The 87,368-nt window shown below is 42.2% G+C and carries 77 protein-coding genes and 1 pseudogene; 51 read left to right on the forward strand and 27 right to left on the reverse strand.

Annotated features, from left to right (window positions below):
• A pseudogene (locus H6G83_RS23535) lies at positions 1-194 on the reverse strand (hypothetical protein); the annotation flags it as partial.
• 272 nt (positions 195-466) lie between these two features.
• On the opposite strand from H6G83_RS23535, the gene H6G83_RS23540 reads away from it, so the two are divergent.
• The 3 genes from H6G83_RS23540 (at position 467) to H6G83_RS23550 (ending at position 3,163) form a co-directional block, all read left to right on the forward strand.
• On the forward strand, positions 467-1,153 hold the full coding sequence (locus H6G83_RS23540) for an MBL fold metallo-hydrolase (RefSeq protein WP_190476400.1): 687 nt from the start codon (positions 467-469) through the stop codon (positions 1,151-1,153).
• Between the two features lie 234 nt (positions 1,154-1,387).
• A complete protein-coding gene (locus tag H6G83_RS23545) occupies positions 1,388-1,705 on the forward strand; it encodes a hypothetical protein (protein WP_190476401.1) in 318 nt (105 codons plus the stop codon).
• Between the two features lie 252 nt (positions 1,706-1,957).
• On the forward strand, positions 1,958-3,163 hold the full coding sequence (locus tag H6G83_RS23550) for a chromate transporter (RefSeq protein WP_190476402.1): 1,206 nt from the start codon (positions 1,958-1,960) through the stop codon (positions 3,161-3,163).
• Between the two features lie 31 nt (positions 3,164-3,194).
• On the opposite strand, the gene H6G83_RS23555 is transcribed toward H6G83_RS23550, so the two are convergent.
• Positions 3,195-3,344 (reverse strand): hypothetical protein, encoded by a 150-nt coding sequence (locus tag H6G83_RS23555; protein WP_190476403.1) that lies wholly within the window; start codon positions 3,342-3,344, stop codon positions 3,195-3,197.
• Positions 3,345-3,847: 503 nt separating this feature from the next.
• Between H6G83_RS23555 and H6G83_RS23560 the strand changes: the two genes are divergently transcribed.
• From H6G83_RS23560 to H6G83_RS23580, 5 genes are all read left to right on the forward strand, one after another.
• Positions 3,848-5,995, forward strand: a complete 2,148-nt coding sequence (locus H6G83_RS23560) for a patatin-like phospholipase family protein (RefSeq protein ID WP_190476404.1) — start codon at positions 3,848-3,850, stop codon at positions 5,993-5,995.
• A gap of 134 nt (positions 5,996-6,129) precedes the next feature.
• Positions 6,130-6,945 carry an SDR family oxidoreductase gene (locus H6G83_RS23565; protein ID WP_190476405.1) on the forward strand — a complete coding sequence of 272 codons (816 nt, stop codon included), beginning with the start codon at positions 6,130-6,132 and terminating at the stop codon, positions 6,943-6,945.
• 18 nt (positions 6,946-6,963) lie between these two features.
• Positions 6,964-7,215, forward strand: a complete 252-nt coding sequence (locus H6G83_RS23570) for a hypothetical protein (RefSeq protein WP_190476406.1) — start codon at positions 6,964-6,966, stop codon at positions 7,213-7,215.
• A 7-nt stretch (positions 7,216-7,222) separates the two neighbouring features.
• Positions 7,223-8,035, forward strand: coding sequence for a class I SAM-dependent methyltransferase (locus H6G83_RS23575; protein ID WP_190476407.1), 813 nt, complete (start codon positions 7,223-7,225; stop codon positions 8,033-8,035).
• A gap of 141 nt (positions 8,036-8,176) precedes the next feature.
• The gene (locus H6G83_RS23580; RefSeq protein ID WP_190476408.1) at positions 8,177-9,589 is read left to right on the forward strand and encodes a DUF2079 domain-containing protein; all 1,413 of its coding nucleotides are present in this window, start codon (positions 8,177-8,179) and stop codon (positions 9,587-9,589) included.
• On the opposite strand, the gene H6G83_RS23585 is transcribed toward H6G83_RS23580, so the two are convergent.
• Together H6G83_RS23585 and H6G83_RS23590 are read right to left on the reverse strand one after the other, a co-directional pair.
• Complete coding sequence (locus H6G83_RS23585) at positions 9,572-11,119, reverse strand: ArnT family glycosyltransferase (protein ID WP_190476409.1); 1,548 nt, start codon at positions 11,117-11,119, stop codon at positions 9,572-9,574. The genes H6G83_RS23580 and H6G83_RS23585 overlap by 18 nt on opposite strands.
• Before the next feature lie 138 nt (positions 11,120-11,257).
• Positions 11,258-13,687, reverse strand: a complete 2,430-nt coding sequence (locus tag H6G83_RS23590) for a hypothetical protein (RefSeq protein ID WP_190476411.1) — start codon at positions 13,685-13,687, stop codon at positions 11,258-11,260.
• Between the two features lie 1,215 nt (positions 13,688-14,902).
• On the opposite strand from H6G83_RS23590, the gene H6G83_RS23595 reads away from it, so the two are divergent.
• Positions 14,903-15,820, forward strand: coding sequence for a polysaccharide deacetylase family protein (locus H6G83_RS23595; protein WP_190476413.1), 918 nt, complete (start codon positions 14,903-14,905; stop codon positions 15,818-15,820).
• A 506-nt stretch (positions 15,821-16,326) separates the two neighbouring features.
• Here the strand turns inward: H6G83_RS23595 and gltB are convergent.
• Positions 16,327-20,991 carry a glutamate synthase large subunit gene (gene gltB / locus H6G83_RS23600; protein WP_190476415.1) on the reverse strand — a complete coding sequence of 1,555 codons (4,665 nt, stop codon included), beginning with the start codon at positions 20,989-20,991 and terminating at the stop codon, positions 16,327-16,329.
• Positions 20,992-21,730: 739 nt separating this feature from the next.
• On the opposite strand from gltB, the gene H6G83_RS23605 reads away from it, so the two are divergent.
• The 4 genes from H6G83_RS23605 (at position 21,731) to rpsL (ending at position 25,568) form a co-directional block, all read left to right on the forward strand.
• The gene (locus H6G83_RS23605; RefSeq protein ID WP_190476417.1) at positions 21,731-23,701 is read left to right on the forward strand and encodes a phosphodiester glycosidase family protein; all 1,971 of its coding nucleotides are present in this window, start codon (positions 21,731-21,733) and stop codon (positions 23,699-23,701) included.
• Between the two features lie 370 nt (positions 23,702-24,071).
• A complete protein-coding gene (locus H6G83_RS23610; RefSeq protein WP_190476419.1) occupies positions 24,072-24,494 on the forward strand; it encodes a phosphomannose isomerase type II C-terminal cupin domain in 423 nt (140 codons plus the stop codon).
• Between the two features lie 255 nt (positions 24,495-24,749).
• Positions 24,750-25,088, forward strand: a complete 339-nt coding sequence (locus tag H6G83_RS23615) for a HesB/IscA family protein (RefSeq protein ID WP_190476421.1) — start codon at positions 24,750-24,752, stop codon at positions 25,086-25,088.
• Between the two features lie 96 nt (positions 25,089-25,184).
• Positions 25,185-25,568, forward strand: a complete 384-nt coding sequence (gene rpsL, locus H6G83_RS23620; protein WP_006196398.1) for a 30S ribosomal protein S12 — start codon at positions 25,185-25,187, stop codon at positions 25,566-25,568.
• A 9-nt stretch (positions 25,569-25,577) separates the two neighbouring features.
• On the opposite strand, the gene H6G83_RS36045 is transcribed toward rpsL, so the two are convergent.
• Positions 25,578-25,703 carry a hypothetical protein gene (locus H6G83_RS36045; RefSeq protein WP_277876412.1) on the reverse strand — a complete coding sequence of 42 codons (126 nt, stop codon included), beginning with the start codon at positions 25,701-25,703 and terminating at the stop codon, positions 25,578-25,580.
• A gap of 349 nt (positions 25,704-26,052) precedes the next feature.
• Here H6G83_RS36045 and rpsG point away from each other — a divergent pair, with 349 nt between their 5' ends.
• The 5 genes from rpsG (at position 26,053) to H6G83_RS23645 (ending at position 31,420) form a co-directional block, all read left to right on the forward strand.
• Complete coding sequence (gene rpsG / locus H6G83_RS23625; RefSeq protein ID WP_190476423.1) at positions 26,053-26,523, forward strand: 30S ribosomal protein S7; 471 nt, start codon at positions 26,053-26,055, stop codon at positions 26,521-26,523.
• A 140-nt stretch (positions 26,524-26,663) separates the two neighbouring features.
• On the forward strand, positions 26,664-28,742 hold the full coding sequence (gene fusA, locus H6G83_RS23630) for an elongation factor G (protein ID WP_190476425.1): 2,079 nt from the start codon (positions 26,664-26,666) through the stop codon (positions 28,740-28,742).
• Between the two features lie 22 nt (positions 28,743-28,764).
• Positions 28,765-29,994, forward strand: coding sequence for an elongation factor Tu (gene tuf, locus H6G83_RS23635; protein WP_190476428.1), 1,230 nt, complete (start codon positions 28,765-28,767; stop codon positions 29,992-29,994).
• Between the two features lie 220 nt (positions 29,995-30,214).
• The gene (rpsJ, locus tag H6G83_RS23640; RefSeq protein WP_010998474.1) at positions 30,215-30,532 is read left to right on the forward strand and encodes a 30S ribosomal protein S10; all 318 of its coding nucleotides are present in this window, start codon (positions 30,215-30,217) and stop codon (positions 30,530-30,532) included.
• A 240-nt stretch (positions 30,533-30,772) separates the two neighbouring features.
• Complete coding sequence (locus H6G83_RS23645; protein ID WP_190476430.1) at positions 30,773-31,420, forward strand: LON peptidase substrate-binding domain-containing protein; 648 nt, start codon at positions 30,773-30,775, stop codon at positions 31,418-31,420.
• Between the two features lie 64 nt (positions 31,421-31,484).
• Here the strand turns inward: H6G83_RS23645 and pheA are convergent, their stop codons facing one another.
• Both pheA and H6G83_RS23655 read right to left on the reverse strand, forming a co-directional pair.
• Positions 31,485-32,360: a prephenate dehydratase gene (pheA, locus tag H6G83_RS23650; RefSeq protein WP_190476432.1), complete on the reverse strand. Its 876-nt coding sequence runs from the start codon at positions 32,358-32,360 to the stop codon at positions 31,485-31,487.
• Between the two features lie 112 nt (positions 32,361-32,472).
• Entirely contained in the window at positions 32,473-34,149 is a 1,677-nt protein-coding gene (locus H6G83_RS23655; protein WP_199328567.1) for a glycosyltransferase family 39 protein, read from the reverse strand.
• A gap of 314 nt (positions 34,150-34,463) precedes the next feature.
• Between H6G83_RS23655 and H6G83_RS23660 the strand changes: the two genes are divergently transcribed.
• On the forward strand, positions 34,464-35,051 hold the full coding sequence (locus H6G83_RS23660; protein WP_190476433.1) for a DUF1997 domain-containing protein: 588 nt from the start codon (positions 34,464-34,466) through the stop codon (positions 35,049-35,051).
• Between the two features lie 75 nt (positions 35,052-35,126).
• Here the strand turns inward: H6G83_RS23660 and H6G83_RS23665 are convergent, their stop codons facing one another.
• The 4 genes from H6G83_RS23665 to H6G83_RS23680 all read right to left on the reverse strand — a co-directional run bounded on the left by H6G83_RS23665 (position 35,127) and on the right by H6G83_RS23680 (position 41,830).
• On the reverse strand, positions 35,127-35,801 hold the full coding sequence (locus tag H6G83_RS23665) for a ribonuclease HII (RefSeq protein ID WP_190476435.1): 675 nt from the start codon (positions 35,799-35,801) through the stop codon (positions 35,127-35,129).
• Positions 35,802-36,057: 256 nt separating this feature from the next.
• Positions 36,058-38,124, reverse strand: coding sequence for an Rne/Rng family ribonuclease (locus tag H6G83_RS23670; protein ID WP_190476437.1), 2,067 nt, complete (start codon positions 38,122-38,124; stop codon positions 36,058-36,060).
• Positions 38,125-38,680: 556 nt separating this feature from the next.
• The gene (locus H6G83_RS23675; protein ID WP_190476439.1) at positions 38,681-41,338 is read right to left on the reverse strand and encodes a TIGR03960 family B12-binding radical SAM protein; all 2,658 of its coding nucleotides are present in this window, start codon (positions 41,336-41,338) and stop codon (positions 38,681-38,683) included.
• 165 nt (positions 41,339-41,503) lie between these two features.
• Entirely contained in the window at positions 41,504-41,830 is a 327-nt protein-coding gene (locus H6G83_RS23680; protein ID WP_190476441.1) for an STAS domain-containing protein, read from the reverse strand.
• A gap of 470 nt (positions 41,831-42,300) precedes the next feature.
• Between H6G83_RS23680 and H6G83_RS23685 the strand changes: the two genes are divergently transcribed.
• Positions 42,301-42,507: a hypothetical protein gene (locus H6G83_RS23685; RefSeq protein WP_190476442.1), complete on the forward strand. Its 207-nt coding sequence runs from the start codon at positions 42,301-42,303 to the stop codon at positions 42,505-42,507.
• A gap of 215 nt (positions 42,508-42,722) precedes the next feature.
• Positions 42,723-43,895, forward strand: a complete 1,173-nt coding sequence (locus H6G83_RS23690; RefSeq protein WP_190476444.1) for a pyridoxal phosphate-dependent aminotransferase — start codon at positions 42,723-42,725, stop codon at positions 43,893-43,895.
• 234 nt (positions 43,896-44,129) lie between these two features.
• Here the strand turns inward: H6G83_RS23690 and H6G83_RS23695 are convergent, their stop codons facing one another.
• Together H6G83_RS23695 and H6G83_RS23700 are read right to left on the reverse strand one after the other, a co-directional pair.
• Positions 44,130-44,471: a hypothetical protein gene (locus tag H6G83_RS23695; protein ID WP_190476447.1), complete on the reverse strand. Its 342-nt coding sequence runs from the start codon at positions 44,469-44,471 to the stop codon at positions 44,130-44,132.
• Positions 44,472-44,521: 50 nt separating this feature from the next.
• On the reverse strand, positions 44,522-45,769 hold the full coding sequence (locus H6G83_RS23700; protein WP_190476450.1) for an RNA-guided endonuclease InsQ/TnpB family protein: 1,248 nt from the start codon (positions 45,767-45,769) through the stop codon (positions 44,522-44,524).
• Between the two features lie 429 nt (positions 45,770-46,198).
• Between H6G83_RS23700 and clpS the strand changes: the two genes are divergently transcribed.
• Together clpS and H6G83_RS23710 are read left to right on the forward strand one after the other, a co-directional pair.
• The gene (clpS, locus tag H6G83_RS23705) at positions 46,199-46,480 is read left to right on the forward strand and encodes an ATP-dependent Clp protease adapter ClpS (protein WP_190476452.1); all 282 of its coding nucleotides are present in this window, start codon (positions 46,199-46,201) and stop codon (positions 46,478-46,480) included.
• A gap of 85 nt (positions 46,481-46,565) precedes the next feature.
• Positions 46,566-47,402 (forward strand): CPBP family intramembrane glutamic endopeptidase, encoded by an 837-nt coding sequence (locus tag H6G83_RS23710; RefSeq protein WP_190476454.1) that lies wholly within the window; start codon positions 46,566-46,568, stop codon positions 47,400-47,402.
• 43 nt (positions 47,403-47,445) lie between these two features.
• Here the strand turns inward: H6G83_RS23710 and mdh are convergent, their stop codons facing one another.
• From mdh to H6G83_RS23735, 5 genes are all read right to left on the reverse strand, one after another.
• Complete coding sequence (mdh, locus tag H6G83_RS23715) at positions 47,446-48,414, reverse strand: malate dehydrogenase (protein WP_190476456.1); 969 nt, start codon at positions 48,412-48,414, stop codon at positions 47,446-47,448.
• A 294-nt stretch (positions 48,415-48,708) separates the two neighbouring features.
• Entirely contained in the window at positions 48,709-48,921 is a 213-nt protein-coding gene (gene ndhO, locus H6G83_RS23720) for an NAD(P)H-quinone oxidoreductase subunit O (protein ID WP_190476457.1), read from the reverse strand.
• 234 nt (positions 48,922-49,155) lie between these two features.
• Positions 49,156-49,989: a DNA-formamidopyrimidine glycosylase gene (locus H6G83_RS23725; protein ID WP_190476458.1), complete on the reverse strand. Its 834-nt coding sequence runs from the start codon at positions 49,987-49,989 to the stop codon at positions 49,156-49,158.
• Between the two features lie 240 nt (positions 49,990-50,229).
• Positions 50,230-50,445 carry a photosystem I reaction center subunit IV gene (locus tag H6G83_RS23730; RefSeq protein ID WP_190476460.1) on the reverse strand — a complete coding sequence of 72 codons (216 nt, stop codon included), beginning with the start codon at positions 50,443-50,445 and terminating at the stop codon, positions 50,230-50,232.
• Positions 50,446-50,813: 368 nt separating this feature from the next.
• The gene (locus H6G83_RS23735; protein ID WP_190476462.1) at positions 50,814-51,398 is read right to left on the reverse strand and encodes a PAP/fibrillin family protein; all 585 of its coding nucleotides are present in this window, start codon (positions 51,396-51,398) and stop codon (positions 50,814-50,816) included.
• A 242-nt stretch (positions 51,399-51,640) separates the two neighbouring features.
• Between H6G83_RS23735 and H6G83_RS23740 the strand changes: the two genes are divergently transcribed.
• From H6G83_RS23740 to H6G83_RS23750, 3 genes are all read left to right on the forward strand, one after another.
• A complete protein-coding gene (locus H6G83_RS23740) occupies positions 51,641-51,877 on the forward strand; it encodes a DUF3134 domain-containing protein (protein WP_190476464.1) in 237 nt (78 codons plus the stop codon).
• A 77-nt stretch (positions 51,878-51,954) separates the two neighbouring features.
• Complete coding sequence (gene mraY, locus H6G83_RS23745; protein WP_190476466.1) at positions 51,955-53,064, forward strand: phospho-N-acetylmuramoyl-pentapeptide-transferase; 1,110 nt, start codon at positions 51,955-51,957, stop codon at positions 53,062-53,064.
• Positions 53,065-53,531: 467 nt separating this feature from the next.
• Positions 53,532-53,969, forward strand: a complete 438-nt coding sequence (locus tag H6G83_RS23750) for a COG3650 family protein (protein ID WP_190476468.1) — start codon at positions 53,532-53,534, stop codon at positions 53,967-53,969.
• Between the two features lie 352 nt (positions 53,970-54,321).
• Here H6G83_RS23750 and H6G83_RS23755 read toward each other — a convergent pair whose 3' ends face one another.
• A complete protein-coding gene (locus tag H6G83_RS23755) occupies positions 54,322-54,564 on the reverse strand; it encodes a DUF6761 family protein (RefSeq protein ID WP_190476470.1) in 243 nt (80 codons plus the stop codon).
• A 537-nt stretch (positions 54,565-55,101) separates the two neighbouring features.
• Between H6G83_RS23755 and H6G83_RS23760 the strand changes: the two genes are divergently transcribed.
• Entirely contained in the window at positions 55,102-55,872 is a 771-nt protein-coding gene (locus H6G83_RS23760) for a response regulator transcription factor (RefSeq protein ID WP_190476472.1), read from the forward strand.
• A gap of 138 nt (positions 55,873-56,010) precedes the next feature.
• On the opposite strand, the gene H6G83_RS23765 is transcribed toward H6G83_RS23760, so the two are convergent.
• From H6G83_RS23765 to H6G83_RS23775, 3 genes are all read right to left on the reverse strand, one after another.
• Positions 56,011-56,766, reverse strand: a complete 756-nt coding sequence (locus tag H6G83_RS23765) for an ABC transporter ATP-binding protein (protein WP_190476474.1) — start codon at positions 56,764-56,766, stop codon at positions 56,011-56,013.
• Positions 56,767-56,896: 130 nt separating this feature from the next.
• The gene (locus tag H6G83_RS23770) at positions 56,897-57,457 is read right to left on the reverse strand and encodes a hypothetical protein (protein ID WP_190476476.1); all 561 of its coding nucleotides are present in this window, start codon (positions 57,455-57,457) and stop codon (positions 56,897-56,899) included.
• 29 nt (positions 57,458-57,486) lie between these two features.
• A complete protein-coding gene (locus tag H6G83_RS23775; RefSeq protein ID WP_190476478.1) occupies positions 57,487-57,660 on the reverse strand; it encodes a hypothetical protein in 174 nt (57 codons plus the stop codon).
• Between the two features lie 213 nt (positions 57,661-57,873).
• On the opposite strand from H6G83_RS23775, the gene H6G83_RS23780 reads away from it, so the two are divergent.
• Positions 57,874-58,200 (forward strand): DUF433 domain-containing protein, encoded by a 327-nt coding sequence (locus H6G83_RS23780; RefSeq protein ID WP_190476480.1) that lies wholly within the window; start codon positions 57,874-57,876, stop codon positions 58,198-58,200.
• A gap of 5 nt (positions 58,201-58,205) precedes the next feature.
• Here the strand turns inward: H6G83_RS23780 and H6G83_RS23785 are convergent, their stop codons facing one another.
• The gene (locus H6G83_RS23785) at positions 58,206-58,676 is read right to left on the reverse strand and encodes a DUF4079 domain-containing protein (protein WP_190476482.1); all 471 of its coding nucleotides are present in this window, start codon (positions 58,674-58,676) and stop codon (positions 58,206-58,208) included.
• Positions 58,677-58,857: 181 nt separating this feature from the next.
• Between H6G83_RS23785 and H6G83_RS23790 the strand changes: the two genes are divergently transcribed.
• Genes H6G83_RS23790 through H6G83_RS23800 form a run of 3 tightly spaced genes read left to right on the forward strand, consistent with a single transcriptional unit; the run spans position 58,858 to position 61,247 of the window.
• Positions 58,858-59,841, forward strand: coding sequence for a Gfo/Idh/MocA family protein (locus tag H6G83_RS23790; protein ID WP_190476484.1), 984 nt, complete (start codon positions 58,858-58,860; stop codon positions 59,839-59,841).
• A gap of 5 nt (positions 59,842-59,846) precedes the next feature.
• Complete coding sequence (map, locus tag H6G83_RS23795) at positions 59,847-60,617, forward strand: type I methionyl aminopeptidase (RefSeq protein WP_190476487.1); 771 nt, start codon at positions 59,847-59,849, stop codon at positions 60,615-60,617.
• Between the two features lie 6 nt (positions 60,618-60,623).
• Positions 60,624-61,247 carry a restriction endonuclease subunit R gene (locus tag H6G83_RS23800; RefSeq protein WP_190476488.1) on the forward strand — a complete coding sequence of 208 codons (624 nt, stop codon included), beginning with the start codon at positions 60,624-60,626 and terminating at the stop codon, positions 61,245-61,247.
• Between the two features lie 261 nt (positions 61,248-61,508).
• Here H6G83_RS23800 and H6G83_RS23805 read toward each other — a convergent pair whose 3' ends face one another.
• A complete protein-coding gene (locus tag H6G83_RS23805; protein ID WP_190476490.1) occupies positions 61,509-62,861 on the reverse strand; it encodes a pentapeptide repeat-containing protein in 1,353 nt (450 codons plus the stop codon).
• Positions 62,862-63,008: 147 nt separating this feature from the next.
• Between H6G83_RS23805 and H6G83_RS23810 the strand changes: the two genes are divergently transcribed.
• The 6 genes from H6G83_RS23810 to H6G83_RS23835 all read left to right on the forward strand — a co-directional run bounded on the left by H6G83_RS23810 (position 63,009) and on the right by H6G83_RS23835 (position 68,863).
• Positions 63,009-63,584: a DUF4365 domain-containing protein gene (locus tag H6G83_RS23810; RefSeq protein ID WP_242044771.1), complete on the forward strand. Its 576-nt coding sequence runs from the start codon at positions 63,009-63,011 to the stop codon at positions 63,582-63,584.
• Positions 63,581-64,117, forward strand: coding sequence for a hypothetical protein (locus H6G83_RS23815; RefSeq protein WP_190476492.1), 537 nt, complete (start codon positions 63,581-63,583; stop codon positions 64,115-64,117). Before H6G83_RS23810 ends, H6G83_RS23815 begins: the two co-directional genes overlap by 4 nt.
• A gap of 62 nt (positions 64,118-64,179) precedes the next feature.
• The gene (locus tag H6G83_RS23820; protein WP_190476494.1) at positions 64,180-65,061 is read left to right on the forward strand and encodes an SDR family oxidoreductase; all 882 of its coding nucleotides are present in this window, start codon (positions 64,180-64,182) and stop codon (positions 65,059-65,061) included.
• A gap of 349 nt (positions 65,062-65,410) precedes the next feature.
• Complete coding sequence (locus H6G83_RS23825) at positions 65,411-65,761, forward strand: hypothetical protein (protein WP_190476496.1); 351 nt, start codon at positions 65,411-65,413, stop codon at positions 65,759-65,761.
• 368 nt (positions 65,762-66,129) lie between these two features.
• On the forward strand, positions 66,130-67,479 hold the full coding sequence (locus H6G83_RS23830; RefSeq protein WP_190476497.1) for a histidine phosphatase family protein: 1,350 nt from the start codon (positions 66,130-66,132) through the stop codon (positions 67,477-67,479).
• Positions 67,480-67,528: 49 nt separating this feature from the next.
• On the forward strand, positions 67,529-68,863 hold the full coding sequence (locus tag H6G83_RS23835) for a dihydroorotase (protein ID WP_190476499.1): 1,335 nt from the start codon (positions 67,529-67,531) through the stop codon (positions 68,861-68,863).
• 81 nt (positions 68,864-68,944) lie between these two features.
• On the opposite strand, the gene H6G83_RS23840 is transcribed toward H6G83_RS23835, so the two are convergent.
• Positions 68,945-69,856: a CoB--CoM heterodisulfide reductase iron-sulfur subunit B family protein gene (locus tag H6G83_RS23840; RefSeq protein ID WP_190476501.1), complete on the reverse strand. Its 912-nt coding sequence runs from the start codon at positions 69,854-69,856 to the stop codon at positions 68,945-68,947.
• Positions 69,857-70,298: 442 nt separating this feature from the next.
• Here H6G83_RS23840 and H6G83_RS23845 point away from each other — a divergent pair, with 442 nt between their 5' ends.
• The 6 genes from H6G83_RS23845 (at position 70,299) to H6G83_RS23870 (ending at position 76,002) form a co-directional block, all read left to right on the forward strand.
• Positions 70,299-70,550 (forward strand): acyl carrier protein, encoded by a 252-nt coding sequence (locus tag H6G83_RS23845; RefSeq protein WP_190476503.1) that lies wholly within the window; start codon positions 70,299-70,301, stop codon positions 70,548-70,550.
• Between the two features lie 250 nt (positions 70,551-70,800).
• Positions 70,801-72,051 (forward strand): beta-ketoacyl-ACP synthase II, encoded by a 1,251-nt coding sequence (gene fabF, locus H6G83_RS23850; RefSeq protein WP_190476505.1) that lies wholly within the window; start codon positions 70,801-70,803, stop codon positions 72,049-72,051.
• A 312-nt stretch (positions 72,052-72,363) separates the two neighbouring features.
• Complete coding sequence (tkt, locus tag H6G83_RS23855) at positions 72,364-74,376, forward strand: transketolase (RefSeq protein WP_190476506.1); 2,013 nt, start codon at positions 72,364-72,366, stop codon at positions 74,374-74,376.
• A 371-nt stretch (positions 74,377-74,747) separates the two neighbouring features.
• Positions 74,748-75,041, forward strand: a complete 294-nt coding sequence (locus H6G83_RS23860) for a hypothetical protein (RefSeq protein WP_190476507.1) — start codon at positions 74,748-74,750, stop codon at positions 75,039-75,041.
• A 3-nt stretch (positions 75,042-75,044) separates the two neighbouring features.
• Complete coding sequence (locus H6G83_RS23865) at positions 75,045-75,455, forward strand: type II toxin-antitoxin system VapC family toxin (protein ID WP_190476509.1); 411 nt, start codon at positions 75,045-75,047, stop codon at positions 75,453-75,455.
• A 253-nt stretch (positions 75,456-75,708) separates the two neighbouring features.
• Positions 75,709-76,002: a DUF2288 domain-containing protein gene (locus H6G83_RS23870; protein WP_190476511.1), complete on the forward strand. Its 294-nt coding sequence runs from the start codon at positions 75,709-75,711 to the stop codon at positions 76,000-76,002.
• Positions 76,003-76,394: 392 nt separating this feature from the next.
• On the opposite strand, the gene H6G83_RS23875 is transcribed toward H6G83_RS23870, so the two are convergent.
• Positions 76,395-76,898: a YdcF family protein gene (locus H6G83_RS23875; RefSeq protein WP_190476530.1), complete on the reverse strand. Its 504-nt coding sequence runs from the start codon at positions 76,896-76,898 to the stop codon at positions 76,395-76,397.
• Positions 76,899-77,845: 947 nt separating this feature from the next.
• Between H6G83_RS23875 and H6G83_RS23880 the strand changes: the two genes are divergently transcribed.
• The 8 genes from H6G83_RS23880 to H6G83_RS23915 all read left to right on the forward strand — a co-directional run bounded on the left by H6G83_RS23880 (position 77,846) and on the right by H6G83_RS23915 (position 86,961).
• Entirely contained in the window at positions 77,846-79,321 is a 1,476-nt protein-coding gene (locus H6G83_RS23880) for a BamA/TamA family outer membrane protein (protein ID WP_190476513.1), read from the forward strand.
• Between the two features lie 92 nt (positions 79,322-79,413).
• Complete coding sequence (locus tag H6G83_RS23885; protein WP_190476515.1) at positions 79,414-80,187, forward strand: ABC transporter permease; 774 nt, start codon at positions 79,414-79,416, stop codon at positions 80,185-80,187.
• 567 nt (positions 80,188-80,754) lie between these two features.
• Complete coding sequence (locus H6G83_RS23890; RefSeq protein ID WP_190476517.1) at positions 80,755-81,654, forward strand: ABC transporter ATP-binding protein; 900 nt, start codon at positions 80,755-80,757, stop codon at positions 81,652-81,654.
• Between the two features lie 486 nt (positions 81,655-82,140).
• Positions 82,141-83,124, forward strand: a complete 984-nt coding sequence (locus H6G83_RS23895) for an alpha-ketoacid dehydrogenase subunit beta (protein WP_190476519.1) — start codon at positions 82,141-82,143, stop codon at positions 83,122-83,124.
• Between the two features lie 190 nt (positions 83,125-83,314).
• Complete coding sequence (locus H6G83_RS23900; RefSeq protein WP_190476521.1) at positions 83,315-83,884, forward strand: Uma2 family endonuclease; 570 nt, start codon at positions 83,315-83,317, stop codon at positions 83,882-83,884.
• A gap of 111 nt (positions 83,885-83,995) precedes the next feature.
• Positions 83,996-85,417, forward strand: coding sequence for a protein translocase subunit SecD (secD, locus tag H6G83_RS23905; RefSeq protein WP_190476532.1), 1,422 nt, complete (start codon positions 83,996-83,998; stop codon positions 85,415-85,417).
• Positions 85,417-86,400 (forward strand): protein translocase subunit SecF, encoded by a 984-nt coding sequence (gene secF, locus H6G83_RS23910; protein ID WP_190476523.1) that lies wholly within the window; start codon positions 85,417-85,419, stop codon positions 86,398-86,400. The genes secD and secF overlap by 1 nt, the downstream gene beginning before the upstream one ends.
• Before the next feature lie 171 nt (positions 86,401-86,571).
• Positions 86,572-86,961, forward strand: coding sequence for a hypothetical protein (locus H6G83_RS23915; protein WP_190476525.1), 390 nt, complete (start codon positions 86,572-86,574; stop codon positions 86,959-86,961).
• Positions 86,962-87,368 lie beyond the last annotated feature (407 nt).

An 87,368-nucleotide genomic window follows, 5' to 3' on the forward strand; every position in this document is an offset into this window, starting at 1 on the left:
TTCAAAGCTTTCACAAAGGAAAACTCATGTCTGAGAACCTTGCTAAGACGATATAAGTCTTTCTGCCCTACACCTCGGTTATCCATCCAAAAACGAATAGCTTTGTTGCGAACAAATTGACAGGTTCTCATCGCCTCATCAATGGCTGCATATTGAGTTGTTTTCCCTTTAGCTTTAAACTCTAAAACAATCATTTTACGTGGAAAACTTCTACACAAATATTCTACCATAATCAAAGCCGTCCAAGAAGGACGGGGCTTTAGACCCAGTTTCTTGGTAAAAACAGCCTTTCAATGCTGTCCCCTGTCCCCTGTCCCCTGTCCCCTGCTATTGCTGTTTCAGAAATTCGGGTACAAGTACAGATTTGGTTCAACAGTTACTGAAATCTGTTAGTTCTAAAACCTATGCTGCTGTGGAGAGAGACTAATTCTTTTTGTGTCCATCACTCGCGTTGCAGCAACCAGTTATGCTATTTCGCCAACTGTTTGACAAAGAATCGAGTACCTATAGTTACTTAATAGCTGACTCAAAATCCCAGTCAGCTATTTTAGTAGATCCGGTATTGGAACAGGTAGACCGTGATTTACAAGTATTGCAAGAATTGGGATTAACCCTCAAATATTGCCTGGAAACTCACATTCATGCCGACCACATCACGGGGACAGATAGATTGAGGTCGCTGACGGGATGCTTAGGTATTTTACCAGAGAACGCCGCCGCTACTTGTGCTGATTTATATATTGGGGATGGTAATATATTAGAATTGGGAAATGTGCAGCTTCAGGCGATCGCCACTCCCGGTCACACTGATAGCCATATGGCTTATTTAGTCAACGGTACTCACTTGTTAACGGGAGATGCCCTATTTATTCGTGGCTGTGGTCGTACCGACTTCCAAAACGGCAACCCCGGCTCATTATACGATGCCGTCACGCAAAAACTCTTCACCCTGCCAGAAGCAACCCTAGTCTACCCTGGTCACGACTACCAAGGGTGGACAGTCTCCACCATTGGCGAAGAAAAACGCTGGAACCCCCGCTTTGCTGGACGCAGTCGCAGCCAATTTATTGAGTTCATGAATAACCTCGATTTACCCAAACCTAAGAAGATGCTAGAAGCTGTACCAGCAAATCAGCAATGTGGCAAAGTTTGATTAGCTTAGGACTTACGCAAGTGTCATAATCAAACTAACTGTAGGGTGCGTCAGACCCAATAATTTCGTACAAATGAAGGGATTTTCCACATCTGACGCACCCTACCATATGTGCCAGTTGCGTAAGTCCTGTAGCTTTGGATGATCAAATTTGCAGCAACAAGGGAGGCAAAATAATTGATAATTCTTAATAGTGAATTGTCAATTAAATCCTCCCTGAATCAACGGCTACTAATGCTGACTCATATTCAAAAGCTATATAAATTTATTGCATTAATACTACTACTAATCCTCTCAAGCATCGTGGCATTACCTGCCATAGCTGATGTGTGCCGTAATTATCACGGTCAGCGTATTTGTATTGTGAGTATTAATCGCAGTGCTAAAAATTATTGGGAATATAGAGCGAGTGTGACCGTTGACGGAGTAAAAAGACCCCTGGAAGTTTATAACTGTCGCCAAAAGTTGAGAGTGCAACAAGATGGAACTATAGTACCATTTGCACCTAAAGACCCTGGTGAGTTAATATGTAGTTTTTTCAGAAACACATAATTTCAGTTATCAGTTATCAGTTATCAGTTACAGTAGTTTCGCTATTCGTGAAATACTGTAGAGATTGACATGTAACGTCTATACATGATTTTGGGTTTTACGTTACGGCAAGGGCTTTCTCTTACCTGTCCCCTGCCATATCGTGGTTTTGGTAGGCATTGCTTTTTTTTCAGAAATCAAACTGGATATAGTTTTTCGTGATCGGAATTCGATATATTAATCCTGTCAACATAATTAATTAGGAAAACTACAGTGACGCAGGAAGCTGATGACATTCAGCAAGCGCAAGAAACGGTTTCCTATAATGCGCTGACTCGCAGCCAACAGCAGCAACGATTAATAGAATTGGCATCAGTGTTTTTACGACTGGGGGCGATCGCCTTTGGTGGCCCAGCAGCCCACATTGCTATGATGGATAATGAGGTGGTGAATCGCCGTCAGTGGATGAGCCGCGAGAAACTCCTCGATTTGCTGGGTATTACAAATCTGATTCCTGGCCCCAACTCAACGGAATTAGCCATTCATATTGGTTACGAGCGAGGCGGATGGCGTGGTTTATTGGTGGCAGGTAGTTGCTTTATTTTACCTGCTATGCTAATAGTTTGGACATTAGCCGCCATTTATGCCCGTTATCAAACTGTGCCGCAGGTGGGATGGTTGCTTTATGGAATTAAGCCGGTAATTATTGCCATTGTGCTTCAGGCTGTGTGGAATTTGGGGAAAAAAGCCGCCAAAGATACGCCAACAATCATTGCGGGTATAGTAGCGATCGCAGCTTACTTTGTGGGATTAAATGAAATCTTACTGCTAATTTTGCTAGGTATCGCCGTCATGGTGTTGAAGAATTGGCGCACAGGGCGTACAAGCGGCGCATTTATCCTACCTTTTTCTGGTGTTCTCGCTCAAGTCGGGACAACAGCCGCAGTCACATCAGTCAGTTGGGTAAGCGTCTTTCTCTTCTTTCTGAAAATTGGCTGTGTTCTCTATGGTAGCGGTTATGTGTTGCTGGCATTCCTGCAACGAGATTTAGTCGAACGTAACCAATGGCTAACATCACAGCAGCTTTTAGATGCCATCGCCATTGGTCAGTTTACACCGGGGCCAGTGTTCACCACCGCCACATTTATCGGCTATTTGCTGGCTGGAAATGCAGGTGCGATCGCTGGTACAATTGGCATCTTCTTACCCGCTTTTGTGTTAGTTTGGTTAGTTAATCCTTGGGTAACTAAATTACGTCAATCACCCTGGGCAAGCAGCTTCCTTGATGGTGTGAATGCAGCCTCACTCGGATTAATGGCAGGAGTCACTTATACATTAGGACGAGCCGCAATAGTAGATTGGTTAACAATTATTTTAGCTGTTGTGAGTGCGATCGCTGTATTTCGCTTCAAAATCAACTCCGCCTGGTTAGTCCTAGCCGGAGGCTTGATAGGACTTACCACACACCTATTTAGATGAGTCCTGAAAAATTTTGAATTTTGAATTGATATCACCTCCTCTGTGTGGCAAAAACGCACCACATCACAAACACCGTCAAACCTAAATAGGCTGATACAGTTAACCATTCTTGCCAGCTACCAGATAAATAATCCATCGTAAAAATGTGATATTTTACTACAAAATCTCTGCTTTTCTCCATCCTACGCCCTCAAACCATCAGTATATTCCTCATTGAAACCGCAAAAAATTTCTGTTATCTTTCCGGAATCAACTCAAACGCCGTGGTATTACCTATCAGTACAGCCAATTATACAGAACTTCTATATCTAAACCCTTGGGGAATATATCCCCACAGCTTACACAAAAGCCCGGACATAACCACCGGGCTTTTGTTTTTGATATTAAGTTGTCTTTACCATTATGACTTACCCATGAAAACGAAAAATTAAGGGTTTGAACAAGGGTATAGGGGTATAGGTTTCGAGAACCCTTATATTAAGATATTTTGCTTGATTAATTTTATTTGTTATTCTTTTTTCAAAGAGAAAAACATCATAATTTATAGGTTTTTTATTAATTTATCTACAAGATTAAAATCACATTACTTAATGATTAAATACACATAAATTTATGATAATTATGAGATTATTCTGATATTTATATATTTATACCAAAATTAATTCTTATTTAAAGAAATTTGCCATGAACCGAAATCAAACAGTTATTCTCGGTGTTATTATATGGTTTGGACTGGCTTTTTTAGGTATTTTTTTGCAAAATTACTATGATTTTTGGCAATATATTTTCTTCTTAAGAATACCTATAATTGTTGGATTACTGTTGATGATTTTGCCATTTATCGCAGTTAACACTTCTCTTTCAGCAATGCTGAAAAACCTGTTTGTACTGCGTAATAAAACTCAACTAATTTTAGTTATTACTGGTGCAGTTTTAGCAGGACTGGCAACTATACGTATTGCAGACGTTATTTTTTATAATTCACATCTTCGTTTTGGTGTAACTGAAAAGCAAGCAATTCCAGAATTTTGGCAAATTTTATTTGCTATTATATTGAGCCTGCCTATATCTATAGAAGCAATTAAACAATCTAAGCAGGAAATAGAAGAGACATCTCTTAGTCCAGAAATATGGGGAATTATTGTTGGTATAGTCTTAAGTGGATTATTGCTAATTATAAGTTCCTTGAGTAAAAAGATTTTTGAAAATAATCAATCATTAGAGCAAATACTATTAACCTTGATTAATTTTTTACCAGAAAGAATACAACAAGGTTATGTAGATGGAAATCATCATTTGTCTTATGGTATCTCTCAATTAGTAGTATTTTCTATTAGTGTACTAATTATTTACATATTAGGTTATGTTCTTTTCAAACCACGCCCTGTCAGTAGGAGATTTGAAGTTCCTGCGCTTTTTTATCTTACTCTAATTTTGTCAGTTGCTGTCTTGTGGTTAGGACAAACTTCCTTTTTCAACGACATATCGCGTATTCCCACCTTGCTATTGTTTTTAGTAATTTCATCTGTTTCTTATTTGATTTTTGGTGTAGACCATTTTTATAAAATATATAAACTCAGTGATGAATATCCAGAACCAAGGAAGAAAGAATGGATTGATGCTATATTTCAGCGTCTAGAAAATCAACGAAGTGAAGCAAAAACTTTGGTAGTTGTTTGTGCAAGTGGTGGCGGTATTCAAGCATCAGGATGGACAACTAAAGTATTAACTGGTTTACAGGAAGCACTGGGAACTAAATTTACAAAAGCAATCGGTTGGATTAGTGCAGTTTCTGGTGGTTCTGTGGGGACAATGTTTTATTTAGATAGATTTGGAGAGCAAGGTTTTCCTGAACCAGAGCAATTAGACAAAATATTTAAAAGTGCTACTGAAGATAGTTTAGATGCTACAGGTTGGGGATTAGCTTATCCAGACTTACTTCGTCTTATCGGTTTACCTTTTTTGGTACAAAAAGAGCAAGATAATGGTAATGCAACAGACCAAGATCGTGGTACTGCTATCGAGATAGATTGGCAAGGTGAAATGAAAACGCCTGATGCGAGTTTTGGTAGCTGGAGGAAGAAAATTCATCAAGGAATTCTTCCTATTCCTATTTTTAATGCAACTCTAGTTGAAGACGGACGGCGTTTTTTAGTTAGTCCGATGACTTTTTGTAATGACAACGATAAACACTTTGCAGACTTTAACACACTTTATCCAGGGTTCGATATTGATGTGACAACATCTGCTAGATTATCTGCTACTTTTCCTTATGTATCTCCTGTATGTCGTCCTAATCAACCAACTCAATGGAACTATCATGTTGGTGATGGCGGTTACTTCGATAATTTCGGTGTGGTTACTAGCGTAGAATTACTTGATCAATTACTAGAGCAAGATGAATTACAGCAAATCAGACAAGTCATTTTTTTACAAATAAATGCTTTTCCTGATGATGAAGATGAGAATAGACAAGATGGTGGCCCTGGATGGGTGATGGAGGTAATTGGGTCATTGCTTGCCTTATTAAATGTACGTAGTTCTGCCCAAAATGGAAATAATAAATTAAACGTAGCACTATTAAAGGATAAATACGAATGTGGCTATGCCCATATTGATAATGAAAAAAAACTAGAGTTCTTGAAGGGGAAATATTGCCAAAAAGGAGTAAAAATTCATTACATTCCCATTAAATTCCCTAAAGGAAAAATCCAACCGCCACTTTCTTGGCAGCTAACACAAGAACAAAAAAAAGCAATTATATCTGCTTGGAATGAATGGAAAACAGATAATCGTGAATATTTACAAGAGATGGAAAGGGCGTTGCAGTAGGCTACGCTGTCACAAGATTAGATGTAATTGATTAACCTTACCCACTCCCCAGTCCCCAACTATATCTCCCTGTAGTAGCAAACAGCTTACTCACATTTTTGAGTAGATTAAAAACAGGCTATCTTTAGAAAATTATGACTTCTGGAATAATTGAAGATTTGGTGTTGGTTGTTGGGGCTACGGGTGGAGTAGGACAACTTGTAGTGGGTAAGCTGTTGGAGAAGGGTGTGAAAGTCCGCACTCTGACGCGGAATGCAGAAAAAGCCAAAAAAATGTTCGATGACAAAGTAGAAGTTTTTGTGGGCGATATCCGCGAACCGAACACACTCCCAGCCGCAGTTGATAATGTTACTCAAATCATTTGCTGTACCGGAACGACAGCTTTTCCCTCTGCAAGATGGGAGTTTGACCCACAACCTAATTTTTGGGAATGGGGACAGATTTTTCTAGATTCTAACTATCGAGAAGCAAAAGCCAAAAATACTCCGGCGAAAGTTGATGCTGAGGGTGTAGCTAACTTAGTCGCCGCCGCACCTCGCAATTTGAGAAGGTTTGTTTTTGTCTCCTCGGTGGGTATTCTTCGCAAAGATCAGCCGCCTTTTAGCATTTTGAATGCCTTTGGTGTGCTGGATGCCAAACAAAAGGGAGAGCAAGCAATTATTAATTCGGGATTGCCTTATACTATTATCCGCCCTGGACGTTTGATTGATGGCCCCTATACTTCATACGACCTCAATACGCTCCTGAAAGCAACCACAGACGGTAAGCTTGATGTGGTTATCGGTAAGGGTGACACTTTAGCGGGTGATGCTAGTAGAATTGATGTTGCCGCAGCTTGTGTGGAGTCTATTTTTTATTCAGCTAGTGAAGGGCAAATTTTTGAACTGGTGAATAAGGGGACAAGACCAGCGACAATTGATTGGGAAAAACTTTTTTCGCAGTTGGGTTAGCTGGTATGACGAACACTTATGGAGATTATCAACAGCCAGAACAGTGATGTTGCTATCTTAGCTAATATTGTAGTTCGCCGCCCTCGTTATGTCGAGGCGATCGCCGGAGTTTGTCGAGAAGCTAGAGTTTTACCGCTACTGCGCGATCGCCTCACTTTTCCAGTTAGTAGGGTGCGTCAGTACGATAGACCCCAGCTATACCAAGAAAATATTCATCCTGACGCACCCTACATTTTGGATATTTTTTTATCTGAAAGTCCCTTAGAATAATCTACGTATGCAAGATGCGGAACATCCAGCACAAGCTGCTGATAGAGATGTTGAGCAGAAAAGGACTTGGTACTCTCCGGTTGCAGAAATCTACTATAACGCCAGACCAGCCTACCCCCAAGAACATATTAGTCGAGCGATCGCACTTACTCAACTCTCCCCAGATGCGTCGATTTTGGAAGTTGGTTGTGGCCCTGGAAATGCTACGATAGCTTTTGCTGAGTTTGGCTTTGCAATGACTTGTCTTGAGCCAAATCCAGATTTTTGCCGTTTAGCACAACGAAACTGTGCGCCATATCCCAACGTGAAGATTTGCCATAATACCTTTGAAGAGTGGGACAAGCAAGGGCATCAGTTCGACGCTGTTCTTTTTGCGAACGCTTTTCATTGGATACCACCAGAAATTCGCTATGCCAAAGCAGCAGAGGCATTAAGAGATGATGGTTATCTGATTTTACTGTGGAACTTGACACCCGAACCAAGATATGCAGTTTATCAAGCCCTAGAGGAAGTTTATCAAGCTTATGCGCCTTCGCTTGTGCGGTATGAAGGTGCAGAAACGCAAGCAGAGATTTTAACAGGATTTGCCCAAGATATTCTCGACTCTGGTTGTTTTCGGGATTTGGTGACTGAGCAAATCGCCTGTGAAGTCACATATACTATTGATGACTTCCTCAATCTTTTAAGCACTCTCCGCAGGCTAGAACCACAAACGAAGAATTTGCTATTTGCAGAATTGCGCCAAAAGTTGCATAAGTTTGGAGATACTGTTCAACTCTCGTTTCTATCTGCTGTTCACGTTGCCCAAAAGATTATTTGACACTCTATCTATGAGAAGATTAAAGTTGTGTTTTGATAACTATATATATGCTAAATTAGCAAGCCTTAATTTAGTAAATAAGTGATTAATTGTGTGTTAATAATATGCGTAACGCTAGCTAATAATACTTTCTAATACAATATGATGAAAAAAAAGTTGAATCAGCTTGGTTCTGTAGGTTGGATAATTGGAGCGAGTGCGGTCATACTATTCATTGCAAGCAGCTTAAGACACGCCTTATTCCAGTCAACTGCTTTGGATCTAGCTGCTTTTGACCAATGGGTGTATCTTGTGAGCCAAGGATTACCCCCGATTTCATCTTTTTTTAGTTTTCATGTCCTGGGAGACCATGCTGCTTTTATTCTGTATGGCATTGCTTTGTTATACAAAATTTATCCAGACGTACACTGGCTATTTGCACTACAAGCAATCTCATTAGCAATGGGAGCTTTACCTATATATGCTATGAGTTTGCAAATCGGCTTATATGTACCTTATGCAAGAGTATTTGCTCTTTCTTATCTGCTTTATCCTGCTTTATTTAATATTAACTTTTTTACTGATTTTCGCCCAGAAGCGATCGCAGTACCCGCCTTGTTGTGGGCAATGTGGGCAGGAATGAGCGGTCGAATTTGGCAGTTAATTGTGGCTGTTATCTTAGCTTTAATTTGTAAGGATAGTCTCAGTTTAACTGTAATTGCTTTAGGTGTATGGCTGTGGTTAATTCCGCGTCGCTTTCTGTATGGTATCGGATGTATTGTTGTCGGAATAGTTTGGTATTTGGTAACAGTTAGTTATTTAGTGCCATTGCTTAGAGAGGGTCAAGCAGGTGGAGTGGTATTTTACAAGTCTCTTGGTGGCTCTCCTTCACAAATTATTTGGACAATACTGACCAATCCCGGTTTAATTTTAGCGAAGTTTTTTGTACCTGATACTCTGTTTTATTATTTGCTACTCATCCTACCAGTTATCATTGGCTTACACTGGCGAGAGACACTGACAATACTGCCTGCATTACCAATGTTATTACTTAATGTTATTTCCGATTATGGAGCGCAGCGAGACCTCATTCATCATTATTCATTACCCATCTTTCCGTTTATTATTGTATGGCTTGTGCGTTCAGTAAGGCTGTATCAGCAACAGAAAAAAAGACGTTGGCTACAGCCTCGTATTTTGGTAGCTTGGGCTGTAATTATATTTGTTACACTAGCTAAGTACGAATTTTTTGTAACACGATACCTATCAAGCATACCAAACCTTTCATCTCTCTACACTGCTGTACATTTAGTTAAAACCCAAGGCAGCGTTTTAACAACATCAAAAATAGCGCCCCACTTGAGCCAACGTCAGATTATTCAAATCACTAGCCCAAACTTGGAAATTTTACCAACGATTAATAATACATTTGATTATGTATTGCTAGACTTATTAAATCAAAACCAAAACAATAAACTAGAATTTAGTTCAGATTTAGTACCTCAACTGCAAAATAACCTAGCATATAAGTTAGAGTATGAGCATGATAACGTGTATTTATTTAAGAAGCGGTGAAATTAAAGAGAAACTATTAGCATTTCCCAGCAGTTTCCTATGAGATAAATCAATTTCATTGACAGTTGAATTGTCTAATAATAAATAAAATTTGTTTGACGATTTTTCTTGCAAAACTGACGTAGTAGTCGGAATCACTTGACAATTACAATAAAAGTCTAAACTAGGACGACTATAAGCGAAAGAAGTATAAATTTTGGTTCCTGGTGTAATGTGTTGGCGAATTAATGTTGCAACTGGTTTAACTGGAAATGCTTCGTTTAATTCCCAAATCCATAATTGGGAACTCATGAGTAGAAATAAAACTGCATACATCCCCGCAAATAACAAGGGAATAAAGCGGCGATCGCTCCGACTCACAAACCATGCTACTATAGCCATAGTCACAGTTAAAATCAGACTCATGACTACTAATATAGGTTGAGGTTCGGTAGTGGAAAAGTAAACGCCACCTCCTAAACCTGCGATCGCGATAAGACTAAATAAAATTACCCAAGCTTTTGATTTAACCTGGCGATGTTCCCAAACATCAGCTAATTTAACACCAATTGCCAAAGCTAAAAACGGATATATAGGCATTACATACCAAGGTAGTTTTGTTTTCATGATGGAAATGCTTACTAAGTAAACAGTTGTACCCACAAGAATTAAACAACCCCAGGAAGTATGACGTTTTCTCCAAGCTAAATAAAGCCCTCCAGGTAAAAACAATAGCCAGGGGAAACCATATTTAAGTATTTCTAGTAAATAGTACCAAGGCGGGCCGCTATGACCTTCTACAGACTCGAAAAGACGGTTAAAACTTTGCGATTGTAAGTTAGTTTGTAAGAAGTTATTACCATAATATTGCAATTGGGCGATATGCCAAGCGATCGCAGGTGCATTTCCTAAAAACAACCCCAGCCATAAATAAGGACTTTTTAATAAGAAAAACTGTCTATCTGCGAGGAGAAATAACCCAGCAATTCCCCCCAATAGCAAAACCATCATCCCTTTTGTTAGGGCAATTAACCCTAAACCTAAACCCACACCCAAAGCGTATTTTTGATTATGACTTGCTTTCAACAAACAATACAATGCTAATAAGAAAAAAGTGATAACTGTCCCATCTAACATCGCCAGTCTTCCGTGGCGTACCACAGGCAACATAGTTAGATAAACTAAGGCAGTAAACAAAGCTGGTATGCGGTTAAAAAGTAATCGTCCTAACAAGTACAACAAAGGTACTCCCAACGCAGTTATTACTGCGCCAGGAAGACGTGTTGTCCACTCATTTACACCAGCAATAGAGTAAGTCCAAGCAATTAACAAGTGCATTAAAGGCGGCTTATTATGATAGGCTTCCCCCGCTAGGGTGGGATAAAGCCAACGCAGAGAACCTACCGGGGCTTGCCAAATATCACGAGCAACTTGTGCTATTGTACCCTCATCCCAATCACGTAAAGGAGAGTTACCTAAAAATATGAGCCACAAAGCTAAAGCAGCAACCGATAAGCCTAGTAATAATTTTTTTTCTGTGACTGGGTGCATATCGAAATTTAGTTAATATTTTAAAAGTATCTGTAGGGTGGGCATTGCCCACCATATCATAGCTTTGGTGGGCAATGCCCACCCTACGTATATTTCAAAAATCAAGTATCAGTCCTATATCGAAATTTAGTTGATATTTTAAAAGTGAATTAATGGCAGAAATTTCATGATATCTGTCACAGTTTTTAAGGTTTTTAACTCTGGTATATCTGGTTGGATTTTTTCGGCGATCGCTAATTTTGGTTCAGCTTGTCTTGGTTGAAAATCGTATAAATAAACGAAGGCTAAATAAATCCATACATAAGGATTTTGGCTATCATATTTAGTTAATTCTGTGAGATTTTTAATTAACTCATCAACTTGACGTTGCAAAAGTTGCGACAGCACCAAAGTATAGCGCCAATTCAAATTATTTGGCTCTTGTTGTAAGCGGTAATTAGCAGCTAACTCAATCTGTTTTAAATAATCTTGAGTCGGGTCATATTGATTAAAATTAGCTACTTGTGTAAATATATTATCTAATTTGCCATTTCGTAATTCTACGCCTAACTGCGACATTCGCGAAACTAAATCTAACGCGGGTGCTTTTTCTACTGTTCCTTGATTAGTTACATCTACGGTGATATTGGCAACATTTAAAGCTGTTACCTTACCATTATTTCTATTTAGATATAGTGCTGAGAGTTGATATTTTCCTAATGGTAAATCCTGGGGAATAAATATACTCAGATTTTCTGTTACCTCAAAGGTTTCTTGGGGATGACATTTCAGACCACAGTATAAGTTACCTAGTGCGATCGCATGGTCATGATAAAATGATGATTGCTGATTTTGCCATTTTAATAGTAATAGTCCATTTTGCAATTCATCCCAGGAACCAGTCACTTGATAAGTAATTGGATTATCTTTATCAACTACCAACTGGTTAGAAGTTATAACTTTTTTTAAGGTAACTGGAGCAGCATTATTATCCAACTTCTCCACAACTACAGCCGGATTTATTCTATGATACAACCTTAACTTATCTCCTGAAGGTAATTGCCATTCTCCCTGCAATTTTAAATCTGTTGAAGACTCAATTAAAGACTTAAATTTTCTTTTAGTCTCTCCCCTTTCTCCGGCTTCATCAGGCTCATTATCTCTAGTAACATACCAGGAAAAATTATCTAAATCTTGCTCTACCTCAGATAACTTCGTAGTTAATTTTCGACTATATACTCGGAAGTCAGCCAATGTGCCAAAATAATCTAAAGTGAATTGATTAACTTGCGGCGTAGACACAGGAACTACTCCTAAAGTTGCCCTTAAATATGGGTCAGTTTGGGTAATTCTCTCTATCAGTTGCGTCAGTGGATATCTTTTACCTTCATCATTAGGAAAACGCTTAATTGTTCCCCATCCTTGGGTTATGGGTAAGGGAAATATACTATTGATTAAAACTATAACACTTAATCCTATAGTCGTTATCCTAACTTGATCAAATAATTTATTATCAATTAAATTAAAGCAGTACGACAGAACCAAACTAAATATGGGAAAAAAAGGTAATATGAATCTAATATCCTTGTTCGTGCCAAGGGAACAAATTATATAGCTACTTACTAAAAATATAACTAACCAATTTAAACCAGAATCATTCCACCTATCTTTAATAGCCAACTTTTTCTTAAATAAATAAATTAATAAAATTCCTATAGTTACAAATAGTATAGGAAAGCCCACACTTTCTGATATCATCTGGGGATAAGCTAACCATCCCGCAATAGTTGTTGCAGGGGGATCACCCTCTCTTTTACCTACTTGATTAGCATTTAATGCAGAAGTAATAATCGTTAACCAATTTAAACTGTACCAAAAACCACAAACTAACCAAGCTAAAGTTAAAGATAAGCCTGACTGAATTAGTTTAAAATATTTACGCCTGATAACAAAACCAATTAATGTTAAAATACTTGGGACTAATATAAAAATAAAGCCTGTAGGTTTAGCTAACATTACTAATCCTATACCTACACCCAAAGCCAAGGTGAGTATCCATGAAAAGAAGCCACTATATCTATCTTTCCAAATTGTTAAAATTGTGAAAGTTAATGTGACAATTGCCGCTAAACCATAATCTAATAAATAATCTGTTCGCGTTACTCCCAATATGGGAAATAACAAGCAAAACAAACTAGCTGTGAGGCTAATTTTCCGGTTATTGAATAGATAGATGCCTAGATGGTAGACAGAAAATATAATTATTGCCGTGTATAGTGAGTTAACCAAGCTGGCTTGGTGGTAACTTTTGGCAAATAATAAAAAAGGTACAGTACAAATATAAACGAAAGGAGCGCGATAGCTGGGAGTTAACTGCCAAAGCGATAACCACCAATCACCAGAAAAGAGATTAAAATCTTGAAAAATGCGGTAGTGTTGTAATGCTGTGGTTAAGTGTGCGCTTTGGTCATAGGCGGGAATTGATTCGTCTAAAAAAAACCAAATTCCGTCAATAACTAATGTTGCCAGAAAAAATACCAGCAGTATGATATGGTCTCTTTGAATTTTACGGTCATCAAAATAATTCATATTTAAAACAAAATATTAGCATAACTAACTGTTTTGATAGTTGGCTTCTGATCTGCCATGAAAATCAGGAAAAAGTATCATAAAATACAGAATATTGTCATGATGAGCCTATGTTAGGTTAGGCGATCGCTCTTTTCAAACACCTCAGCATATACTGAGATGATATAGTCATTAATTTCTTGTTAAAATATGCTACTTTCCAACTTTTGAGTGCCTATACTGATTATGGCATTCTTGAGCAGGCAGACAATTGTAACTACAAATACTAATTTTATGTAATTTTTTACCAAATAATTATGTTTTTTCTGTAAAAATAGCTGCTATCCCCGCTCCTTGAGAACCACATTTTGAGTACTAGCATTTATAATATGAACTAATTTCAGTAAATATACTGTAACTAACTATATTGAGTTTTTATATTAATAAGGTAGTGACCTTCATTAAATTGAGGGTTAAAGTAGTACCTATCAAGCTGCATCAACAACTTGAGTTATTTTTAATACTTAAGAATTTAATTATTGAGTTACAGATAAGATTCTGTACTCAATAATCAATTTCCCCTAGTTATTCAAAAGGTAATAGATTAACTAGTCCAAGCTTCTTTTTAATGAGAAACTATACTCAAGTAACTGTCGTCTACCTGCTTAAGGAGAAAGGAGAATATTTTTATTGAACAGCCAGAAATTAATTTTTTCTTAAAAATGGTACTTAGCAGTAGAATATTTGATATTAGCAAACTAACTTCTGTATCGCTAATATTTTCAATAGATAAAATAGGATAAACCCAATATATAACTACCTAATTTTTGATAAAAACTTATGCTACACCATTATTGATAGATAATAAAATACTAATATTATGAAGAAAGTTTTAACCTTTAGTAATATTATTAGTTAGAAAATATAATAACTTTGCTTTACTGATTAAACAGACATCAATGATAAAAATGTAAGCTCTGCACTGTGGAGAAAGATTATTTGAGATTAAATTATCGTAATCGCTAAATAGTCCACTACTCTCCAACCGTAAATTTCATAACTTTGAGTTATAACCCTATCGAACAAGTCTGAGGATAGGTCTAAATCATGTTAATCGCTTGAAAAATTCTGAGGATTAACAGAATTTAGCTGAATATCTTAAATTTTCATGAAAAATGTCAACAAAATTACCATCATCACTGTGACTGATGATTTTACCCTTGAAGGAGCTATGAAGTGGAAAACAATAAGTCGTTTCTGTGGCCACAAGGAATATTATTTGCATTGTTAGCTATTAGTGCTAGTTTGAGTGTTGGTGTGATGATGTTGCTCAGACCAAATTCTTCCGATGCTCAGAATAGAAAAAGTATAAATAATATAACTACAATTAGTACAGCAGCTAAAGCCGGAACTAGCCAGCGAATTGAGAAATTAAAATCGATGATGGTGACTAGTTTGCAAGAACAAGCAAGAAGCAAAGGCTTGTCTGATAATGTTCCGCCACGTTTTCAAGGAGCGACTATCAAATCAGCAAAAGTTAACCCATCTCAAAGAGTCATTGCATTAACTTTTGATGATGGCCCTTGGCCTGAAAGCACTGCACAAGTATTAGATATTCTTAAACAAAATAATATTAAAGCGACATTTTTTGTAGTCGGGCAGAATGTCAAAAATTACCCAGATTTATTAAGGAGAGTGGTTGCTGAAGGACATACAGTGGGCAACCATACTTGGCATCATTGGTATCATTTTATGAATCCTCAAGTAGCAGCTTATGAAGTTGCTAATACAACAGATATTATCTACAAGGTGACTGGTGTGAAAACCGATTTATTTCGTCCACCTGGAGGGATGATGAATAATGGGTTAGTTGCCTATGCTAGAAGTAATAAATATGCCGTGATTATGTGGTCATCTGACTCGGCAGACTATTCGCGTCCCGGTGTCCCAAGATTAATTAATAATGTATTAAGACCAGCAAAACCAGGTGGAATTGTACTTATGCACGATGGCGGGGGAAACCGTTCTCAAACTGTAAAAGCTTTACCAGAAATTATTAGCAGATTTCGCAAGCAAGGCTACAGTTTTGTCACCATTCCTGAGCTTTTGGAAATACAAGATAAAAATGAGAGATTAGCTGCTAATAAAAAGTAGGGTGGGTAGTGCATTGCCAAAATTAGGAGACTATGCCATAGATTTTGGATAAAATTAACCGCCGATAAAGAGGATGAACGCCGATAAAAATGATTTTAGATTTTCGCTAATTTCCTAAATTTTTTGTAGGATGGGCATCTTGCCCTTCCTAGATTATGAGTCAATACAGTTCCGTTAAGACTAAATTGACATTCTGATTTATCGGCGTTTCTTCCTTCGGTTCCCAACGGGTACGGCGTTTATCGGCGGTTAATTATTCCTGAGAAATCCCTTAACGTGAGTTCGACCAGCGTTGTTTTGACCTCACCCCCAACCCCTCTCCTACAAGGAGAGGGGAGTAAGAGGGTGATTTTTTTGTTTCTCCTCCCTCTCCTCGTAGGAGAGGGAGGTTGGGAGGGTGAGGTTCATCGAACTCACGTTAAAAAAAGACGCGAGATATCGCGTCTTTTTTTACTATTAGCGTTGTATTAGTCATCAGCCATTATCAAATGACCAATGACTAATGACTAAACCGAACTCAAATGCTTCTCTACTACCGCTTGAGGGTTAGCCTCTGGACTTTCCGCCTCGGAAGGTGGTACTAACTGCCAGAATTTGGGCAAGTATTCCTGCCAATTTTGCAAGATGAGTTTAGCTTTGGCTGAACCTGTACGTTCTGCGTGGGCTTTAATTAGGTCTTGCAGTTGTTTCTCTCCGGCGGCGGTTAGCACTCGTTGAATTTTGACAGTTTCGCGGTTGACTAATTCCGGGAATGAACCGTCTTCATCCAAGAAGTAGGCTAGTCCACCAGTCATCCCCGCCGCTACGTTGCGTCCAACTCTACCCAGAACGATAATTACGCCGCCTGTCATGTACTCGCAGCAATGATCCCCTGCGCCTTCAATTACCGCTACACCTTTGGAGTTGCGGACAGCAAAGCGTTCTCCGCCTAAACCATTGGCATACAACACGCCACCAGTAGCACCGTAAAGGCAGGTGTTACCGACGATGACGTTTTGCGCGGGGTCGTAGGTAGCATCAGCAGGTGGTTTGATGATAATTTCGCCACCGTGCATTCCTTTACCTACGTAGTCGTTGGCTTCTCCTACCAGGGTGAGGATAATTCCGGGGAGGTTGAATGCGCCAAAGCTTTGACCGACGCTTCCTGTGAAGTTGAGGTTAATTTGTCCCTCAAAACCACTGTCGCCATATTGAGATGCGATCGCTCCCGCTAGTCTTGCGCCCAATGTTCTGTCAGTATTGACTATAGGTAGGGTCTTGGTGACTGTTGACTGGTTGCGAATAGCGGCTTGAATTTCCGCATCCGCCAGCAATTGGTCATCTACAACCGGGCCGTTGCTGTGAACTTCTTCATGCAGCAACCAACTACGATTTTCTCTCGTATCTGGTAGCTGAACTAAGCAGTTAAGGTTGAGAGATTGGGTTTTGGTCAGATGTGCGTCCTTTCTGGTGGTGAGGATGTCAGCGCGACCAATTACTTCCGATAAAGAACGATAGCCGAGTTTTGCTAACAAACCGCGTACTTCTTCCGCAATGAAGTAGAAGAAATTCACAACGTGTTCGGGGATACCCGTAAACCGCTTACGTAGTTCTTCTTTTTGGGAAGCTACACCCACAGGACAGTTATTGGTGTGGCAGATACGCGCCATAATACAGCCTTCCGCAATCATGGCGATGGAACCGAAGCCAAATTCCTCTGCACCCATCAACGCCCCAATTAACACGTCCCAGCCACTCTTCAGACCGCCATCTACCCGTAAAACCACGCGATCGCGTAAACTATTTTCCATCAACACCCGATGCACTTCACTTAAACCTAGTTCCCAAGGTGAACCAGCGTGTTTAATTGATGATAGGGGTGATGCACCTGTACCGCCGTCATGTCCAGAAATTTGGATAATATCCGCGTTGGCTTTAGCCACACCAGCCGCAATTGTCCCAATACCAACTTCCGCCACCAACTTCACCGATACTTGGGCTTTGGGGTTGATTTGGTGCAGGTCAAAAATCAACTGTGCGAGGTCTTCAATTGAATAGATATCGTGGTGGGGTGGGGGGGAAATCAAGGTCACACCGGGCTTAGACCGCCGCAACATGGCGATGTATTGGCTAACTTTCGGCCCTGGTAGTTGTCCGCCTTCCCCTGGTTTTGCACCTTGGGCGATTTTGATTTCGATTTGTTTGGCGCTGGCTAAATACCCTGGTGTTACACCAAAGCGTCCTGATGCTACTTGCTTGATGGCGCTAGCAGCTGTGTCACCATTGCGTAAACCCCGCAAATGAGGCAGAGTTGCTGAATGTCCAGATGCGTCCACATCATCCAATACTTGGTAACGCACTGGGTCTTCCCCACCTTCCCCAGAGTTAGATTTACCGCCTATCCGGTTCATGGCGATCGCCAAAACTTCATGGGCTTCCCGTGACAACGCCCCCAAGGACATTCCCCCAGTACAGAAGCGCTTGACAATATCGCTAACTGATTCTACTTCTTCTACAGGGATGGGTGAGCGATCGCTTTGGAAGTCTAGCAAGTCCCGCAGCGCCGTAACTGGTCTACCTTGCAAATACTGCTTGTAGACTTCGTAATGGTCGTACTTCTTCCCATCTACCGCTTCATGCAGCGCCTTGGCTAGTTTGGGGTTGTTCATGTGGTACTCGCCTGTCGGACGGTAGTTGACAAACCCCAAGTTTTCTAACTTGTTGGTAGATAGTTCTGGGAAAGCCTTGCTGTGAATTGAAAGTACCTCTTGGGCTAACTCCCGCACACTTAAACCACCGATGCGGGAAGCTGTACCTTGGAATCCCAATTCCAATAAATCACCACCGATACCGATGGCTTCAAATATCTGCGCTGCTTGGTAACTGGAAAGTAGAGAAATCCCCATTTTGGAGAGGATTTTCAACAACCCAGATTCTACAGCCTTGCGATAGTTAGCGATCGCCCCTTCTAAAGAAATGCTGGCTATTTTACCTCGTTCCATGAACTGTTGCGTTGCGGGGTCAGACCACCAAGCCCGCACAGTATCCAAAGTCATGTAAGGACATACAGCATCTGCACCATAGCCAATTAAACAACCAAAATGGTGTGTACTCCAGCATTGGGCAGTATCGACAATTAAGGATGTCTTCGTTCTCAGTCCTTCACGAATTAGGTGGTGATGGACTGCACCCACAGCCAACAAGGGCGGAATATAACTATATTCTGTACCGATACCTTCGCCAGCTTCATCACTGAGGATGAGAATTTTCGCCCCAGCGCGGACTGACTCAGCCGCTTGCTGTTCTAAAGCTTGCACTGCCGATTTTAGACCATCTGGGCCGTTGGCGATGGCAAACAGCGTTGACAACTCCGCCGTAGCAAACCCCGACAGCTTAATTGTTGCCAACTCTGCTTCTGTCAAGACTGGTGATTCTAACTTCAGCCTCTTAGCATATTCTGGCTTCGGTTCCAATAAGTTACCTTTCTCACCCAACTCCACCTTCAAAGACATCACCAGTTTTTCCCGTAACGGGTCAATGGCTGGGTTGGTGACTTGGGCGAAACGCTGCTTGAAATAGTCATACAGCAAGTGGGGCTTATTTGACAGCACCGCTAAAGGAATATCATCACCCATACAGAAAGTAGGTTCTGATCCGGTGCTAGCCATTGGTTGGATAATCATTTCCACATCTTCTGTGGTGTAGCCAAAAGCCAATTGCTGACGCAGTAAGTTTTCTCTATCAATTTCCTTACTAGCTACATAATGACCGTTACCATTTCCATTCCCATTCACAGAACTAGTAGTTGGCTTCAGTTCTTGACGGTACTTTTGCAGCCATTCCCCATAAGGATATTGCTTGGCGATGCGCTGTTTAATTTGCCAATTCTTAAGAATTTCATGATTGACTAAATCCACAGCAATCATTTGTCCGGGGCCGAGTCTACCCTTCTCCACAATACTTGCTTCGGGGAAATCCACTACCCCAGCTTCCGAAGCCACCACAATATAGTCATCTTTCGTAATGACATAACGTGCTGGTCTTAAGCCGTTACGGTCTAATGTTGCGCCTACTGTTTTCCCATCACCAAATACTAACAGTGCCGGGCCGTCCCAAGCTTCCTGCAAACCACTGTAATATTCGTAAAAATCCACAATCTCTGGATAATTCTGCAAAGATGGTTGATTTTTATAAGCCTCTGGAACCATAATCATCAAAGCTTCCAAGGGGCTGCGTCCAGAATGTACCAACAATTCCAGAACGTTATCTAAAGTCGCCGAGTCACTATTACCTTGCAGCACTAATGGCTTGAGTTCATCAAAGCGACCATCCCAGACTGGATGACTCAAGTTAGCTTCTCTCGCCATCATCCAGTTAATATTGCCCAGCAGGGTGTTAATTTCCCCGTTATGACCCAATAGCCGCATGGGTTGGGCTAAAGGCCACTTGGGCATAGTGTTGGTACTAAAGCGGCGGTGATAAACTGCAAACGCACTCTTATAGGCGGGATTTTGTAAGTCTTGATAAAACTCTCCCAAAACCGCAGAACGCACCATCCCCTTATAAACAATTGTGCGACTGGACAAAGAACAAATGTAAAATTCTTCGGAAATGTTCTTTACCGCCTTGAATAGACGTTTACGAGTAATAAACAACTGCCTTTCTAGGGCATCACCACTGCTATGGCCTCCTAGAATAACTTGCTCAATTCTGGGTTGATTTTCTTTAGCTTGTACCCCTAATAATTCAGGCTGTACAGGAACTTCTCGCCAGCCTAGTACAGTGAAGTTTTCTTCAGTAACAATTTGCTCAAAAACGTATTTAGCTTTTTGCGCTACCTGTAAATCCTGTGGGAGAAATACCATCCCCACAGCTATATTATTACTAGACAAAAAGTCTATCTGTCCTTGGGTATAATCTTGTTGTAATAACTCCCAAGGAATCGCCGTTAATATACCAGCACCATCACCGGAATCTTGGTCGGCGCTACAACCACCCCGATGTTCTAGACAAGTCAAAGCACCTAAAGCTTTAGCGACAATTTCATGGCTGGCTTGATTTTGACGATGAGCTATAAAACCTACACCACAGGCATCCCGTTCTTCTACTAACCACTTTGGCCCTTGGTAGGTGTCCCCTGAATTTAAATTAGCTGTGAATTTTTGGTCTTGATTCATCGGTTTATCAGTCATAGAGCCTGTTCCTGAGATCGTTTAGTCACGTTCGTGCCTGTTTGTGAGAAAAATTTCTAAATTTCGTCTAGCACGAATATAGAAATCAGCGAAATTTAGAGAAAAAAAATTTTAACTTCGGCTTTTTTTCTTGGCGACGTTAAAATGTCTGCTTTATGTTTTATGTGTTTATTCTATGGAAGACAAAATATCTGTGCCTTGACAGTCCTCATTTTTATATCGTGTAACTGCATATTTTTTCAATTTATGTGTTTTGAGTTGCCAGAACAAAACACAGTTTTGGATACCACCAACGGCATCCTATATTTCCACTTTACTGTTCTTCGACTAGAAACAATCCTGATTTATTAGCAAAATCAGCGTAGTACACTACATACCCCTTTGGCAATTCCTAAGTATTTTGATGGTTGTGAGATTTTTTGCTGTTGCCACTAAACGTCTCCACTGTTTAACCCTCACCAAGTAGCAACAGCAGGAACAATGTATCAGGATTTAATATCTTATCCAAATATAATAACTAAAACTACTATTTCTAGTTTTGTCCTAACTAGTGCTAGTTAAAGCATTTAGTTACAGTGGTTTTAGCGGCAAAATTTTAGCTAGTCATCTATAAGAGATAAAGAGCCACTATACATAGTATCACATTAATTACAACATTTCTTATCTATATTTCAAGATTTCCACACAATTAGCCAATCAGCTCGTTGGGTGATAGGTTTCAAAAGTACCTGTGTAGCTCATGTTCAGAATGAAAAATTATTGCCGAGAAAAAAATCAAAATATTGCTACTAAACCATTAGAAGGTAAATTCTTACAGTCGATTGTGTCACCGATAACCGTAATATCACTATGTTTGTCTGCAACCTGTGCTGCTAACGCCCAACAACAGGTAAAGCTGGGACAAGTAAATACACAGCGTCCCCCATCGCCTGCATCAGTCAGATTATCTTCTGGTAGCCAAATATTCCTCAACGGTCGGAACGTATCAGGAGCTTGGTTGCAACAACCAAGAGGCGCAAATCAAATAACAACATTCATCAGTGATGGCGCAATGCGGCAATTAATTGGTGTAGACCTATTAAGCAGCAGTAACCCCGCAAGCCAACCAATATTATGGTATTCTCCTACTACCCAACCCTTGGGTTTAACAACTAGACTCCAAGGTGGCTATCGTTATCTCGATATTACAAATTTTGCCCGCACAGCAGGATGGCAAATTCAAACCCAAGGTAATACTTTAGCGATCGCCACCCCCAGAGCGCAAGTAAGCAACATCCGCCAAAGTCAGCAACCTGCAACGCGCATTGTAGTGGACTTAGACCGCCCCACCCCTTGGCAAGTCAGACAAGGACAACCAATTCGACCCCCAGCCGACCCCAACATCCCAGATGCCAAACCCCCAGCCGCAACTTACAGAGAATGGACAATAGTTCTCGATGGCATAGCCGACCCCAGTTTAATTCAACGCTACACACCTTTACCAGTAACACCGCCATCCATAACAGAACCAAATCAACTCAAACAATTACCAACACCGGAACCATTTATACAGCAAGTACAGGTAGTAAATAATCAAACCCTAATTCGGCTTAACGTTCCCTTAGCTTTATCGCCCAAAGTTACCACCATTAATAATCCTCATCGCCTAGTTATCGATTTACGTCCCGACCCCTTAGAAGCGCGTGATATCACCTGGGCAAAAGGCATACGTTGGCGACAGCAATATGTCAATTTAGCTACAAACCGTTTTCCTGTAGTGCTGCTAGAAATTAATCCCCGGACGGTGGGACTGACCTTAAAACCAATTATCACCAACCAAGACACCTTAGTAGGTACAGCCCCTATCCTGCAAACAGCCCAAAGCTACCTTGCCGTAGGGGCAATTAACGGCGGATATTTCAACCGCAATAACCGCTATCCCTTGGGTGCAATTCGCCAAAATAATCAATGGCTATCTAGCCCAATTTTAAATCGAGGTGCGATCGCCTGGAATAATGCCGGACAATTTTACTTTGGTCGCCTCAGCTTACAAGAGACATTAGTCACATCTAATTTGCGCTCTCCAATATTATTTCTCAACAGTGGCTATGTCCAAAGCGGTATCGCCCGTTATACCCCAGACTGGGGGCAAACTTACACACCCTTAACCGACAACGAAAGCATTCTCCTAGTTCAGAACAACAAAATTACTAATCAGTTTGCCGGAGGTAAAGCCGGACAAACAAACTTTCCCATTCCAGCAAATGGCTATTTACTTACAATACGTGGAAATGGAGGAGCGATCGCCTCACAACTACCCATCGGTACTAATGTCCAAATTACCAGTAGCACCATTCCCGTTGATTTTAACCGTTACCCCAACATTATAGGAGCCGGGCCACTGTTAATTCAAAATAACCAAATCGTCCTTGATGCCGCAAGCGAAAAGTTCAGTAAAGCCTTCATCGCCGAAAGAGCCGTCCGCAGTGGCATTTGTACAACCGCCAATAATACCTTATTAATCGCCGCCATACATAACCGCGCAAGCGGCCCAGGCCCCACCCTAGCAGAACACGCCCAACTCATGAAACTTCTAGGCTGTGTCAACGCCCTCAACCTAGACGGCGGTAGCTCAACCAGCCTCTACCTAAGTGGACAACTCATAGACCGCTATCCCAACACCGCCGCCCGCGTCCACAACGGCATCGGCATTTTTCTTCAACCCAAATAGAAAACAGGTGACAGGTGATAGGTGACAGGTGACAGGTGACAGGTGATAGGTCACAGGTCACAGGTGACAGGTCACTGGTGACAGTTGATAAAGCAAAGACTTCTCCCTTTCCCCTTTCCCCTTTTCCCTTTCCCCTTTCCCCTTTCCCAGTCCCCAATTTAAAGCTGAGAATAAGCCTTCATCCCAGTTGATGAAGAGTTTGTATAAACCCAGAGTTTCAACAGATATTCTCCACCCCAGCCGATATGACTTTGTTATGTTTAGCAAGGTGCGAATAAAATTGCTAAATTCACGGTTGTAAAATTGCCCCAAATTTTCCATCAATTGTTCAGCGTAATAACGGTTTGTTTTGTCTCCAAAAGAGGTAACTATGGCTCAAACACAAGAAACCACAACAAAAACCAACACCTTGCCCCTGCCTACAACCATCAATAACCGTAGTGTTGCTGCAACTGAACTGCGTCCTTGGGGTTCTTTTACAGTCTTGGAAGAAGGACGCGGATACAAAATTAAACGTATCGAAGTTAAACCCGGACACCGCCTCAGCCTCCAAATGCACCATCATCGCAGCGAACACTGGATAGTCGTTTCCGGTACAGCCAGAGTAGTTTGTGGTGAAAAAGAAATCTTATTAGGTAATAACCAATCTACCTATGTACCCCAATGTACTGCTCATCGCCTAGAAAATCCTGGCGTAATTCCCTTAGTATTAATTGAAGTACAAAACGGTGAATACTTGGGTGAAGACGATATTATCCGCTACCAAGATGATTACGCTCGTACAGGCAATTAAAATTTTTCTCAGTGGTCAGTAGTCAGTGGTCAGTGGCTTTGGATATGTAAAACCCACCATCAGCCAGCTTCAAAAACAACTGACTTCCAAAATGTAACAACTTTCTCTCTGTGCCTCTGTGTCTCTGTGGTGAACATAAACCCAGAGGTACGGAGGCACAGATAATTAATATTCAATTTTTCTGCTCTCATCCGCTAATATCAGCAACCCATCTGTAATACTGAAAGATGGTGTCTTCACTTGCCCAAACGAGTTATGATTCATCTGAGCCAAGCCGCAGCTAGTGAAATCAATCGCTTAAAGTCCAAACAACAGCCAAAAGCCTTGTTTAGAATCACCGTCAAACCAGGTGGCTGTTCCGATTGGTTTTATGATATGTCCTTTGATGAGAAAATCCAACAAGGCGATCGCATCTTTGACGAGCATAACGTCCAAGTCGTTATCGATAACGCCAGCTATAATTATATTAATGGTTTAGTCATAGATTATTCAGAAGATTTGATGGGTGGGGCGTTTCGTTTCCAAAACCCCCAAGCAGTTGCCACCTGTGGTTGTGGAAATTCTTTCTCTACCACTAGACCATCTGCTATTTAATAATTAATATGGAAGTTTGACATAAAACCACAAAAAAAGATATAATCAGGATTTGTTAAAACTTAGACCTACAAGCAGCTTCACGCGCTGTGACTCATGCCAACAATACAGCAATTAATTCGTACTGAACGCGAGAAAGCGCGTCAGAAAACCAAGTCCCCAGCTCTAAAGCAATGCCCTCAGCGCCGAGGAGTTTGTACAAGAGTATACACGACCACTCCCAAAAAGCCCAACTCAGCCCTACGCAAAGTAGCACGGGTGAGATTGACTTCAGGATTTGAAGTAACAGCTTACATCCCAGGAATTGGTCACAACTTACAAGAACACTCAGTTGTTATGATTCGTGGCGGTCGGGTGAAAGACTTACCAGGTGTAAGATATCACATCATCCGAGGTACATTAGATACAGCCGGAGTGAAAGACCGTAAGCAAGGACGTTCCAAATACGGAACCAAACGTCCTAAAGAAGCGAAAAAATAAATTAAGCGATTAATCGTGCTTGATGCGGTTATTCGCTTCAACAAAAGCGCCTAATTCAAGCAAAAGTATCAATGCTTGTTCTGAAACAGTGATTAATTCACAGAATAAATAATCTGTTTTAGAAAATTGGCTCAAGCTTCTACCGCCAACCTACACTCAGCGAGCAAGTGTAGGCACAATCAACAAAACACTACATATAGAAAGAGTCGAGAAAGCAGGGGAGCAGTGGTTCTCCTTTGGAGACGCTAGCGCGAACGACTGCGCGGTAATCGAGTTTCGACTACGCTCAACTACCGCGAAGTCGAGATTCACCAACCGGGAGCAGAGGAGCAGAGGAAGAAATTCTTACTGACCACTGACCACTGACCACTGACCACTTTTTCAAATCAGCCAAAATGCTCAATTCTGAGCTGCGTTAGCGCTCAGAGATTACGCTGTCTGATAGCATATAATTTCGTTGCCAAGTCCGAATTAAGGGTAAAGTATGTCTCGTCGTGGTGTTATTCAAAGGCGGCCAATACCGCCTGACTCTGTATATAACAGTCGGTTGGTGAGTATGATCATCCGCCGAATTATGCGTCATGGGAAAAAATCACTAGCTGCACGCATCGTTTATGATGCGATGAAAACAATTGAAGAGCGCACTGGTAATAATGCTCTAGAAGTGTTTGAAAGAGCAGTCAGAAACGCAACACCTCTAGTTGAGGTGAAAGCTCGCCGTGTTGGTGGTGCAACCTACCAAGTGCCAATGGAAGTACGTTCAGACCGGGGTACTACCCTCGCACTGCGTTGGCTGGTACAATTTTCTAGGAGCAGACCCGGACGGACAATGGCCAGCCGATTAGCTAATGAGTTACTTGATGCTGCCAATGAAACAGGGAATGCTATCCGCAAACGGGAAGAAACGCACCGGATGGCGGAAGCAAACAAAGCATTTGCCCATTATCGTTACTAAGTACAAAAGCGGTATATCGTGCATTTAATAACGGTATATCGCGGAATTACCAAACAAAAGTCGGTTTTTTCTAAAAGTATAGAATCTTAACAAAGAGTAATATACAAGATATCATGAGGCAAAAACTATAGGAGGCTATTGTGGCACGTACTAACCCGCTAGAGAAAGTACGCAATATAGGTATTGCGGCGCACATAGATGCGGGCAAAACCACGACTACAGAGAGAATATTATTTTACTCTGGGATTATTCATAAAATTGGTGAAGTTCACGAAGGAACTGCTGTTACCGACTGGATGGAACAAGAACGCGAACGTGGTATTACCATCACTGCGGCTGCTATTAGTACCAGTTGGAAAGATCACCAAATTAACATTATCGATACTCCAGGTCACGTAGACTTCACAATTGAAGTAGAACGCTCGATGCGGGTGTTGGATGGTGTAATCGCGGTATTTTGCTCCGTAGGTGGCGTACAACCCCAATCAGAGACAGTGTGGCGGCAAGCAGACCGTTACAAAGTGCCTCGAATTGCCTTCATCAACAAAATGGATCGCACAGGCGCGAACTTCTACAGAGTTCACGAGCAAATGCGCGATCGCCTGCGGGCCAATGCCATTGCCATTCAGTTGCCCATCGGTAGCGAAAACGACTTTCAAGGCATTGTAGACTTGGTACGTAAACGGGCGTATATTTATACCAACGACCAAGGTACAGATATCCAAGAAACGGATATCCCGGCAGATATGCAGGATAAAACCGAAGAGTACTACACCAAGCTCATAGAAGCAGTTGCCGAAACTGACGACGACTTGATGAACAAGTACTTCGAGGGTGAAGCACTGACAGAAGCAGAAATTCGTACTGCCCTGCGTCAAGGTACAATTGCCGGCAGTATCGTACCCGTACTTTGTGGCTCCGCCTTTAAGAACAAAGGTGTGCAATTAATGTTAGATGCAGTTGTAGATTACCTACCTGCACCGACAGAAGTACCCCCCATTCAAGGCACACTTGCCAATGGTGAAACCGTAGAGCGCCGGGCTGATGATGACGAACCCCTAGCGGCTTTGGCATTCAAGATTATGGCTGACCCCTACGGTCGCCTCACCTTCGTTCGTGTTTATTCGGGCGTTCTCAAAAAAGGTAGTTACGTCTTAAATGCTACCAAAAACAAGAAAGAACGGATTTCTCGTCTAGTAATCTTAAAAGCAGATGAGCGACAAGACGTAGAAGAACTACGAGCAGGTGATTTGGGTGCTGCACTGGGATTAAAGGAAACTTTGACAGGTGACACCATCACTGATGAAGGCGCACCAGTAATTTTGGAATCCCTATTTATTCCAGAGCCTGTGATCTCGGTAGCGGTTGAACCCAAAACCAAGAACGACATGGACAAATTGTCCAAAGCACTGCAATCTCTTTCAGAGGAAGACCCAACCTTCCGCGTCAACGTTGACCCGGAAACCAACCAAACAGTAATTGCCGGGATGGGAGAACTCCACCTGGAAATTCTGGTAGACCGGATGTTACGCGAATTTAAAGTGGAAGCGAACGTAGGTGCGCCACAGGTAGCTTACCGCGAAACCATTCGTAAACCAGTCACCAACGTTGAAGGCAAGTTCATCCGTCAAAGTGGTGGTAAAGGTCAATATGGTCACGTTGTGATCAATTTGGAACCAGGAGAACCCGGTAGCGGCTTTGAGTTCGTATCTAAGATTGTCGGTGGTGTAGTACCCAAAGAGTACATCGGCCCCGCAGAACAAGGGATGAAAGAAAGCTGTGAATCAGGGATTTTAGCTGGCTATCCGCTAATTGACGTGAAAGCAACGCTAATTCATGGTTCTTACCACGATGTAGACTCTTCGGAAATGGCTTTCAAAATTGCTGGCTCAATGGCAATGAAAGAAGCCGTACTCAAAGCTTCACCAGTGTTGTTAGAACCTGTGATGAAAGTTGAGGTGGAAGTTCCTGAAGACTTTATCGGGAACGTCATTGGCGACCTCATCGCCCGCAGAGGGCAGATTGAAAGCCAAAGCACTGAACAGGGACTCGCTAAAGTGGCATCAAAAGTTCCACTGGCGACCATGTTTGGCTACGCCACAGATATCCGGTCAAAAACCCAAGGTCGCGGTATCTTTACGATGGAATTCAGCCACTACGATGAAGTACCTCGCAGCGTAGCTGAAACTATCATCGCCAAAAGCAAAGGGAACGCTTAATTAATAAAGGAAACGAGGATTCATGGCACGCCAAAAGTTTGAAAGAACTAAACCCCACGTAAACATCGGTACAATTGGCCACGTTGACCACGGTAAAACAACCTTAACAGCAGCTATTACCATGACCTTAGCTGCTCTAGGTAAAGCTGTAGCTAGAGCCTACGACCAAATCGACAACGCACCTGAAGAAAAGGCGCGTGGTATTACCATCAACACCGCTCACGTTGAATACGAAACCGATAAGCGTCACTATGCTCACGTAGACTGTCCAGGTCACGCTGACTATGTGAAGAACATGATCACTGGTGCGGCACAAATGGACGGCGCAATTCTCGTAGTTGCGGCTACAGATGGCCCTATGCCCCAAACCCGTGAACACATCCTATTAGCTAAACAGGTAGGTGTTCCTCGTCTGGTAGTCTTCCTCAACAAAGAAGACATGATGGAAGACGAAGAACTACTAGAGTTGGTAGAACTAGAACTCAGAGAACTGTTGACTGAGTACGACTTCGATGGCGATGAAATCCCCATCGTCAGAGGTTCTGGCTTACAAGCTCTGGAAGCAATGACCGCTAATCCTAAGACCCAACGTGGCGAAAATCCTTGGGTAGATAAAATCTACTCATTGATGGATGCTGTAGATTCTTACATCCCCGATCCAGAACGCGACGTAGACAAGCCCTTCTTGATGGCGGTAGAAGACGTATTCTCTATTACTGGTCGTGGTACAGTAGCTACCGGCCGGATTGAGCGCGGTAAGGTGAAAGTAGGTGACGTTATAGAAATCGTGGGTATCAGAGACACCCGCAACAGCACCGTTACCGGGATTGAAATGTTCAAGAAGAGTCTTGAAGAAGGTATGGCTGGGGACAACGCTGGTGTACTCCTGCGTGGTATCCAAAAGACCGATATTGAACGTGGTATGGTGTTAGCCAAGCCCGGTTCTATCACCCCTCACACTCAATTTGAAGGTGAAGTTTACGTTCTCACCGAGAAAGAAGGTGGTCGGAAAACCCCCTTCTTCCCAGGCTACCGTCCTCAATTCTACGTGCGGACAACAGATGTAACCGGCACTATCACAGCTTTCACCTCAGACGAAGGTGCGGCGGCGGAAATGGTAATGCCAGGCGATCGCATCAAAATGACCGTAGAATTGATCAACCCGATCGCGATTGAGCAAGGTATGCGCTTCGCTATTCGTGAAGGTGGTCGCACCATCGGTGCTGGTGTCGTTTCTAAAATCCTCAAGTAGCACCTTTTAAACCATAACTAAGAGCAGAGACGCTAAATGCTTCTCTGCTCTTTTATCTGAACATTAGGGACTGGGGACTGGGGACTGGGTATTAGGAAGAAATAGCAGGTATCAGCAAACATTTTTGTGTAACTCCTGCTTTCCCAATCCCCAATACCCAATCCCTAATCCCCAATCCCCAATCCCCAATCCCCCAAACTCAGAACCTGGAAAATTTAAGATGGCAACTCTACAGCAGCAGAAGATTAGAATACGTTTACAAGCTTTTGACCGTCGTTTATTAGATACATCTTGCGAGAAGATTGTTGATACAGCCAACCGGACTAACGCTACAGCCATAGGCCCGATTCCTCTACCGACAAAACGGAAAATCTACTGCGTGCTGCGATCGCCACACGTAGACAAAGATTCCCGCGAACACTTTGAAACACGTACCCATCGCCGGATTATCGATATCTACCAACCCTCGTCCAAAACCATCGATGCGCTGATGAAACTAGATTTACCCTCTGGTGTGGACATTGAAGTGAAATTGTAATTTAGTCTATAGTCCACAGTCCATAGTCTATATCTGTAGGTTTCTACTGTTGACTAATGACTGTTGACTAATGACTAATGACAACTGACAACTGACACTAGTAGAAATCTTGACTTGGCCCGGAAGAAATTTCTTTCAGGGCTTTTTATTTACCTAAGAACAAGTGATAGAATGTAAAGAAAATACGGGAAAAGCAGAGAAAAAAGAAATTTTAAAGATTAAATTTATACTCAGGTAAAAATGACATCTTCTTCTAGAATTGCCGTCCGCGAACTACCTCTGTTCCCGTTACCCGAAGTAGTTCTGTTTCCCACAAGACCATTACCCCTGCATATTTTTGAGTTTCGCTACCGAATCATGATGAACACGATTTTGTCAAGCGATCGCAGGTTCGGGGTGTTGATGGTTGACCCAGTAAAAGGTACAATTGCCAATGTAGGCTGCTGTGCAGAAATTATTCACTACCAGCGCCTACCAGATGACCGGATGAAAATGTTGACTCTGGGACAACAGAGATTTCGGGTTTTAGAATATGTGCGAGAAAAACCCTACCGTGTCGGTCTGGTGGAATGGTTAGAAGACCAACCCCCAACAAAAGATTTACGTCCTCTAGCAACTGATGTAGAACAGTTACTGCGGGATGTTGTTCGGCTTTCCGCAAAAATCACCGAACAAAATATAGAGATTCCCGAAGAACTGCCAGATTTACCCACAGAATTATCATACTGGGTAGCCAGTAACTTATATGGAGTGGCAGGAGAGCAGCAATCACTGCTGGAAATGCAAGATACCGCCGCTCGCCTAGAAAGAGAAGCAGAAATTCTGACTACTACTCGTAATCATTTAGCAGCTCGTTCTGTTTTGAAAGATACTTTTAATACGAAGTGATATGTTGCTGGGGGTGAAGCAGAGTAACATCATGATCGCTGATTTACAGCCTCATATCTCATCCCTAGCCTTTACTCCCTACTGAAAGTACACTATAGCTACCAAAAATTTTTATAACTTCTGTGTAGGCAGTTAATTCTCCCAGGGCAGTTTTCATATTTGGTGTACTGACATCAGATTCTAGATCAACAAAGAATAAATATTCACCAAGCGATCGCTTTGTTGGTCGTGACTCGATGCGACTCAGGTTAATACCTAACTGAGCAAATATCTGTAGTGGTTTGAGTAACGCTCCGGGTACGTTAGCTGGCACAGTAAAAGCAATAGAAGTGTGGGTAGGATTTTGTGCAGGTAGTTGATGAATGATATCAGCTTCCGCCTGACTGACTACCCAAAAGCGAGTACAGTTTTCTGGGTAGTCATTGATATTACGGGCTAGTATGGGTAAATTGTAGAGTTCTGCGGCTCTACTAGAAGCGATCGCGGCTATTGTTAAATCATCCTCTAATTTTTGTAGAGCTTCAGTTGTAGAATTAATGGGAATCAGTTGGACATTGGGCAGAAAAGCTCCTAGCCATCCTTGACACTGAGCCAAAGCTTGGGGATGAGAATAAACAGTTTTGATTTCATCTAAACTAGCGGCACAAGAAATCAAAGTATGAGCAATTGGTAAGACTAAAGCTGAATGAATTTGTAAGCTGTCTAACTGCCATAAGGTGTCCATCGTCATAGTGACGCTACCTTCAATTGAGTTTTCAACAGGCACAACAGCTAACTGTGTTTTCCCAGTCGCTAGGGCTTGCAAGGATTGGGCTATGCTGGGATATGGGCATAACATAGCTTCAGTTCCTGTGGTTTGGGTTAGCCAGTTAACATACAAAACAGTAGCTTGTTCTGCATAAGTTCCAGGCGGCCCTAAATGAGCAATAGATAGAGACATGGCTTTTTAACCTCATTTATCTGTGAGATTCATCGACTATACCGCAGGCAAACCTCGCCTTGCGAAAACAGTACCTTGGTTTAACTAATTAATTCGACTTTAAACTGTTGTTTTACTCAAGACAATGGTAAAGTTTGTAACTGTATTCTCCAGCAGTTCTACCATATTGTTTATCCTGCACACATTGCTGAGATTCCAAATTGATAGGAGTGCGGAACTCAACCAACCACACATCTAGAGGTCGTTGGCTTTTGGCTATTTTGTCCTGTAATTCTTGCACAGAATGATTGTACTCTTGACTGTCTGAATCTTTACCCGCCAGGAAAAACTGGACATTAAAGTTTGGTTGCTTTTGAAATTCCCAAGCTAACCCCATCATTCTGCCAGTCTGCCCATGATGTATATGTTTGGTGGCAATTAACACATTATTAACAGAAACTCTTTGGATAAGTGAGGCGAGGATATCTGGACGTTGGTTTTGGAGATAGCCAAGATTCCCATCTACAGTTAGCCCTCCCAAGAGTGCCATTGACAAAATTATACTTACGGTAATTTTCCCTTGCACAAGATATTGCCAACAGCCTGCTAATGCAGCCCCTAAAAGTAAAATTATTGCTGGTGCATAAATATATTGAAACCGGGCGGCTAAAGTTAAATCTTTACCTAAACCATAAGTGAAAAATAAACATAAACAAACAGCTGCTAGAAGATACTCGGATAAAATTTGAATGCTTAAACTATTATCATAAAACTCTTGTTGCCTTTTCAGCCCGTAAATAAATTTAGGCAAACTCCACAATAAGAATAGTAAAGTTGCTCCAGCAGAAATGATAATAATAGCTGTAGGTAAGATTGTGAATGCTGAAGGTAGAAGCAACAGCATACTAATATTCCACAGCAGTAATCGCCCTATTGGTTCTACCCATCTGGTATGAGGATTACTCATAGCAACCCAGTCTGTTAGGTCACTACTGGGAATAGTTTGTAGGAATGGTATCCAAACAAGGCCGCCGATTAATGTACCCAAGACAGCTAGCCAGATGCGCCACAAGTGGGTTTGTCTAGAGTTTGGCTTACGGTTGCGCCAAATGTGGGCGAATAATACTAATGCTTGAGCAGTTAGAGTTAAGCCGAAAAAATAATGCGTTGCTATCCCTAAACTATTGATGGCTATCCAAGCTAATACCGTCCACATAGGCAGAGATTGCTGACGGTGGATCGATTGAATAGCTTTGACACAACAACATAAAGAAGCAATTACCAGTAACATTGCCAAAGTGTAATGTCTGGCTTCCCTACCTAGAAAAACAATGTAGGGAGAAACTGCCATCATTGCAGCTGCCATCTGCCCGACTAATTTAGAACGGAAGGTGAGATAACCGAAGCAAAACATGGCGGGAATTGATAATACACCAAACAAGGCACTAAGCGATCGCGCCAGCCCAATTGAGGCTATTTCCCCTGTTGGTGAAAACAGTTTCATCCAGAAATGAGCCAAAGCAAAATATACAGGAGGATGGGTACTCTCGGTTAACAGTTCTTGGATGACGTTATTGATTCCATTTGCAGGGTTAACTTGTAGCGGCTGTAATAGTACACCAGAACTAATAATTTCATTAAGTGGGACGATGCGGAAACTATTCCCCAGACTAAAAACCATCGTCGCGCACTCATCAGTCCAAGGCGGCAAAGCAGCTAGGCGCAAAAATCGTAAGACAATAGCGATCGCTAGCCATAACAGCAGCAGTAATAAGTGAGGACGGTTTTTTATGACTGATGTGGTTAACATTCTCCGACTCTTAATTTTTCACTCACTGCGTCACCCCCATAAGTTACATTTTGTACACAGAAATAGTCTTTTCCATCGTTAATATCTGCACTGCAAAAACTTATGGTATAAAAATCTGTGTAATTTAATTTATACTTTATAAGTCTAAAGATAGCGATCGCACTTTTTCCCAGTATACAGAGAATAAAATAATAAATAAAAGTATATTTTAAACATAAGTATGATTTATTTTGCAATTGCTTTCGGCAAATAAATTATAAATATAATAAATTAATTAATATATATAAATATAAAAGAATTGATTTTTGTAAATCATGCTTACCAAGTTTACTGCCTCCCTATCAGTAGAAATTGCTGTACCAGAGCAACCTATTCCTATTCAACACTACTTGCGTCAACCCCAACGGCTAGTTAATGCTTTAGTTGACCAAAAACGCATTCGGCAGCTTTCAGAAGAGGTATTTCGTTTAAAGATGCGTCCTTTATCTTTTATGTCGTTAAGTATTCAACCTACTGTAGACATGAGAGTTTGGGCAGAATCTAACGGAACAATTTATTTGCGTTCAGTGGGTTGCGAAATTCTTGGTTTTGAGTATATTAACCAGCGCTTCTCTCTAAATTTAAGAGGATATTTATCGCCGTATCAATCAAAAACTGGTACTCGTCTGGAAGGTAAGGCTGATTTAGAGGTACAAGTAGATTTACCTCCGCCTTTTTCTTTAACTCCCAAGCCAATTTTAGAAACTACTGGTAATGGTTTACTCAAGAGTGTCTTATTAACCGTAAAGCAAAGATTGTTGCATCATCTATTAGCTGATTATCGTCAATGGGTAATTTCCCAAACCCAAGAAGAATGTTTCGGTAAGGATGATACTCAATTACCAATTCTCAATACCGACTAGTGTGTTAGTTGTCAGTAGTAAGGGATAGCTGACAACTTTTTTATTTGGTAAATTGTATAAATAATGACAAATTAGCTAATGAAGTTGAGTTTGACAAGGGCGGAAGGACTGACGATGTAAAGGTGAAGCACCGTATTGTTGCAGAGCTAACAGATGCTTTTTACTACCATAACCCTTATTACTTGTTAAATCGTACATGGGATATTTTGCCGCTAGACGCTGTATCAAATCGTCACGCCAAACTTTGGCTACAATACTAGCGGCAGCAATATTGAGCGATCGCTCATCTCCCTTAATAATAGTTTGTTGTGGCATCAGCAGGTTTTTGATTGGCTGATTACCATCCACCAAACAGATTGCAGGCTGTACCTTGAGCTTTTGTACCGCCCGCCTCATCGCTAAGATTGTTGCTTGTAAAATGTTGATTTGGTCAATTTCCGCAGTTGCAGCATAACCAATTCGCCAATCTATCGCCAGTGTGCAAATCTGCTGCGCTAGCTGAACCCTACGAGAGTGAGATAGTTTCTTACTATCTTTAATTTCGGCTGTGATGAGTTGAGAAAAAGCACTAGTAGGCAGTATCACAGCCGCCGCAACTACAGGCCCAAAAAGAGCGCCTCGCCCTACTTCATCTACCCCTGCTATCAACCCTGGAATATTTGATAACTCAGGGGAAAATTCTAGCCAACTAGTTGTTTCTAAGGCTATTGGTAACTGTAGAGTGTAGGCAGTTTGCCCCCTCTTCACCATAATTTTGACTCACACCAATGCAGAACATCTAACAGGTAAGCAATACCAATTTAAAATTCAACAATAAAAGACTTCAGAATCAGAAATATTGCCAATTTTCTTGTAGGAAAGGTCTAACAGCCCTTCCTATATTCCGGGCGGGCTGTTAAGCCCACCCCACAAAATAAACTATTTATTTTTTGGAAGTTTTTCAGAAAACTGAATTTTTTAGGTTTTTTTGACTTTGAATCTATTGTTGAATTTTCAACAATTGGTATTAACTATCATCACCCGCATCTGAGTCAGTCGCAGAGGAACGACGACGACGGCGACGGCTAGCTGTGGTAATACTATTGGTTTCGGAATCTTCAGTAGTTGCTGTCACCTTTATTGGTTCAGTTACCGTTGTTGGCACAAATTTCGGTTCCAGTTTTACTTTTGGTGTCCCAACTTCCATACTGGGTGTGACTGTAGCTACTGGTTCTGGAATAGCTTCATCTGATTCAGTCGCTGTTTGTCCAGGCTGAATAATGTTAATAATCACCGCTTTCGGATTTTTTACTTCCTGCTCTAATTTAATGAGCGGAGAAACTCCCATCAAAGCAAAAATATCTTGCTCTTCTGGAGTCATTTCTACAGTCTTAATTTCCGGTGGTTCTACCACTGGCTTAACCGGCTCGGTTTTGATGACTTTAGTCCGTTCTCCTCTATCAGTCCAACTGGACTTACCCAAGTTAGGTGTAGGTAACTCTGGTGCAGTGCCTAAATCTACATCTGTATCTAAATCTAGGTCTGGCTCACCGATAAAACCTATGGGATTACCATTAATTCTTGGCTCATCTTTGCCATTGGGAGTATTGATACCAATTCGGCTGCGACGAGTACGGGCGCGGCGTTTGTTGTGGTCGTTTAGCTCTTGGTAGCTGGGATGATTAATTAAATTTAAAGAACCCAAGTCAGAGTCATTTTCAAATCCATCACCAAAGCCATCGTAGGTTTCCCGTGGTTCGGTAATGCGTGCAGTCGGTAAACGTGGTTCTCTTGTAGGCAGGGATACAAAGCGTTCTGGTACTTCTACTGGTGCTGGTGTGGGTAAGCGGCTTTCGCTTTCCCCTGGTAAGCGGACGGTATGTCCTAAGCCGCCACAAGCGGGACAGCTATCACCAAACAACTCGTAAATATTTTGACCTTGGCGTTTGCGGGTTAGTTCTACTAAACCTAGTTCTGTGAGTTGGGCAATTTGCGGACGGGCTTTATCTGCACGTAATGCTTTGTTGAAGTGTTCGAGGACTTGTAACTGGTCACGGCGCGATTCCATATCGATGAAATCAACGACTATTACCCCGGCAATATTCCGCAGACGTAGCTGGCGAGCAATTTCTGTGGCGGCTTCGCAGTTTGTCCACAAAACTGTTTCTCTGGCTGTTGCCGATCGCGTGAATGAACCAGAGTTAACATCTATAACAGTGAGTGCTTCTGTTGGTTCAATAATGATATAGCCGCCAGAAGGTAAGTCTACCCTGGGTTTGAGGGCTTCGCGAATTGCTGCATTGATGCGGAAATACTCTAATATGGGAGAGCGATCGCGGTGATGGTCAATTAACAGTCCTTGTGGTGTCTGTCCACCACTCCAGTTTTGGAGATACTGCTTGACTCGCTTCAACCCGGTACTAGAATCAACCACAATTCTATTTACATCCGCGCCATACATATCACGTAATACGCGCTGAATAAAGTCATCGTCGCGGTTGAGTAGGGCTGGCGCACGGGTTGACTGTGCCTCTTGCTGAATGGCTTCCCATTGCTTTTGCAGCACTTCCAAATCTTCAATAATGGCTTCTTCTGGTTTGCCTTCTGCTTCTGTCCGCACCAACAAACCCATACCCGCAGGCTTAATTAAAATTGCCAAAGCCCGTAAGCGGTTCCGCTCACTTTCACTTTTAATTCGCCGTGATAAATTTACACCCCTACCATAGGGCATTAATACCACATAACGTCCGGGCATAGTGATATTACCTGTAAGCCTGGGGCCTTTTGTTCCCGTTGGCTCTTTCATCACCTGCACCAACACTTTTTGTTGTGGTGCTAACAACTCTGTAATTGCTGCGGCTGTCCGCTTGAGCCGTAAAGGGCCTAAGTCCGTTACATGAATAAAACCGTTACGTTCTGGATCACCAATATTCACAAAAGCGGCATCAATACCTGGTAATACGTTTTCTACTGCACCCAAGTAGATGTCACCGATTTGATGATGGCCTGTGGCTACAACGAGTTCTTGTATTTGATCTTCCGAAAATACCGCAGCGATTTGATGCTGCTCCGCGATAATAATTTGTTTTGGCATTCAATTTCCTCAAAAATCGGCAGTATCAACAGGCTTGGAGGTTTGTATCCCTCTCGCCCCTGCCAGCCTCCAAAGACACTGCTGGTAATAAAAATTGTGAAGTTGAGCTTCAAAATAAAAAGCTATTGACTAGAAAAATGCGTTGATACGCCTGATTATTCCAGAACGGCTGCATATTGTCTAAGCAAATAAATCAACCGCCCGTGGTTGATTTCTGATGTGATACCTTCACCATCTAGGGATTAGGCATTCAGCAGTGGTTTTCAAAGCATGGTGGTAGAGAAGCCGACTGAGCCTGCTGTTAATCACTAGTTCACAAGATAGCTATAAAGAGAGAGTTTTTTTAATCTGCCTTAGTTTGTCCGGGATAAAATCCTAGAATTTACACTCTAATATCTTTACTTTTGCTCCCTGATTATCAGGGTAGTAGTGAACTAGTTTGTTCAATGCAGCGCCAGAAAATTTCTCTTGACCCCATTCTAACGCAACCTTGCCAAAAATCAATTCCCGCGATTTACCACAAGAGAGTAACTACTAGCAAGTTACTCTTTTGGGATTATACCGCTAAAATTAGTTGATTGCGATGAATGTGCAGAAGATGAAATTCTTCTTTACCAGCAATTGCTTCTAGCATAGATAGAATTTGTTCAGGACGCAACAGTACACCGTCGAGGCGACAGCTACCCACATAACGCAAAACGGCTGTAGACTCAGCTTCGCTGTTATTGGTTGAGACTAATTCCAACTCAAACAAACGTGAGCGCAGATTTACGATTTGGCTCTTACCAGATTTGGTTGTCTGTTCATAGAGGATTTCGTCTGTTGCTAGAATTGCTTCTATCCAGTTGTGCCATTGTATAGATGACACTTCCCCTACAACTGCTACTTTGATTACATACTCTGCCTTGTCTAGTATTTGGTTAGCGGCTGGGGATTTTAAATCTATCTGTGCCACACCATATATAGGTATGTCTTTGGGTAGTTCCGCAGTCAGTTTCTGCCTAAACGCATCTACCTCTGTTGGTATAGTTAATTCAAAATCCACTATCTCCCCACTGCTAGTGGCTCCCAAAGCTAAGGCGCTGGCTACAGCAATGCGAGGATTAGGATGAAAACCGCCAGTATAGGCAACTGGTAAACTCGCCCTTCTTACCACCCGGTCGAATAGACGCATTAAATCCAAGTGGCTAACTAAAGCCATGTCTCCTTGTTTCCCAAACCAAACTCGTAGGCGTTGAGTTTTGGTAGTGTTAGGCACAAATTCACCTGCAAATTGAGGAATTGCTGGCGGTTCAATGACGATATTGTGTCCGAAATCAGTGCCACATACGCCACAATGCGAACAACCTTCAAAAGAGCAGTCGGGGACAATTGCCGCTTCTAGAGCGCGTTGTAAGTCCTCTTGGAGCCACTTTTTATCGATGCCTGTATCTATATGATCCCAGGGGAGGGGAGTATCTAGGGATTGGGGACTGGGGACTGGGGACTGGGGATTGGGTAAAACTACTCCCTCATCTCCCTCATCTCCCTCATCTTCCCCAGCTACATGGAATAAATTCCACTCGCCGTTTTCTACTTGGCGATATTTCCAATCTAAACCGGCTTCGGCGATCGCACCTCCCCAGGCAGTAAAAGCTTTATCTAAGCTGTCGTACCATGAATCCATGCCTGCACCTAGTTCCCAGGCTCTACGTAATACTTTACCCAATGAGCGATCGCCTCTCCCAATGAAGTCTTCCATTGCCGAGATGCGGACATCGGTGAAGTTGACTTTTACCCCGCGTATCCGGCGAAATGCTTGACGCAGTAAGTTTTGCTTGCGTTTAAATTCTGCCGTCGCTACAGAATGCCATTGAAATGGGGTATGGGGTTTGGGTGTGAAGTTGGAAATTGTAATGTTGAAATTCAGGGGTCTTCTGCCTTTGGCTCTACATTCCCGTTGTAACCAACTTACTGTTTCTGCAATCCCTAAAACATCGGCCTCTGTTTCCCCTGGTAAGCCGATCATAAAATATAACTTGATTTTATCCCAGCCTTGTTCCCAGGCTGTCTTGACACCTCTTAATAATTCTTCGTTGGTTAATCCTTTGTTGACTATATCTCGCATCCTTTGAGTACCGGCTTCTGGGGCAAAGGTAATGCTGCCTTGCCTTGTACCACCCAGGATGTTGGCGATATTCTCATCAAATCTATCTACTCTCTGACTAGGGAGAGATAAGGAAATATTTTCATTTTTTAACCTATTCTTAATTTCCATCCCCACTGCTGGCAGGGATAGATAATCAGAACAACTCAGGGACAATAAGGAAAACTCATTATAACCAGTCGCCCGCATTCCCTGCTCGATGGCATCTACTACTTTCTCTGGTTCTACATCCCTAGCAGGACGGGTGAGCATTCCTGGTTGACAGAAGCGACAGCCACGAGTACATCCACGCCGAATTTCTATTGTCAAGCGATCGTGTACAGTTTCTACATATGGCACAAGCCCAATGGAATAGGCGGGTATGGGAGTAGCGACTCGCCGCAAAATTCGTTTGGGTACATCTGGGCGTAGAGGTTCTACAGCACCGCTTGCTGTCATCTGGTAAAATTGCGGCACATACAAGCCTGGTATTTGTGCCAAGTCTTGGAGTAAATCTTGGCGACTCAATCCGGCTTTTTTACCCTCTTCTAATATTAAGCCCATCTCTGGTAGGAGTTCTTCACCATCTCCCAAGGCGAAAAAGTCGAAGAAATCGGCGTAAGGTTCAGGATTTGATGTTGCTGTTTGTCCCCCAGCAAAAATTAGAGGGTAATTCCCTTGCAAGCGTTCTTGCCAAGTTAGGGGTATTCCCGCCAAATCCAACATTTCCAGAATGTTGGTGGCTCCCAATTCGTAACTGAGACTAAAACCTAAAATATCAAATTCGCCTAGCGATCGCTTGGACTCGACAGCAAATAGGGGAGTATTAGTCGCCCTGAGTTTTGCTGCTAAGTCTGTCCCAGGTAAATAGGCGCGATCGCATAATTGTCGCGGTTGGGCATTCAGGATGTTATATAGGATGATATGCCCTAAATTGGATGCTCCGACCTCATAAACTTCTGGATAAGTTAATACCCAGCGTATGGCGGCGGTATCCCAAGGTTTATGTACTGCTAGGCGTTCGTTACCTAAGTAACGCGCCGGCTTAAGAATATCCGGTGTGATTAAGTTTTCAAATGCAATAGCCACTGTGCTAACTTCGAGCTACTTTAATTACAGCTACTCACCTCCAACATTAGCATTGATTAGCTCTTTCAACAGTGTCTACAGCAGCAACTTAGGACTCCTTTACAGAGAGTTGCTCTCAACCCCTGTCATTTGTTAACATTAAGTAACATATCTATAAGAAAACTCTTATATTGCCAACTCTGCTTTGTGTTCAAAAATTTCAAAAACGCCGTCGAGTTGGGTTAGCTCAAAAATAATCCTGATAGCTGGGGAAACAGAGTAAAGTTGAAAACCCTTACCTAAGTTTTGAGCTAGTTTGAGCGCAGATACCAAAGCCATCAGTCCACAACTGTCTAAGGATTCAACATCGGCTAAATCCACATACAGGCTTGAGACATCCTCCTTTGTGAGAGTTGTAGTTAAGTCTCGTTCAAATTCCAAAGCATTAGTCGCATTCAGGCAACCATAAGGACGAATCACCTGAATATTCGGACTCTTCAGTACTGCTTGCATACAAAATCCTAATTAGAGTTACTGAATTGTGAAGCTTGAATTTATTTGAACATAAACTTTTTACCTTGACATCGACCATATGTCCTAACTCTCTTTGCTGAATCTTTATGTTTTTTGTGGGTATGTTTAAAGATTGTCCGAACTTCTTAAGCAATTGTGTCCATATATACTTTTTTTTCAGGAAGCTTAAAAAAAAATCATCATAGCAAGCCCGATAAAAAAATCATTATCGAAGATTCTGCTGGAAAGCTCCTATCATTTGTCAGAAAGAGTTATTGAGCTATCTGTTAAGTAGCTATTTAACTGCTGAAATCAGCATGGATCTTCATCTCTTACCAAGGGTCAAGCAAGGAAGTATCTACTTAGTTAAGTTGTGATCTAAATCACAAATATACGAACATTTGGATCACATTTTATACTTAACTCTATCTTAGATAATTAACTATTACTGAAAGTGGGTTTATACACCTATGAGAACTAGATATGCAATTCGGCAATTGGTAGAAAAAGCTTTGGATATTAAAAAGTTAACTCCAGAGATAGAGGACGAAATTAATTCTGAGTTAACTGCAATGGGTCACATCTCTGATGTTGATTACGAAGCTCTAGAATTGTTAATGGCAGAGATGGATGCTGGACGTATTCAGCTAGTCCCTAGCTTTGGCTTGGGATATTAAATCTCCTCGTTTTTGTAGCGGTTTTCTCTATAAAAACTTAATTTTTGCAACAATTAGTAACACTAAGATTCATAAAATTTTACATTTTTGGCAACAATCAAGCTTCAATCACCAGCAAAGTGTAATTACTCATAAATGGCTGTGGTGATTTAGCTCCCTAGTGTGGCGTAAACTGTGCTAATGAGCATCCACTATTTCCTTAGTCATAAGCCATCATGCAGTTTGCCAAACGTTTAGAAAAAATTCCTCCTTATTTGTTCGCTGAGATTAACCGTAAACGGGAAGCACTTATCGCCCAAGGAGTTGACATCATTAATATAGGAGTAGGTGATCCTGATAAGCCAACACCTGCTCATATTATCCAAGCGTTGCATGAGGCCATTGAAGACCCTTCTACCCACAACTATCCACCCTATGAAGGTACGCAAGAATTTCGCGAAGCAGCCGTTAAGTGGATGAAACGGCGGTTTGGGGTGGATAGTTTAAATCCAAATACAGAAGTTATCTCATCTATTGGTTCCAAAGAAGCAATACACAATACTTTCTTGGCGTTTGTGGAAGCAGGCGACTACACATTGATACCAGATCCTGGTTATCCTGTGTATCGCACTTCTACAATTTTTGCTGGGGGCGAACCTTTTGTGATGCCTCTAAAGGCAGAAAATAAATTTTTACCTGATTTAAATATTATTCCTGAAGAAATCGCCCGTAAAGCCAAATTATTATGGATTAATTACCCCAACAATCCCACCGGAGCTATAGCAACGCTAGAATTTTTGTCAGAATTAGTGGCTTTTTGTCAACAATATAATATTTTGTTATGCCATGACCATGCTTATTCGGAAATGGCATACGATGGCTACAAACCGCCTAGTATCTTGCAAATTCCTGGTGCTAAAGATATTGGCATTGAGTTCCACAGTTTGTCAAAATCCTATAACATGACAGGCTGGCGAATTGGCTTTGCAGTGGGAAATGCCCATGCTATTAAGGGATTGAGTCAAGTAAAAACGAATATTGATTCTGGTGTATTTAAAGCCATTCAAAAAGCAGCGATCGCAGCCTACGCCACCGATGAAGTAGAACTACAAGCCCTGATGTCAGTTTACCAAAATCGCCGCGACATCATCGTCAAAGGCTTGCAATCTTTAGGATGGCCTATCGAACCACCCAAAGCAACGCTTTATGTATGGGTTCCCGTACCTCCTGGCTACACCTCAACAGAATTTGCAAATCTACTACTAGATAAATGTGGTATCGTCGTTCCCCCAGGCATTGGCTACGGTGCATCAGGAGAAGGTTATTTTAGAATAGCCCTCACCATATCCGACGAACGTTTACATGAAGCCATTCAACGAATGCGCGATGCGGGAATTAGGTTTAGTTAGTTGACAGTTGACAGTTGACAGGTGACAGGTGACAGTTATCAGTTATCAGTTATCAGTTATCAGTTGACAGGTGACAGGTGACAGGTGACAGGTGAGAGTTACTATTCTCCCTCATCTCCCTATTCCCCTCCTCTTAGGGGTTAGGGGTGGGTTACTCCCACATCTCCCACATCTCCCACATCTTCCACATCTCCCCCCACTCCCACATCTCCCTCATCTCATCTCCCCCACTCCCTACTCTTCCTGATATGCTTGCCAAACTTGCCCAATAAACTGATGCAGTTGCTGTTTAGCGGCTGGGTCTGGTTCTGATTTGGGTTCTTTAACTAAAATCTGTCCCAGAAGGGTGATGACTTCTGTATCTAGAGCGTGGCGAAATAGGTGAATAGGCCACAGTAGGTCAGATCCATCTCTCAAATCAGTTATGATTGACTGTTCTTCGGCGTGAGTGACCAGCAGTAAAGGGCGTACCCAGCATAATTGACGGGAAACCACAACTTGAATCACTTCTGCATACAAATTCCGCTCACCATGCTCTAAAGACACAATTTGTCCAGGTTGAAAGTCGAGACTCATGTCCTTAAATTTGCAGATTGCTTTTCTCTTTATTTTATAAAGCAAACTACCTACGCTCCCGCAAGCGGTGAGCGTAGGCTTTTAAGTAGCCCTGAACTGTCTGTACTGAGATTACAACACAAACAGTTCGAGCCTCTGGGCGAGTTTACAAGATTCACCCCCTTCGGGTTCGCAGTTGCCTGCGGAGGGAAACCCTCCCGCAGCACTGTCTCACCAATAGCAGCAATATTCTTTGCTCCATTAAAATCAGCATCACCACTCCAAGAGCAAGCCTCATTAGTGCATTTGAAACGTTTATCAGAGCGCAGTCCAATATGTAGGCATTGATGGCAAGTAAGACTAGTCCAAGCTGGAGGAACAGCAATTACTTCTACTCCAAATTGGATACCTTTATATTCCAAAAAAGAACGCAATTGGAAAAAAGACCAAGAATTAGAACGCCTACGTTCTGTTTTACTTCTTGGTTTTTGATTGGTTCTTTCACGAATACCTGTCAAGTCTTCAATTGCTACTACTGCATGATTTTTTAATGCGGACTGAATAATGGACTTGCTAATTTTGTGGTTTAGCCATTGCTGATATCTTCTCTCCCTGCCCGACAACCGTTTCAAGATATTTCTAGCTCTACGTCTAGTCGATCTTGTGCCTTTCGTAGCTTTTTTCTGGAGAGAACTTCTCACTCTGGAAAACTTGTCTCTAACATTGTTGATTTGCTTTCCATCCCACTTATCCCCATTGCTAGTTACAGCAATGTCTCTGCGACCAAAATCGACACCAATCACTTTATTAGATTTGATTGGTGTTGGGGAATCGTCTTTAATTTGAATGTGGATATAGTAGTTACCATCACGATGTTTACATAACTGTGCTGATGTCGGTTTTCTACCTTTTAATTTACCTCTTTGATAATTACCAGCATCAATCTTGATGTGTTCCCTACCGTTCATTAAAGTCAAACTAACAGTCCAGTCTTTCTCTCTAAATGAGAAAATTCTCGCATCATAATCAGCCGATGTTGGTTTAAATGTTTTAACTGGCTTGTCTTTAAGTTTTGCAGTTTTGCGATTAGCCCCAACTCTGGCGCAAGCACGAACAGCTAAATTTGCACTTAACCCAAACAAAGCACTAATCTCGTTGTAAACCAGATTTTGAATAGTCATCTTACTGGTTATCTGAGGTTTAACTTTCTGATTGGCGTAGTTACACGCATCAGCAAAAGCCCTTAATACCAGTTCGATTTCTTCTACCTGTTTTTTAGAGGGGTTGAGTTTGCAAACTAGCGTCAGCACTTGTTCCATTAGGCGCAACCTAATCACCCGTGAATATAATACATCAAAATAGTCGTGTTGTATCAAAAATGTATTTGGCAAAAACGAGGGCTGCCTCTCTCCCTGTCAAGCCTGCGGTTTGATTTGGTCAAGAGGCGTTACCCTTCGGGAAGCAAGCTACGTTTTTGCCCCGCAATTCCTCAAGGGCGCTGACCCTATCGGGTTCAGTGTGAGCCTCCTTGCGGCAATAGGTGAATATGAGGTATTATGATAAAAATATACTGTAAAAATTTTGCAGTATACTCGGTAATTTGGTTTTGCCGAAACACAAATAATGGCAAGAAAATTTTTCATGCCATAGATTTATGTTGAAAATGTTATAGAATGAGTAGATAACTGTTATGCGATCGCCTAACAGATGATCTGTTGTAGTAATTACCAAAACTAAGAGCAAGAGCTGTGTCAGTCGAAACCATTGAGAAGCGTTCCACATCCCGCAAGCTCGCGCCTCGGTATCGCGTTTTGCTCCATAACGACAACTACAACTCTATGGAGTATGTGGTGCAAGTGCTAATGACCACCGTGCCGAGCCTTACCCAGCCCCAAGCAGTCAGCATCATGATGGAAGCCCACACCAATGGGCTAGCCTTAGTCATTACCTGCGCTCAAGAACACGCAGAATTTTACTGCGAAACCCTCAAAACTCACGGTCTAAGTAGCACAATAGAACCTGATGAATAAGCTATGGCGCTATTAAGTTACCCAATCATAAGGTTTGCTGACAGTTGACGGTTAAATGTTAACTGTCAACAACCAACCAAAGAAGATGTACAAATTAGATAGATTTGAGATATTAGCCCAGCGTCCTGCCCCCATTAGGCTGGGTTATTTTATATTCGCTTTACTATTATTATGGTTGCCCTTAGCTGCACCAATTTACTTATTAGTACGTGATGCTAATTTAGCCAGTATCTTGACAATAGTATTGTTATATGGAGATTTTATTTTTCTGCTCAGGCTATGGGGTAAAAAAGTCTATCAGCAACCGCACATACTTTGGCATTATGGCTTACAGTTCACAAGGCGTAACGGTGTAGAACTGCTGTGTGGCTTGGCTTTGGGTTTAGTTAACATTCTCATTTTATTTGGGATAGAAGGTGCTTTGGGTTGGCTAAGATGGCAACAACCCACAATCTTTATACTCAAGATAATTTTGGAAGGCTTTTTCGTCGGTTTAGGTGTGGGGTTTGCGGAAGAATTATTATTTCGCGGTTGGTTATTGAATGAGTTGGAACGAGATTACAGTCCTACCTGGGCATTATGGATAGATGCAGTTACCTTTGCCGCATTACACTTTATTAAACCATTAGAAGCGATTATTCATACCCTACCCCAATTTCCAGCTTTGGTATTGTTGGGGTTAACGCAGGTATGGGGTAAGCGCTGGCGTAGGGGACGTTTGGGTTTACCAATTGGCTTACACGGTGGCTTAGTGTGGGGATATTACATAATTAATGTGGGAGGATTAATTCAATATTCTGGACAAGTTCCTGACTGGGTGACAGGAGTGAATAATAATCCTTTGCAAGGAGTAATGGGGGTAATGTTTATGGCTGTACTTGCATTGTGGATGCAAAAACAGAGCTTGAAAGTACCTCGTTAACGCACCTTTTTCATAAAGAAGGATTGAAAATTTCTGGCGATCGCTATACACTTGAGAAATACCATTGCTCAATCTGTTGCCGCACAGATTGAGCGGAAATATGCAAAGCTTTGATTTCACTTTCACTAAGATTTAATTCTAAGATACTTTCAATTCCGCTTAATCCTAGCCTACAAGGAACACCAATCACCACATCATCTAAACCATATTCACCTTGCAGATATGCAGCTACAGGTAATAGGCGCGACTGATTCAACAAAATCGATTCTACCATCACACTTGTAGCCGATGCAGGGGCAAAAAATGCACCACCAGTCTGAATTAACTTGACAATTTCCGCGCCACCATTACGGGTTCTTTCTACCAAGCGTTCGATTGTCGCTGGATCTAACAATTCTGTGATGGGGACACCGTTAACTGTGGCGTAACCAGACAAGGGAACCATCAAATCTCCGTGGCTTCCCAACACCATCGCCTTGACATCCGCAGGTAATACCCCTAATTCTAAAGCAATAAAAGTTGCAAACCTAGCTGAGTCTAACACCCCAGCCATACCCATGATGCGATCGCGCTTGATACCTGTAGCTTGCCAAGCTAAATAAGTCATCACATCTAAAGGATTGGTGACTACGATAAAAATAGCATGAGGGGAGTAGGCGATCGCTTGCTTTGCTGCTTCAACAACAATTTTGGCATTAACCTTCAGCAAATCATCCCGACTCATTCCTGGCTTGCGCGGAAACCCGGCTGTCATCACCACAATTTGCGAATTAGATGTGTCAGCATAATTATTTGTGCCGATAATCTGACGATTATGCAGTTCTAAACCCCTAGCTTCTAATAAATCTAGTGCTAATCCTTGAGGCATACCCTCAACAATATCTAATAACACCACATCAGCCAGATTTTTTTCAGCAATTCTTTGAGCTAAAGTGCTACCAACCCTACCAGCACCGATAATAGCGACACGGGGTAGAGGAAGAGGAATTGGGGAGTCAAGGGGAGTAGACATAAATTTGGGTAGAACTGCATCTTCACACCCACCTTAACAACTCAGATTCATTTGTGATTTGTAATTCGTAATTTGTAATTCATGATGGCGTGAGTCAGCTAAAACCTATACCCCACTCCCCACTCCCTATTCCCCACTTTAATAGGACTTACGCATGAAAACGAAAAATCAAGGGTTTGGACAAGGGTATAGGGGTATAGGGGTGTAGGGGGGTAAGCCTTCAAAACCTACACCCTTACACCCTTACACCCTTACACCCAGTCTTAACAAATAACATTGGTGCGTAAGTCCTGTTTAAAATGATTCTAGCTGATCCAACCGTAACCAAATATTCGGTGTTGGTACTTGTCCAAACATTACCAGCGCGTAATCACCTTTGATATCTACAACTTCACCCTTAGTTTCAAACAAGTAAGCAGGAAAGCGAGTATCACTGGCTTTTGCTTCTACACTATTTTCCAGCTTCTCGCGGACAGCGCGAACCATATCTCCTTTTTTAACTGGCATAAGTCCCCTCTATTTTTTTACATTGCTTCATAGAGGATTTTAGCTTGCAGCCGAGTACAAAAGTTCATCTTACTTGGGGTTTAATGGGTATAGCAGGGGATAGGGGATAGGGGACAGGGGACAGCCATACAAACCTTGTATTGTCGAGGTTTTATGATTGGTTTCCGTCCTAATCTATCTAACGACAGCTATATCAATATTTTCAATAGAAACAATCATGTTTCCCCTAAACCCCTATCTTTGGCACTTTAGGCAAAAATGACTCGATCTTCCACCTAACTTAATGCGTTGAATGACATCGCCACAAACTTTACATGGTTCTCCCGCACGGTTGTATACCCAGGCGACACCACCATAATTACCATTCACGCCCTGAACATTGAGGAAATTACTAAAAGTTGTACCTCCAGCCTCAATACTGGTTTCTAGCACTTGAATAATCGCCTGTCGCAACAGTTCAATTTGCTTTGGCTTGACATCTGTACACAAAGTTTCTGGTAACACACCACTTTTAAACAGCGCTTCATCAGCGTAGATATTACCTAACCCCGCTACAACCGACTGATCTAATAGCGCTGTTTTGATAGGACGACGACGATTGTGCAGCTTATCAGCCAGATATTCAACAGTAAACTCAGGTGAAAAGGGATCTACGGCAAGTTTACCTAAACCAGTAATCACGCTTTCAACAGCCATTTCTGGGGGAACCCACCACATCTGACCGAAAGTTCGCTGATCAACAAACCGCAATTCCTGCTGATCCTCAAAAAATATTCTCACCCTTGTATGTTTGTGTAAAGGTTCCCCTTGGTTTAGCCAGAGTAATTGACCAGTCATCCTCAGATGCACACCCAGCCAACCGACGGGAGACAGTTCAGCCAGGAGATACTTACCGCGACGATGCCAAGAATTAATAGCACTTCCGGTAATACCGTTAACAAATTCACCGACAGAAAAAGGGTGGGCAATGGTGCGATGAAGCAACACATCTCCACCCGTAATTTTTTGGTTCAGGGTCAGTTGATTTAAACCCCGTCGGACTGTTTCAACTTCAGGCAATTCAGGCATTTAAGCTGATTAAGCAAGCAATGGGAATATTTTTGGGAAATCAAAAACGAGAAAGGGTTATAGACACCCTAAATTTTGGTTGCACTACTCCCTGGAAACCGTAAATACCCGCATGGCGGTCTTCAGACGGTAGGGTAGGCTGGGATGAAGAATGAAAAATTAAATATTTCAGACTTCGTATCTATAATTTGACCTTTCTCTCCATCATCCCATTAAATAATCCCTTTGAAGCTGGGCTACTTATTTTTTAGCAGCCTTAGCCTTGGGTGCTTCAACTTCGATTAATTCATCTACCGCAAAGTTGTTGGTGTTGACACCCGCGTAGTTGACTTTATCAAAGCGGACAATTACTGGGTATTTGATGCCACTTTGGTCAACAGAAGCCACAGTTCCGACATCTTGGAACCAGTAGGATTCTGGGCGGAGAACACGTACTTTAGAACCACGTTGAACCATGAGTATCTTCCCTTTTAGTTATCAATCGCCAAATATATAGGGCTATTTGTTTTCACTCTACATCTTGAAGGTCATTACTAGAGGTTTTGTTAAGTTATTTGTCAATAGTCAATAGTCAACAGTCAATAGTCAATAGTCCATAGTCCATAGTCCATAGTCCATAGTCCATAGTCAAAAGTCCATAGTTATTCTCCCTCATCTCCCTCATCTCCCTATTCCCCTCCTGGGAGGGGTTAGGGGTGGGTTACTCCCTCATCTCCCCCAATCCCCAGTCCCCAGTCCCCAATCCCTAATAGGGGGTCACACCCCCCTTGACGGAGGTTCAGCGATCGCATAACTTCGTTCGCAAATACTTCTTTAGAAAAAAATTATGTTTTGCTTAAAACAAACACGCTACCCTCGTTACCCCTGCCAATCCGCAAATCTTGATCTAGGTAGGTGATATCTAGCCATCCCTGTTGGGTATCACCTTTTATAGGTACATCTAGGGCTGTGAATTTTTTACCGGCTTCAATTTGTTGGATAAAATCTTCAGGGGAACTGTACCCAATTAATCGTTGTACCCCGACGATGGAACGTTTAAATGTTACTTGGACTCGTCGTTCGGAAACTGGCACAAATTTAGCAGCTACACTAACTAATCCTTCGAGATAAGGTAAGCCGTAAATCTCTGCTATGTTGTAAACGCTGGTAGTTTCTACCCGAATACATTGATAAATTTGTCCCAGTTTATATACAGGAACGCGATCTAGGTTCAAAAGAGCTTTACTTGTGGTATAAAGTAATCGCCAATTGCCTTCTAGTAAGTCGGCGGCTTCTACAGGACGCGCTGTAGGATTGAGGTCTTCTAATGCGGCGATCGCTTCTGAGATAGACTGTTTTTGCTGTTCACTGGCTAACAAACCGCGATTTGTGCCAGCGATCGCATTTAATAAAGCTGTTTTTTCTGACATCACCCATTCCCTCAATAATCATCACAATTAAACTCACATTAAATCGATATTAATGTCTTATATATGGAGGTAGAAAATAACTCAGAATCTATTCCTAATTGGTTTATCTTTATTAAAGAAATTATTTTTATCAACTTGCGGATTTATTTGCCTAAGAGTTGAAGAAATAACTAAATTCTCCCGTCTCAAGTGATAGACTGCTTAATGTCTAGTTACAATAAGATTTTTCTGCATTCATCGATATGTTGAACTCTCCTTTACGTGAAGAACCTCGTAATCAACGCGCTGCTGTCATCCCCCTAAAGCAAGAATCTTCTCTATTAGATTGGTTGCAAGCTAATGGTCGTCTGATTGCGCGTGACGTTCATGAACCTGATTTCTCTGATGAAGAAGAGGAAATTTCCGAGTTCCTTGGCGGCGAAGATGGCATTGACTACTTGGATGATGATGATGACGATATCACCATAGATGAAGATTAGTCTTTTGAGACAGGGATTTTGTAACACAGAGTCCTTATAATTCAATGTATTTAAGTGTGGAGTGAAGGGAAACATTTGTGGACGCTAAACTATCGCCTAATCAAGGATTAAACATTTCTGGTATAGGTCTAGCTTCTTCCCTAGCCACCGGGCTAGGCATAGTAGCTATAATTTTGGATTGGTTGGCAAACAGAACACCTTGGCAAAGTACATCACTTACCTTGCCATTGTTACTGTGCGCTATCACCTCAGCAGTTGCAGGTAACTTTGTTATACCTGTACTGCAAGCCCTCAAAACTGGGCAAATCATTCGTGAAGATGGCCCTCAAGCCCATTTGAAAAAAGCCGGTACTCCCACAATGGGCGGGATATTTTTTATTCCCGTAGCTGTGGTGGCTGCTTGTATATTGTCTAACTTTGCGACAGAAGTCCTCGCTGTCTCCGCCCTCACCCTCAGCTATGGGTTGATTGGTTGGATTGACGATTGGCAAATTCTCCGCCGCAAATCAAACAAGGGAATCTCCCCTCGGATGAAACTGGCTTTGCAAATCGGTTTTGCGGCAGCCTTCTGTGTATGGTTAATGTTTAATCAACCTGCTAATATTACTAGTATTGCTTTACCCTGGGTGAGCTTTGCCATACCCTTGGGTTTATTATTCTGGCCTTTGGCTGGCTTTGTCCTCGTGGCAGAGAGTAATGCAACTAATTTAACTGATGGTATTGATGGTTTGGCTGGCGGAACTGTAGCGATCGCCTTACTCGCATTAGGTGCTATAGTTGCCCCAACAGCCCCCGGATTAATGATTTTCTGTGCAGCCTTAAGCGGTAGTTGCTTGGGTTTCTTAGCCCACAACCGCAACCCAGCTAGAGTATTCATGGGTGATACAGGTTCCCTCGCCTTGGGCGGCGCTTTAGCAGCTGTGGCTTTGTTGAGTAACAGTTTGGTAGCCTTGTTTATCCTCAGTGGTATTTTCTTTGTAGAAACCCTGTCTGTGATGGCACAGGTAACTTACTACAAAGCAACTAAAGGCCCCGATGGTAAAGGTAAGCGTTTATTCAAAATGGCTCCTTTACACCACCACCTAGAATTATCAGGCTGGTCAGAATTGCAAGTAGTGGGTACATTTTATGCGATCGCTGCCATCTTAGCTGGTTTTTGTTTGGCGATCGCCTCCGGTGGAGCCTAGCCCATCGCACCATTCTAACTATTCCTGACAATTTATCATCAAAATCAGCCAACCCCCTGTATATGCAGAGGGTTATTTTTTTAGTGCTGAGTAGAAAGTAGGGACTGGGTATTGGGGACTGGGTATTCTGACAGGTGTAGGTTTTTTATTGGTGTTCCAAAAACCTTGGTTTGGGGTGTAAGGGTGTAGGGTGTAGGGGTGGATGAAACAATGATTTTCTCCTTAGTTTTATAGTCCTTACTCACTCCTATATTAAAAACCTACACTTGTGAGGACTGGGTATTGGGGACTGGGGACTGGGGACTGGGGACAAGGAATAATTAATTACTACCTCATCTCCCTCATCTCCCCTAACCCCTCCTGGGAGGGGTTAGGGGTGGGTTACTCGCTCATTCAAACGGAATATATCTGATAAATGTTGTAGTCATAGAAGCAATAAACTAACTACTGCATTTAATTAGGAAGCAATGAAGACACAAATTTCGTCAATATTTGTAGCTGGACTTACTACAACTTTAATGCTGAGTAATCCCAGCAACGCTAACACAACAAGCCAATCTTTTGATAATAATTTTTTAATTTCTCAAGCGACTAACAGAGGCGGTGAAGAATTAATTGTTAATGGTACAGAACCATTTTGGAGCATCACAATTAGCCGGAAAGGAATAGTCTACTCCACTCCAGAGTCTCGTCAAAACTTTCCTTATGTTACACCCATAGCAGCATCAGGACGACCAGCAGATTTAGTTAGGGTTTATCGTTTGAGAGCCAGCAACAACGTAACCAGCACACTAGTAATCAGAAAAGGTTCCTGTAGTGATGGTATGTCTGATATCAAATATCCCTACTCCGCCGTATACATTTCCGGTAATAGGGTCTTAGAAGGTTGTGCTAGAGCAAAATAATGTAATCTTCGTTTGTTGTGGGATTTTGTCATCTAGATGATAACAATCCAACCTCTAGCCGATAAAATCTTTATGGCAAGCACCTTAAGCGCCTGTCCCCTGTCCCCTGTCCCCTGTCTCCTGCTGTTTTTGAAATTTGGTAATAGGTCATAGGTAATTCACAAGAAAACCTTACTAATTACCTATTCCCCATCACCGTTTTCAATAGATAACTAGCAACTTACATCTATCTTTAGAAGTAGCGCATTTCCCAAAATCTCCGCCATTTTGGCGCTTGACCATTGCAAATAATATGCTATGATCATCTGCGTGATTGAGCAAATAGCCTCTACTACTGGCTTTTTAGCAGGCTTTAGTAGTAATCAGGTTGTGGCTCTGTCTTAAGAAAGTTTGAAGCATCGTATAAGTAGCGGCTAGCTTCCTCCTCTAAACGATGAATCAGATAAGGTTCAATAACGTTACTGTGTCGCAGTGCGGCTAGATACCCGTCCAAATACATCCGCATTTCTTCCGTGCGATAACCGCGATTCCACAACTCGACGAAGGCGTCGGTAATTCGTTGGTAATAGCGGATTGTTTGTGTGTCTTGGAGCATAACTGCTGATTGATCTCTTTGGAATGAGAATTGTAAATGATTCAGGCTGAAATGTGAAGGGTGATTTCTGCTTCAATTTCAGATGCAATTCTGTTTGGTCACTTGTGATGCTTTCTCCAGCAGCTACAATACAGTTAGATTTTATTCCAGAAAACTTGTAATTAGTATCAGTCGTTAGGGTATTTTTATACTTTTGGTAAATAATGGCTTAACTGGGTGACAAAGATGCAGCCTTTGACTGAATTACAAGCAGGTTTAGGGAAATATAAATCTACTACGTCTTTGTGCTGATGCTGTATCAGCACATGGCTTGATTCTAAAGGTTAAATCAATTAGCTAAAACAACTTTAAAGAAAGTATAACAAAAATTTAAGAATAATATCAATTAAAGGCTAGGCAAGGCATAAACTCTACATTTTGCAAACATCAGTTATAGAAAAACGTAAAGGTAAATGCACCTGGAGTAACAAAGACTACAAAACCTTGAGCATGGGCTTGTTACTTTGAAATTCATCGACGCTAAGGGGTCTTGCCGCCGTGGGTTCGGTTTGTATTGAAATCGTTGAGGGGAATCCCCATCTAAGGTCGTTGCTGGGTTGGCACTTGCAACAATTGGAATATCGTGTCCATCAAGCCGCCAGCATATATCAAGCAAGGGAAGCCTTCTTGAGCCATCAGCCAACGCTAGTCATTTTGGATGCTGATTTACCAGATGGTGACGGTATTGAATTTTGCCGTTGGCTGCATCGTCAGCAACAGCCGCTAATTCTCATGTTATCCGCCCGGACTAATGAGGCGGATATTGTTGCTGGTTTGAAAGCAGGAGCTGATGATTACTTGAGCAAACCTTTTGGGATGCAAGAGTTCTTAGCTAGGGTAGAGGCACTAATTCGCCGTAAGCGTACACCTACCGCACCTGCATATCTGGATTATGGGACGTTGCAAATTGATTTAGTCCAGCGCCGTGTAAGATTCCAAGGGGAGTTTATCGACCTCACCCCGCAGGAATTTAGTTTACTGTACGTTTTGGCGCAAGCTGGGGGAGTACCTCTAAGCCGCTCTGAATTGCTGCGTCGCGCTTGGCCTGATGCGATTGATAATCCCCGTACTATTGACACTCATGTTTTATCTTTACGCAAGAAGGTAGAACTTGATCCCCGCCAACCCAGCCTCATTCAAACTATCCGTAATGTTGGATACCGATTTAACATGGAAATTTTGAATGCTAATGTTCCACAAACACAAGCAAAGTTAACAAAAGAGAGATTTAGCAATCCACGCACAACGCTGAGTGGGCAGAGAGTTTAGAGGAGATGAGGGAGTAACCCACCCCTAACCCCTCCCAAGAGGGGAAAAAGGAGCAGAGGAGCAGGAGAGGAAAATTAATCATAACTGCTAACTGTCAACTGTCAATTGTCAACTGATAACTGATAACTGATAACTGACTCAGTTCCATTCTTCATTGGCTTGGTTTTCGGCCTGCATCAACCTTTGTTGCAAGTCTATCCAGTCAATTTCCGAAGCTGCTTGATTGACTAATAAACATCCTTGGTGTATATACAAAAGCCGATTACAAAACATCTTGGCTAAGTCTAGCTGGCTGTTTACCATCACAACTGTAGTTTGATGAGTTTGAGTTAGCTGGGTTAAGGCTTGCATGAGGTGGGAGGCTATACCAATATCTAAATTAGAGGTTGGCTCGTCCAACAGGAGGATTTTTGGTTGAATGACTAAAGCACGGGCGATCGCTACGAGCTGTCTTTGTCCTACTGAAAGTTGTAATTCTGTGCGTTCCAACCAATCATGAGGAATTTGCAGTTGTTCTGTCCAATGACTGACTCGCTGCTGAATTGTTTCTTTGGGCAAACCGCGCAAAACTAAAGGATAAGCTAAGGCTTGCTGGACTGTCATCCCCAGCAACTTTGGCTCTTGTAATACTAGTGTCACTACCTGACGTAACTGAGTCACCGGGATTTGGTGATATTCTTGATTTTCTAGAAAAATTTTGCCGCTAGTGGGTTCAGCTAGACGGTTGATTAGACGTAACAGGGAAGTTTTACCAGCGCCAGAGGGGCCGATAATTGCCAAGCGATCGCCAGCAGAAACCGCAAAAGAGATATCCTGCAATATGGGGTATCCCTGAAGCTGGGTTTTGGTCTTGGCATACAGATTAACTTGTTCTAGCTGTAATTGAGGTGTCATTAGTCATTGGTCATTGGTCATTAGTCCATAGTTTGCTTAAAGGGGGAAGGGGAAGAGGGAAAGGGGGAAGGGGGAAAGGGGAAAGGCTAAAGACTGTCTCCTCATCTCCCCAGTCCCCAGTCCCCAGTCCCTAATACCCCATTCCTACTGCTGTGGCGATCGTCCAAGCATCAACTAAAAGGAGTAATCCTGTAAATCCCAATAAAATTAAATACATCCACGGTTGCGCCAAAGGGCGGACATCTGTAGTGTCTATCCCTGTTTTAGTTTGCACGATATTTACCAAACGGGCAAATCCAGCTACCCGCATTGGGAGCAAGTAAGCTTTGCCATCTTGACTGAGAAAATAATAAACCAGACCGCCTTGACCAGTGGAGCGGGGCTTTATCTGTTTTACTTCTTTCCAAGGTAAAGTCCAACCTTTGCGGAAGAATTTAGGAACCCAAGCTGGGTAAGTTACCTGTATTCCTTGCTCATCTACAACTACTCGTTCCGTCAGCACTGCATACAAGCCAACGAAACCGATGCTAATACCCACCCATAACAAAGCGGGGGGTGTGGGTGCTTTTGTCACCTCTGCTAAGAAAGGTAAGGGGACTGTGAGTGCTATGTACAGACTTAATAGGGTAATCCGAATTAAGGGAGATAACCGGAAAACTGAAGTTGAGTTATCGACTAAATTTGCTGTCACGGCTTAATCAGGCTGATAGGCTTTTAAATTTAGTCTAACTGGGAAGTGGGGACTGGGGGCGGTTGTGAAAGCGATCGCCCTCTACAAAGCATCGGGTAAAGGTATGATATTGATAGCCTCCTGTGCGATCGCCGCATAGCTAATACCAATTCAAAAAATATTTGCAACACATCAATTATCTGTAGGGGCGCACAGCTGTGCATTGGTGTCAACTTAAGTCAGGGCGAATGTAATTCGACGTGAGTTCAACAAGCGTTGTTTTGACCTCTCCCCCAACCCCTCTCCTACGAGGAGAGGGGAGTAAGACGTTGATTTTTTTCGTTTCTCCTCCCTCTCCTCAAAGGCGCTATCCATTACCCGGATCTATCTCAACATGATGGAAAAAGTTTTATTTTTTATTAGTAGTTAGTAGTTTTATGACGGATTCACCTACCCTGCTGGAAAAATATATTGAACAACGAAACCAAGGATACTGGATTAAGAGTAGTCGTATCTCTCTTGATTCAGTCGTTTATGCTTTTTTAAATGGTGATTCCCCAGAAAATATTGCACAAAACTTTCCTTTACTCTCATTAGAGCAAGTTTATGGTGCAATTGCATTTTATCTTGCTAACAAAGAGCAAGTTGATGTTTACCTAAAAGAAAGTGAAGTAGAGTTTGAAAAATTACAACATTCTTTAAGAGACAAAAATCCACTTCTCTATCAAAAATTGAAAGCCGCTCAAGCCCAGAAACGAGCTTAATCTCTTTATGGTAAATATTTTTGTACTACAATCCAACCAGTGAGTGATACCCAAGCGAAACCCGCGAACAACACCATATTTGTAGTAATATGTAAAGTCCTTGCCCAAGGTTTCTTAGCACTAATTTGTGTGGCGCTGAAAGCAGATAACAGAACCAAGAGGACTACAATAATCCCAGCCCACAAGTGCGAGGAGTGACCTAAAGAGCCAAAATGCCCCAAAGTGCCAATAATTCCAATCGCCAGTAGCAGCAAGACTAAACTCACCATGCTGATACCCATGATTAAGTGTAGGGTGATCAGTTGCGATCGCCGAAGGCGGGGCGTAGCCCATCGCTCAAAACCAGAAATGGACAGCGAACTTCTCATTCGCCACATTAAAAAGCCGGTGACTGCTAGCAGCAAATAAGCCATGAGCGATAATCCCATCGACCATGCTGCAATTTTCCACAGCCAAAGAAATGAAGGTAGGTGCATAAATATTTATTGTAGTGGGGATTGGGGATTGGGGATTGGGGATTGGGGACTGGGGACTGGGGATTGGGGAGATGAGAAGACAGTCTTTCCCCTTTCCCCCTTCCCCCTTCCCCCACTCCCTTTTTACCTAAATGTTGTGATAATTGATAACGGGGGTGATTATGTAGAATAGGAGGCGGCTTTGGCAAAAGTACGTGTAGGTGTAGTTGGTACAGGGTATGCGGCGAAATTAAGGGTAGAAGCTTTTTTACAAGATGAGCGATCGCATTTAGTCGCTATAGCTGGTAATACACCAGAAAGAACTCAGGCTTTTGCTCAAGATTACCAAACTGAGGCGATAACTGGGTGGCAACAGTTAGTAGAGCGCGAAGATATAGATTTGGTCGTCATTTGTACAATTAATCGGGATCATGGTGCGATCGCTCGTGCTGCACTCACTGCTGGTAAACACGTTATTGTAGAATATCCCCTATCTGTAGATGTCAACGAAGCAGAAGAATTAATTGCCCTAGCCAAAACACAAAAAAAATTACTCCACGTCGAACACATCGAACTTTTAGGCGGCTTACATCAAGCCTTAAAGCAAAACCTAGATAAAGTAGGTGATCTGTTTTATGTCCGCTACAGCACCATTAACCCCCAAAACCCTGCCCCCCGCAAGTGGACTTATAACCATGAAATGTTTGGCTTTCCCTTAATTGGTGCGCTTTCCCGCCTCCATCGGTTGACAGATTTGTTTGGTGAAGTTTTCACTGTTAACTGTCATCAAAGGTATTGGGAAATAGAAGATGATTATTACCAGACCTGTCTTTGCATGACTCAACTGTGCTTTACTAGTGGATTATTAGCCCAAGTAATCTACGGCAAAGGTGAAAGTTTGTGGCAGCCAGAACGGAAGTTTGAAGTTCATGGTGACAACGGCGGTTTAATCTTTGATGGGGATACAGGGTTGTTTATTCAAACAGGGGAAAGCACACCTATAGAGGTAGGTACTCGTCGGGGTTTATTTGCTAAAGACACAAGTATGGTGTTAGATCATCTTTTTGATGGCACTCCTTTGTATGTCACCCCAGAGAAAAGCTTATACACTCTCAAAGTGGCTGATGCTGCTCAAAGAGCTGCACAGGCAGGGATAACAATATTTTTGACAGATACGTTAAATTAGATTTCATGAAAACAGAGTTAATCGTTATCTTATCTCAACGCGAAATAGAAAAAATGCGGCAGGCGGGACGCTTGGCGGCGAAACTCCTGCAACACCTGGAACCAATGGTTAAGCCAGGGGTGAGTACCTTGGAACTTAATGATGAGGCTGAACGCTGGACACAGGCGCAAGGAGCTAAAAGCGCTCCTTTAGGGTATAAAGGGTTTCCTAAGTCGATTTGTACCAGTGTGAATGAAGTCATCTGTCATGGTATTCCCAATGCCAAGCAGATTCTCAAAGAAGGTGACATTATTAACATTGATGTCACTCCCATTGTTGACGGCTACCACGGCGACACGTCAAAAACTTTTATTGTGGGCGATGCTCCCCCTAAAGTGAAGAAGTTGGTGGAAGTAACGCAAGAATGTCTAAATTTAGGCATTGCGGAAGTCAAGCCGGGGGCGAAGATTGGCGATATTGGGGCGGCAATTCAAGAGTATGCTGAGGCTCAGGGTTTCTCTGTGGTGCGTGACTTTGTAGGACATGGGATCAGCAATATTTTCCACACAGCACCAGACATTCCTCATTACGGCACAAGAGGGAAAGGTAAGCGCCTGCGTCCGGGGATGGTATTTACTATTGAGCCGATGATTAATGAAGGGACTTATGAAGTGGAAATGCTGGGTGATGGATGGACGGCTGTGACACGCGATCGCCAGCTATCGGCTCAGTTTGAACATACCATAGTAGTTACAGATGATGGCGTAGAAATCCTCACCTTACCTGACGGTGAGTAAATAGCTATGACGCAAACTTTAGCGGCGGAAAACGTTACCCTGGAGCAATTAATTACGCTCTATGGTTTAGAGTTAGTTGATACGGAAGAATTTTTCCGTGAGTGGCAAGATGATTTACCAGAATTGACAGATTTAGAAAAGCAGTTACTAGATCAAATCAAAGCAGGTTACATCAACTTACGAAACTATCCGCCGCTATTAGAAAATACAGTTAATACCGTAGTTTTATCACCCCTACTCTTTATTGGTAAATTTTATTTGCCGCCTTTCCATTTGAAGTTAGAAAAATCTATCGAAATTGAAACGCAAGACAAAGAAATTATCATTAAAGGTAGGATTGATTTCTTACTGCTAAATCATAAATTTTGGGTGACAGTTATTGAATCCAAACAAGTAGCATATTCTGTAGAAGCAGGATTAGACCAAATTCTGGCGTATATGTTAGCTGCTCCCCAGTCACAAAATGAAGTATTTGGCATGATTACTTCTGGGGGCAGTTTTATGTTTGTAAAACTCCTAAAAGGTCAAACTCCTCGCTATGCTACTTCTGATATTTTTGATGTCCGTAATCGTGGTAATGAACTATATGACGTTCTGAGAATTTTGCAGCGAATTAGTCAATTAACTTAGTATATTACTTGATATAGCAGGGAACAGGTGATAGGTGACAGGTGACAGGGCTGAAAGCCTTTGAAATTAAAGGTTTTAAAATTGTATGATGTCATAACCTATGCTTCGACTGCTATATAAATAAGTACAGGACTTACGCATCAAAGTTTGCTGTTGAGGTAGGGTGTCAGGGTTTTAACAATTTACACCCATACACCCTTGCCCAAACCCTTGATTTTTAGTTTTTATGCGTAATTCCTTAAATATTCTTATCCCAGCGAATTAACGCCCTAACAAGTTAGGAATACCTTCGCAACCACCGGGAACTGTGGCTCTAGTTTTCTCCCCACCCCAAGCACAGCAGTAATAACGGTTAACCTCAGACATCCGTTGTACGTCGCTGAAATTCGCATTTTCGACCACAGCGCCAGTATGTTCACCTGTTTGATAGTCTGGTGGTTCGGTGCGGCTGCGGGGTGAGGCTTTTTCTACTGAGCCGTAAAATAGACGTACTCCATTAAAGTCAGCGCCACTGAGATCGGCACTATATAGGATAGTCCGGGAAAAGTTGGCTTTGACTAAATCACAACCGCTAAGATTTGCACGGACAAGATTAGCTTCGGTGAGATCAGTCCAACGCAAATCTGTATGAGAAAGGTCAGCCCCGGCTAACATCACGCCTAAATCGATGACACGCACGCCTTCCAGACGGTCTTCGGCGTAGCCACCCACACCGTTAAGAATTGCTCTACCTAAATGGCGATCGCGTTTTAGGGGTGTGAGTAACTTAGAACGGGAGAGAAAACGCAGGATTTTGGCTTTACCACTCCCATCCACACTACTAAAAATTGCCGCCGTCCGTCCTTCGGCGATCGCTCTTTCTTGCGGCCAGTCTTCTAATAAGCCCTGTTCATCTAGCACCAAGTCAGAAACGCCCTGGAAATAAGAATCGATGGTTTGTTGTTGGGTAATAATATTTTGTTGAACCGTCAACAAGTTTTGTTGAATTGTCAAGTCCTTGGAAATAATGTATTGTCGCCAAGCCACATAAACCGCAATAATGGCGATCGCAATTTGCCCCAAAGCCCCAAACCACTCCGCCAGAGTACCCGAAGCTTCCCAGTTTACCTTGCGCCCCCAGTCAAGCAGGCGATCGCCCAGTCCACTAAACTTGACAAAACCGCTCAACGCCACTACTAGCCCCAAAAAAGCGATAAATAAAGTTTTATCTTGGGATGTAAACCACTCATCAATCACGTATAACAGCCAAGGCACAAGTATCACTAAAGACAGCAACAAAGTCATCACCGTACCCACAAGACCAATAATCCAGCTATTGAGGGCAATACCAATAATAGTGATAGCCATTCCTATCAGAGTAATCAACAATGCCCTTGGTTTGACTATTACTGGAGGTTTAGAACGTGACTCAAAGCTGGAACGGGCTTGTTGCAACTCGGCTGTATATTGCGGTGACTGCAAAGAAGAAATAGCAGATAGGGCTTGTTGTGCTGCTATTGCTTCAGAAGTTAATTGATTTTCACCTGTAGCACCGTCAAAGTCATCTGGCTGCAAGTCGTGTTCAGGTGTAGATTCTGGGGTTGGTAGATTTGGAGAATTAGGTTCAATCGTCATATTTTCTATTTTGCCCCAGTAGGTTTAATTTCACAAAGGTAGAGATGAGGGGGATGTAAGTTTAGCTTGAACAGAAGCCCCACACCTACCACGTTCGCCCACTTCGTTCTGTAGGAAAGTGGAAGCGTTGGGATGAATGACCGGGCGATGAGAGTCTCAACAGGTGAAATGTGCAGCAAAGGCAATGTAAACTCTAAACCGTATCAAAAATCGACCCAATTCTTAGTGGACATCAATCAACAGAAAGAACAATTTAGCAACGCATATCTCCAAGCCATCACCAGTGTTGCCGGTTATTCTCTATACAAACCAGCAGTGGACGACGACAGCGTGGACTGGGGAATAGCAGCAACAGGTATTATGGGGCGCATCCGTGCGCCGCGATTGGAATTACAGCTAAAATCAACATCAAGGGATGTCAAAAACGATAACGCTATCCGCTACCCTCTAAAACTAAAAAACTACAACGATTTACGAATGGCTGACTTTGCTGTTCCTAGAATCTTAATTGTAGTTTTACTTCCCAACAACTTAGACGAGTGGGTGCAACAATCAGAACAAGAACTTTGTATGAGATATTGTGGCTATTGGTTATCGCTACGAAGATTACCTGAAGTACAAAACACATCGAATTTAACTGTCACCCTGCCCAGAAATAATCAATTTACAGTCGCTGTTCTCAAGTCAATTATGCAAGGTATCGGTCAAGGAATAGAACCATGAAAGTTACAGTGCAAGACACAGAAATTCTCAAAAATATAGAACCACAACAACTTAGAGAGTATTTGCAAACTCATAACTGGCACGAAGACCGACCCTTTCTGGCTCATGCCACAATCTGGCACAAGCAAGTAGAATTAGGAGAATTTGAAATCTTACTGCCAAACACAAAAAATTTAGGAGATTATCTTTCAAGAGTTCGGGAACTTATCCAAACAGTTGCAGATGCCGAAAATCTTTCGACCTGGGAAGTTTTAAATGAATTTGTTAAAAATTATCCTAATCTAAAAATTCAAGGCTTTGTCACGCAAATTGCCACTCCTAATGCAGATAGATTAAGTGGTGAAGTTACAGTTGTTTGTCCAGTGTTTGAGAAATTACGCCCAATCAAAATTGAACTGCTCGACCATGATTATATTTTGGCAATAAAATCTTATCAAGAACGCTTACCTGTAAGATGTACGGGGGATTTATTTAAAGAAGATAATGTTTTTATTTTGAAAAATATCCGAGAGTTTCAACTTGAAAACATTTGATTTCCATAATAAATGGCTATAATTTCTGCGTTGTCTTTGTCAATAAATTTACTGATTGGGATATGAAAAAGCTTTTAATTACTGGTGCTAGCGGTTTTTTGGGATGGCATCTTTGCCAACAAGCTCAACGAGAATGGGAAGTTTATGGAACTTATAATTCCCATGCTTTAGATATTGCAGGTAGCAAATTAGTCAAAGTTAATTTAACAGATTTTACCCAACTCAAACAAATATTTCAGGAAATTAAACCCGATGCTGTAATTCATACCGCAGCCCAATCTCAACCCAATTTTTGTCAAATCCATCCAGAGGAATCTTATATAGTTAATGTGACTGCATCTTGTCATCTTGCCGAACTTTGTGCCGACTATGCAATTCCTTATGCTTTTACATCCAGTGAACTAGTTTTTGATGGCTTAAATTCTCCTTATAAAGAAACTGATACTGTATGTCCTGTGAATATTTATGGTGAGCAAAAAGTTATGGCGGAATTGGGTATATTAGAACGCTATCCAAGGGCGGTGGTGTGTCGGATGCCTTTGATGTTTGGTAATGCTACACCCACAGCAAAAAGTTTTATTCAGCCCTTTATTCAAACCTTACAATCAGGTAAGGAACTCACTTTATTTATCGATGAATTTCGCACTCCTGTAAGTGGAACAACAGCAGCTAAAGGATTATTATTAGTATTAGAAAAAGTGAGCGGCATTATTCACTTGGGGGGTAAAGAACGGATTTCTCGCTACGATTTTGGACATATATTAGCTGAAGTCTTTCAATTACCAGTTACAGGCATTAAAGCTTGTCGTCAACAAGATGTAAAAATGGCTGCACCTAGACCGGGTGATGTTTCTCTAGATAGTTCTCTGGCTTTTGCACTAGGCTATCAACCCTTATCTGTTAAGGAAGAACTAGAGTCTTTGCTGAATCAGGTATCAGGGTAATAATGTAGTTTCGATGATTTAGCGATCGCCATCAACTAGCGCTCTCAGAATAGATGGAATTGGCGATCGCTACCATTATCTATTCTCTAAAAATAGAAAATTAATCTTAAGTAAATATTAAAATTAATTCAATTTTTGGTAAATAAATATACAATTTAACATATTTGTCTTGCAACACAACAAATGATTAACAATGTTTCAATCACATTGTTATGTGTGTCTAGTAATTAGATTCTTATATTATTTCTGACAATCCTGGTTCATGACATCTAACTGATAGTAGAAGTTGGAATCTTAACTTAATTGAGAAAATAACCACAAGTAATCATAAAAAATAGGGATAAAACTAATGAAAGCTAGAATTATTCCCGTTTTGGCAATTACTCTATCTATTGCCAGCGTAGCAAGCCCAGTTCGCGCCCAAACACCAGCACAACCAAACTCAAATACGCCAGAGTATCAGTTAACTGGTGATTCTTTAGAAGGCATTGGTAACAGATCCGCACAGAATGACTTTCCCCAGTTTTTTAATACCAATACCTCCATTAATGATAGGAAAAATAATCAGGTAGAAAGTGGGTTGCGGTTAAATCGCTCAATCTCATTACCAGATACATCTACACCTGTGATATTGCAGTCAGCACAACAGAGTGAAACTGATGATGCGTTGCAGTTGCAGTTAGATTTAGAAAATAGGTAATAGGGGATAGGGGACAGGGAACAGGCTTAGTGCAAACCTGCTGTCTAACGGCGAGTCTGTGAAGGTAGAATCCCCGCACCCGAAGGATGGAGAGGGTAAAAAAATCCATATTCACAAGGCTTTGAGTCCAGTCCCCAGTCCCCAGCGATGCACTGAAGCTCACGTACCACTTCCCTCCGGGACGCTTACGCGAACGTGGAAGCAAGCTACGCGCAGCGTCCCGTAGGGAAGTGTCCCCAGTCCCCAGTCCCCAGTCCCCAGTCCCCAGTCCCTAAAACTTCTTAAATTGCCGATAACCAATCTAATGGATAATTCTGCAAGCAGTTTGCAGTAAAATTAGTCCTTTAGAGATGAGGAGGGCAAGCTGGATGACTCGTATCATTATTGTGCGTCATGGCCAAAGTACATATAATACCGAACGGCGCATTCAAGGACGTGCTGATGTATCAACATTAACAGATAGGGGTCGTAGCGATGCTAGTAAGGTAGGTAAAGCCCTCACCAACATTTCGTTTAATGCAATTTACAGTAGCCCACTTCAACGGGCAAAACAAACAGCAGAAATTATTCACAGTGAGTTAGCCGTTCAGACTGGACATTCAGCCCAGGTGCAAACTTCCGATCTGCTACTAGAAATAGACTTGCCTTTGTGGGAAAAAATGCTGACATCTGAAGTCAAGCAGAAGTTTCCCGAAGATTACCGTCTTTGGCATGAAAAACCCCATGAACTACAGATGTTAGTTAACGAAAATGGGGTAGCAAGAGAACATTTTCCCGTTCTTTCTTTATACGCACAGGCGCAGCAGTTTTGGCAAGAAATTTTGCCTCGCCATCGCGGAGAAACGATTCTGATAGTTGGACACAACGGTATTAATCGCGCCCTCATCAGTACAGCATTGGCAATTCACCCCAGCCGATATCATTGCATCCAGCAATCTAACTGTGGTATCACTGTATTAAATTTTGCTGGCGTATTGGGTGAAGGGGTGCAGCTAGAGTCGATGAATCAAACCCAACACATAGGGGAGACTCTGCCCTCATTACGTCCTGATCATCAAGGTGTAAGATTGTTGTTAGTGCGCCACGGCGAAACAGAATGGAATCGCCAAACCAGATTTCAAGGACAAATTGATGTTCCTCTCAACGACAACGGTAGACAACAAGCGCAAAAAGCTGGATTGTTTCTGCAAGATGTAGCAATTGACTTTGCTGTGAGTAGTTCTATGCAGCGTCCTAAAGAAACAGCCGAACTGATCTTGCAGCACCACCCTGGTATAAATTTGGAGTTACAAGACGGTTTAAGAGAAATCAGTCACGGACTCTGGGAAGGAAAATTAGAAGTCGAAATAGAACAGGAATTTCCAGGTGAATTACACCGTTGGCGGACAACACCAGGGGATGTACAAATGCCTGAAGGTGAAAATTTACAGCAGGTATGGGAACGTAGCGTTGCGGCTTGGCAAAATATTGTGCAAACTGCCCTAGATAACCAACGCCAAATCGGGCTGATAGTAGCTCATGATGCCACAAATAAAACCTTGCTCTGTCATATTCTCGGCTTACCCACAGACAACTTTTGGAATTTCCGCCAAGGTAATGGTGCAGTTAGTGTAATTGATTACCCGTCAGGATTAAATGGTGTACCAGTACTGCAAGCCATGAATATTACTACTCATCTGGGTGGTGTTTTAGATAAAACCGCAGCAGGAGCATTATAGACAAAATATAGATGACAATATACAAGCCGTTCCAGCGCTGATAGGTTACATGACAACTGAACTTCTGCAACAAGTAAGGGTGATTGACCCAGTTTCGGGTATTGATAATATCACAGATGTGTTAATTGCTGATGGTGTCATCCAAGCAATCGCCGTTAATATTTCTGATATCAGTCCTGATACCCAAATTAGAGATTGTCGGGGGCTAGTTCTTGGCCCTGGCTTAGTGGATTTATATAGCCACTCAGGGGAACCAGGCTTTGAAGAGCGGGAAACGCTTTCATCCTTGATGCAGGCGGCGGCGACTGGTGGTTTTACTAGAATCAGCATTTTACCAAATACATCCCCGGCTATTGATAATCCGGGGCTGGTGGCGCAGTTGCAGAAGAGGGTACAGGGGATAGGGGACAGGGGACAGGGAAATAATTCTTCCCCTACTCCCCCCACTTCCTCATCTCCCCCTACTCCCCCATCTCCTCCTCTCCCCCATCTCCACATCTGGGGTGCGATGACTCTGGATGTGGCTGGTAAGCAGATGACGGAATTGGCTGATTTAGCGGCGGCGGGGGTGATTGGTTTTACTGATGGATTACCTTTAGATAATTTAAGCTTGGTGCGGCGGGTATTGGAATATGTCCAGCCGTTGGGGAAACCTGTGGCATTTTGGGCTTGCGATCGCCTCCTTACTGCCAATGGTGTTATGCGCGAATGTGCAGATGCTATCCGCTTTGGTTTGCCGCCTATACCCGCTAGTGCAGAAACAACAGCGATCGCCGCTTTATTAGAGTTAGTTGCTGCTACAGGCAATCGTCAAGTACACATCATGCGTGTTTCCACAGCCCGTAGTGTGGAACTGATAGCCGCCGCTAAAGCTCAGGGTTTACCCATCAGTGCCAGCACCACTTGGTTGCACCTATTACTTGACACAAAAGCAATTAAGAGTTATAATTCTAGCCTGCATTTAGACCCACCATTGGGAACAGCCAGTGATGTCAAAGCATTACGTGAGGGAGTGCGGACAGGAGTAATAGATGCGATCGCCATAGATCATGCACCCTACACCTACGAAGAAAAAGTCCAAGCCTTTGCCGAAGCACCAGCAGGGGCAATTGGTTTCGAGTTAGCATTACCCTTACTTTGGCAGCATCTTGTCGAAACCGGAGAATTTACAGCTTTAGAATTATGGCAAGCTTTGAGTAACCGTCCAGCCGAATGTCTACAGCAAAAAGTGACTGCGGTTGCAACTAATCATAAAGCAGAACTAACTTTATTTGACCCCCAGAAAATTTGGCAGGTCGAAAAGAAAAATCTTTATACCCTTTCTCAAAATACATCTTGGTTAGGTCAGGAATTACAAGGTCGAGTAGTCCAGATTTGGGTGTAATTCTGGAAAAAGGCAGGAAGGAGGTAAAAAGGGAAGGGAGAAAACAATCCCTCGCCCTTTCTCATGACTAATGACCAATGACTAATGACTAATTCCTAATTTTTGCAACACTGGTTTTGTAGAAACAATGTGGCGTTCTAATCCTAATTCTTGAGGACTAACGCCTAAAGCCAAAGCGATTAACTGGGGTAAGTGCAGGACTGGTAAACCTAATTTCCCACCGATGACTTTTTCCACCTCTGGCTGACGAGAATCTAAATTGAGATGGCATAAAGGACAAGGTGTAACTAAACAGTCCGCACCTGCGGCTAAGGCATCTTGAATGTGCATCCCCGCCATCTTAAAAGATTCGGTAGTAGCATAACTCGCAAGCGGCCAGCCACAACATTGAGTCCGTCCACGATAATAAATTGGTGTTGCCCCCACTGCCTGAAATACATTTTCCATTGCTTGGGGATTATAAGGATCGTCATAGGGCATCAACTTTTGAGCGCGTAGCAAATAACACCCATAAAAAGCCGCACATTTCAAGCCGGATAGTTGACGAGTGACACGTTTGCTGATTTCCTCTAAGCCGTAATCTGTGACTAAAGCATAAAGGAGGTGTTTAACTTCAGTAGTACCGCGATAAGGTGAACAACCTTCTTTGTGTAGCAGACCATTCACCTGTTCTAGATAACTAGGGTTAGTTGTCTGAGATGCTTGCAAACGTTCGTTAACGTGACCAAGCACACCCTGACAAGTGCTGCAATGGGTGAGTAAAGGTAGATTTAATTCTTCTGCTAGGGCAATATTGCGAGCATTAACTGTATCTTCTAGCAGTTGGGAATCTTCTTTAAACGTACCAGAACCACAGCAAGCGGCTTTTTTCAATTCAATCAGTTGAATACCCAAAGCTTGAGTTAGCGCTTGAGTAGACTGATACAGTTCCCGACAAGCACCTTGGGCAACACAGCCAGGAAAGTAAGCATATTTTAATGTCTGAGATAGCATAAAACTAGGTTTATTTTCGGGCAACTGCCCCGATGATAACTTTTCTATCAGCCCTTATAAGCGATACTGATAAGGGAATGTAATTTTTTTGGACATGGGTCAAAATTTTAGTAACAATTATTAAATTACAGTAGTTAAAAACTGAATGCGTTAGCCAAAGGTCGCAGTAGCCCATCGCTTAAAGTGCCGTATTTTCTTGTTTACACTCACATATTGCTGAGAATTGCTAGAAAGATTCGCTTGTAGAGGAAAGATTAACCTTGCTAAGTTAAAATACTCACTCACTACCCAACAATCAGCACTTACCACTGCTCCCACCCTATTCTATGATTTGGAATTAGAACGCTATACGGACGATCGCGCTTTCCGATAAGATGTATATGCTCAAAACCATGTCGCCCATAAAGCGCAGACAATAGCAACTGGTGAAGGACGTTTATTTATGAGCCAATCAGACACTTTTGAAAAAGTCAAGACAATTGTTGTGGAACAACTCAGTGTAGAAGCTGAAAAAGTTACACCACAAGCCAATTTCGCCAACGATTTAGGGGCTGATTCCCTAGATACAGTAGAACTAGTAATGGCTTTGGAAGAAGAATTTGATATCGAAATTCCCGATGAAGCCGCCGAAAAAATCACAACCGTGCAAGAAGCGGTGGATTACATCAATAACCAAGTTGCCGCATCAGCTTAAGAAGCAATTAGGGACTGGGGATTGGGGACTAGGTACTGGTGAGTCCAGTCCTGTAGGCGGGTTTCCCGCCGTAGGGAACTGGCGAATCCGTTGGCGTAGCCTCTCGCAGAGAAGGGGGATTGAGGACTGGGTATTGGGTATGAGAAAAGTTTTTTCTCCCCTGCCCCCTGCTCCCTGTCCCCTGCCTCTTCCTAGTCCCTAACCTCTAGTCCCTAATTTTTGCAGCATTCTCGCCACCTTTAACTGAGTCATGACAGAGCATAATCGTAAACGGGTAGTTGTCACGGGTGTCGGCGCAATTACACCTATTGGTAACACAGCCGATGAATATTGGGAAGGATTGTTAAGCGGACGCAATGGCATTGATTATATAACCTCATTTGATGCGTCTAGCCATGATTGTCGCATTGCAGGGGAAGTGAAAAACTTCGACCCCCATGAGTATTTGGATCGTAAAGATGCCAAGCGCATGGACAGGTTTTCCCAATTTGCAGTAGCAGCAGCCAAGCAAGCACTAGCAGATTCCCGATTAGTCATCAATGAACTGAACGCCGAACAGATAGGAGTTATTATTGGTTCTGGGGTAGGCGGACTCAAGGTGTTGGAAGACCAACAAACAATTTACCTTAATCGTGGCCCCGATCGCTGTAGTCCCTTCATGATTCCCATGATGATAGCCAACATGGCGGCTGGATTAACGGCAATTCACACTGGAGCCAAAGGCCCAAATAACTGTACCGTCACTGCTTGCGCCGCCGGCTCGAATGCCATCGGTGATGCTTTCCGTTTAGTGCAGAACGGTTATGCCCAGGCAATGATTTGCGGTGGAGCAGAGGCAACAATTACACCTTTGTGTGTCGCAGGATTTGCGGCAGCACGCGCCTTGTCAACTCGCAATGATGACCCAGCTCATGCTTCTCGACCCTTTGACCGCGATCGCGATGGATTTGTTATGGGTGAAGGTGCGGGAGTTCTGATTTTGGAAGAGCTGCAACACGCCATCAGTCGCGGCGCTCGGATTTATGCCGAAATTATTGGTTATGGCATGACCTGTGATGCCTATCACATGACATCCCCAGTTCCTGGTGGTGAAGGAGCTGCTAGAGCCATCCAACTAGCTCTCAAAGATGCAGGTATTACCCCAGAACAAGTCAGTTACATCAATGCTCACGGCACTAGCACCGCCGCTAACGACCCCAATGAAACCAAAGCTATTAAACGAGCCTTGGGCGACCATGCTTATAAAGTAGCAGTCAGTTCTACAAAGTCAATGACAGGTCATCTTTTGGGCGGTTCTGGAGGCATTGAAGCTGTGGCCACAGTGCTAGCAACCGTTCATGACCAAATTCCCCCTACAATTAATATCGAAAACCTCGACCCAGAGTGTGATCTAGATTACGTTCCTCACTCTAGCCGCTCTCACATAGTCCAGGTTGCCTTATCCAATTCCTTTGGATTTGGTGGTCATAATGTCACGCTAGCCTTCAAGAAGTACGTGTGAACAGTGGACAGTGAACAGTGAACAGTGGACAGTGGAAATCAACTGACAACTGACAACTGATAACTGATAACTGTTCACTGACATCCAATCTCCTGAAATAACCCAGCTAAAAGTATCATAGAGATCATTCCTTTCCTCAGCTAAGAGTTCAGCGTGACCTAATTCTTGGCTTGATAAATTACTACAATCTCAGGAGTTCCCGCTTGTCCATGAGCAATCGGGAATGGGATGATGAGGATACCGTAGGGGAAGAGAACCTCCCCGGTAACAGTAGCTCAAGAGTGCTAACCCGTCGTTAAAAACAATCTTATTATGGCTGTTGCAACCCAATCCCTCGAAGAACTCTCTATTAATGCGATCCGTTTCTTGGCTGTTGATGCTATAGAAAAGGCAAAATCGGGACACCCTGGATTGCCGATGGGCGCGGCTCCAATGGCTTTTGTGCTATGGAATCGCTATATGCGGTATAACCCGAAAAATCCTCAGTGGTTTAACCGCGATCGCTTTGTTTTGTCTGCCGGTCATGGCTCGATGTTGCAGTACGCACTGCTCTACTTAACAGGCTATGACAGTGTCAGCCTTGATGACATCAAGCAATTCCGTCAGTGGGAATCCAAAACCCCTGGACACCCGGAAAACTTTATGACCGCAGGCGTAGAAGTAACTACCGGGCCACTAGGTCAAGGTATTGCTAATGGTGTTGGTTTAGCGATCGCCGAAGCTCACCTCGCGGCTAAGTTCAACAAACCCGAAGCCAAGATTGTTGACCATTATACCTACGTCATTCTCGGTGATGGTTGCAACATGGAAGGCGTTTCCGGTGAAGCAGCTTCCTTGGCTGGACACTTAGGACTAGGTAAACTCATCGCTCTGTACGACGATAACCACATCTCTATCGATGGTTCTACGGACGTAGCCTTTACCGAAGATGTTTCCAAGCGCTTTGAAGCCTACGGTTGGCACGTTCTGCACGTAGAAAAAGGTAACACCGATTTAGAAGGTATTGCTAAAGCTATTGAAGAAGCAAAAGCTGTCACCGATAAGCCCAGCATGATTAAGGTGACAACTACAATTGGTTACGGTTCCCCCAACAAAGCCAATACTGCTGGTGTTCACGGTGCGGCGTTAGGTGGCGACGAAGTAGCCTTAACCCGGCAAAATCTGGGTTGGTCACACGAGCCATTTGTAGTTCCCGAAGATGTCCTCAACTACACCCGCAAAGCTGTAGAGCGGGGTGCAGGTTACGAATCTGACTGGAACAAAACCTTCACCGACTACAAAGCCAAGTATCCCCAAGAAGCTGCTGAATTTGAGCGTTATCTGAGCGGCAAACTAGCTGATGGTTGGGATAAAGTTCTCCCCACCTACACCCCTGAAGATAAAGGTGTTCCCACCCGTAAGCATTCAGAAACCTGCCTCAACAAATTGGCGGCGGTTGTTACTGAACTCATTGGTGGTTCGGCTGACTTAACCCACTCCAACCTCACCGAAATCAAAGGTAAAGGCGATTTCCAAAAAGGACAATACCAAAACCCCAACATCCACTTCGGTGTGCGTGAACACGCTATGGGTGCAATTTGTAACGGTATTGCGCTACATGGTTCTGGCTTAATTCCTTACGGCGCGACCTTCTTAATCTTCACCGATTATATGCGTGCTGCCATCCGCTTATCCGCTCTGTCTCTGGCAGGTGCGATTTGGGTGATGACTCACGACTCCATCGGTCAAGGTGAAGACGGCCCCACCCACCAACCAATCGAAACCTTAGCTTCTCTACGCGCCATTCCTAACTTGACAGTAATTCGTCCCGCCGATGGTAACGAAACCTCTGGCGCTTACAAAGTGGCGATCGAAAGAGCTAAACACAACAATCCTACTTTGTTGGCGTTTACCCGTCAAAACGTTCCTAACTTGGCGAATACCAGCGTTGAAGGCGTAGCTAAGGGTGGTTACATCGTTTTTGGTGATGATGCGACACCAGATTTAATCATCATTGCTACTGGTTCAGAAGTGAACCTCGCTGTCACCGCAGCCCAGAAGCTGACAGCCGAAGGTAAGAAGGTACGTGTTGTTTCCTTACCCGCTTGGGATTTGTTTGAAGCACAAGATGCAGCTTATAAAGAGTCAGTTCTACCTAAAGCTGTTACCAAGCGTTTGGCTGTAGAAGCTGCTAGCAGCTTTGGTTGGCACAAGTACATCGGTACTGAAGGCGATGCAGTCACAATTGATCGCTTTGGTGCTTCTGCTCCTGGTGGCGTTTGTTTGGAGAAGTTTGGTTTTACTGTTGATAATGTGTTAGCTAAAGCTAAACAATTGTTAGGTTAATAAGACGGAATATTCTCTGAGGTTAATTTTTGGGTGGGCATAATGCCTACCCTTTTTTTGGAGTTGCTGAATTGAAATATGAAAAGACAAATTAAACTTCCTTTTTCTTTATATAGCAGGGGACAGGGAACAGGTGACAGGTGACAGGTAAGCAAGCTTTTCGGTGTAAGGATTTTATGATTCATAAATGTCCTAACCTATGTGGCGATTGCTATAACTTTGCGTCTCTGCGCCTTTGCGTGAAACCAATTCATATCTTGATTCAGCAACGCCCTTTTTTTTTAACGCAAAAGAGCGCTGAGGTTGACGCAGAGGAGGAAGAGAGGAGAAGGGTTATAATTGGGTTGATGAGTTTATAGGTAGGTGGGGTTATGGCGGAAGTTGTTAGTTATCATCAAGAACTAAGTGAGCGGATAGCGCCTATTGTGGAAAAGTTGTTTGAAGGTAATAGTTTATATCAGGTAAAGTTAAAAAAATTAGAAATGATTGAAATGTTAGTAGACCTTTTTAGTCAATTTAGTTCAAAAGAATTGCAAGCTATTAATGAAAATGAAATGACACGCAGAATAAAAAAATTATTGACGCTAGAGGCAGTTTCTGGTACTTTGAATGATTTACCTCCAGAGCAAATAGCAATTTTTGATGCAGCTATAGAAGGGATATAAATAGTGGGTTATCTGCTAGATTCAAATATTGTTAGTTATTTTTTGAAGAAAATTACACCTGTTAATAATAAATTACGGCAAGTAACTCTTCGCGGGGACGGTATATTTATTAGTTGTATAACTTACTATGAAGTTAAGCGAGGACTTTTATCTATAAATGCTACTAGACAGTTAGCTGATTTTCAGCAGTTTTGTAGTGATTATGGAATTTTATTTCTGGATGATATAGCAATTATAGAAAAAGCTTGTGAAATTCATGTGGATTTACGGCGTAGGGGCTTGACGATTCAAGAACAAGATATATTGATTGCGGCTACTGCAATTATACGTGATTTAATTCTGGTTTCTAATGATTCTGATTTGCTCAAAGTGCCAGAAGTAAAGTTAGAGAATTGGCTAATAGCAGAGTCATAAACTGAGTTAATCAGAACTTACGCAAGTGTCACAATTGGTGGTTGGTGCGTGACGCTACAAGTCTCATGACTACGTTCAAATATTTTCGCTCCTCACACACCCTACAGAAAAAATATGCCAGTTGCGTAAGTCCTATTAATAAGAAAATCTTAAAGTAAATAGTAAATTTCCCAATTTTCACTACTTATTACCCTGCTCGATTCGCTTATTTCATTTCATGTAAAATTGAAGGATAAGCTAAAGATAGAGAATCATGTCAGATTTAAGAACAGAATTATCAGAAACCATAGATGAAGCTGAGTGGGAATGGTTGATTCCTCATGTGAAAAGAGATGCAGTGATTGTGGTTTCTTTAGATTTAGATTTGCTGGATGTGGGAGAGGCGATCGCTAATGATAATATTCCTTTAGTCCAAAGATGGATTGATGAGGCATTGATTAGTAAACCTTCCAACCAGCAACTAGGACTATGGAACAGTAATCAGCAAAAGAGATTTAACACAATGATAATACAGCCCTATGTTCTAGTCCAAGAAATAGCAGCCTAAAACAGTTATCAGTTATCAGTGACAGTTAGTAGTAGCGCGACCGGACTAAAATGTGGCAATAGGTTTGGGGAAAATTGAACGCAGATGAACGCAGATGAACGCAGATGAACGCAGATGAACAAGATGATAGATTGTTGGCTAATGCACAAAATTAGTCCGGTCGCGCTAGTAGTAGCGTGACCGGACTAAAATGTGGCATTAGATGGGGGAAAATCGAACGCAGATGCACGCAGATAAACGCAGATGAACAAGATGATAGATTGTTGGCTAATGCACAAAATTAGTCCGGTCATGCCAGTAGGGTGCGCTACTTATGAATATTTTGTTGGTATAGCCAAGGTTTCTCGTAAGTAGCGCACCCTAAATCTTGAATATTTGTTATCTGCAAGTCTCTACCGCCTGTATTTTTGATCCGCACCTGTATAGCCTGTAACCACCCAAACTAAAGCCCTTACCCCGTCACGAAAAGATTTTTCAATCGGTTCAGGTGACTGCTTTGACGGAACTGATATTGGTTTAAAAGCAATTCCTCGACTACCCAAAACGATCTCGCCAATTACACAAGCACGGCGCATATGGAAATCTGAGGTAATTAAATACACACTTTTAATGCCGCGAGATTCTAACTCATCTACTATTGTAGTAAAATTAGTTACAGTATCCACGGCTTCATAATCTAAATGTAACCGTTTAGAATCGATGCCAGCCTTGGTAAACACCAGTCTAGTATATGTGGGTGGACTGCCTCCAGAGATCCAAATTGGTAAATTCGGATGCTTACGGGCAAAACTAGCAGTGAATTTTTCCCTTTCTAAGTTTTTAGTTGATCCGCCCAAAACTACAACCGCTTGGGGTGGTGTCTGGTTATCTTTGGCTTCTTTGTATCCAAACCACATTAGTAGCGGTAAAACAAGCACCGCAAATTGAAATGATTTACCTCTTAACAATAAATTATTCTTCAAGGCTCTATAACTTTGTCTATAAGGACTAAATTTTTCGGAATATAAGCAAAATATCTATGTAGGTTAGCAGATTTTAGTAGAATTTACCTTAGCAAGGATACTTTATGCTGATACACTATTAAAGCTGTTATGGCAAATTCTTTTGACATATCTAGCCATAAGGCTATATAAAAATGTTTGATTAAGTATTTAATCTAACTATTGTTTTCTCACTGGACTGATGCAACTTGAATAAACTACTAGCACGTAGTAAGTGCAAAGTATTATTTCTGTAATACCTACTAATAGATAGTTAGGTTGTTAGATGCTTAATGAGTATATTTATTGATAGTAAGGATTTATACATTAAATTTTAAACATTATTAATACTTATAATTATATTTGTATCCTATTCAAGTATTTCTCATAACCAATTCCATAACTTATTCAATAAATTGAAACGCTATCAGATAGTGCAAATATACTATTTATTTAAATAACTATGTACTATACAGGACTTAGGCAAGTGTCACAATTGGTGGTTGGTGCGTGACGCTACAAGTCTCATGACTACGTTCAAATATTATCGCTCCTCACACACCCTACAGAAAAAATATGCCAGTTGCGTAAGTCCTACTATAGACTAATGACCATGAACAGTGAACAGTTTTAGGGGCGGGTTCATTGAGAAATTCATGGGGAAAACAGATATGTCAGCTAAACCCGCCCGTACTTAAATATATTGGTGAAACACCACACCAATTGGTGGAAGGCTTATTTTAACGTTTTTTTATGCCCTACCATACACCGTCAAGACTGATAACTGATAACTGATAACTGATTTAACAGTTGCTTATACTCACCAAATGAGGCAAAATTAATAACACTAATTGGTAGCCAATATGCGTGTTCCAATAGTTGTAATGTTGGTGGTGGGGCTGTTACTGAGTGGGAAATCTCAGCCAGTGCTGGCAAATGTTATAGTGGAAACGGAAGATTTGCCTGATGGTGTAGTTACCGATGGATACGCCAAATATGGTGATTATGTGGGCGTTCCTCAAGCGGATGAATCTTCGCAAACAATTGTTCAGGATATCCAAATTCGCTTCCTCAACGAAAATAATCAGTCGGTTGACGACCAAGGACAGCCAGTTAAAGGACGCACTCAAAAAGATTTTATTCTGGGTTTGTTAAAACTCAAGCCTGGGGAAATATTCCGTGATGAAGCACTACAGGCGGATTTGCGAAGATTGAGGAGGCTAGAATCATTCAATGATGTTAGGGTTTATCGAGAAGAAAACCCTTTTGGTGTAAGTATTATTTATGACATTAAAGAACGCCGCTTTCCTAGTTGGAATTTTGGAGGTGGTAGTAATGATGATATCGGCTTGTATGGTCGGGTAGGTTATAGGGATGCCAATATCAGTGGTTTGAATGACCAGTTGGCGACAACTGTACAAGTTAGTGGGAAGGATGTGCAATTTAATAGTCAATTTACCAGTCCTTACCGTCCAGGGGAGCCGGAACGCTTGGGTTATAGTGTATCAGCTTTCCGCGATCGCCGCATCTCGCCTACCTTTGATGATCAGGTTAAACTAGCAAACGGCGACAGAACCAGGGAAGGTAGATTTGGCGGTTCTGTGGCTGTACTCCGTTCTTTCGATGACTGGGATGCAGCATTAGGTCTGAACTTTACTCGAATTAGCTTGCGTGACAAAGATTATAACGTTGTCCAGGTTGATGAATTTGGTAATCCCCTTTCTGTGAGTGGTACAGGGATTGATGACCTATTTACATTATCCTTGGCTGTGACCAGAGATTTACGCGATCGCCGCTCAAATCCCACACAAGGTTCAATTCTCACCCTCAGCACCGAACAAGCCATACCTTTGGGACTGGGTAACATTTTTAGTAACCGCATCCAAGGAAACTATATTCAGTATCTCCCAGTCACATGGATAGGGAAGCAGAATTTCCCAGATAATTCGGAAATGGTGGCGGTAAATGTGCAACTAGGTACTATTCTGGGAGAGTTCCCCCCAGCCGATGCGTTTAATTTAGGTGGATTAAATTCTGTACGCGGTCACGGTTCGGGAAAACTCGCCAGTGGTCGCAGTTATGGTTTAGCTTCTGTAGAATATCGTTTCCCCATCATAGAATCAATTGGTGGAGTTGTGTTTACTGACTTCGCCTCAGATTTTGGGTCTGCGGAAACCGTCATTGGACAACCGGGTGTAGTCAGAAATAAACCCGGAAGCGGTTTTGGCTATGGTGTAGGAGTCCGCCTCAACTCCCCCTTCGGCTTATTTCGCGGCGACTTAGGCGTTAGCGACCAAGGAGAAGTCAGGTTAGAAATTACTACTGGACAGAAGTTTTGAATTAATCAGTTATCAGTTATCAGTTATCAGATTATTTTTACTGTCAACTGTCAACTGTCAACTGTCAACTGTCAACTGTCAACTGTCAACCTATGAAATACTGGCATGAAACGATCGCAGTTAGCAAACGCATTTTAATAGAATTGTTACGCCGCAGACGCAGTTTAATTTTTTGGAGTATTTTCCCTGTATCTGTGTTGACTTTGAGCGGGTTTATATTGGCGGAAAGGGCGGAATTACCGCTAGCTGATGCTTTTTCTTATGCTGCGCCATCAACTTTAGTTGGTGCGGCGCTGTTTTTTAGTTGTTTGGGTGGTACAGTGTCTACTGTGGTGGCGGAAAGGGAACAGCAAACTCTTAAACGTCTTTTTATCTCTCCTTTGAGTGGGGTATCTTATTTTTTGGGGATTTTTCTAGCTCATAGTTGCATTGGTATTGGTCAAGCTTTATTAATTTATGCGATCGCTGCTTTTTGGGGAGCGTCTTTCAAAGGTTCAATTCTATTAGGATTGACCATTATTTTTCTAAGTATTGCTGCTTATGTTGGTTTGGGTTTTCTTCTCGGTACACAATTAGCTAGGAGAATTGAAGATGTCAATTCTCTAGTAGCAGCTTTTGGCGTTCCTTTGTTAATTTTAGGCGGGGCATTTTTACCAACTACATTATTTCCCAAAACACTGCTGAATCTCGCTCGATTTAATCCCATATACCACATGAATGAGGCTTTTGTGGCGGTGTCATCTCAGAACGCCGCAGTTGATAAAATACTCTCACATTTTAACTTTTTGTTAGTTTTTGCTGTAGTTATGGTTGTAGGTGGTTGGTTTTCTTATCAAAGAATGTTAATTGTAGAAAGAAGATTATAGTAATTTTTATTATTACATAACGAGGACTAAAGTTTTTTCCTTTGGACTATAATTTTAATACAATAGGACTTACGCAAGTGTCATAATCAAACTAAGAGATGACTTATAAAGTAAACCTGAAATTGTCGGGTGCGTTAAAGCAGCGCTGAACGCACCGTATTTGCTGGTGCGTTACGGCTAATTCCTCATTTCGCCAACGCTCAAATCCTGACATAGCCGTAACACAACGGCAATAAAGCAGGAGGAATATCCACACTGCTTTTTGCCTCCCCTACTTAATATTTACTTTATCAATAGCCTCTAACTGTAGTGGCGTGGCAAGGCTAAAATATTGCATAAATATAACTCTTGTGGTGTGGGCATCCTGCCCGCACCGGACGGGCAAGATGCCCATCCCACAAGAGTTTGCTAATGCACAAATTTAGTCTAGACAGTCCAGTAGGGTGCGTCAGCCCCAATGATTTTGTACACATTAAAGGATTTTCTTTATCTGACGCACCCTACCCCAAGTGCCAGTTGCGTAAGTCCTATACAAATTAGTAATTATTACCCTTAATAACTTTGAAAATGCTCAAAATTAATAATATAAATAAATCTTACGGCAAGAGACAAGTTTTACATAATTTGAATCTCAATGTTGCCAATGGTGAGATTTATGGCTTATTAGGTGCGAATGGTGCAGGTAAAACCACAACTATTAATATTATTTGTAATTTACTTAAAGCGGATAGTGGTGATATTCAACTTAATAATCAGCCTATTTCTGAAGCGACTAAAAAAATAATTGGTATCGCTCCTCAAGAAAATATCTTATATAAAAGTTTGACTTGTGAAGAAAATCTGCGATTTTTTGCAGAGATTTATGGTTTAAGTAAAAATATTATTAATCAAAAAATTAAAGAAACTCTATTATCTGTAAACTTATTAGATAGGGCAAAAAGTCCGGTAGAAACTTTGAGCGGGGGGATGCAGCGACGATTAAATATTGCTGTCGCGTTAGTACATCAGCCAAAATTAGTAATTCTTGATGAACCAACAACAGGATTAGATATTGAATCGCGCTATGAGGTTTGGGAGTTGATTAGACAACTGAAGTCTCAGGGGATTACAGTTTTACTCACAACTCATTTACTAGATGAAGCAGAACGGCTGTGTCAAAAAATTGGGATTCTCAAACAAGGGCAGATTTTAGTTGAAGGTAGTTTAGCCGAGTTACGCAATTTAATTCCGGCGCAGGAAGTTTTAGTTATGCAAACTACACAGGAAAAAGAGGCGATCGCTCGCGCTCAAGCATATGGTTTTACACACAGATATTATGATAAAGATTTGGCTTTTTGGCTACCGGAATCTTTAGATTTAAAAGAAATTATTTCTCGCTTTGAAGGTATACCTATCGATGCTATTTCTCGTCAGCCAGTACGATTAGAACATATTTATCTGGAACTAACACAACAATTTGCATCTTGAAAACACATAAATATCTGTAGCATTTCTGACCAATATCATGATAGGTTGCTGCACCAGCCTACGTATCTCTAAAAAAACATGATGAATTTTATAACAATCCTGGTTAATATCTGAATAGATTGGCGTAAATAGGAAATAGGGAACAGTTAATAAGGTAGGGACTACGCACTAAGGTTGTCTGTTTAGACTAAGTGTAAACGTTGGAAATATGTATACTTCTCCACTCTTTTACTCATCAAGCTTTGTCCAAACCCTTGATTTTTCGTTGTCATGGGTAGCCATATATGTATAAGCTACACCTTGCTCAAAAGTAATTAACACTGGTCATGTAATTGATGGTCACACACAAAGATATAATTAAACCGCTATGTTGCCGGATTCGAGTTAATTGACATTAACAACTTTCTCAGCTAGTGCGATCGCTAACTATATTAGCTACGGTGGCGCGATAAGATTCTAAAATAATAGTCGTAATAAAAGGTCTAAATGGCAGAAACACTATTCTTCAACGCTCTGCGGGAAGCCATTGATGAAGAAATGGCTCGTGATCCCAGTGTCTTCGTTCTGGGTGAAGACGTAGGTCACTATGGTGGTTCCTACAAAGTGACCAAAGATTTATATAAAAAGTACGGTGAATTGCGAGTTTTAGATACTCCCATCGCCGAAAACAGCTTTACTGGTATGGCAGTGGGCGCAGCCATGACTGGTTTGCGTCCTATAATTGAAGGCATGAACATGGGCTTTTTGCTCCTAGCCTTTAACCAAATTTCCAACAACGCGGGGATGCTACGCTATACCTCCGGTGGTAACTTTAAAATTCCCTTAGTTATTCGTGGCCCTGGTGGTGTCGGTAGACAGTTAGGTGCAGAACATTCCCAACGTCTAGAAACCTACTTCCAAGCAGTTCCAGGTTTGAAAATTGTCACCTGTTCTACACCTTACAACGCTAAAGGGCTGCTGAAGTCAGCCATCCGTGACGATAACCCAGTTCTATTTTTTGAACACGTTCTGCTTTACAACCTCAAAGAAAACTTACCTGACGAAGAATACCTCGTACCCTTGGATAAGGCGGAAATTGTTCGTCGTGGTAAAGATGTCACAATATTGACTTATTCACGGATGCGCCATCACGTAGTCCAAGCCGTGAAAGCTTTAGAAAAACAAGGATACGACCCAGAAGTAATTGATTTAATATCCCTCAAACCATTAGATTTAGAAACAATTGGTGCATCTGTACGCAAAACCCACAAAGTAATTATTGTGGAAGAAGCTATGCGGACTGGGGGTATTGCAGCCGAATTAATCGCATCAATCAACGATCGCTTCTTTGATGAATTAGATGCTCCAGTGCTGCGTCTATCATCTCAAGATATTCCCACACCTTACAACGGTACTCTGGAAAGATTAACAATTGTACAACCAGAACAAATCGTTGAAGCTGTGCAGAAAATGATTGCATTGCGAGTTTAATAGTGAACAGTTATCAGTGAACAGTTATCAGTTAAGTTCCTCACTAATTGGTGGAAGGCGTTGGTGCGCTGTTACACTACACCATACGCTGTCAGGACTGATAACTGATAACTGATAACTGATTTAGGGTGTAAGGTTGATCAACACCCTCACCTACTTACACCCACCATGAATATTATTAGCATTGGTTATGATAGCCACACCCCAAGAACAACCAAAAATGACCATCGAGGAATATCTCGAATGGGAAGCCCAGCAAGAATGTCGTTACGAATATGTTAACGGCGAAGTTTTTGCGATGACTGGTGGGACAATTCCCCATAACGATATTGCTCTCAATTTTTACAGGAACTTATACCCGCATTTGCGTTCTAGAGGATGTCGCGTCAACGTGTCAGATGTGAAAGTGCAAGTCACACCTCAAAGTCCCTACTATTATCCCGATGTGATAGTCAGTTGTGACCCCCAAGACCTCAACGCGCGTAAATTTATTGAAAAACCTAAATTAATTGCGGAAGTTCTTTCCCCCGGTACAAGCGCTAAGGATAGGGGAGAGAAATTCAATTACTATCTGAAAATTCCCAGTTTACAAGAGTATATTTTAATTGATTCTGAAACAATTTCTGTCGAGCGTTACTTCCGTGGCGAAGGCAGAATGTGGCTTTACTATCCCTATGTTGCTGGCGATATGATCACCTTATCGAGCATTGGGCTGGAGTTTCCTATAGAATTGCTGTATGAAGCTGTGGTATTGGAATAATCAGAGTGAGGTTTGCTCAGACAACCGCCTTTGGTATTCAAAACCTTAACGAATCACTCATAACTCTTACAAAGAGCGTTATTATAGCGTTTGTCAGTTGCGAGTTATGGTATGCAGAGACAGCGATCGCTATTAGCGTTGATTGTAGTATTATTAATCGCCGCCATTGCGGTGATATTCACAATTCCCGTACCCTTGGGATTGGACTTACGCGGAGGTTCCCAGCTTACAATTCAGGTGAAAACAACCCCAGAAATTAAGCAAATTACCGAACGCGAATTGGATGGAGTCAAAAGTGTCGTCGAAGGTCGCATTAACGGACTTGGCGTTTCTGAACCAGTTATTCAGACGGTGGGGTCAGATAAAATCCTCGTCCAGTTACCAGGAGTCAACGACCCAGAACAAGCCGAAAGGGTGCTTGGTGGAACAGCACAGCTAGAATTTCGCAAACAAAAACCCGGTACAGAAACCCAACTTTTAGCCTTCCAAGCATCAAGATTTGAATTGGAAGCCAAAAAAACACAATTACAAAAAAGCACTGATAAAGCAGCAATTAATAAAAATTTAGAAGACTTACAAAAAAATAATCAAGCCATCAACGAGTTATTTGAAAGCACCAACCCACCCCTTGATGGTAAGCACCTCAAAGATGCTTATGGCGAACCAACCCAAAATGGCGGTAACTGGAACGTGGCTATTCGTTTCGACCAAAAGGGCGGTGAATTGTTCGCTCAGTTGACAAAAGAGCTAGCAGGTACAGGACGCAGCATTGGTATCTTTTTAGATAATGAACTTATTAGCTCTCCCGTTGTCGGTGTAGAATTTGCTGCTACCGGAATTACCGGGGGTTCGGCTGTGATCACAGGTAGATTTACCCCCGAACAAGCCAATGATTTAGGTGTACAATTACGCGGTGGTGCTTTACCAGTACCTGTAGAAATTGCGGAAATTCGTACTGTTGGGGCGACTTTGGGTAAAGACAGTATCACCAGTAGCATCTATGCAGGGATTGGCGGTTTAACTTTAGTCCTGATATTCATGTTAGTGTATTATAGACTACCAGGATTGATTGCGGATATTGCCTTAATTATCTACGCTGTTCTCACCTGGGCAAGCTTTGCTTTATTGGGTGTAACATTAACTCTACCTGGAATTGCTGGTTTCGTTCTCAGTATTGGTATGGCAGTAGATGCCAACGTCCTCATTTTTGAACGCACAAGGGAAGAATTGCAAGCGGGTAAATCCTTATACCGTTCTGTAGAATCTGGTTTTTACCGTGCCTTTTCCAGTATTTTAGATGGCAACGTGACCACAGTGATAGCTTGTGCTGCCTTGTTCTGGTTGGGTGCTGGTTTAGTTAAAGGTTTTGCCTTAACCTTGGCTTTAGGTGTAGCCGTGAGTATGTTCACCGCCATTACTTGTAGCCGCACATTGATGTTTTTGGCAATTAGTATACCTAGCTTACGCAAACCAGAATTATTCTGTCCTAACTTACCAAAAACAAAAGCAACGAATAAGGCAGAGGTGGCTTAATGAAACTGAGTATAAATAAATCGCGATCGCTCTGGTGGACAATTTCCAGCATCTTTACTCTAGCTGGACTCATCTCGATGGTGATTTCTTGGCAAAACCCCAACATCAAAGCACCCCTACGTCCCAGTTTGGATTTCATCGGTGGGTCAAGATTACAATTTGAGCGTGACTGTAGTCAACCAGGAAACTGTGACAAACCCATTGATATCAACGTTGTGCGGGATGTAGCTAAAGCCCAAGGTTTAGGTGATAGTAGCATTCAAATTGTCACTGATAAAGATACCCGTGCAGAAAACGGTATCTTAATTCGTACCAAAAACCTCACCCGTGAACAGCGTACTAACTTACAGAATGCCTTAACTGAAAAAGTAGGCGCTTTCGACCAACAGAAAAACCAGTTTGACACCGTAGGCCCCACCTTGGGACGTGAATTATTCACCTCTGGGATGATTGCCCTGATTGTATCCTTTGTGGGTATCGTCGTTTACTTGGCATTCCGCTTTCAGTTAGACTACGCCATATTTGCCATTGTTGCTCTTTTCCATGATGTGTTAGTGACAGCCGGAATATTCTCCATTTTTGGCTTAGTCTTTGGTACAGAAGTAGATAGCCTATTTATTGTCGCCCTATTGACAATTACAGGTTTTTCTGTTAATGATACAGTGGTAATTTACGATCGCATCAGAGAAACATTACAAACCAACCCCAACCGTCCCATAGCGGATATTGTTGATGATGCAGTTAACCAAACTTTAGGCAGGTCAATCAATACCACTTTCACAACCTTACTTACCTTATTTGCTATCTATTTATTCGGGGGAGAAACACTCAAAAACTTCGCCTTAGCACTGATCATTGGTTTTACCCTGGGAGCTTATTCCAGCATCTTCATCGCCAGCACCCTTTTAACATTGTGGCGAGAACGCACCAGCAAATCTGAGGTCTTAACAACTGCAAGCGTAGCCGATACATCTGTGGAGTAGTCAGTTATCAGTTATCAGTTATCAGTTATCAGTTATCAGTTGACAGTTGACAGTTGACAGTTGACAGTTGACAGTTGACAGTGATGATGAATATTTTCTCCTCTGCTCCTCTGCTCCTCTGCTCCCCCACTCCCCCCCCTCCCCCATCTCCCCAGTCCCCAGTCCCCAATCATGGAAGATAATTCTGTTGAGAATACAGATCCATCTTTAACTCAACAAGTCCAAAGACTACACCAATTGACTGTGTATGGTAGGTGGTGCTTTGTCGGCTGTTTGTGGCTGACTGTAGCACCTGTTTCTTTGTGGAATTTGCGTACAGAATTTGCTTTGTGGCGACAATACTTTACCTGGGTAGCAGTAAGGTATGGGCTTGCTTCCCATCCACTGTCTACCCTTGGTTTGACTTTTTGTATAGCAATGACGGCTGCTGTTTTAGTTTGGCAAAGTCGGAATGTTCTGCTAGGTTTACCTAAAGAAGAAAAGCAACGCCTAGAAAAACAAGTGTTTCAAATCCGTCAACAAGGCCCATCACACCCGCTATGGAAGTGGATTTCGCATTGAAAACTGGCTTAATCAGATTGTTACATTTTTGATTCATAAATTTTTTCAATACTTTGACAGGTTTAGGTTTGCATTGCTGTTCCCTGTTCCCTATCCCCTGTCCCCTGTCTCACAAGTGTAGGTTTTTAATATAGCAGTGAGTAAGGACTCTAAAACTAACGAGAAAATCATTGTTTCATCCACCCCTACACCCCTACACCCTTACACCCCAAACCAAGGTTTTTGGAACACCAATAAAAAACCTACACCTGTCAGCTGTCCCCTGTCCCCTATTCCCTATCCCCAGTCCCCAGTCTTTCAAGGGCAGGTTTTTTGTTTAAGCAGAAGAGAAAGCGGTGGGGCTTCTCCAAGATTCAGGGAAGAAGCTACCAACAGGCAAAGGTTGACCAAGTAACAAGGCGACAATG

Origin of the sequence: Anabaena azotica FACHB-119 (assembly GCF_014697625.1) — a bacterium.
Classification (GTDB): domain Bacteria; phylum Cyanobacteriota; class Cyanobacteriia; order Cyanobacteriales; family Nostocaceae; genus Trichormus; species Trichormus azoticus_A.

Coding starts and splice junctions, on each gene's coding strand:
- H6G83_RS23540 (WP_190476400.1), top strand. CDS start 467: ATGCTATTTCGCCAACTGTTTGACAAAGAATCGAGTACCTATAGTTAC.
- H6G83_RS23545 (WP_190476401.1), top strand. CDS start 1,388: ATGCTGACTCATATTCAAAAGCTATATAAATTTATTGCATTAATACTA.
- H6G83_RS23555 (WP_190476403.1), bottom strand. CDS start 3,344: ATGGAGAAAAGCAGAGATTTTGTAGTAAAATATCACATTTTTACGATG.
- H6G83_RS23560 (WP_190476404.1), top strand. CDS start 3,848: ATGAACCGAAATCAAACAGTTATTCTCGGTGTTATTATATGGTTTGGA.
- H6G83_RS23565 (WP_190476405.1), top strand. CDS start 6,130: ATGACTTCTGGAATAATTGAAGATTTGGTGTTGGTTGTTGGGGCTACG.
- H6G83_RS23570 (WP_190476406.1), top strand. CDS start 6,964: ATGGAGATTATCAACAGCCAGAACAGTGATGTTGCTATCTTAGCTAAT.
- H6G83_RS23575 (WP_190476407.1), top strand. CDS start 7,223: ATGCAAGATGCGGAACATCCAGCACAAGCTGCTGATAGAGATGTTGAG.
- H6G83_RS23580 (WP_190476408.1), top strand. CDS start 8,177: ATGATGAAAAAAAAGTTGAATCAGCTTGGTTCTGTAGGTTGGATAATT.
- H6G83_RS23585 (WP_190476409.1), bottom strand. CDS start 11,119: ATGCACCCAGTCACAGAAAAAAAATTATTACTAGGCTTATCGGTTGCT.
- H6G83_RS23590 (WP_190476411.1), bottom strand. CDS start 13,687: ATGAATTATTTTGATGACCGTAAAATTCAAAGAGACCATATCATACTG.
- gltB (WP_190476415.1), bottom strand. CDS start 20,991: ATGACTGATAAACCGATGAATCAAGACCAAAAATTCACAGCTAATTTA.
- H6G83_RS23605 (WP_190476417.1), top strand. CDS start 21,731: ATGTTCAGAATGAAAAATTATTGCCGAGAAAAAAATCAAAATATTGCT.
- H6G83_RS23610 (WP_190476419.1), top strand. CDS start 24,072: ATGGCTCAAACACAAGAAACCACAACAAAAACCAACACCTTGCCCCTG.
- H6G83_RS23615 (WP_190476421.1), top strand. CDS start 24,750: ATGATTCATCTGAGCCAAGCCGCAGCTAGTGAAATCAATCGCTTAAAG.
- rpsL (WP_006196398.1), top strand. CDS start 25,185: ATGCCAACAATACAGCAATTAATTCGTACTGAACGCGAGAAAGCGCGT.
- rpsG (WP_190476423.1), top strand. CDS start 26,053: ATGTCTCGTCGTGGTGTTATTCAAAGGCGGCCAATACCGCCTGACTCT.
- tuf (WP_190476428.1), top strand. CDS start 28,765: ATGGCACGCCAAAAGTTTGAAAGAACTAAACCCCACGTAAACATCGGT.
- rpsJ (WP_010998474.1), top strand. CDS start 30,215: ATGGCAACTCTACAGCAGCAGAAGATTAGAATACGTTTACAAGCTTTT.
- H6G83_RS23645 (WP_190476430.1), top strand. CDS start 30,773: ATGACATCTTCTTCTAGAATTGCCGTCCGCGAACTACCTCTGTTCCCG.
- pheA (WP_190476432.1), bottom strand. CDS start 32,360: ATGTCTCTATCTATTGCTCATTTAGGGCCGCCTGGAACTTATGCAGAA.
- H6G83_RS23655 (WP_199328567.1), bottom strand. CDS start 34,149: ATGTTAACCACATCAGTCATAAAAAACCGTCCTCACTTATTACTGCTG.
- H6G83_RS23660 (WP_190476433.1), top strand. CDS start 34,464: ATGCTTACCAAGTTTACTGCCTCCCTATCAGTAGAAATTGCTGTACCA.
- H6G83_RS23665 (WP_190476435.1), bottom strand. CDS start 35,801: ATGGTGAAGAGGGGGCAAACTGCCTACACTCTACAGTTACCAATAGCC.
- H6G83_RS23670 (WP_190476437.1), bottom strand. CDS start 38,124: ATGCCAAAACAAATTATTATCGCGGAGCAGCATCAAATCGCTGCGGTA.
- H6G83_RS23680 (WP_190476441.1), bottom strand. CDS start 41,830: ATGCAAGCAGTACTGAAGAGTCCGAATATTCAGGTGATTCGTCCTTAT.
- H6G83_RS23685 (WP_190476442.1), top strand. CDS start 42,301: ATGAGAACTAGATATGCAATTCGGCAATTGGTAGAAAAAGCTTTGGAT.
- H6G83_RS23690 (WP_190476444.1), top strand. CDS start 42,723: ATGCAGTTTGCCAAACGTTTAGAAAAAATTCCTCCTTATTTGTTCGCT.
- H6G83_RS23695 (WP_190476447.1), bottom strand. CDS start 44,471: ATGAGTCTCGACTTTCAACCTGGACAAATTGTGTCTTTAGAGCATGGT.
- H6G83_RS23700 (WP_190476450.1), bottom strand. CDS start 45,769: ATGGAACAAGTGCTGACGCTAGTTTGCAAACTCAACCCCTCTAAAAAA.
- H6G83_RS23710 (WP_190476454.1), top strand. CDS start 46,566: ATGTACAAATTAGATAGATTTGAGATATTAGCCCAGCGTCCTGCCCCC.
- mdh (WP_190476456.1), bottom strand. CDS start 48,414: ATGTCTACTCCCCTTGACTCCCCAATTCCTCTTCCTCTACCCCGTGTC.
- ndhO (WP_190476457.1), bottom strand. CDS start 48,921: ATGCCAGTTAAAAAAGGAGATATGGTTCGCGCTGTCCGCGAGAAGCTG.
- H6G83_RS23725 (WP_190476458.1), bottom strand. CDS start 49,989: ATGCCTGAATTGCCTGAAGTTGAAACAGTCCGACGGGGTTTAAATCAA.
- H6G83_RS23730 (WP_190476460.1), bottom strand. CDS start 50,445: ATGGTTCAACGTGGTTCTAAAGTACGTGTTCTCCGCCCAGAATCCTAC.
- H6G83_RS23735 (WP_190476462.1), bottom strand. CDS start 51,398: ATGTCAGAAAAAACAGCTTTATTAAATGCGATCGCTGGCACAAATCGC.
- H6G83_RS23740 (WP_190476464.1), top strand. CDS start 51,641: ATGTTGAACTCTCCTTTACGTGAAGAACCTCGTAATCAACGCGCTGCT.
- H6G83_RS23750 (WP_190476468.1), top strand. CDS start 53,532: ATGAAGACACAAATTTCGTCAATATTTGTAGCTGGACTTACTACAACT.
- H6G83_RS23755 (WP_190476470.1), bottom strand. CDS start 54,564: ATGCTCCAAGACACACAAACAATCCGCTATTACCAACGAATTACCGAC.
- H6G83_RS23765 (WP_190476474.1), bottom strand. CDS start 56,766: ATGACACCTCAATTACAGCTAGAACAAGTTAATCTGTATGCCAAGACC.
- H6G83_RS23775 (WP_190476478.1), bottom strand. CDS start 57,660: ATGCACAGCTGTGCGCCCCTACAGATAATTGATGTGTTGCAAATATTT.
- H6G83_RS23780 (WP_190476480.1), top strand. CDS start 57,874: ATGACGGATTCACCTACCCTGCTGGAAAAATATATTGAACAACGAAAC.
- H6G83_RS23785 (WP_190476482.1), bottom strand. CDS start 58,676: ATGCACCTACCTTCATTTCTTTGGCTGTGGAAAATTGCAGCATGGTCG.
- map (WP_190476487.1), top strand. CDS start 59,847: ATGAAAACAGAGTTAATCGTTATCTTATCTCAACGCGAAATAGAAAAA.
- H6G83_RS23800 (WP_190476488.1), top strand. CDS start 60,624: ATGACGCAAACTTTAGCGGCGGAAAACGTTACCCTGGAGCAATTAATT.
- H6G83_RS23805 (WP_190476490.1), bottom strand. CDS start 62,861: ATGACGATTGAACCTAATTCTCCAAATCTACCAACCCCAGAATCTACA.
- H6G83_RS23810 (WP_242044771.1), top strand. CDS start 63,009: ATGAGAGTCTCAACAGGTGAAATGTGCAGCAAAGGCAATGTAAACTCT.
- H6G83_RS23815 (WP_190476492.1), top strand. CDS start 63,581: ATGAAAGTTACAGTGCAAGACACAGAAATTCTCAAAAATATAGAACCA.
- H6G83_RS23820 (WP_190476494.1), top strand. CDS start 64,180: ATGAAAAAGCTTTTAATTACTGGTGCTAGCGGTTTTTTGGGATGGCAT.
- H6G83_RS23825 (WP_190476496.1), top strand. CDS start 65,411: ATGAAAGCTAGAATTATTCCCGTTTTGGCAATTACTCTATCTATTGCC.
- H6G83_RS23830 (WP_190476497.1), top strand. CDS start 66,130: ATGACTCGTATCATTATTGTGCGTCATGGCCAAAGTACATATAATACC.
- H6G83_RS23835 (WP_190476499.1), top strand. CDS start 67,529: ATGACAACTGAACTTCTGCAACAAGTAAGGGTGATTGACCCAGTTTCG.
- H6G83_RS23840 (WP_190476501.1), bottom strand. CDS start 69,856: ATGCTATCTCAGACATTAAAATATGCTTACTTTCCTGGCTGTGTTGCC.
- H6G83_RS23845 (WP_190476503.1), top strand. CDS start 70,299: ATGAGCCAATCAGACACTTTTGAAAAAGTCAAGACAATTGTTGTGGAA.
- fabF (WP_190476505.1), top strand. CDS start 70,801: ATGACAGAGCATAATCGTAAACGGGTAGTTGTCACGGGTGTCGGCGCA.
- tkt (WP_190476506.1), top strand. CDS start 72,364: ATGGCTGTTGCAACCCAATCCCTCGAAGAACTCTCTATTAATGCGATC.
- H6G83_RS23860 (WP_190476507.1), top strand. CDS start 74,748: ATGGCGGAAGTTGTTAGTTATCATCAAGAACTAAGTGAGCGGATAGCG.
- H6G83_RS23870 (WP_190476511.1), top strand. CDS start 75,709: ATGTCAGATTTAAGAACAGAATTATCAGAAACCATAGATGAAGCTGAG.
- H6G83_RS23875 (WP_190476530.1), bottom strand. CDS start 76,898: ATGTGGTTTGGATACAAAGAAGCCAAAGATAACCAGACACCACCCCAA.
- H6G83_RS23880 (WP_190476513.1), top strand. CDS start 77,846: ATGCGTGTTCCAATAGTTGTAATGTTGGTGGTGGGGCTGTTACTGAGT.
- H6G83_RS23885 (WP_190476515.1), top strand. CDS start 79,414: ATGAAATACTGGCATGAAACGATCGCAGTTAGCAAACGCATTTTAATA.
- H6G83_RS23890 (WP_190476517.1), top strand. CDS start 80,755: ATGCTCAAAATTAATAATATAAATAAATCTTACGGCAAGAGACAAGTT.
- H6G83_RS23895 (WP_190476519.1), top strand. CDS start 82,141: ATGGCAGAAACACTATTCTTCAACGCTCTGCGGGAAGCCATTGATGAA.
- H6G83_RS23900 (WP_190476521.1), top strand. CDS start 83,315: ATGATAGCCACACCCCAAGAACAACCAAAAATGACCATCGAGGAATAT.
- secD (WP_190476532.1), top strand. CDS start 83,996: ATGCAGAGACAGCGATCGCTATTAGCGTTGATTGTAGTATTATTAATC.
- secF (WP_190476523.1), top strand. CDS start 85,417: ATGAAACTGAGTATAAATAAATCGCGATCGCTCTGGTGGACAATTTCC.
- H6G83_RS23915 (WP_190476525.1), top strand. CDS start 86,572: ATGGAAGATAATTCTGTTGAGAATACAGATCCATCTTTAACTCAACAA.